At 44.1% G+C, this 115,343-nt stretch carries 85 protein-coding genes and 2 tRNA genes (1 of these 87 running past the window's edge); 28 read left to right on the forward strand and 59 right to left on the reverse strand.

Going from position 1 to position 115,343, the window contains the following annotated elements; genetic code table 11:
* Window positions 1–503: 503 nt before the first annotated feature.
* Entirely contained in the window at window positions 504–1,841 is a 1,338-nt protein-coding gene (locus F7D47_RS06390) for an ATP-binding protein (protein WP_153085068.1), read from the forward strand.
* 216 nt (window positions 1,842–2,057) lie between these two features.
* Here F7D47_RS06390 and F7D47_RS06395 read toward each other — a convergent pair whose 3' ends face one another.
* The 3 genes from F7D47_RS06395 to F7D47_RS06405 form a co-directional block, all read right to left on the reverse strand.
* Window positions 2,058–3,179, reverse strand: coding sequence for an ATP-binding protein (locus F7D47_RS06395; protein ID WP_153085069.1), 1,122 nt, complete (start codon window positions 3,177–3,179; stop codon window positions 2,058–2,060).
* Window positions 3,180–3,374: 195 nt separating this feature from the next.
* Window positions 3,375–4,832 (reverse strand): RagB/SusD family nutrient uptake outer membrane protein, encoded by a 1,458-nt coding sequence (locus F7D47_RS06400; RefSeq protein ID WP_153082758.1) that lies wholly within the window; start codon window positions 4,830–4,832, stop codon window positions 3,375–3,377.
* Window positions 4,833–4,854: 22 nt separating this feature from the next.
* The gene (locus F7D47_RS06405; protein ID WP_153108139.1) at window positions 4,855–7,911 is read right to left on the reverse strand and encodes a SusC/RagA family TonB-linked outer membrane protein; all 3,057 of its coding nucleotides are present in this window, start codon (window positions 7,909–7,911) and stop codon (window positions 4,855–4,857) included.
* Window positions 7,912–8,693: 782 nt separating this feature from the next.
* On the opposite strand from F7D47_RS06405, the gene F7D47_RS06410 reads away from it, so the two are divergent.
* Complete coding sequence (locus tag F7D47_RS06410; protein WP_022121533.1) at window positions 8,694–9,551, forward strand: enoyl-ACP reductase FabI; 858 nt, start codon at window positions 8,694–8,696, stop codon at window positions 9,549–9,551.
* A 73-nt stretch (window positions 9,552–9,624) separates the two neighbouring features.
* On the opposite strand, the gene F7D47_RS06415 is transcribed toward F7D47_RS06410, so the two are convergent.
* On the reverse strand, window positions 9,625–10,632 hold the full coding sequence (locus tag F7D47_RS06415) for an endonuclease/exonuclease/phosphatase family protein (RefSeq protein ID WP_153085071.1): 1,008 nt from the start codon (window positions 10,630–10,632) through the stop codon (window positions 9,625–9,627).
* Between the two features lie 56 nt (window positions 10,633–10,688).
* On the opposite strand from F7D47_RS06415, the gene F7D47_RS06420 reads away from it, so the two are divergent.
* A tRNA-Arg gene (locus F7D47_RS06420) sits at window positions 10,689–10,760 on the forward strand.
* 146 nt (window positions 10,761–10,906) lie between these two features.
* On the opposite strand, the gene secDF is transcribed toward F7D47_RS06420, so the two are convergent.
* The 3 genes from secDF to F7D47_RS06435 form a co-directional block, all read right to left on the reverse strand.
* On the reverse strand, window positions 10,907–13,924 hold the full coding sequence (secDF, locus tag F7D47_RS06425) for a protein translocase subunit SecDF (RefSeq protein ID WP_153085072.1): 3,018 nt from the start codon (window positions 13,922–13,924) through the stop codon (window positions 10,907–10,909).
* A 119-nt stretch (window positions 13,925–14,043) separates the two neighbouring features.
* Window positions 14,044–15,141 (reverse strand): endonuclease/exonuclease/phosphatase family protein, encoded by a 1,098-nt coding sequence (locus F7D47_RS06430; RefSeq protein WP_153085073.1) that lies wholly within the window; start codon window positions 15,139–15,141, stop codon window positions 14,044–14,046.
* 6 nt (window positions 15,142–15,147) lie between these two features.
* On the reverse strand, window positions 15,148–16,086 hold the full coding sequence (locus F7D47_RS06435) for a rhomboid family intramembrane serine protease (protein WP_022121528.1): 939 nt from the start codon (window positions 16,084–16,086) through the stop codon (window positions 15,148–15,150).
* A gap of 228 nt (window positions 16,087–16,314) precedes the next feature.
* Between F7D47_RS06435 and F7D47_RS06440 the strand changes: the two genes are divergently transcribed.
* Entirely contained in the window at window positions 16,315–16,590 is a 276-nt protein-coding gene (locus F7D47_RS06440; protein ID WP_006848085.1) for an HU family DNA-binding protein, read from the forward strand.
* 108 nt (window positions 16,591–16,698) lie between these two features.
* Here the strand turns inward: F7D47_RS06440 and F7D47_RS06445 are convergent, their stop codons facing one another.
* From F7D47_RS06445 to xerA, 13 genes are all read right to left on the reverse strand, one after another.
* Complete coding sequence (locus F7D47_RS06445; protein ID WP_153085074.1) at window positions 16,699–17,502, reverse strand: gluconate 5-dehydrogenase; 804 nt, start codon at window positions 17,500–17,502, stop codon at window positions 16,699–16,701.
* A 168-nt stretch (window positions 17,503–17,670) separates the two neighbouring features.
* Entirely contained in the window at window positions 17,671–18,486 is an 816-nt protein-coding gene (locus F7D47_RS06450; RefSeq protein ID WP_153085075.1) for a FecR family protein, read from the reverse strand.
* 111 nt (window positions 18,487–18,597) lie between these two features.
* Complete coding sequence (locus tag F7D47_RS06455) at window positions 18,598–19,815, reverse strand: DUF4249 domain-containing protein (RefSeq protein WP_153085076.1); 1,218 nt, start codon at window positions 19,813–19,815, stop codon at window positions 18,598–18,600.
* A gap of 22 nt (window positions 19,816–19,837) precedes the next feature.
* Window positions 19,838–22,588 (reverse strand): TonB-dependent receptor, encoded by a 2,751-nt coding sequence (locus F7D47_RS06460; RefSeq protein ID WP_228113345.1) that lies wholly within the window; start codon window positions 22,586–22,588, stop codon window positions 19,838–19,840.
* 24 nt (window positions 22,589–22,612) lie between these two features.
* Window positions 22,613–23,134 (reverse strand): RNA polymerase sigma-70 factor, encoded by a 522-nt coding sequence (locus tag F7D47_RS06465; protein WP_119229196.1) that lies wholly within the window; start codon window positions 23,132–23,134, stop codon window positions 22,613–22,615.
* A gap of 84 nt (window positions 23,135–23,218) precedes the next feature.
* Window positions 23,219–23,289 (reverse strand) — tRNA-Gln (locus F7D47_RS06470).
* A gap of 66 nt (window positions 23,290–23,355) precedes the next feature.
* Window positions 23,356–24,657, reverse strand: coding sequence for a tyrosine--tRNA ligase (gene tyrS / locus F7D47_RS06475; RefSeq protein WP_006848087.1), 1,302 nt, complete (start codon window positions 24,655–24,657; stop codon window positions 23,356–23,358).
* Window positions 24,658–24,720: 63 nt separating this feature from the next.
* Window positions 24,721–24,972 (reverse strand): membrane protein insertion efficiency factor YidD, encoded by a 252-nt coding sequence (gene yidD / locus F7D47_RS06480; RefSeq protein WP_040553354.1) that lies wholly within the window; start codon window positions 24,970–24,972, stop codon window positions 24,721–24,723.
* On the reverse strand, window positions 24,972–25,415 hold the full coding sequence (gene rnpA, locus F7D47_RS06485) for a ribonuclease P protein component (RefSeq protein WP_117693277.1): 444 nt from the start codon (window positions 25,413–25,415) through the stop codon (window positions 24,972–24,974). Before rnpA ends, yidD begins: the two co-directional genes overlap by 1 nt.
* Window positions 25,416–25,436: 21 nt before the next feature.
* A complete protein-coding gene (locus F7D47_RS06490) occupies window positions 25,437–26,186 on the reverse strand; it encodes a uroporphyrinogen-III synthase (RefSeq protein ID WP_118079554.1) in 750 nt (249 codons plus the stop codon).
* A gap of 6 nt (window positions 26,187–26,192) precedes the next feature.
* Window positions 26,193–27,218 (reverse strand): DUF4271 domain-containing protein, encoded by a 1,026-nt coding sequence (locus F7D47_RS06495; RefSeq protein ID WP_117693275.1) that lies wholly within the window; start codon window positions 27,216–27,218, stop codon window positions 26,193–26,195.
* 3 nt (window positions 27,219–27,221) lie between these two features.
* A complete protein-coding gene (gene metK / locus F7D47_RS06500) occupies window positions 27,222–28,496 on the reverse strand; it encodes a methionine adenosyltransferase (RefSeq protein WP_119229194.1) in 1,275 nt (424 codons plus the stop codon).
* 117 nt (window positions 28,497–28,613) lie between these two features.
* Window positions 28,614–29,570: a site-specific tyrosine recombinase/integron integrase gene (xerA, locus tag F7D47_RS06505; protein ID WP_022121521.1), complete on the reverse strand. Its 957-nt coding sequence runs from the start codon at window positions 29,568–29,570 to the stop codon at window positions 28,614–28,616.
* A 125-nt stretch (window positions 29,571–29,695) separates the two neighbouring features.
* Here xerA and aroQ point away from each other — a divergent pair, with 125 nt between their 5' ends.
* Both aroQ and F7D47_RS06515 read left to right on the forward strand, forming a co-directional pair.
* Entirely contained in the window at window positions 29,696–30,130 is a 435-nt protein-coding gene (gene aroQ / locus F7D47_RS06510; RefSeq protein WP_006848094.1) for a type II 3-dehydroquinate dehydratase, read from the forward strand.
* A 29-nt stretch (window positions 30,131–30,159) separates the two neighbouring features.
* Window positions 30,160–30,798 (forward strand): O-methyltransferase, encoded by a 639-nt coding sequence (locus F7D47_RS06515; protein ID WP_153085077.1) that lies wholly within the window; start codon window positions 30,160–30,162, stop codon window positions 30,796–30,798.
* 96 nt (window positions 30,799–30,894) lie between these two features.
* On the opposite strand, the gene F7D47_RS06520 is transcribed toward F7D47_RS06515, so the two are convergent.
* From F7D47_RS06520 to pckA, 11 genes are all read right to left on the reverse strand, one after another.
* Complete coding sequence (locus tag F7D47_RS06520; RefSeq protein WP_006848096.1) at window positions 30,895–32,124, reverse strand: FtsX-like permease family protein; 1,230 nt, start codon at window positions 32,122–32,124, stop codon at window positions 30,895–30,897.
* A gap of 86 nt (window positions 32,125–32,210) precedes the next feature.
* A complete protein-coding gene (gene rbfA, locus F7D47_RS06525; RefSeq protein ID WP_006848097.1) occupies window positions 32,211–32,546 on the reverse strand; it encodes a 30S ribosome-binding factor RbfA in 336 nt (111 codons plus the stop codon).
* A 31-nt stretch (window positions 32,547–32,577) separates the two neighbouring features.
* A complete protein-coding gene (murI, locus tag F7D47_RS06530) occupies window positions 32,578–33,414 on the reverse strand; it encodes a glutamate racemase (RefSeq protein WP_022121519.1) in 837 nt (278 codons plus the stop codon).
* Complete coding sequence (locus F7D47_RS06535) at window positions 33,411–33,965, reverse strand: OmpH family outer membrane protein (RefSeq protein ID WP_006848099.1); 555 nt, start codon at window positions 33,963–33,965, stop codon at window positions 33,411–33,413. The genes murI and F7D47_RS06535 overlap by 4 nt, the downstream gene beginning before the upstream one ends.
* 115 nt (window positions 33,966–34,080) lie before the next feature.
* A complete protein-coding gene (locus tag F7D47_RS06540; RefSeq protein ID WP_006848100.1) occupies window positions 34,081–34,566 on the reverse strand; it encodes an OmpH family outer membrane protein in 486 nt (161 codons plus the stop codon).
* 92 nt (window positions 34,567–34,658) lie between these two features.
* On the reverse strand, window positions 34,659–35,171 hold the full coding sequence (locus tag F7D47_RS06545; protein WP_022121518.1) for an OmpH family outer membrane protein: 513 nt from the start codon (window positions 35,169–35,171) through the stop codon (window positions 34,659–34,661).
* Between the two features lie 11 nt (window positions 35,172–35,182).
* Entirely contained in the window at window positions 35,183–37,819 is a 2,637-nt protein-coding gene (locus F7D47_RS06550) for a BamA/OMP85 family outer membrane protein (RefSeq protein ID WP_153085078.1), read from the reverse strand.
* Window positions 37,820–37,870: 51 nt separating this feature from the next.
* The gene (locus F7D47_RS06555) at window positions 37,871–38,623 is read right to left on the reverse strand and encodes an isoprenyl transferase (protein ID WP_181976443.1); all 753 of its coding nucleotides are present in this window, start codon (window positions 38,621–38,623) and stop codon (window positions 37,871–37,873) included.
* Window positions 38,620–39,339: a DUF6089 family protein gene (locus tag F7D47_RS06560; protein WP_153085079.1), complete on the reverse strand. Its 720-nt coding sequence runs from the start codon at window positions 39,337–39,339 to the stop codon at window positions 38,620–38,622. The genes F7D47_RS06555 and F7D47_RS06560 overlap by 4 nt, the downstream gene beginning before the upstream one ends.
* Complete coding sequence (locus F7D47_RS06565) at window positions 39,291–40,661, reverse strand: DUF6242 domain-containing protein (RefSeq protein WP_153085080.1); 1,371 nt, start codon at window positions 40,659–40,661, stop codon at window positions 39,291–39,293. The genes F7D47_RS06560 and F7D47_RS06565 overlap by 49 nt, the downstream gene beginning before the upstream one ends.
* A 201-nt stretch (window positions 40,662–40,862) precedes the next feature.
* Window positions 40,863–42,476: a phosphoenolpyruvate carboxykinase (ATP) gene (pckA, locus tag F7D47_RS06570; RefSeq protein ID WP_153085081.1), complete on the reverse strand. Its 1,614-nt coding sequence runs from the start codon at window positions 42,474–42,476 to the stop codon at window positions 40,863–40,865.
* Between the two features lie 393 nt (window positions 42,477–42,869).
* On the opposite strand from pckA, the gene upp reads away from it, so the two are divergent.
* On the forward strand, window positions 42,870–43,529 hold the full coding sequence (gene upp, locus F7D47_RS06575; protein WP_022121512.1) for a uracil phosphoribosyltransferase: 660 nt from the start codon (window positions 42,870–42,872) through the stop codon (window positions 43,527–43,529).
* A gap of 492 nt (window positions 43,530–44,021) precedes the next feature.
* On the opposite strand, the gene F7D47_RS06580 is transcribed toward upp, so the two are convergent.
* A complete protein-coding gene (locus F7D47_RS06580; protein WP_153085082.1) occupies window positions 44,022–45,683 on the reverse strand; it encodes a nucleoside kinase in 1,662 nt (553 codons plus the stop codon).
* A gap of 171 nt (window positions 45,684–45,854) precedes the next feature.
* Here F7D47_RS06580 and F7D47_RS06585 point away from each other — a divergent pair, with 171 nt between their 5' ends.
* From F7D47_RS06585 to F7D47_RS06630, 10 genes are all read left to right on the forward strand, one after another.
* A complete protein-coding gene (locus F7D47_RS06585) occupies window positions 45,855–47,564 on the forward strand; it encodes a Na/Pi cotransporter family protein (RefSeq protein WP_022121509.1) in 1,710 nt (569 codons plus the stop codon).
* A 264-nt stretch (window positions 47,565–47,828) separates the two neighbouring features.
* Entirely contained in the window at window positions 47,829–48,824 is a 996-nt protein-coding gene (locus tag F7D47_RS06590) for an NAD-dependent epimerase/dehydratase family protein (RefSeq protein ID WP_117693260.1), read from the forward strand.
* Window positions 48,815–49,834 (forward strand): phosphatase PAP2 family protein, encoded by a 1,020-nt coding sequence (locus tag F7D47_RS06595; RefSeq protein WP_153085083.1) that lies wholly within the window; start codon window positions 48,815–48,817, stop codon window positions 49,832–49,834. The genes F7D47_RS06590 and F7D47_RS06595 overlap by 10 nt, the downstream gene beginning before the upstream one ends.
* 53 nt (window positions 49,835–49,887) lie before the next feature.
* Window positions 49,888–51,222 carry a tRNA (N6-isopentenyl adenosine(37)-C2)-methylthiotransferase MiaB gene (miaB, locus tag F7D47_RS06600; RefSeq protein ID WP_022110614.1) on the forward strand — a complete coding sequence of 445 codons (1,335 nt, stop codon included), beginning with the start codon at window positions 49,888–49,890 and terminating at the stop codon, window positions 51,220–51,222.
* 124 nt (window positions 51,223–51,346) lie between these two features.
* Window positions 51,347–53,200 carry an ABC transporter ATP-binding protein gene (locus tag F7D47_RS06605; RefSeq protein WP_153085084.1) on the forward strand — a complete coding sequence of 618 codons (1,854 nt, stop codon included), beginning with the start codon at window positions 51,347–51,349 and terminating at the stop codon, window positions 53,198–53,200.
* A 41-nt stretch (window positions 53,201–53,241) separates the two neighbouring features.
* Window positions 53,242–54,168 (forward strand): lysophospholipid acyltransferase family protein, encoded by a 927-nt coding sequence (locus F7D47_RS06610; protein WP_153085085.1) that lies wholly within the window; start codon window positions 53,242–53,244, stop codon window positions 54,166–54,168.
* Window positions 54,165–55,223, forward strand: a complete 1,059-nt coding sequence (locus F7D47_RS06615; RefSeq protein ID WP_153085086.1) for a CDP-glycerol glycerophosphotransferase family protein — start codon at window positions 54,165–54,167, stop codon at window positions 55,221–55,223. Before F7D47_RS06610 ends, F7D47_RS06615 begins: the two co-directional genes overlap by 4 nt.
* A gap of 4 nt (window positions 55,224–55,227) precedes the next feature.
* Window positions 55,228–56,301 carry a pyridoxal-phosphate-dependent aminotransferase family protein gene (locus F7D47_RS06620; protein WP_153085087.1) on the forward strand — a complete coding sequence of 358 codons (1,074 nt, stop codon included), beginning with the start codon at window positions 55,228–55,230 and terminating at the stop codon, window positions 56,299–56,301.
* Window positions 56,302–56,358: 57 nt separating this feature from the next.
* Window positions 56,359–57,705 carry a Gfo/Idh/MocA family oxidoreductase gene (locus tag F7D47_RS06625; RefSeq protein WP_153085088.1) on the forward strand — a complete coding sequence of 449 codons (1,347 nt, stop codon included), beginning with the start codon at window positions 56,359–56,361 and terminating at the stop codon, window positions 57,703–57,705.
* A 147-nt stretch (window positions 57,706–57,852) separates the two neighbouring features.
* Entirely contained in the window at window positions 57,853–59,418 is a 1,566-nt protein-coding gene (locus F7D47_RS06630) for a DUF6056 family protein (RefSeq protein WP_153085089.1), read from the forward strand.
* Between the two features lie 53 nt (window positions 59,419–59,471).
* Here the strand turns inward: F7D47_RS06630 and F7D47_RS06635 are convergent, their stop codons facing one another.
* From F7D47_RS06635 to F7D47_RS06650, 4 genes are read right to left on the reverse strand one after another with little or no spacing between them, the layout of a single operon-like run.
* The gene (locus tag F7D47_RS06635; RefSeq protein ID WP_153085090.1) at window positions 59,472–60,272 is read right to left on the reverse strand and encodes a glycosyltransferase family 2 protein; all 801 of its coding nucleotides are present in this window, start codon (window positions 60,270–60,272) and stop codon (window positions 59,472–59,474) included.
* A gap of 11 nt (window positions 60,273–60,283) precedes the next feature.
* The gene (locus F7D47_RS06640) at window positions 60,284–61,072 is read right to left on the reverse strand and encodes a glycosyltransferase family 2 protein (RefSeq protein ID WP_117693245.1); all 789 of its coding nucleotides are present in this window, start codon (window positions 61,070–61,072) and stop codon (window positions 60,284–60,286) included.
* Window positions 61,069–61,842, reverse strand: coding sequence for a lipopolysaccharide kinase InaA family protein (locus tag F7D47_RS06645; protein WP_117693243.1), 774 nt, complete (start codon window positions 61,840–61,842; stop codon window positions 61,069–61,071). The genes F7D47_RS06640 and F7D47_RS06645 overlap by 4 nt, the downstream gene beginning before the upstream one ends.
* Entirely contained in the window at window positions 61,839–63,812 is a 1,974-nt protein-coding gene (locus F7D47_RS06650; protein WP_153085091.1) for an ATP-binding protein, read from the reverse strand. Before F7D47_RS06650 ends, F7D47_RS06645 begins: the two co-directional genes overlap by 4 nt.
* Window positions 63,813–64,029: 217 nt before the next feature.
* Here F7D47_RS06650 and F7D47_RS06655 point away from each other — a divergent pair, with 217 nt between their 5' ends.
* Complete coding sequence (locus tag F7D47_RS06655; RefSeq protein ID WP_153085092.1) at window positions 64,030–65,016, forward strand: glycosyl transferase family 90; 987 nt, start codon at window positions 64,030–64,032, stop codon at window positions 65,014–65,016.
* Window positions 65,017–65,077: 61 nt separating this feature from the next.
* Window positions 65,078–65,287 carry a hypothetical protein gene (locus F7D47_RS06660; protein WP_147330147.1) on the forward strand — a complete coding sequence of 70 codons (210 nt, stop codon included), beginning with the start codon at window positions 65,078–65,080 and terminating at the stop codon, window positions 65,285–65,287.
* Between the two features lie 78 nt (window positions 65,288–65,365).
* Here F7D47_RS06660 and F7D47_RS06665 read toward each other — a convergent pair whose 3' ends face one another.
* Complete coding sequence (locus F7D47_RS06665; protein WP_153085093.1) at window positions 65,366–66,520, reverse strand: AAA family ATPase; 1,155 nt, start codon at window positions 66,518–66,520, stop codon at window positions 65,366–65,368.
* A 588-nt stretch (window positions 66,521–67,108) separates the two neighbouring features.
* On the opposite strand from F7D47_RS06665, the gene F7D47_RS06670 reads away from it, so the two are divergent.
* Window positions 67,109–68,407 carry a DUF3987 domain-containing protein gene (locus F7D47_RS06670; RefSeq protein ID WP_153085094.1) on the forward strand — a complete coding sequence of 433 codons (1,299 nt, stop codon included), beginning with the start codon at window positions 67,109–67,111 and terminating at the stop codon, window positions 68,405–68,407.
* A gap of 71 nt (window positions 68,408–68,478) precedes the next feature.
* On the opposite strand, the gene F7D47_RS06675 is transcribed toward F7D47_RS06670, so the two are convergent.
* Entirely contained in the window at window positions 68,479–70,419 is a 1,941-nt protein-coding gene (locus F7D47_RS06675; RefSeq protein WP_153085095.1) for an LTA synthase family protein, read from the reverse strand.
* A 141-nt stretch (window positions 70,420–70,560) separates the two neighbouring features.
* On the opposite strand from F7D47_RS06675, the gene F7D47_RS06680 reads away from it, so the two are divergent.
* Window positions 70,561–72,267 (forward strand): ArnT family glycosyltransferase, encoded by a 1,707-nt coding sequence (locus F7D47_RS06680; protein ID WP_153085096.1) that lies wholly within the window; start codon window positions 70,561–70,563, stop codon window positions 72,265–72,267.
* Between the two features lie 100 nt (window positions 72,268–72,367).
* Here F7D47_RS06680 and F7D47_RS06685 read toward each other — a convergent pair whose 3' ends face one another.
* Together F7D47_RS06685 and F7D47_RS06690 are read right to left on the reverse strand one after the other, a co-directional pair.
* Window positions 72,368–73,297 carry a glycosyltransferase family 2 protein gene (locus tag F7D47_RS06685; protein ID WP_153085097.1) on the reverse strand — a complete coding sequence of 310 codons (930 nt, stop codon included), beginning with the start codon at window positions 73,295–73,297 and terminating at the stop codon, window positions 72,368–72,370.
* Between the two features lie 115 nt (window positions 73,298–73,412).
* Window positions 73,413–75,530, reverse strand: coding sequence for a helix-hairpin-helix domain-containing protein (locus F7D47_RS06690; RefSeq protein WP_153085098.1), 2,118 nt, complete (start codon window positions 75,528–75,530; stop codon window positions 73,413–73,415).
* Between the two features lie 192 nt (window positions 75,531–75,722).
* Here F7D47_RS06690 and F7D47_RS06695 point away from each other — a divergent pair, with 192 nt between their 5' ends.
* A complete protein-coding gene (locus F7D47_RS06695) occupies window positions 75,723–76,361 on the forward strand; it encodes a DUF4294 domain-containing protein (RefSeq protein WP_006848148.1) in 639 nt (212 codons plus the stop codon).
* A 286-nt stretch (window positions 76,362–76,647) separates the two neighbouring features.
* On the opposite strand, the gene F7D47_RS06700 is transcribed toward F7D47_RS06695, so the two are convergent.
* From F7D47_RS06700 to F7D47_RS06710, 3 genes are all read right to left on the reverse strand, one after another.
* Window positions 76,648–77,679, reverse strand: coding sequence for a M28 family peptidase (locus F7D47_RS06700; RefSeq protein WP_022120172.1), 1,032 nt, complete (start codon window positions 77,677–77,679; stop codon window positions 76,648–76,650).
* Between the two features lie 4 nt (window positions 77,680–77,683).
* Complete coding sequence (locus tag F7D47_RS06705; RefSeq protein WP_153085099.1) at window positions 77,684–79,432, reverse strand: membrane dipeptidase; 1,749 nt, start codon at window positions 79,430–79,432, stop codon at window positions 77,684–77,686.
* A 68-nt stretch (window positions 79,433–79,500) separates the two neighbouring features.
* Window positions 79,501–79,968, reverse strand: coding sequence for an Lrp/AsnC family transcriptional regulator (locus F7D47_RS06710; RefSeq protein ID WP_006848151.1), 468 nt, complete (start codon window positions 79,966–79,968; stop codon window positions 79,501–79,503).
* A 1,367-nt stretch (window positions 79,969–81,335) separates the two neighbouring features.
* Here F7D47_RS06710 and F7D47_RS06715 point away from each other — a divergent pair.
* The 3 genes from F7D47_RS06715 (at window position 81,336) to F7D47_RS06725 (ending at window position 83,221) form a co-directional block, all read left to right on the forward strand.
* Window positions 81,336–81,848, forward strand: coding sequence for a hypothetical protein (locus tag F7D47_RS06715; protein ID WP_022120177.1), 513 nt, complete (start codon window positions 81,336–81,338; stop codon window positions 81,846–81,848).
* Between the two features lie 31 nt (window positions 81,849–81,879).
* Window positions 81,880–82,443, forward strand: a complete 564-nt coding sequence (locus F7D47_RS06720) for a hypothetical protein (RefSeq protein WP_022120178.1) — start codon at window positions 81,880–81,882, stop codon at window positions 82,441–82,443.
* Between the two features lie 94 nt (window positions 82,444–82,537).
* Complete coding sequence (locus F7D47_RS06725) at window positions 82,538–83,221, forward strand: hypothetical protein (RefSeq protein ID WP_118416717.1); 684 nt, start codon at window positions 82,538–82,540, stop codon at window positions 83,219–83,221.
* A 493-nt stretch (window positions 83,222–83,714) separates the two neighbouring features.
* On the opposite strand, the gene F7D47_RS06730 is transcribed toward F7D47_RS06725, so the two are convergent.
* From F7D47_RS06730 to F7D47_RS06745, 4 genes are all read right to left on the reverse strand, one after another.
* A complete protein-coding gene (locus F7D47_RS06730) occupies window positions 83,715–86,093 on the reverse strand; it encodes a glycoside hydrolase family 3 C-terminal domain-containing protein (protein WP_153085100.1) in 2,379 nt (792 codons plus the stop codon).
* 198 nt (window positions 86,094–86,291) lie between these two features.
* Window positions 86,292–87,266, reverse strand: coding sequence for an FKBP-type peptidyl-prolyl cis-trans isomerase (locus F7D47_RS06735; protein WP_153082808.1), 975 nt, complete (start codon window positions 87,264–87,266; stop codon window positions 86,292–86,294).
* 36 nt (window positions 87,267–87,302) lie between these two features.
* Window positions 87,303–88,178 carry an FKBP-type peptidyl-prolyl cis-trans isomerase gene (locus tag F7D47_RS06740; RefSeq protein WP_006848155.1) on the reverse strand — a complete coding sequence of 292 codons (876 nt, stop codon included), beginning with the start codon at window positions 88,176–88,178 and terminating at the stop codon, window positions 87,303–87,305.
* Between the two features lie 84 nt (window positions 88,179–88,262).
* Window positions 88,263–88,865: an FKBP-type peptidyl-prolyl cis-trans isomerase gene (locus F7D47_RS06745; RefSeq protein ID WP_006848156.1), complete on the reverse strand. Its 603-nt coding sequence runs from the start codon at window positions 88,863–88,865 to the stop codon at window positions 88,263–88,265.
* Window positions 88,866–89,039: 174 nt separating this feature from the next.
* Here F7D47_RS06745 and F7D47_RS06750 point away from each other — a divergent pair, with 174 nt between their 5' ends.
* Window positions 89,040–89,738 carry an SIR2 family NAD-dependent protein deacylase gene (locus F7D47_RS06750; protein ID WP_006848157.1) on the forward strand — a complete coding sequence of 233 codons (699 nt, stop codon included), beginning with the start codon at window positions 89,040–89,042 and terminating at the stop codon, window positions 89,736–89,738.
* A 107-nt stretch (window positions 89,739–89,845) separates the two neighbouring features.
* Here F7D47_RS06750 and F7D47_RS06755 read toward each other — a convergent pair whose 3' ends face one another.
* The 12 genes from F7D47_RS06755 to F7D47_RS06810 form a co-directional block, all read right to left on the reverse strand.
* On the reverse strand, window positions 89,846–91,561 hold the full coding sequence (locus F7D47_RS06755) for a Na/Pi cotransporter family protein (RefSeq protein ID WP_040553370.1): 1,716 nt from the start codon (window positions 91,559–91,561) through the stop codon (window positions 89,846–89,848).
* 953 nt (window positions 91,562–92,514) lie between these two features.
* Window positions 92,515–94,080, reverse strand: coding sequence for a SusF/SusE family outer membrane protein (locus F7D47_RS06760; RefSeq protein ID WP_153073620.1), 1,566 nt, complete (start codon window positions 94,078–94,080; stop codon window positions 92,515–92,517).
* A gap of 55 nt (window positions 94,081–94,135) precedes the next feature.
* Window positions 94,136–96,436, reverse strand: coding sequence for a glycoside hydrolase family 66 protein (locus tag F7D47_RS06765; RefSeq protein WP_153073619.1), 2,301 nt, complete (start codon window positions 96,434–96,436; stop codon window positions 94,136–94,138).
* 92 nt (window positions 96,437–96,528) lie between these two features.
* Window positions 96,529–98,607 (reverse strand): glycoside hydrolase family 97 protein, encoded by a 2,079-nt coding sequence (locus F7D47_RS06770; RefSeq protein WP_228112675.1) that lies wholly within the window; start codon window positions 98,605–98,607, stop codon window positions 96,529–96,531.
* Between the two features lie 115 nt (window positions 98,608–98,722).
* On the reverse strand, window positions 98,723–100,147 hold the full coding sequence (locus tag F7D47_RS06775) for an alpha-galactosidase (protein ID WP_118416722.1): 1,425 nt from the start codon (window positions 100,145–100,147) through the stop codon (window positions 98,723–98,725).
* Window positions 100,148–100,168: 21 nt separating this feature from the next.
* Window positions 100,169–101,344 carry a SusF/SusE family outer membrane protein gene (locus F7D47_RS06780; protein WP_153073618.1) on the reverse strand — a complete coding sequence of 392 codons (1,176 nt, stop codon included), beginning with the start codon at window positions 101,342–101,344 and terminating at the stop codon, window positions 100,169–100,171.
* A gap of 23 nt (window positions 101,345–101,367) precedes the next feature.
* Window positions 101,368–103,095: a RagB/SusD family nutrient uptake outer membrane protein gene (locus F7D47_RS06785; protein WP_117693198.1), complete on the reverse strand. Its 1,728-nt coding sequence runs from the start codon at window positions 103,093–103,095 to the stop codon at window positions 101,368–101,370.
* A 24-nt stretch (window positions 103,096–103,119) separates the two neighbouring features.
* Window positions 103,120–106,104, reverse strand: a complete 2,985-nt coding sequence (locus F7D47_RS06790; protein WP_153085101.1) for a SusC/RagA family TonB-linked outer membrane protein — start codon at window positions 106,102–106,104, stop codon at window positions 103,120–103,122.
* A 51-nt stretch (window positions 106,105–106,155) separates the two neighbouring features.
* The gene (locus F7D47_RS06795) at window positions 106,156–106,773 is read right to left on the reverse strand and encodes an IS630 family transposase (RefSeq protein WP_117938167.1); all 618 of its coding nucleotides are present in this window, start codon (window positions 106,771–106,773) and stop codon (window positions 106,156–106,158) included.
* Window positions 106,749–107,165, reverse strand: coding sequence for a helix-turn-helix domain-containing protein (locus tag F7D47_RS06800; protein WP_153085102.1), 417 nt, complete (start codon window positions 107,163–107,165; stop codon window positions 106,749–106,751). Before F7D47_RS06800 ends, F7D47_RS06795 begins: the two co-directional genes overlap by 25 nt.
* Window positions 107,166–107,270: 105 nt before the next feature.
* The gene (locus F7D47_RS06805) at window positions 107,271–108,662 is read right to left on the reverse strand and encodes a SusF/SusE family outer membrane protein (protein ID WP_153085103.1); all 1,392 of its coding nucleotides are present in this window, start codon (window positions 108,660–108,662) and stop codon (window positions 107,271–107,273) included.
* A gap of 14 nt (window positions 108,663–108,676) precedes the next feature.
* Window positions 108,677–111,211 (reverse strand): glycoside hydrolase family 31 protein, encoded by a 2,535-nt coding sequence (locus F7D47_RS06810; protein ID WP_228113346.1) that lies wholly within the window; start codon window positions 111,209–111,211, stop codon window positions 108,677–108,679.
* Between the two features lie 520 nt (window positions 111,212–111,731).
* Between F7D47_RS06810 and F7D47_RS06815 the strand changes: the two genes are divergently transcribed.
* Window positions 111,732–113,213: a DUF6377 domain-containing protein gene (locus F7D47_RS06815; protein ID WP_228113597.1), complete on the forward strand. Its 1,482-nt coding sequence runs from the start codon at window positions 111,732–111,734 to the stop codon at window positions 113,211–113,213.
* Window positions 113,214–113,370: 157 nt separating this feature from the next.
* Window positions 113,371–115,343: the 5' portion of a ribonuclease R gene (gene rnr, locus F7D47_RS06820; protein ID WP_118066568.1), read on the forward strand. Its footprint extends 325 nt past the window's final position; only the first 1,973 of its 2,298 coding nucleotides appear in the window; the start codon lies at window positions 113,371–113,373; its stop codon lies beyond the right edge, outside the window.

The following is a 115,343-nucleotide window of genomic DNA, read 5'->3' on the forward strand; positions in this document are numbered from 1 at the left end:
TTCAATATTCCTCACTCGCTTGCTTTATGCCGATTTGGCAACTTTGTGCAAATCTACTCATTCCCAACTGTTTACGTTCCAACCTCTCTTATTCTACTTTGGCTGCTTTAGAGCTTTATGTTAACGAATCTAACTCATAGTTTTCTTCCCTCCAACTCACCGTTTTCTGGAGCATAAGTCATAGTTTGCACCATGACAAAGCTGTGTTTATGCCCCAAAAATATAACACGGACAAATTGAATTTGTCCGGTTGTTTGTCCGGCACCTTTATAATCTTCTCATAGTCAGCGATTTATATCATGCCGGACAAATTCGTCCGGACAAATTCAATTTGTCCGTGTTTTTTTTCTGAGAAAGTTTTCCTCATCCCGATTCAAGCAAAAACATTTGGGGGATTTGGAACATTTCAAGCAAAAACATTTGGGGGATTTGGAACATTTTAACAAAAAACATTTGGGGGATTTGGAACTTATATGTATCTTTGCGCTCAAAATCAGCAAGTTATGAGAAAAAGAACATTTAAAAGAAAAGTGTACGACAAAATGCTCGAATGGAAGCGAGAGAGAAATGGTAGCACAGCCCTCTTGCTCAAAGGAGCACGCCGTGTAGGAAAGTCAACAGTAGCCAAAGCTTTCGCAGAAAATGAATACAAAAGCTATATCCTTATAGATTTCGCACAAGCATCAAAGGAAGTGAAACAGCTGTTTGACAACCTCATGGACTTGAACTACATATTTTTACGCCTCCAATCAATCTACCAAGTAATCTTGGAGCCACGCAAATCAGCCATCATTTTCGATGAAGTACAAATGTGCCCACAAGCCCGGCAAGCCATCAAATACCTAGTAGCAGACGGAAGATACGACTACATAGAGACAGGCTCTCTTATCAGTATCAAAAAGAATGTAGAAAACATTTTGATTCCAAGCGAAGAAACACGTTTGGATCTCTATCCGATGGATTACGAGGAATTTCGATGGGCAATGGGCGATACTGCTACATTTCCCCTTCTCAAGCAGTTTCTCGATGCAAAAGTTCCATTGGGAGCAGCGCATCGAGAAGCTATGCGCAACCTTCGTCTATATATGCTTGTAGGTGGAATGCCACAAGCCGTAAACGAGTACTTAGACACCAACAATCTGAGCAAAACAGATGCCGTAAAACGAGAAATCATAGAACTTTATCTTGACGACTTTAGAAAAATTGACAAAACAGGAAGAGCTGCCAAGTTATTCGAGAGCATCCCTTCCGAATTAAACAAAAATTCTGCCAGATACCAGGTAGCAAGCGTATTGGATGATGCAGGCAGAAAGAACCTCATGGGAGTCTTGGCAGACATGAAAGACAGCATGGTGGTCAATTTCGCCTACCACGCAAATGATCCCAATGTTGGTTTTTCATTACATAGTGACGAAGACTACTATAAAATGTTTGTTGGAGACACAGGTCTATTCGTCACACTTGCTTTTTGGGATAAAGACTACACAGAGAACACCATTTACGAAAAGTTGTTGAGCGACAAACTGAGTAGCGATATGGGATATGCCTATGAGAATCTCGTTGCCCAAATGCTTACCGCATCAGGAAACAAACTGTTCTATTATACATTTCCCCATGCAACAAGCCACAAGAACTATGAGATAGATTTCTTGCTATCTCGTGGCAAGAAGATTTATCCGATAGAAGTGAAATCATCAGGATATAACAGTCACAAGTCGCTAGATGAATTTTGCCAGAAGTTCTCTGATAGAATTGACAAAAGATACCTATTATATACGAAAGATTTCAAAAAAGATGGACAGACCTTATTGGTGCCAATATATATGACACCCTTGCTATAAATAAAATATAACACGGACAAATTGAATTTGTCCGTGTTTTTTTTCTTGGAAAGAAGCGAGCTTTACAGCCAGCATTCTTGCCCCTGTATTCGTCAAAAGTGTGATTTATCACAAAAAAATCGAATAACATGGGGATAAAACGTAATAATGTGAAGAACGGCATCTGCTCTGCCTATTACACTATCCTCCTCCACCAAGATGTAAGCACCCATCAAATTAAAAATGAACCATCCCTACACGCACTTCCTTGTTTGGATAATCCAGCTGATAGCTCTGCAAGATAGGGTTATACTTCTTGATGGTGAGATACCCACTCTGATAAAGCAATGGTAAAGCAGAAGTCATCTGCTCAGGAGAGACATCGAAATCATCCACCCCTACGGATTTCTGTTCTATATCCATCACCCCCACATGATGTTTGCGTAAAGTGTTGATAATGTATGCAGGAGTACCTGAACTAAACCAATAAGCTGCTATTTCCTTACTTCTCAACGCTTTAACCAGACTAAATGGATTAAACACATCTTCTGATTTTTTACTGAAATGATAACCATCATAATATGAACCCAACTCGGCAACCGTTTCATCAAAAGTTTTTCCCAAAGACTTGGCTAGCAACTCAACATCAGGCTTCATCACCGTCAGTAGTTCTGTCTTGCTGATACCACAGATAGCAGAATACTGATCGAACATGCTGATATTATCCAAATTATTGATCTCGCTAAAGATACTCAACTGAGAGAACTTGGTGATACCCGTGATAAAAGTAAATTCCAGCCAAGGGTCGAGATATTTCAATGGGCTATAGAACTTCCTCATAACCAAGCGCAATGGCATCAAACTTTCCTTCTCATGCACGACATCCAAGAGAGGAGCATCATATTCGTCTATCAAAACGACCACCTTTTGACCCGTCTTCTTATAGGCACGCTTCACCAAAGACTGCAAACGCTGGCTCGGCTGCACCGCCAATTCGTCACGTCCATAGACCTGCTCGTATTCTGAAAGCATGTAGCCCAGCATCTCTTCTAACCCTTCGGGTGTCTGATTTTTGGCAGTACTCATGTCGAAGTGAAGAACAGGACGTTTCACCCATTCTTTCTCATATTCGCCAAGTGCCAAACCATCAAACAGTTCCTTCCTGCCCTCATAATATGCCTGGAGCGTAGAGACAAAAAGCGACTTACCGAATCGTCTTGGACGACTCAGAAACACATATTTAGAACCATTACGCAAGAAATCGACAATATACCTTGTCTTATCTACGTACACATAATTACCCTCTCGTATATCAGAGAAAGTTTGCATTCCTACTGGGTATTTTCTTATCTCTTCCATAGCCATATTACTTTAGACGGTGCGAAGTTACGAATAAAATATCAGATACGCAAATAAAAAGACAAAAAAAAGAGAGGCGAGCTTCAGAGCCAGCCTCTCCCGAGAGATTTATAGAAAATACCACTCATGGCATTCCTATATCTTGATTAAAAATATTATCAAAATCTATGAAACTTAGCTTATCCTTTTGCAATATTAATACTTAGGATTCTGCTGCAGTTCCTTATTGTAGTCGCGCTCAGCCTGAGGAATTGGTAAAATCGTACGATAATCGTTATATTTGATTTCATCCTCATCGCCACTTGTTACACTCTGGTGATTACGCCAATATGCATAAGTTATCTGGTTCTCGCAGAACAACTCAATCTCATATTGATGAAGAATATCCTGAAGAGTTACAGATGTAACATCCTCATATCCTTCAATACGCTTTTCCTGAATAGCATTGATGTATTCAGCTGCGGCAGCACTTGTTCCAGTCAAAGTGTATGAACCAGGATTGTCAATGTGCCACTGAGCCTCTGCAGCAATCAAATAAACCTCAGAAAGACGGATAATCTTTGGATTATTTACGTAGATATTAGCATTCTGACCAGGATACTTGGCAGGATAATAACCTGCTGCAGCCTGATACTTTTTAGCATCTGTCTGATCTTTAATCAAACCAGAACGTATGTCTTTTGGATGAGTAGAAAGATACTTATACAAGTAGCCTTTAGTGTTAAAAGCGCACTCAGGATAACCTGTTGCATCTGTATAATAGCCAGGACCATAACGCTGAGCATTATACTCAGTAGAAAGCTTCATCTCAAAAAGAGATTCTGCTGCGCCTTCGCTTGCCCAAGAAGAAATATAATTACTTCTTGAAAGAAGTTCCAATGCAGAATTCTTGTCATTAGAATAGTCTATTACCTCCTTAGCATCAGCGAGAGCCTTGGTGTATTCACCAGCATAAAGGTAAGCACGAGCACGAAGAGCCAAAGCTGCATAATAATTAAAGTAACCTACATCAGAAGTTTTGCTCAGCAAAGGAAGTGCATCGGTAAACTGCTGAATAATGTAGTCGTAAGTTGTTTTCAAATCTGTACGAGTACCCTTATAATCCTGTGGGAAAGTTTTGTCTGCCAAAACCAAGCCCAAAGAGTTTGAAGGATTATCCACTGTTGTTGGAATGTAACAGAACATACGAGCCAAGTCGAAATGCAGCAAACCACGCCAAGCAATCAACTGACCTTTGAGATTGTCAATTGTAGCCTGCTCACCTTCCACATTAGGAACAGCTTCCAAAGCACTGTTTACATTTGACAATGCCTTATAGAAAATCTGATAACCTGCATCAGGATATGTTCCGTTTGGAGAATAAGCATATTGGCGGATTTCATCTGTCTGTCCCTGTGAAGATGGTGCCATGAAATCGTTAGTACGCAAATCACCAAAAAGAGTAAACTCAGAGGCGTATGACATTCTATCATAACCAACCAAAGAACCAGAGAGAACAAAACCAATACCATTGACGGCATTCTGCAAATCAGAAGTACTCTTAATAGCAGAGTTGGTAGGTAGTTCTGTAGAAGGTTCTCTATCGAGGAAGTCGCTGCATGAAGAGAACATCATGCTTGCAGCAATACCCAATACTAAATATATCTTTTTCATATTTATAATCTTCTATTATTGTTTAAAAACTGAAATTGAGACCGAACAGGAACTGACGGGTTGTTGGAGTATCAGTCTGACGATAACCATTAACATCTACATCTGGATCCAAATCCTTGGCTGCATTGTAAATCAAGAAAGGATTGGTTGCACGGAAATAAACGCGCAAGTTGCTGATATACTTCTTGAAATATGGCACAGTCCAACCAATAGTAATATCACGCATACGAATATTATCAGTAGAGATAATCTCACGAGAAGAGAACTTATCTGAACGATAAGGATTACCCATAATTGGCTTAGGGAACTCTGCTACATCACCTGGCTTTCTCCAATAATTACCAGCTACACGCTTAGACATATTGAATGTGCCCATACGAACACCATCGCTATAAGTCAAGAAGTAACCTGGATAATCGAACAAATCACCACCAAACTGATAAGAAATCATGAATGAAAGATCAAAGTCCTTGTAACGGAAAGTATTGGTCATACCACCAATCCAATCAGGAACACCCTTACCGACAATTGTCTTGCCTGCCTTTGAATAATCAGCTGTTACACCCTTAGACTCATCCTCTGGGTCAAGCCAGAATTCCATCAAACCGGTCTCAGAGTTTACACCCTTAGCTTTTGGCAAATAGAATGTATGCATAGACTCACCCTCACGGAGCAAGTACATATTACCATCACCATACTGAACATCGTCACCATTAGGCAACTTATTGACCTTGATGCTCTGCTTGGTCAAATTGAAATCTGTGGTCCAAGAAAAATCACTTGTACGAATATTCTGAGAGCTTACAGAGAATTCAAGACCCTGATTCTTCAACTCACCGATATTATTCCAATAACTGTTGAAACCAGTTGCGTATGATACTGGCATCTGGAAAAGAAGGTCTTTTGTCAACTTGTTGTAATAATCGAAAGTCAATGTCACACGATTATACAAAGTCCAATCCAAACCGACATTGAAGTTGTGAGATTTTTCCCAGCTCAATTTTTCATTAGCCATCTGACTCCAGAAAATTGCTGGTTGTGAGCCATAACCACCAGAAGTAGAATATGTACCCATATAGCCATAATAATCTGTAGGCAGGTTACCATTAGTACCATAAGAAAGACGAAGCTTCAAATCGCTGAACAAATCATTGTCCTTCAAGAATTCCTCACTGCTGATACGCCAAGCACCAGATACAGAGAAGAAGTCAGACCAACGGTTGTCTGCTGCCAAACGTGAAGAACCATCACGACGATAACTTGCAGAGAAATAGTACTTATTATCATAGTTGTAGTTTAAGCTACCCAACCATGACATCATTGCAGCAGTATAGCTCATGCTGGAGTTACTATTAGACTGGCCATTAGACAACTCAGGCAATGCAGCTGCATAATTCTGAGCAGAAGCATACAATATCAACAGGTCGCGCTTCTCTGTCTCAAAACCAGCCATTGCAGCAAGATTATGCTTACCAAATGAATGATTATAATTCAATGTTGTAGAAGAAGTAAGAGTCTTACTTGTATAAACGCTACGAGAACCAATACCATTCTGAGCCTTACCATTTACACTCTTTGGAGCCCAGAACTCGCGGATACTGTTGCTCATATAGTCGAAACCAAAGACTGAACGTAAAGTCAAATCATATGGCAACTTTAATTCACCTTCAACATTAGTCAAACTACGCATCAATTCTGCATCCAATGTCTCTGAACGATCGCCCTGATCTTTTACATTACCAAACATCAAGTTTGGATTAGAGACTTGAGATGAGAAAGAAGCGCTTGCATTATATGAACCATCTTCATTCTTTACCTTGGCAGTAGGGTCCATTGAGAAAAGAACAGACAGTGGTGAACTTGTACCAATTCCCTGTGCCTGGTCACCCTGATCACGGAAACCAGAAGTATTGGTAAATGAAAGCATTTCCTTTGCAGAAACCTTGAACCAGTCTGTTACTTTATGATCCAAATTCAAACGACCACTATAACGGTCAAAAGAACTACCCTTTACTGTACCATTCACCTTATTATAGCCAAAGCTGGTGAAGAATTTCGTACGGTCATTACCACCATCAATAGAAATCTGATGGTCTGTGGTGAAACCTGTGCGGTAAATTTCCTTATACCAGTCAGTTGTCTCATTAGAGTCATAATTACTAAAATAACCAGATTTAATTTCTGCTAAAGCAGCAGAAGAAGCATCCATACCAGGATAATATATATTCAATGCATTTGGATACATTTCAAAATAGTTCTTGACTGCATCAGTCCAATACTCCTTCAACTCAGCACTATTCATGGTCTCGAATGCACTCTTTTTGGCAATATTACTCCAACCCATCTGCATATCATAGTTGACATGTGTCTTACCTTCCTTACCTCTCTTGGTAGTAATGATAATGACACCATTGGCTGCACGAGAACCATAGAGTGAAGATGCAGCAGCATCCTTCAATACGGTCATGCTTTCAATATCATTTGGGTTGATAGAAGACAAGATAGACTGAGAACGGGTATGACCACCAGCATTTTCCATATCACTATTTGATACAGGAACACCATCAATAACAAACAAAGGCTGAGTAGAGCCATTGATAGAACCAATACCACGAATCAAAATACTCTGGTCAGAACCTGGGTCACCTGTAGAAGCACCAAGATTGACACCAGCCATTTTACCCTCGAGTGACTTAACAAGTGAAGACTTTGCTGCAGACATATCCTTGTCCTTCATTACAGCTGCAGAACCTGTAAAGGAAGCCTTGGTAGTTGTACCATAAGCAACAACTACGACCTCATCCAGGGTTTTGTTATCAGAAGTCAAAGCAATCTTCATGTTAGAACTTGCTTTAACAGTTTGTGGATTCATACCTATATAGGTAATCTCCAACTTGGAGCCGGCTGGAACATTCAAACTGAAGTTTCCATCGACGTCCGTAACAGTACCCGTATTAGTACCAGCTACTTTGATTGATGCGCCAATAACAGGCTCACCATCCTCAGAAGCTACTACCTTACCGGTAACAGATGTTTGGGCAAAGGCTACTCCACAACTGAGAATTGCCCCCCCCCACAAATAAAGCGATTCTTTTAAACATAATCTCTCTCTTTATTAGATAATAATTTATAAATTTATAATAATCGGCTGCAAAATTAGATTTTTTTTCGGATATTTGCAAATATTTTGAAAGAAAAATTTAATAGCGCACATAAAAAAGTCTGTTTTTAACACTTCTACCTTGTCATATTGCAACAAAAAGGATATTTTTGCAGCAATAAGGCTATAATTTGTAAGAACAGAAATAAGAAGGTTCTTAAGTTATCTATACCGGCATCTGCCGGGTAAGACGTATTGCTTAAATACGTAGAACAAATAGATTAAATAGTCACAGCTCTACGGTTCATCGGTTCTAACAATTAGTTCCGTTCGGTTGACGGCATATGCCAGCAATGTTGCTGACATATGTCAATAACTCGTTTGGCATATGTCAGGAACATTGTTGACATATGTCAGGAACATTGTTGGCATATGTCAGGAACCCTACAAATCTAATTCCTCAGACCAACAGATACGCTATCTATAAGCATAAGATATATCTGTTTCAGGCTTATTATCTGCAAAGAATAAATAGAATATCATACTGACTGCAGGGAGCGGAATACTTGACATACCACAAAAAAGAAAACGTTTACGGCACTTTTTAGTTAAAAAATTTGGGTATATTGCACATTTTTCGTAATTTTGCGCACGATTTCAACGACTAGAACAAAACAAAGTGGTTTTACACCTTATTATATATAGAGAGAATGATATATGTAGGGGATGTCGTTAGTATAAACAAAAGTATTAAGATAACAATGACTCACAATTTGTTAAAAGGCAAGCGTGGCATCATCTTCGGTGCACTCAATGAGGAATCAATCGCTTGGAAAGTAGCTGTAAAGGCTGCTGAAGAGGGTGCTACTATCGCACTTAGTAATACAGCTATGGCTTTGCGTATGGGTACGCTGGATAAGCTCGCTGAACAGATCAACGCTCCTATCATCGCAGCTGATGCGACTAGCGTAGAAGACTTGGAAAAGGTATTCACAGAGGCTCAGGAGAAACTCGGTGGCAAAATCGACTTCGTGCTCCACTCTGTAGCTATGAGCCCTAACGTTCGCAAGCATCGTACATACGATGACCTCGACTACAACTTCCTGAACAAGACATTGGACATCTCTGCTATCTCTTTCCATAAGATGTTGCAGGTAGCCAAGAAGTTGGATGCTATCAACGAGTGGGGTTCTGTAGTAGCTCTCACATACGTAGCTTCTCAGCGTACATTCTTCGGTTACAACGATATGGCTGATGCCAAGAGCATGCTCGAAAGTATCGCCCGCAGCTTCGGTTACATCTATGGTCGTGAGAAGCATGTGCGCATCAACACCATCTCTCAGAGCCCTACAGCTACAACAGCAGGTAAGGGTATCAAGGATATCGAGAATATGATGGACTTCGCCGACAAGATGTCTCCACTTGGAAACGCCGTAGCTGAGGATTGCGCTAACTACTGCGTGATGATGTTCTCTGACTTCACCCGCAAGGTAACCATGCAGAACCTCTTCCACGATGGTGGTTTCTCATCAATGGGTATGAGCCTCCGTGCCATGAACCAGTATGCTAAGGATATAACTCCTTATGAGGATGAGAATGGTAAGGTTATCTACGGATAATCAGGCAGAAGAGAAAAAATCTCACTAATATACAGACAGGTATGTTCAGTAAAATCTGGGCATACCTGTTTTTTTATTCATATCCACCCTCTATCTTAAACTTGGCAACAAGCGGAAGATGATCGCTGTATCCACCCAAATATCGTGGACCGATATAGGTGCGGAAAGGTTTCTTTCCGCCATATTTCTCATCATCTTCTAAGAGGAATGGCAAATCTCCTATCTGACAACTCATCTTAAGCCGGGAAAGCGAAGGACTGAAGAGAATCTGGTCAAGACTTCGCCAATCTCCATGCCAGCGATAAGTAGCCTTGGCACCATGAGAGCCTTTGACGCCAACAGATATATTAATAAGGTGATGCTGATAAAGATAACGAAGAGCCGGAGAATCGGAATAATCGTTGAAATCGCCGGCTACGATAATCCTTGCACTATCATTGAGCGCATAGATAGAATCTACAGCAGAAACCAGCTGGCTGGCTACCTGCAGGCGGTAGGGACGCGAAACCTGTTCGCCGCCACGACGGCTAGGCGCATGCAATACAAAGACATGGAGCGTATCATCATTCATAATCCGCCCCGAAGCGTAGAGAATATCTCTCGTAGGACGAGTATCAGGCAGCGGCTTGATGCGGATGGACCGGAACTGTATAAGCGCAAAAGAAGATGGCTGATAAAGCAAAGCCACATCTATGCCTCGTTCATCGGGCGAATCGGTCATCACATAATCATAATTCACACCGCGAAGAGCTGAACGCCGGGTTAAATCAAACAGCACACTATCGTTCTCCACTTCGCAAAGCGCCACAAAATCGGGAACATGCCAGGACTTCTCCGAGGGTCTTGAAGGATTATCTGGGGAGGCGGTACCAACAAGCGCCAAATCTTCATAACCCAAAGCTACTATAGTCTTGGAAAGATTTGCCAGCTTGCGCCAATAGCGATAAGGCGTCCACTTGTAACTGCTCTGTGGCAGGAATTCATAGTCATTCTTCAGCGAATCATGCCTCGTATCGAAGAGGTTTTCGCAGTTCAACTCCACAAAAGTGAGGAAACTTGATAAGATGAGAGTGAAAAACATAACATTTTATTTTGTATTGTCAACGATTTGATGTATCTTTGCAGTCGGTTTACAATGGTCCTATAGTTTAACGGATAGAACGGAGGTTTCCTAAACCTTTGATCCGAGTTCGATTCTCGGTGGGACCACGTACTTTCCTTATCATTCCAGAGATGATAAAACAATAAAGGTCGCTCCTGACAATCAGGAAGCGACCTTTATTATTTTTATATTCTTTCCAGTATCTTTCTCTATCCGACATACATCGGACAGAGAAAGAATGAAGAGTTTCTGATTACTTAACTTCTGCAACCTCCTCAGCTGGCTCTTCCTTAATCTTACGACCAAGAACGATGTAAGCCATTGGAGATGCAATGAAGATAGATGACAATGTACCGAATACAACACCCAGAATCATTGCGAATGAGAAGCTGCGGATGCTGTCACCACCGAGGATGAAGATACAGAGCAACACGAGCAATGTAGATGTAGATGTATTGATGGTACGAGCCAATGTCTCATTGATAGATGCATTGAAGAGCTGCTGACGGTCGCCCTTAGGATGCAACTTCAAGTTCTCACGGATACGGTCGAATACAACCACCTTATCGTTGATAGAGTAACCTACCACGGTCAGGATAGCACCGATGAAGGTCTGGTCAATCTCCAATGAGAATGGAACGAGACCCCACAGGAGTGAGTAGAAACCGATTACTGTCAAGGCATCAAATGCCAAAGCTACAGTAGAACCTACAGAGAAGGCCACGTTGCGGAAACGTACCAGGATGTAGAGGAAGATAGCAATCAAGGCGAAGAGCACACTATAGATAGCACCCATAGTGATATCCTTAGCCACAGAAGGACCTACCTTTGTACTACTGATGATAGAACCACCCTGACGAACATCTGGATTCTTGAATGCCTCAACACTCTTCTGAGAAACCAGGTTAGCCTTCTTCAAGGCATTGTAAAGGATAGTCTCAGCCTCATCGTCAACAGTTGGACTGTTGCTCTCAATCATATAGTTGGTAGATACACGGATGGTCTTGCCATCTGTACCGATAGCGATAGCACCAGTAGTTGCCTTTGAACCATCTGCATTGACGAATGCATCACCAAGAACAGTACGGATCTGCTCAGGCTCTACAGGATTCTCGAACTGTACTACATAGTTACGACCACCAGTGAAGTCGATACTCTTACTCAAGCCACGAACAAAGAAGCTACCGATGAATACCACAGCTGCTACGATGGCAACGGTGAAGGTAGTCTTGTACATAGACATAAACTTGTACTTCTTACCCTGCATCAGGTTGTGAGAAACTGGAGTATCAAACTTGCAGTGCATCCACTTATCGTGGTTCAACTTATAGTCGTAAACCAGACGAGTCAGGAACACAGCAGTGAAGAATGAAACTACGATACCGATGATCCATGTAGTAGCGAAACCACGGATAGGACCTGTACCGGTAGTCAACAGGATAACACCAGTAATCAAAGATGTCAAGTTAGAGTCGAAGATAGCAGAGAAGGCATTGCCATAACCGGCAGCTACAGCCTGCTTCATACCTTTACCGGAGCGGAGCTCCTCCTTGATACGCTCATAGATAAGCACGTTGGCATCCACGGCAGTACCCAGAGACAAGACCATACCGGCAAGACCTGGCAATGTCAAGGCTGCCTGGAAGGACGTCAGAATACCCAGCGTGAAGAATACGTTGACGAGCAATGCCAGGTTAGCCATCATACCAGGAATGATGTTGTACATCATCACCATGTAAACCATCAGGAGTACGAAAGCTACAACGAATGATACAATACCCATCTGGATAGACTGTGCACCGAGTGTAGGACCTACAACCTCCTCCTGAACGATACGTGCAGGAGCTGGCATACGACCAGACTTCAATGTGTTAGCCAAGTCCTTGGTATCCTCGATAGTGAAGTTACCGGAAATCTGAGAGCTACCACCATCAATCTCGCCGTTTACGCGAGGAGCAGAGTAAACTACGCCATCCAGAACGATAGCAATAGCCTTACCTACGTTAGCCTTTGTCATCTGAGCCCACTTACGTGCGCCCTCAGTATTCATCTTCATACTAACAACAGGTGAACCCATCTGGTCGAACTCGTCCTTAGCATCGGTAATTACATCACCCTCCAAAGGAGCACGACCTGTAGTGGTAGTAACCTTCAAGGCGTGAAGCTCGAAGATATTCTTAACCTTCAGGTTATCAGCTGGCTTAGCACTCCAAAGCAGACGCAAGTCTGATGGCAAAACGCGCTTAGCCACAGCAGAGTAGATAATCTTGTTGATAGCAGCTGTATCGCGAACACTAGCATAACCAACAGTGCTCAAACCACCACCGAGCTGCAAACGAGCCAACAATGGGTGAGCCTTGATAGCAGCAGCATTCTGAGCATCCTCGCCTACCTTGCTTGCAGCATCGTCCTTCTTCTTGATAGAGAACTTAGCCTCAGCCTTCTTAGGTTCAGCCTTAGCAACTACCTTCTTAGCTGCTGCAGAATCTGCTGCAACTGTATCGTTCTTCTCCTCACCATTATCACCATTTGCGATACGGGTATCAAGCTGCTGGAGATAAGGAGCGATTTCCTCAGAGTTGTATGTCTCCCAGAACTCAAGGTTAGCACTACCCTGGAGCATCTTACGCATACGCTCTGGCTGGCTGATACCTGGCATTTCTACCATAATACGACCCTGCTGACCTTCCAACTTCTGGATGTTAGGCTGTACAACACCGAACTTATCGATACGGGTGCGGACAACATTGAAAGAGTTGTCGATAGCATCCTGTACAGAAGCGCGGATAGCCTTCTCTACCTCTGCGTCGCTGCTCTGAGGAGAAACCTTGCCCTGCAACTGCTGGGTAGCGAATACTTCTGCGAGTTTATGACCTGGTGCGCTCTTATGATAAGCGTTAATGAAAAGTGACACGAAGTCACCACCGTTAGCTTCTTCCTGAGCTCTAGCTTCCTTCATGGCATTGGTAAAACCAGCGTCGGTCTTATGATCGGCAAGGTTTTCAAGTACATCAGGTACAGAAATCTCAAGAATTACATTCATACCGCCCTTAAGGTCAAGTCCAAGACCAATCTGAGTCTCCAAGCAGTTCTGGTAAGAATAAACACCTAAGTACTTAACAGAATCCTTATAATCCTGCTGAGCAATAGGATCTTTAATCTTTGCAGCCTCGCTGTCATAGTAACGTGTGGCAAACGAGAATGACAAATAGAAGATACTTGCGAGTGTCAGTAAGACGGCTACACAAATTACAATTCCTTTGTTTTGCATTTCTATTTATTGTTATTAATTATTTGTTTCTTTTCAATTGCTTTTAGGGATTCTTTCAAAAACCTCCATAAAGTTGTGCAAAAATAAGCATTTTTTTTCTTATATAAGAATAATTTGCTCTATTTTTGCTTTTTAGGGCGCATTTTTAGCTTACAAATGATAGGATAGTGGTCTGAAACGGCGATTTTATCATCAACTTTGCATTCATAAGGCTCCCAATCGTCTGAACACATGATATTGTCAATGCGAACAAAAAAGCCTCCATGATGATAGCTGATACCCGGTCCGTTACCACTTGCAATGTAGCAATCCGTCAAATCTTTAGCTATCGTTCGATGAGCATAAGAGATAGGACCATCATTAAAGTCACCGCACAAAATAATACTCTGTTCTTTATGCTGCTGAATGTATTTTGCTACAGCCTCAGCCTCCGGAGCCCGTTTCTTTGTTGCCTCGGCAAGTTTTACAACGAGCAGTTTGGACGTTTCTTCTGCAGTATCAACCTGCAATTTTCCGATAACCAGATTCTTGAACTGGCGTCTGTCCTCTAAACTTAAGCCGGTAGTTTCCAAATGATTATTGATGAGAAGGACCTCTCTATCTTTCACTTTCAGACGATACGCTACACTCATGTTTCCTTTCGATTCATAAGGAATTCGCTCTTTCGAAAGAATGGGGTATTTACTGAGCAACATAAGACAGTTTCCGCCATTCACGTGCATCGTTGTATCCTGAAAAGCATACATCGGCTTGAGCATGCTATCTATCTGTTCAATATTCCGGGAAGTAGGACATGCTTCCTGCAGACAAACAATATCAGCATCCTGCTCCTGCAGATAAGCAATACAAATATTAGTTCCTTCGGCATCCTCTGTCTGTGCACCAAAATTCCAGGTATTATATGATAGAACTTTGATACAACCTTTTGGAGTTTCGCCAGAAAAGTTGATTGGCATATACTTGCGGACAGGAACAAAACAGATCAAGAAGCCTAAGAATGGAATAATGGCATACTTAGACCGGAAGAGCAACCAGAAAAGCAAAAAGCCTAAGTTAACTATAAGAAAAACCGGGAAAAGTAAGCCAAGATTAGCCAATGCGGCGAACTTTTCCGGCTGAAAGAAGTCAGAAAAGCCCACCAGCAACATGATGATGATAGTTGCCACATTAGCACCAGCTACCATCTTATATGTAAATTCCTTAAATCCTTTAAACATAGTTTCCTACTTATTACTCTGATCAAAGAGCATCTGCTTTTCACTCTGAGTCAAGCTATCATAACCGCTTTTCCTTATCTTATCCAAGATCCTATCTATCTCTTCCTGAGATACGACCTTTTCATTGGTCTTACATTCAGCATCCTGTTCATAAGTCGGATTATAAGATTCATTCTTGGTATAAGTAAAATGCGTTCTACCTGCCCGACGCTTTCCGCCGAACATACCTTTCAACTTATCGAATGCATCAGCAGAATTAGACTGATAGTAACCATTACCAATCTGCTTACGCCAATAACGGATCAGGAAGAATCCAAAGACCATACCTCCCAAATGGGCAATATGAGCCACACCGTCATCAGAGAGAGAGAATGTTGAAACCAATTCTATGACAGCATAGCCTATCACGAAGAATTTAGCTTTAATAGGAACTGGCAACGGGAAAATGAAGAGACGCTCGTTTGGATAAATCATACCAAAGGCAAGCAATATGGCATAAATAGCTCCTGAAGCACCCACGGTAGTCCATAGGTTCAGATATTGCTCCATTGTTATTCTGGCTCCATTAACACTAACATAATCATAAGCTGCCATATCCTTTGCCACATAGGTAATATACTGTGCAGCTTCCTGGAACAAACCTGCTCCCACTCCACACACTATGTAATAAAAAAGGAATTTCTTTGGTCCCCAAACTCTTTCAACCACACAGCCAAACATCCATAAGGCAAACATATTAAAGAGAATATGCTGGAAACCACCATGCATAAACATGTAGGTAACTAACTGATAAATATGGAAATCGGATGCCAGGAAGAAATGAAGCCCAAACATATCTGTCAGGCCAGAACCGCCACCCATACTCTTATCCATCAGCATGCAAGCCAGGAATGCTACCACATTCACTATCAGCAAATTCTTTGTTACAATTGGAATATTGCGCATAACTTTATTTCTATAAACAGTTTAATAATCTTACTAATATTTGTATTTTGGCGACAAAATTACGAAAAATATCCGTGAAAACACCAAAAAATAGACTTATTACACTTAAATTTCAATAATTTCATCACTTTTCTGCTTTTTTTATTTGAACTTTCGCAAGAAAAAGCTATATTTGTAAACGAATTCAACTAAGAAACAACAATATTATTCATTTAATAACGAAAAATTATGAACAAGACAGAATTGATTGACAAGATTGCAGCAGGTGCTGAGATTACAAAGGCACAGGCTAAGGCCGCTCTTGAAGCTACAACAAACGCATTGAAGGAAGCCCTCATTGCAGGTGACAAGATCCAGTTGGTAGGTTTCGGTACATTCAGCATTAACGAGCGTCCTGCTCGTGAGGGTATCAATCCAGCTACTAAGGAGAAGATCCAGATTGCAGCTAAAAAGGTTGCTAAGTTCAAGGCTGGTGCTGAGCTTGCAGATGCAATCAACAAATAATTGTAAAGATTATTTTAATTACAAATATAGGGCAGTCCTTTATGGCTGCCCTATATTTTTTTATTCTATTCAAGTTTATTCAAACTTAAATCTTCATGTTTTGATCCTTTATTTTGGCTGCTTTCCGATATATGCCAAGATACCACCATCTACATAGAGAATGTGACCATTCACTGCATTAGAAGCATCTGAAGCCAAGAAAACTGCAGGACCTGCCAACTCTTCTGGTTCCAACCAGCGACCAGCAGGAGTCTTTGCACAAATGAAGCTGTCGAATGGATGACGGCTACCATCAGCCTGACACTCACGGAGAGGTGCTGTCTGAGGAGTTGCGATGTAACCAGGGCCCAAGCCATTGCACTGGATGTTGTACTCACCATACTCTGAGCAGATGTTACGTGTCAACATCTTCAAGCCACCCTTGGCAGCTGCGTATGCAGAAACAGTCTCACGGCCCAACTCGCTCATCATAGAACAGATGTTGATAATCTTACCATGCCCCTTCTTGATCATACCAGGGATAACTGCCTTAGATACGATGAAAGGTGCAGTGAGGTCAATGTCAACAACCTGCTTAAAGTCATCTACAGACATCTCTGTCATAGGAATACGCTTGATAATACCTGCGTTGTTTACCAAAATATCAATAACACCAAGTTCCTTCTCGATGTCAGCTACCATGTTTTTCACCTGTTCCTCATCTGTTACATCACAGATATAACCCTTTGCCTCAATACCCTTTGCTTTGTAATCTGCAAGAGCCTGATCCATGTGGTGCTGGCTACGGCAATTGAAAGCAATCTTAGCACCAGCCTTGGCATAAGCCTCAGCAATAGCGAAACCGATACCGTATGCGGCACCTGTTACGAGGGCAACCTTACCCTCCAATGAGAATAGTTTGTTAAAGTCCATACTTTTATTTTTTATAAATTGTTTGATTTGTTACGAGGGCAAAGATACAAAATAATTTTGAATATCACCCTAAATCAATACGAAAGATGCACCCTTTTTACTTATTTTCTCATTTTATTGACTACTTTTCCTAAGTTTGTCCCTTTTTACGATGTTTTATTCACACACTTATCTTATCTGAACACCCAATGTTTCTTCTATTACTTGGATGACCTGTGGGATGGAATTCGTATCAAAATCACCCGTCAGACGCTTGCTCTCATCAGAAGCAGTATAGCTTGTGCCTGATAATTTAGAAAGATCCTCCAATACTTCTGATAATGGAGTATTGTCGAAATGCAGGCGATGGGTAGCCCATGCCACATCATTGATATCATAATCTGCCAACAACTTAGGTTGGGCAGCCCCTTTCAATAGACGTGCCCGCTTGCCTTTAATCAGGAAGACACCCTCTTCAGAGTTACGAGCTGTGAAAAGCACCTTTCCGCTAGTTACCATCACTTCGGGAGCATCCGTTCTTTCATCCACCATAAACCGGGTACCGAGCACTCTTACGTGTCCATGCTCTCCCATCACATCGAAAGGATGCTGTTCATCATGCTTCACCTGATAATAGATGCAGCCCCTCATCTCCACCTTTCTGCAATCATCTTCCTGATAGGAAAGAGTAGAATGAGGCATCAACGAAACCTTCGTTCCATCAGGCAGATGATACGCCATTACTTCCGATTCAGCAGAAAGCGTCACCGTCTTTGGCTGCAAAAGCGTATAGGCTCCTATGGTGAAAAGTACCAGAATAGATGCAGCCACAGCTATCCAGCGGATGCGACGCATGCGTAAAGATACAGTTGCAGCATGCGAAACCTCTTCATCAGCAATGCCAACCCGAGCCTTCACTTTCTGCAAAGCCTTCCGGGTATCCAGCTTGCCCGGCTGAAAATACTTCAGCACAAAATTCTGTTCATTCTTGTTGATCTTCATCATAGAATCCCTTTCTTCGTTTAAAATTGTCCTGTAATCTGTGCCTTGCCGGCAATGGCAAAGCACAAGGTACCTAAAATGATAAAAAGACTTCTTTTCATACTCCTCACTTTTTTATTTGGTATATATTCCGCCTTGATTATCCGATGGTGCCGATGGCAATGGGGCGATATACTTCGAAGCTTCACAGACATTAAATCCTGCCACTACACCGAAACCACCTTTTACGTTCGAATAAGTAGGTGTCACCTGCATCAATCCAGCGTCCGCCCAACTATTGCTCTGCGCATCGTTAATGCTCTTCAAGAAGCGATAGTACTCTGGAGTAACCTTGCAAAGTTGTACATTATAAGTAAAGCCAAACAAACGGTCCCAACCATCATACGTGTGCCAATAAGAATCATTACTGTTCACTTCCAAATGCATCGTATAGGTCTGTCCATTTATCGTCCGGTCATTGAAGATATAAACATCATCAAAGTATTTGTATTCGTCAAAGCCGAAATCATCATCCAACTCTGACTTCTTGTTAATCAATGGCTCACTGGTGGTCACCATCTCAGGCCAAACAATATTTGATGCCAAACTATCAAAACACCATTCATATTCATCCTCCCTACCCAAATAATTAAGGTAATCTTGGTAATTATTAGCATAAACATCATATTGCCATCTATTGCCTTCTTTGGGAACACCTTTCAAGTTTCCATATTTCTGCTTGCGAGTTACCTTCACAGAATAATAATCCGTGGTTGAAGCAGGGTCACTAAAAGTCGCTTCCAACTTATCTACCGAGAAATAAACATCATGATCCGACGATTTCTCTTTCAAATGGATGTCACCTATATTTACATCAACCTTCTCGGGAATGGAAGTCGAAGCAGAAACCTCGGAGAGACCATCTGCCGATACCTGGACCTCAATCTTATCTCCAGCCTTCTGCTTTCCTACGGCATAATACTGTCCTATTAGGGTAGAAAGAGACCAACTATCGGAAACTTGAGAAAAGGACTGCGCTTCCTTTATGTTTTCGATACGTTTCACCTCCTGTGGCATTCCATTTACCTTATATACGACACTTGCATCCACGGTTAAACGTGATTGGGTATCTATATCTCCTTTGAAAGAAGAAACGGGCAAGCTTTTCGTTACAACGATAAGTGTGGTGTCTCCCACCGTAGGAAAACAATAAAGTACCAATCGGGGAGTATCTTGCAGCTTCTTCACATCAAAATCATCTATGCAAGAAGAAAAGACCACGCTCATCAAACAGAAGAACAGTCCCCATCTCCAACTTACATTGATTTTTATTCTTCTATGATTTGTATTCATATCCAATGAAATTTCTTTTGTTTTAAAACTTGATAGTATAGCTAAATGAAGGTATTATTGGAATAAATCCCTTGTTTTTCGCCTCAAACTGCTGCGTAACCCCATTATAGTCCACCTTGACGTACATCGAGTTGAGATGGCAATAAGCATTATAGATGCTCAAATTCCAAATGCGCTCATGTCCATGCTTGGTGACATGACGGAAATCGAATCCCAAGTCCAAGCGATGATAAGCTGGAAGCGTCAAATTATTGGGGATGGCATAGACATAAGAGGCGGAATTCCACCAATTCCTGTAATACTTGCCTTCTTGATCTGGCAAGCTTGGCAATGCCGCCAACTGGGTTGGCACCGTGGCATGATTGCCCGTGTGATAGTTCCAGACCGCAAAGCAACTCACCTTCTTGTTGAACGCATACCGCAAGTACAGATTCAGCTTATGGCGGTTATCATACTTGTCGTAATACCAATCCTGATAGAAGTCATCATACTTTCGCTTGTTCCAAGAGAGCGTATAAGAACCACTCAAAGTCAGATGATTGGTGCGATAAGTGGCATCAGCCTCAACGCCATAGAAGAGCCCTTTGCCATCCATCACTTGCGAATCCCAATGCTCAGCAGGCGGCTCTATGCCTACCCAACTGCTGTATTGAAGCAGATGCTTGGACAACTTGTAATACCCTTCGAGCGACAGAAGCCAATGGCGGTTGGGCTGGGCATAGATTCCTGCCGCAAACTGATAAGAACGCATTGGCTTCAGATTTCGGGTAGTCGGTACCCAATAATCCGTAGGCAAGGACAAGTAGCTGTTAGAGACCTTATGCACATACTGGGTCATCTGAGTAAAGGAAGCCTTCAGCGACACCTCATTGCTCAGTTGATATTTCAGGGCAAAACGTGGGTCGATATTCAAGAAGTTCTTGTTACTGATATGAAAAAGGCCCATATTGAAGCCAACATTCATACTCCAGTTGCGGTTGATATTGATTTCATCCTCTGCGTATACCGTCCACTCATGCGCCACATGACGATTACTACTATTCATTCGGATGGTATCAACTTGGGCTGATGCATTTCCCTCATATCCAGTATAATCCAATTGCATAGCTGTCTGGGGGCGAAAGAGATGCATCGTATAGTCGCTTCCAAAACGGAAATGATGACGAGGGTTCGGACGGTAATCGAATGCCAGACGATAGCCCGCATCATAAATCGTTGAGGTATAACCATGCTCCAAGTGAGTGACAGAAGTGGCATTCTCTCCCGAAGGATTGATATAACGATCATCATCAAAGGAATACAACTTGGAACGATTATGGGAATACACCGCTGTAATGTTTGAAAAGAGCTTCGGAGAGAACAGGTAGTTCCAGTTGAGTGCTACATTAAAGTTTCCCCAATCCAGCTGCGACTTCGTCAAGTCCTTGTCATAGCTTTGGTTGGGTTGATACCCATCTGCCTTACTTTGATCAAAATCATCCTTCACATCCCAGCTGTCTTTTCCGTGATAGAGACTCAAGTCTATCTTCGAACGGTCGTTGAAACGATGGGTTACCTTGGCATTCAGGTCCATGAAGTAATAACCTATCGAGAGTTTATCGTCTGGATCAGAGAAAGCCTTGGTCAAGGGACGGGACAGCAAATCCATCCAGGAACGGCGCATACCTATATTATAAGAGGTCTTGCCTTTCCGGATAGGTCCCTCAAACTGCACACTGGCATCGAGCAGTCCGATGCGATAGGCACCATGAAACTGATTCATGTTTCCATCGGCAGTACGCACATCCACCACCGACGACAATCTTCCACCATATCGTGCAGGAAAGCCGCTCTTGTAGAAATCCACATTCTTCACCACATCGGCATTGAAACTGGAGAAAAGCCCCAGCGCATGATTCGTATCATAAAGCGGAGTACCATCTATCAGATAAAGGTTCTCATCGCCATTGCCACCATGCACATAGAGTCCGCTTGCCAACTCCTGTCCTTCTGCCACTCCACTCACACGCTGCAGGGTCTTCACCACATCCGGCGAAGACATCAGGGCAAACTCTGTCTTGATATCCTTGTTCGAAAAGGAGCGCTTGCCGGTTTGCGTGGTCAGAAGCGGAGAGTTCAAGTCGCCATCTACCACCACCTCAGGCAGTTTACCATCAACGCGGAGTGCCATATTATGATGCATATCTTTCGAGAGATTCAGCTTCTCTACCTTGTCGGCATAGCCCACATACGAAAAGCGAAGCTGGTGCTCGCCTTCGGGCAGGGTAAGCGAAAAGAAACCATATTCATTGGTCGTTGTACCAATGCCATCCGTCAGATCATAGATGGTGGCATTAATCAGCGATTCGCCACTCTCGTCACGGACGTATCCGCTGAGAGTGTGGCGACGCTGAACCTGCTGAACTTTGTGATTGATATTCGTGTAAGATGTTGATATTTGTTGTACGGGTTTTCGCTTCAATATCACATAGTTCGCATTGATATTATATAGAATATGAGTTTTCTCGAAAAGCACCTTCAGTGCCTTCTTCACCGGAAGATGCTGGATATCTGGTCCATGATACTTGATGTTCAATTCCCCATCAAGCGATGAATCATAGACGAAGTTGATTTTCCTGATGCGGTGCAGCCAATCCATCTGCTGACGGATGGTGGTAGAAGTCTGAGCCTCTACCATCATCTTCGGCGTACCTGCCAACGTTGGAGCTGGCAAGGCTAGAATTGAGAGCGCAAAAATAATCTCTTTACCTTTCATAACTGTACTTTTATTCATTCTTTTATTGCTATAACGCAAGAATTACAGAATACCCCCATGGATGAAAGGTAAAATATAGAAAAAATCTGCAAGAAAATCATCTTTCTTGCCTCGTAAGGTCTTTAAAGCCTTGGAAATCTGATGCTCCACGGTCTTTTCCGACAGGTTCAGTTCTTCAGCTATCTCCCGATAAGTCATTCCGTCACGCTTGCTCATCAGGAAGATTTCCCTGCATCGTTCGGGTAATAGCTCGATAGCCGTCCACAGTTTTGCCTCCCGGAAAGAACTTTCCTGTGCCTGGTCATCAGAAATCACGACACATAAATCGGTAGGAGAAATCTCCGTATCTATCGGAGACTGGCGGCGCAACCGGTCGATGCTGGCATTGCGCACAGAGGTATATAAGAAAGCCTTGATGTTTTCCGGCATGATACTTCTACTTATCAATTTCACAAAACAATCCTGCACCACGTCTTCAGCCTCATCGATATCATGCAGATAATGAGTGGCATAAAGACATAGCGGACGATAATACTGCTGAAATATCAAGTCTATCTCTTGCATAAACTTTCTCTATCTAAACTAAACTCTTATATAACAAAATAACCCTCCAAATCCGCAAAGACTTGAAGGGTTATTTATGACCTGTTGTCCCAGGCGGATTCGAACCACCACTGACAGAACCAAAAACTGTAGTGCTACCATTACACCATAGGACAAGCAAATCGGCTACAAAGGTAGTGGATTTTTTCTCCACTACCAAATATTTTCAATACTTTTAACGATTACTTAACAGTAATCAAGAAGTAGTTCTTCTTACCTTTCTGAACCAAAAGATACTTACCGTCAATCAGGTCATCAGCAGTTACAACCTGATCGAAAGCAGCGAGTTTCTCCTTGTTGAGTGAAACGCCACCACCCTTAACGAGCTTACGCATCTCGCTCTTACTTGGGAAGATCTGCATACCTTCCTGGTTGAAGAGGTCAACAGCTGTACCACCGAGCAAGTTCTTGTCGAGATCGTAGTGAGGTACATTGGCAAATACATCGTTCAATGTAGCCTCATCGAGCTGTGCCAAGTTCTCCTTGGTAGCCTTACCGAAGAGGATGTTGCTGGCTGCGATAGCCATATCCAAATCCTCCTGAGAATGAACCATTATGGTAACCTCCTCAGCCAAACGCTTCTGAAGTACACGGCGGCCTGGGTCCTGCTTGTGCTCCTCTACGAGGGCATCAATAGTCTCCTTGTCAAGGTCAGTAAAGATCTTGATGTACTTCTCGGCATCGTCATCGCTTACGTTCAACCAGAACTGGTAGAAAGCGTAAGGAGTAGTGCGATTACGGTCCAACCAGATGTTACCGCTCTCTGTCTTACCGAACTTCTTACCGTCTGCCTTGGTAATCAATGGGCAAGTGAGGCAGAAGCACTCTGCATCGTTACCCAATGTACGGTGAATCAGCTCAGTACCGGTAGTCATGTTACCCCACTGGTCGTTACCACCCAACTGGAGACGAACACCATACTTCTCATACTGATAGAGGAAGTCGTAGCCCTGGAGCAACTGATAGGTGAACTCAGTGAAAGACAAGCCGTCGCGAGCCTCACCGTTCAAGCGCTTCTGCACGCTATCCTTCGCCATCATGTAGTTTACAGTGATATGCTTACCAACCACACGAGCGAAATCGAGGAAGGTGAAGTCCTTCATCCAGTCGTAGTTGTTCACCAACTCCGCCTTGTTAGGCTCATTGCCATCGAAGTCGAGGAACTTAGATACCTGCTTCTTGATAGCTTCCTGGTTATGATAGAGAGTCTCTGAATCGAGAAGATTGCGCTCCTGGCTCTTGCCAGAAGGGTCGCCAATCATACCCGTGGCACCGCCGACGAGGAGATAAGGCTTATGGCCACAACGCTGCAAGTGGCGCAACATCATGATACCACAAAGGTGACCGATGTGCAGAGAGTCTGCAGTAGGGTCGGTTCCGAGATAGGCAGACACCATGTGGGTGTTGAGATATTCCTCAGTACCTGGCATTATCTGCGCCAGCATACCACGCCATTTCAATTCTTCAACAAAATTTTTTGCCATAGAATATGATTTTTTATTATATTATATAATATGTATAAGGGGCCCAACAATACAGTCGGAAACTTACGGTACGGGATCATAACCCGAACCACCCCAAGGATTGCATCTTAAGATGCGCCAAACAGCCAAAGCCAGTCCCTTAAAGGGACCATGCTTCAGGATGGCTTGTCTCGCATACTCTGAGCAAGTGGGCTGAAAGCGACAAGAAGGTGGCGTATAAGGAGTAATACACTTCTGATAAAACAATATCGGCAGTATAAGAATCCATACCAACACCTTTCTCATGCCATGTGCTATCATAAAGAGAATCTTCATCATAAACTGCTCTCTTTCATGACTGTTTCAGATTGCATCTCCTTGATATTATCAACCAATCTATCCAAAAGTTTAGTCATTTTGGTTGAAACCAGCTTTGAAGGCTGCAATTGTTCTGTTTGCCAAACAAAAGCCACAAGCAATTGTTTTCCAACATAATTCTGCATACAAGTCTCCAGCTCTTGTTTTTGATAACGAAAAGCTTCACGTATCTGTCGCTTTACCCGATTGCGCTTTACTGCGTGCTTAAAATAACGCTTTGATACACTGATAAGAACTTGAACAGAAGGTGCTTGCTCATCTTTCTTGTCAACAAGAAGAAACACCATTCTCATAGGCCATGCCGTCATTGCTTTAGCACCACCTCCAAAGAGCTGTTCTATAAGTGTCAGTTTACATAGATGCTCTTTCTTTCCGAATGTTTTATTTCTGTCTGTTGACATATCTATTCTATTAAATATTTCCTATTTATTATGACGTTTCAGATAATCTGCCAAGGCACCTGTCATAGATGGAAAAACTTTATTAGGAGCCTCCAGATCAAGGCGTAAGCCCTCATCTTCAACCGTTTTTGCTGTAGCAGGACCAAAAGCGCCAACAGCGATATTCCCTTGTTCAAAATTAGGGAAATTCTTCTTCAGAGCCTTTACACCTGTTGGGCTAAAGAAAAGCATCATATCATAATCGAAGTTCTTGATTTCCTCTTCAGAGAAATCATTGCTTACAGTACGATACATGACACATTCTGTATGATTGAGTTTTTTCTCATCAAGCAAGTTGGCAATATCATCATTATGAACACTGCTTAATGGTACCAGATATTTCTCGGTTTTATGGCGAGCCATCTGTCCCATCAACCCATCAATTTTACCTGTATCACCAAAGAACACCTTACGCTTGCGATACTGAACATACTTTTGGATGTAGAGAGCGATAGTCTCTATCACACAGAAATATTTCATATCTTCAGGAATTGTGATACGCATCTCCTTAGCTAATTTAAAGTAGTTGTCTACTGCATGACGAGATGTAAATACGACTGCAGTATAGTCAAGCAAATTTATTTTCTGCTGACGGAATTCTTTAGAAGAGAGCCCCTCTACCTTAAAGAATGGACGGAACACGCATTCTACTCCATATTGAGCCTGGATATCGAAGTAAGGAGACTTCTCACTTGCAGGTTTTGGCTGAGAAACTAAAATTTTCTTTATCATTTTGTCTTAAAAGTTTATTTTCAAATAATGACTGATTAACACAAGTCCACCCCAAAGAGCGAACAAGGGTATCACTTCAAGGGCACAAAAGTACAAAAATATTTGCAGAAACACGCCATTTCTTCTAAAAAAGATAATGTAAGCCTTCAAAAAAGCCAACAATTTAACTAATCCAAGGATAGTCAACGTGTATATCACTGCAATTTGCAATGGGAAATCGAAATACGACAAAAGCATCACCATTGGGAACAAGGCCACTCCTTGACATGATATAAGGAACAAGTATGCCTTGAGCCATTGTACATTTTTTTTCTTTTCAAAGAATACCCAACCAGAAATCACATAGAGGAACGCCTTCAACAAGAAATAGCCCCCCATACAACCAGCATATATACTGATTACCTGATATTGGTCTACGATAAACGTATCGCTGATAGATGCTTTCGAATAAATGAAATACCCGATTGCCAGCAAAAGACAGGTCTGCAACACGAAGAAGAACTGGTATCTTACTTCAGAACTGGTCTCCGTCACCTCTGTTGTACCGATACGTGGAGTACGGAAGAAGGTTTTTGCCTGGCGTATAACAAAATGCTTAGATTTAGAGAATGCTATACAAGCCAAGAGAAAACAGACCAACAGCAATGAAGTAATAAAGCTATCACCAGCTACCGTATAGGGAACAGGATCACCTGCCACCCCTAAGCGTCCACCCTTTAATTCCGGATGAAACAGAGAATCTTTTGAAAAGAATGACTCACGATAATATTGTGGCAAACTTACATCCCTAAAACTCTTACCTGCCTTATGTCCTGGCAAGTGTAATGTATCCGGCATCTTGCTCCAATGAATCTCACTGGGCTTGATATGTGCCCTAATCATGGAGTCCTGCTGAGCTGGCGTTGCATTCTTAGGCAGCCAGCTCAACACCTCTTTGGGTGTGAGCTGGCTGCTATGTTGCCTGAGCACTTGCTGTTGCGATTCAGCCTCAAGTGCGGCATCTGTCTGTATCGAATCTGCCTGTTGCACCATTCCTTAAAGTCCGAAAACTTTCTTGATTTCGTCTACCTTATCTAATTTTTCCCATGTAAAGAGTTCTACCTTCACAGTTTTAGCCTCATGATATCGGCTGGTGAAGGTTTTCTCTACTATCTCATTCTTACGTCCCATGTGTCCATATGCCGCAGTTTCCTGGAACATTGGCTGGCGCAACTTCAACTGGCGCTCGATTGCTTTAGGACGAAGATCAAACATTTCTGCAATTTTCTTTGCAATCTCGCCGTCAGTCATATTCACATGGCTTCTGCCGTAAGTATTTACATAGATACTAACCGGTTCTGCCACACCGATAGCATAACTTACCTGAACCAACATTTCATCTGCAACGCCGGCTGCAACCATATTCTTTGCAATATAACGGGCAGCATAAGCAGCCGAACGGTCAACCTTACTGCTATCCTTTCCAGAGAAGGCACCACCACCATGAGCACCCTTACCTCCATAAGTATCTACAATGATCTTACGACCGGTAAGACCTGTATCTCCATGAGGACCACCAATCACGAACTTACCTGTAGGGTTTACGAAGTACTTGATGTCATCATTGAAGAGAGCCAACACCTTATCACTCAGGTGAGTCTTTACTCTTGGAATCAGGATATTGATTACATCCTCACGAATCTTTGCCAGCATAGCATCATCATCGTCCTCACCATTTGCCTTCTTGATAAAATCATCATGCTGGGTAGAAACTACGATGGTATCGATGCGCTGTGGGATATTATCGTCTGAGTATTCGATAGTTACCTGGCTCTTAGAGTCCGGACGGAGATAAGTCATCACCTTGCCCTCCTTGCGGATATCTGCAAGTACACGCATGATGAGCTGAGCCAAGTCGAGTGATACCGGCATATAATTTTCGGTTTCCGTTGTAGCATAACCGAACATCATACCCTGGTCGCCTGCACCCTGATTATCATCCTCCTCACGACTTACACCGCGGTTAATATCATCACTCTGTTCATGGATAGCAGTAAGCACACCACAAGAGTCGCCGTCAAACTGATATTCGCTCTTGGTATAACCGATTTTCTTGATAGTCTTGCGGGCAATGTTCTGCAAATCAACATAAACATTAGAGCGAACCTCACCCATGATTACTACCTGACCAGTAGTACAAAAGGTTTCGATGGCGCAATGAGCGTGGTCATCGTAAGCCAAAAACTGGTCAAGCAATGCATCTGAAATCTGATCAGCCACTTTATCTGGATGTCCTTCAGAAACTGATTCTGATGAAAACAAATATGCCATATTTTCTTACTTTATTTCTATTAATTATTGATATTCATTATTTTGCGGCTGCAAAGTTACTCATATTTTTTCAGATTTTGTCATATTCCTATATAAAAAACGTCAATTCCTTGTGCTTTATCTGTTATTCGGGCATCTTTTGTCTGTTTTATCAGAATCAAGCACTTGGTTTTCTTCACTATATTTGATATTTCGAGGATGATGTTCCAAGATAGCTCTGCGCAAATCTGAAGTTTCAAGATGAGTATAAATCTCTGTGGTTCCAATATCTTCATGCCCCAGCAAGGCCTGAATTACCCTCAGATCGGCTCCACCTTTCAACAAGGCTGTAGCAAAACTATGGCGTAAAGTATGAGGAGAAATGGTTTTCTTGATTCCTGCATCATAAGCCGCATTTTTTATCATGATAAGTATCATATTGCGTGTGAGATGAGCACCTCTACGATTCAAGAAGACATAGTCTTCCTCACCTGGCTTGATTGTCATCAGATTCCGGTCTATATACCAAAGATTGATTTCTTTCAGAGCCTTACCAGAAATAGGAACGATGCGTTCCTTGTTACCTTTACCTATGACCCTAATAAACTTTTCTTCTTCAAACACATCGCTTTTCTTTAGATTCACAAGTTCCGAAACGCGAAGGCCACAGGAGAACAGGGTTTCTATAATCGCCTTATTACGCTGTCCCTCCCATTTTTCCAAATCGATAGCCGCTTCAAGCATGTCAACCTCTTCTACAGATAAATACTCCGGCAAATGCTTTCCTATTTGGGGAGAAACCAGTAATTCGGTCGGATCGTCTTTTATATAATCATCAAGCACCAGATACCGGTAGAAAGAACGGATTCCGCTCAAAATCCGAGCTTGCGAACGAGCAGAAACACCACGATCATGCAAACTTGCAGAAAAATTCTCCAAGTCTTCCAATTTCATTTCCGTCAGCACCAAATTGTTCTTATCAGCATACTCCAAGAGAAAATTCAAGTCATGGTAATAGGCATCCAACGTATTTTTGGAGAAATTACGCCCCAACTTGAGGTATCTCATATAGTTCTTTATAATTTCATTCCTCATTTTTTTGTCAGTTTCCTTAATTTATTGTATCTTTGCATCGTCTTTGCATAAGACTGTAGAACACAAAAGATCTCTGCCGCAAAGATACGAAAAAAATATGGATTACGATTAAAAATCAAGTAAATATGAAGATACAAATTATTAATGGTCCAAACTTGAACCTTCTTGGTGTAAGAGAACCGGGTATTTATGGCAGCAATTCTTTCGAGAGTTATCTGCCTAAGCTGAAAGCGAAATTCCCTGATATTGAGATAGAATACTTTCAGAGCAACATTGAAGGCGAGTTAATCAACAAGCTGCAGGAAGTAGGTTTTTCCTATGATGGTGTAGTACTCAATGCTGGCGCCTATACTCATACCAGCATCGCCTTGCAGGATTGTATTCGCAGTTTGAAATGCCCTTGCGTTGAAGTACACATCTCTAATGTGCATAAACGTGAAGAGTTCCGCCATCATTCATATATTTCCTGTGCTTGCCTGGGCGTAATCTGCGGTTTCGGTCTGGCTTCTTACGAACTTGCCATTTCAGGAATTTTAGCACAGAAAGAAACAGAAGAGTAAGATTTCCGTTACTCTAAATCCATCAGATTATGACAGAGACTGAACTCATAGACAAATATATCTGCCAGCATATAGAGCCTGAAGGCGATTATCTGTATCGTCTTTACCGCGCCACCAATATACATACTATCCATGGACGTATGGCTAGCGGCCATATTCAGGGCAGACTTCTCAAGATGCTTGTAGAGATGATTCGCCCGAAGAATATTCTGGAAGTAGGCACATTTAGTGGCTATAGTGCTATCTGTCTGGCACAGGGATTACAGGAAGATGGAAAACTCTACACTTTCGAAATCAATGATGAGATGGAAGATTTTACCCGTCCCTGGATAGAAGGTTCGAATGTTGCCGACAAGATTGACTTCCGCATCGGTGATGCCAACATAGAAGCGCCCCAACTAGGCGTAAAATTCGATATGGCTTTTGTTGATGGCGATAAGCGTACCTATATAGAAACGTATGAAATGGTTATGAGCATCCTGAACCCTGGAGGCTACATCCTTGCAGACAATACTCTTTGGGATGGTCACGTCATCGATCCTGCCTACGACCGAGACCACCAGACTCAAGGCATTCGGGCTTTCAATGATTTAATAGCAAGAGATCCTAGGGTAGAGGTTGTTATCTTACCACTACGCGATGGTCTTACACTCATCAGGAAAAAATAAAAAATCAATTAGAATAAGAAATGGCATGAATCCCCATGAAAGATTCATGCCATTTCTTTTAGTATATGCACCCAAGTATAAGAAATTCTGTAGGTTTTAACTCAACAGCCTTTTACTCAGCGCTCTTACAGGATACCATACAGCAAGCCAACCTACAGCAATTACAGTAACGAAGATAATGGCAACATCTGAGTAATGGACACTTACCGGATAAGCATCAACAATAAAGGAGCCTTCAGAATCTCCCAGACGTACAAATCCATATTGCTGCTGCAAAAAGCAGAGGAGCAAGCCCAATCCAATACCGATAACAGCACCTATCACAGCTATCATTCTACCTTCAAAAAGAAATACTCTGGTAATCTGCTTATCGTTAGCTCCAAGATTACGAAGAGTCACTACATCATTTTTCTTATCAATAATAAGCATAGAAAGCGACCCGATGATATTGAAACATGCAACAACTAAGATAAAGGTCAGGAAGATATAAGCAATCATCTTCTCTATCGACATAATTTTAAAGGTATCTTCCTGTTGTTCAAATCTGTCAAGCACTTTATATTTATTACCAGCTATCTGCTGCATCTCAGCCTTTACAGCATCCAGATTGCTACCCGGTTTCAAGCGTAATTCCAAATCAGAGAGCATACCTTGCTGACCAAAGAGATTACGGGCAAATGAAATAGAAGTGATGATGTAGTTTTTATCATACTTAGCCTGTTTAACGGCAAAAAGTACGCCAGGAGAGTTGAGCGAGTCAACAACAAAGCCATCACCTGGGTTAGTCATATCCAGCTGTCCTTCCTTTTTAGGAGCATAGATTTTCAGGAAACCATCCCATTGTGCTCCTATGCCTAAATTCTGGGCAAGACGGATACCTACTGTTCCATATTCCAGATTGGCAGCATGCAAGGAGAAAGAGCCATCACCATATAAAATATCTGTAATATGAGAAAGTTCTGCAAAATTATCATCTACACCCTTGATTTTCACCATAGCCTGATGATCATTATAGATTGCAAGAGCTTGATCTTCTACGGTTTCTGTTGCAACATCTACCTGCGGCAAAAGACGAATCTTAGTAAGAATAGGATCATCTGCAGGTGCAGTCTTTCCCTCAACAGGCACAACCTTGAGTTGTGGGTCAAAACTCGTAAAGAGTGAAGCTACCAGGTCATGGAAGCCGTTAAAAACACTCAGAACGATGACCAGAGCCATCGTAGCTACCGCCACTCCTATTACAGAAATAGAACTGATGACGTTGATGACGTGCGTACTCTTCTTTGAGAAAAGATACCTGCGAGCTATAAAGAATGGGAAATTCATAATTCTATCTTACCTTATTTATATAACAGTATAGGGAGTCAAGAATTGCCGTCTTAACTCCCTTGTCTTTTTACTTCCTTACTCTTTTACTTTTTCAAGAGTTCATCAATGTGCTCCAAATAATCGAGACTATCATCAAGGAAGAAACGGAGTTCTGGAATAATACGTAACTGGTTTCTCACTTTTTTACCCAAGTCGAAACGGATCGTCTTCTCATTTGCATTGATATTCTTCAAAATCTCCTCTCCTTTTTCAGAAGGGAACACACTCAAGTAAGCAGTACAGATACTGAGATCTGGACTTACTCTAACCTTAGTAACACTTACCATCACACCATGCATCATGCGAGTTTGTGACTGGAAGATAAGACTCAACTCCTTCTGGAGAAGTCTTGATATACGGTTTTGTCTTGTTTCTTGCATAACTATTAACTATAAATTATTAACTATAATACTATTCAAGATCTACATGTGTAACCTCCACCTGTTCATGAAGGAAAATCTGTGCAGATTCCTTGAATTTATCCTCACTCTCTGTTGTGAGATATCGGCAAGAGCCTGTTTTGGTAATCATCTGTTCCATCTGCGGATGGCGTTTCAGATAATCTTTCAGACTGTTTGCTACATATTGTCCTTGCGGAACCACTCTTACGCCATCAGGAAGATTCTTCACAATGCTGCTCATAAGAAGCGGATAATGCGTGCAACCCAAAATAATGGTATCAATATCAGCGTCCTTCAGCATCAGCTGGTCGATGCGTTTCTTTACGAAATAATCAGCTCCCGGACTATCTGCTTCATTGGCTTCCACGATGGCAGCCCAAAGCGGACAAGCCACGCCATTCACCTGAATCTCTGGCCAAAGTTTCGAAATTTCCATATTATAACTTTGGCTTTTAATAGTACCTTCTGTAGCTAGAAGTCCCACGTGATTACTCTTGGTAATAGTACCAATTACTTCGGCAGTAGGGCGGATAATACCCAGAACTCTTCTGGTGGGATCCAACTCAGGAATATCGCGCTGCTGCAAAGAACGTAGTGCCTTAGCCGAAGCCGTATTACATCCCAGGATAACGAGATGGCACCCCATAGAGAAAAGTTTAAGGACAGCCTGGCGTGTGAACTTATAAACCACCTCAAACGAACGCGAGCCATAAGGAGCACGAGCGTTATCACCCAAGTACATATAATCATACTGAGGCATCGTCTGGCGCAACCCATGCAGGATGGTCAGTCCGCCATAACCAGAATCAAAGACACCGATTGGTCCGGGATTAGAAGGCAACATCATTTTAAAGTCTCCTCCAGCAAAGCTGTAATATCCTCCCCCATCTCTTCGTTGAGATAAGGAGCTGCATTATTGTCTGTATTGATGATAAAGGCAAAGCCCTTCTGCTTGCCAATCTTTTTGGCTTCCTCGTTTATTTTTGCTTTGAGCGGAGCATAAGCATCATTCTCTGCTTGCTGCAACAGGCGGGTAGCCTCAGCCTTGAAGGCAATATTTTTCTCCATCAATTCACGCAATTCAGCCTGACGTTTCTCTAGGATTGTCTTGGCATAAGTGCGCTGTCCATCAAGAAATTCCTCATACTTAGCATTAAACTCAGTTTCTACACGTTTCGTTTCTGCATCGTATTTCTCACGGAGTTCATCCATATTATGCTTGGCTATAGCGTAACCAGGCATAGTATGAAAAACCTTATCAAAACTAAAGTAGCCAAAATGCAAAGGAGCAGATACAGCAATCTGTTGTTGCTGAACCTTTGCTGCAGGCGTTGTATGCTGGGCTGAAACAGTCAAAGAGATGAGAGCAAAAGCCAGAAATAAGAGATTCTTTTTCATGATGAGTGATACCGTTTATGATGAATACCTTATAAATACCTCGTTATTGAAAATGAGAAATAAGGGCAAGCACTTCTGCCTGCCCTCAATCTATATTCTTTGTTATTTGCCTTGATTACTTAATCTTAGCCTGTACTTCCTTAGTAACGTCTACTACGTTAGTACCTGTATATACAGCTGCACCATCCTCGAAGATGAAGGTGTAGTTGCCAGCCTTGCCTACAGCCTCGATAGCTGTACGTACCTTTGCTACGATAGGCTGCATGAGTTCGCTGCTCTTCTTCTGCAACTCCTGCTGACCATCCTGGTAAGCCTGCTGAATTTTCTGCTGGAGAGTCTGCAACTCAGTTTCCTTCTGCTGCTTTGCTGTAGCGTTCATTGTGCTGGAACCCTTTTGATACTCGTCAGCCTTACGCTGGAACTCATCCTGCATAGACTTCAAGTCATTCTCCTTCTGCTTCTGGAGAGCTTCCATCTCGCCATTAGCCTTAGCTACATCTGGCAAAGACTGCATAATCTGCTGAGTATTTACTTTACCAAACTTCTGAGCCATCATAGTCATTGGTGCACAGAGCATCAACATTAAAATAAGCTTTTTCATTGTTCTATTCTTTTTAATTATTAATTTCTAAATGAAGTTTTCATGCCGCCAACCATTGGCACATGCACTTACCGGCTGCAAATATACAATTATTATTTGGAATAACCTAATTTTTGGAGCACTTCGTTGCTAATATCTATCTTAGGAGAGCCAAAGATGATGCCGCTGTTGCTAGCTCTATCGAGAACAAGCGAATATCCGCGCAGGTCTGAAATCTCTTTTACGGCTGTATAAATCTCTTCCTGAATAGGTCCCATCAATGCCTCACGCATCTTATATAGGTCGCCTTCTGCACCAAAATATTTTTTCTTCAAATCGCTAGCCTCCTTCTCTTTCTGCATGATGGCATCCTGCTTAGCCTTCTTCTGCTCCTGAGAAAGGAACACTACCTCGTTCTGATAGTTCTTATACATGGTGCTTGCCTCCGTATTAAGAGCTTCCACCTCAGCCTGCCATTTGCGGCTTACCTGATTCAACTGCTCGTTGGCACGCTCATAAGCGGGTACATTCTTCAAGATGTACTCCATATCTATCAATGCATATTTCTGTGCATGTGCTGAGATGGCTGCTACAGCCATCATCAGCATCAATACTATTTTCTTCATAAAACCCATTTTTAGAATTCCTGACCTAAGATGAAGTGGAACTGGCTTCCACCCTTCTTATATGAGCTACCATTCCATACAGTATCGAAACCGTAAGCCCAGTCAATACCCATCAGACCAACCATAGGCAAGAAGATACGTACACCGACACCGGCACTACGTTTCATGCTGAATGGGTTGAACTTCTTGGTTTCATACCAGGCGTTACCAGCCTCTACGAAGGTCAAACCGTAAATGGTTGTGTTACCTAAGAGGAATGGATAGCGAAGCTCCAATGAGAAGCGGTCGTATGCATAAGCATAGTAACCGGTTGTAGGGCTGTAAGATACAGAACCATTCTCATAACCGCGGAGTCCGATTGTTTCCTCACCATAATATGATGAGTATCCACTCATACCGTCACCACCCACATAGTAGGTCTCGAACGGACTCTTCTTATACTTGTTATAAGAACCGAGCAAACCGAGTTCTACACGGGTCATCAATACGAAGCACTTCTGACCCTCTGTGAGTGCAGTATAAGTCTTTGCCTTGAACTTCCACTTATGGTATTCAATCCATCTGTACTTCTCCTGCTGCTCAGCAGAATAGGTTGGCGACTTAGAATCGTTGGCAAGATTCTTGTAGTCCTTGTTGTCGAACGCACTCCATGGCGGAGTAAGGTTGACACTTGCTTCAACCTCAGAACCACGACGTGGGAAGAGTTGGTTATCGGTTGATGTTCGGTTCAATGCGATGGTCAAGTTCAAGTTGTTCGCATTACCGTTGGTCATCAACATATAGCTCCAGTTCTTCATCATGTAGCGCTGGTAAGCCAACTGTACAGACAAGGTGAAGTAATCATCCGGCCAACGGAGGCGCTTACCCCAACCGAGGCTTACACCCACCATCTGGATATACTTGTCTGGATCGTAATAATTCTCGTAGTTGTTATAGTAACTAGAACCATAGCCATATAAGTAACTCTGATAGTTGTACATGGCTGCACTATTGTAATAGTTGCTTGACACGTCGGTACTCTTACTGTAGTATGCACCTACGCTGAACTGGATAGGGCGCTTACCGCCAAACCAGTTGGTAGAGTAGCTTACGTTATAGCTCTGATAGTAGGTACCATTGGTCTGTGCACCGATACTCAGCACTTCACCATCACCGATAGGCATGATACCACGATGCTCCTTGTTTTTGTTGAAGAGGTTTGCCATAGAGAAGTTGTTGAGCTTCAAGCCCACACGTCCGATGACACCCGTCTGACCCCAACCGAGCGAGAACTCAATCTGGTCGTTACTTTTCTGCTCCAGATTCCAGTTTACATCAACCGTACCATCTTCAGGATTAGGCTTTACATCCGGGCTAACCTTCTCAGGATCAAAGTGTCCCATAGAAGCAAGCTCACGAGCCGAACGCATCAGAGCATCTTTAGAGAAAAGGTCACCTGGCTTGGTACGAAGTTCACGGCGCACTACGTTTTCGTAAAGACGGGTATTACCATTGATACGTACATGGCTCAGATAAGCCTGAGGTCCCTCTGTTACGCGCATCTCCAAATCGATAGAATCGCCATCAATATTGATTTCAGTCGGTTCGATACGAGAGAACACATAACCATTATTATAATAGAGGTTAGAAACAGCGTCATCATCTTCATTCAGGCGCTTACCCAATATCTTCTGGTTATATACATCGCCCTTCTTCATGCCGAGCAATGCTTCGAGATAAGCTGAAGAGTAAACGGTATTACCTGCCCAGGAGATGTTACGGATATAGTATTTCTTACCTTCATCTACCTTGATGTAGATATTAACGTGCTTCTCATCGAAGTTGCTCACACTATCTTCCAGAATCTGAGCATCACGGAAACCATACTCATTATATTTGTCGATGAGTTTCTGCTTATCTTCCTTCCATCTCTCAGGGGTAAACTTCTTCGACTTGAAGAAAGAGGCGAACTTACCAGCCTCATGAGTCTTGGCAAAAGCACCCTTCGAGAAGAGTCCACCCTTAATCTTGCGGTCAGAAAGCTGTTCGTTTCCATCGATTGTTATCTGATGTACCTTGATTTTTTCTTTCTTGTCAACAACAACATCCAGGATTACCTGTCCCTTGTTGGCAATATCATCGCGCTGGTTAATCTGGATATCAGCGTTCTTGAAGCCCTTATCATCGAAATACTTCTTGGCAAGAATCTTGGCACGATCGAGCATATTCGGAGTTACCTGAGTGCCCTTTACCATACCCAACTTCTGCTCCATATCTTCACGCTCGCTCTTTTTCAAACCAACATAGTTGATATTAGAGATACGTGGACGAACCGCAAGATAGATATGGAGATAAAGCTTCTCACCTACGATAGAGTCGGCAGCGATAGCCACCTTCGAGAAAAGTCCATGTTTCCAGTAGCGCTTTACGGCATTGGTAATCTCGTCGCCAGGCACAGTAATCTCGTCGCCCACACTAAGGCCTGAGATACCTGTGAGAACATAGTCTTCGTAGCCCTCAACACCCGAAACATTGATACCACCAATCTTAAGGGTACGAGGTGTACCAGCATACGAGATGTCAGGGTTTACGATTTTATCTTGTGCCTGAATCTGCATGCATGCCATTACGCCGAACAGCAGGATGAAAATCTTTTTAAATCTATTCATTTATACCTTATTATATATAATATGATTTTTCTATGCTTGTATGAGGTTTGCCTATTTCTCCTCCTCTTCCACCTGTGCCTCGGTTTTTCCAAATCGACGTTGGCGGTTCTGATAACTTGCTATTGCCTTGTGCAGATCTTCTTCATTGAAGTCTGGCCAGAAGGTATCACAGAAATACAACTCTGAATAAGCTATCTGCCAAAGAAGATAGTTGCTGATACGGAGTTCACCTCCTGTACGTATCAGAAGTTCAGGATCTGGCATGAAACTGGTCTCAAGATGCTTCTCGAAGTTCTCCTCTGTCAGTTTATCCTCTATCTGCTCATAGGTTGAACCAGACTCGAGTGCTTCTTTTACCATTTTCTTTGTAGCATTCAGGATTTCCCAACGTGAAGAATAGCTCAATGCCACAACCATAGTCATAGCATCGTTCTTCGCAGTATGGTCCATGGTCTCCTGAAGCTTGTCCTGCACCTGTTGTGGCAGGCGTTTCAAATCGCCTATCACACGGAAGCGGACATTATTCTTCATGAAGATTTCATCTTCGAGCGAAGTCAGTACCAGTCCCATCAAGGCAGCAACCTCATCGGCAGGACGGTTCCAATTCTCGGTAGAGAATGTATAGAGGGTGAGATATTTCACACCCAACCGGGTACACTCCGATGTAATACGACGCACAGTATCTACTCCAGCCTGATGGCCGTAGCTACGCTCCTTGCCCCGTTCTGTTGCCCAGCGACCATTGCCATCCATAATGATAGCGATGTGCTCAGGAATCCTGTTCATATCTAAGTTGTCCATCATTCTTCTTTATTACAAGTTTTACATTTTGCACTGAAACTATAGGTCACCGAAACGGCTATGGTAGAATAGCAGTCGGTATTCTTGAACATGCCACTACTCTTTACCCAATAAGGGTCTTTCACGCCATCCAGTTCATCGCTAAGCGAGAAATGGAAAGTCCAGGCAAGTCCCAAGTTCAATCTTTCGTTTACTTTATATTTTGCGCCGATGCCTAAAGGCACGTTGGCTGTAAATACATTCTTTTCGTTACCTTTTACATAGGTTGCTCCCAAGCCACCCAGTATATAAGGAACCAGACGCTGGGCTCCGCGATAGTCTCTGCCTGTTCCGTAGGGCCAGAAGTTGTACTCAAACACCAGATTCATATCCACCAGCGTAGAATTGAAGGAATAGGGATTCTCTGCATAATCAGGATAGAAAGTATCCACATTAGCCGAAGAACCTTTTATCTTTCCAAAGCCCACGCTCAGTTTCAAGTCCTTGTAGGGGTCGAAATTGTATCTTCCCACCAGGAAACCGGCAGGCTGCATGTCGCTAAGCACATTTCCGTTAAAGTCGCCCTCATAGGTCATTACACCTACACCGGCACCTATCTCCATGCGATATTGCGGATCGTCCTGTGCACGAACCGCCATACAGCCCAGAGTTAAGAAGGCAAGCAGGATGATTAATCTTCCTTCTTGCTCCAGCCATCTATGTTGAAACGTCCTCTCCATACGTATCCGTTTCTGATAATCCAATAATAGTGTTGCTTGTCACGGCAGAAAGCGAAACGGCCAGCAGTACCAAACTCATCAGGCAAAGCCACCTTCTTGTCCTGAGTCCAAGTCAAACCTGCATCCTGGCTCTTATACCATTTGCCGTTGCTGCCTAAAGCCACGAAGCCTGTATCGGCAGCACAAGTGATAACCTGATCCAAGCAAGGCATCTTTCCACTTTGATTCTTTTCGATTTCCAGATAGTTCCACTGTCCGGCTTCAGCATTTTCATCATAGTCAACCGTGCGCAACCATGTGGTAATTGTATCATTCAAAGCCTTGTTGCGAGTACCCATCAGCATTACGTTCTCCACATTTTTTGCAGAGAGTACGCCAGCCACATTCATTGAAATATTCTGTGTTGGCAAAGAGTCTGCATCTGTATCAAGTTTCTCCTGCTCCCAGCTGGCACCCTGATCTTTTGAAACAGAGATACCTGCAGCAGTAGCAGTATATGCATAGAGATACTTGCTGCTTGCACCAATGAGCTGCTTGATATCTGGATTTTCAGAAACCACTTTCCATGTTGCTGCATCGGCAGAAGCATAAACCTTGCCGCCATCTGCAATATAGAGTTTGCCATCCAGCGCTACTGCACTCTGGTAAGCGTCACTACTTAAGCTTACGTTCATCATAATAGATGACCAGGCGCTGCCATCATTGATGGCTGACTTCAGCACCTTAGTACCCTCGGCAGTCTTGCCAAATACATAGATATCATCACCACAAGCTACAGCCTTCAGATCAGAGAATGCTGCCAACTGACTGTTGTTCTGAGCCAGCTCATGCCACTTAAACTCATAAGGCAACTCCTTATGTACGTTTACGGTAACCTTATACTCGGCATAGGCAGAGTAGTCACCGCTGTAAACTCTAATAAAGCGAGGCTTTGAGAAGTTAATGGAATCAGAGCTTGAATAGTATGCTGCGACAGAATCAGTCTTGTTGATATCCATCAGGAGAATAGGGCTGCTATTCTTGCTGCTGATAGTAGCCAATATGGCACTATCCCTCACCCCACAAGGCAAGGAATCTACATTATAAATCTTGCGTTGTGCCTGATCTATGTAAAATTTATAGTCAGAGCCCGTCACATTAGCCTTGAGCAAGGTATCTTTACCTGCCTTCGTTTTGGTATATCTGTCAAGACTACCCAACGAGAAAGCCGTGATGGCTGTATCATGTGTATATTCTACTGTTGTTTCATCGCTGCTCAAGCAAGAAGAGAGCGAGAGCGTAGCTGTAATCAGCGCTATGAAAGCAAAAAACTTCCTTTTCATTCTATCCTATTTTATTTTTAGCTGCAAATTTACTGAGAATTCTTTAAAAACTCGACCTTTTCTCCTTATTATTATGCAAATTATTCATTTTTAGGCGCATTTTTTAAGTTTTTTAGTGATTTCGAGGCGTAAAAACGAAGAAATCCCGCTTCTTTTGCAAGAAACGGGATTCCATATTTAGTATAAATTCGAAGTGTCGAATTAGAGCTGTGGACCAGCAGCAACGAGAGCCTTACCAGCCTCGTTTGTCTCATACTTCTTGAAGTTCTTGATGAAACGAGCAGCCAAATCCTTAGCCTTCTCCTCCCACTGAGAAGCCTCAGCGTATGTATCACGTGGATCGAGGATCTTAGGATCTACGCCTTCCAACTGTGTAGGAACTACGAAGTTGAAGAATGGGATAGTCTTTGTAGGAGCTGCGTCGATTGAGTGGTCGAGGATAGCGTCGATGATACCACGTGTATCGCGGATAGAGATACGCTTGCCTGTACCGTTCCAACCTGTGTTAACCAAGTATGCCTTAGCACCAGACTTCTGCATCTTTTTTACCAACTCCTCAGCGTACTTAGTTGGGTGCAACTCCAAGAATGCCTGACCGAAGCAAGCAGAGAATGTTGGAGTAGGCTCGGTGATACCGCGCTCTGTACCAGCCAACTTAGCTGTGAAGCCAGAGAGGAAGTAATACTTAGTCTGCTCAGCGTTCAAGATAGATACTGGTGGCAATACACCGAATGCATCTGCAGAGAGGAAGATAACCTGCTTAGCAGCTGGACCCTGAGAGAATGGACGCTGGATGTTCTTGATGTGGTAGATAGGATAAGATACACGAGTATTCTCGGTAACAGTCTTATCTGCGAAGTCAATCTTACCGTTCTTATCTACAGTTACGTTCTCGAGGAGAGCGTCACGTGTGATAGCACCGTAGATATCTGGCTCAGACTCCTTGTCGAGGTTGATAACCTTAGCGTAGCAACCACCTTCGAAGTTGAACACACCCTCGTCGTCCCATCCGTGCTCATCGTCACCGATCAACTTACGCTTAGGGTCTGTTGACAATGTTGTCTTACCTGTACCAGAAAGACCGAAGAAGATAGCTGTATTCTCACCGTTCATATCTGTGTTGGCAGAGCAGTGCATAGAAGCCATACCCTTCAATGGCAAGAAGTAGTTCATCATAGAGAACATACCCTTCTTCATCTCACCACCATACCATGTGTTGATGATAACCTGCTCCTTAGAAGTTACGTTGAATACAACGGCTGTCTCTGAGTGGAGACCCAGCTCCTTCCAGTTCTCAACCTTTGCCTTAGAAGCATTGTAAACGATGAAGTCTGGCTCCTGATCGAACTCAGCCTCGTTCTGAGGACGGATGAACATATTTGTTACGAAGTGTGCCTGCCATGCTACCTCAACGATGAAACGTACCTTCATACGTGTATCCTTGTGTGTACCGCAGAAACCATCTACTACGAACAACTTCTTATTAGAAAGCTCCTTCTTAGCGATCTCCTTAACGGCGTTCCATGCCTCTGGAGTTGCCTTGTGGTTATCGTTGTGATACTCCTCAGAATCCCACCATACAGTGTCGTGAGATGTAGCATCGTCAACGATGAACTTGTCTTTAGGAGAACGACCAGTGTAAATACCAGTCATTACGTTAACTGCACCGAGCTCAGTCTCCTGACCAACCTCAAAACCCTCGAGACCTTCCTTAGTCTCCTCATTGAACAATACCTCATAAGAAGGATTGTAGAGAACCTCAGTTGTACCTGTGATTCCGTACTTTGCTAAAACTGACTTATCAAACTTTGCCATTTTATTTTAAATGTATTTAAGTTGTGAATAATTTCTCTTTACCTTTTTATCTTGGTTGACAGAAGAAATCATCATTCTCCCAAAACCGCCGCAAAGTTACGAAAAATATGTTTTATAGCAAAGATTCTTAGGTATTATTCTTTCTTTTTAAAAGCTTTTTAGGTTAAAGAACTTAAAAAAAGCCGATTCGACCGACAATTGCCACGTTGACTTTGCAAAAAATCTCTGCTTAGAGAAAAACAAGCAGAGATTTACACCTATTATATATAAGAGGGTATTTGAAGGAAAAATAAGATAGCAACAGTTCTTTCATTCCTCCAGAGAGAAAATAATTGCCCAAACATTTTGCCGTTTCCGAGATTTATTATATCTTTGCAGAAAAACTACAACTATATGAAGATAAATAATTTAAGCGAGCACAATTGCATCATCAACCGCTATCTGGCTGAGATGCGTGACTGCGATTATCAAAAGAACCGATTGCTCTTCCGCAACAACATTATGAGAATCGGTGAGTATGAGGCCTTTGAAATATCAAAGACTCTTAATTACGAAAAGACTGAGGTGACTACACCACTCGGTGTGGCCCAGGTTAATCTTCCTACCGAAAAGATTGTCATCGGTACGATCTTCCGTGCCGGACTTCCTTTCCACGAAGGTTTCCTCAATATTTTCGACCACTCTGGCAATGCCTTTGTGAGTGCTTATCGCGAGTATACCAACAAGGAGCATACTGAGGTGGGCGTACATATCGAATACCTCGCCACACCTGATCTTACTGATAAGGTGCTCATCATTGCCGACCCTATGCTTGCCACAGGTATCAGCATGGAGATGGGTATGAAGGCTTTCCTCACCAAGGGCAATCCTAAACATATCCACATTGCCTGTGTTCTCGCTGCACCTGAGGGCATTGAGCACATCAAGAAAACCTTCCCAGAGGACAAGACTACCATCTGGTGTGCCTCTATTGATGAGGGCTTGAACGAGCATAAGTATATCGTGCCAGGCTTCGGCGACGCCGGCGACTTGTGCTATGGCAGCAAGCTCTAAGCCGCAGGCTTTATAAAAAGTATAGCAACTATACTCTGAAATACTCTTCACTCTTCACCTTTCGGCCCCAAACCCCTGTGTTTATCGGCATTCCGAGGGGTGAAGAGTTATTTGTATCTCTTCACCCACTCTTCACCACTCTTCACCGCTCAGCTCTGGCGGATTTAGAATCCGCTAAAAGGACCGGCGCATTTTTTGTGCGACCGAAGGTGAAGAGTGGTGAAGAGTGGGTGAAGAGTGCCCGAGCACTCTTCACCCCTCGGAATGCCCATAAACACAGGGGATTCGGAGCATTTGGTGAAGAGTGAAGAGTTTTTCGTCTATCGCATAAAAAAGAAAATCAGGCGCCTAAAAGGATATCAGATAAACCCATTTCCGAAGACTGTTAAACACAAACAGCCGACTAGCGAATAAGGCGCTAGTCGGCTGTCCGGCTTCTGCCAGTTGGCTGTCCTACTCAAACAGCCAACTTATCTCCGAAAGATAAAACCTTTAATAATGGAACGAGCTGCCCCCCAGGAACTCTCGCAGAAGCGAAGTAGGCGGCAGATTATTATAAGGTATGCCCTTGAAGTATTTCAGGAACTTAAGCAACCGGTAAGCCTCAGCATATTCCTCGCAATTCTCCGGAACCTGCTGCAGCAGCGGCTCTGCCTGCGTCTTAATCACAGCCAGTTCATAAAGCATCGCCGTATTGAGCATCGCATCGGCATTCTCCTGGAACGGGAATATCCACTTGTTCTCACCCGCCCTTACCGAAGGCCAGCGATGAATGGTTTCCTGGGCAGAGACACCTCGATACTTGTAATCGCGGATGATGCGGCGAAGCAAACGGTTGTCTGTTGTCGGGATATAATTGTGATTATCCAGAAGAATCGTGGTCAGCGCCGAAGCATATACTCTGAATATCTGCTCCTGTGGGATGTGGGCCGTCAGCTCTGGGTTCAATGCATGAATGCCCTCTACCACCAGCACATTGTTATCGTTCATCTTCAGCTTGTTGCCGCTCTTTTTACTCTTTCCGCTCTGGAAATCATACTTCGGCAATTCTACCTCCTCACCACGGAAGAGGGCGTTGAACTGCTCGTTAATCAGGTCGAGATCCAAAGCATAGATGCTCTCATAATCATATTCGCCAGAAGCATCCTTCGGCGTTTTCTCCCTATCCACGAAATAATCATCGAGCGAAATCTGGAGCGGTTTCAATCCGTTTACGGCAAGCTGTATGCTCAGGCGCTTGCACGAAGTAGTCTTGCCCGAAGAAGAAGGACCTGCCAGCAGCACCAGTTTCACGCCCTTGCGGCTGGCAATCTCCTCAGCAATCTTGGCAATCTTCTTCTCCTGCAGCGCCTCGCTGATATTGATGATGTCGGTAGCATGATTGGCATCTATCGCCTGGTTAAAATCGCCTACAGTCCTGATGCCCAGGATACTCTGCCAGCGATGATGCTCCTTGAATATCTCAAACATCTTGTCCTGTCGGGTCATTTCGCCCAGCACATCCGGGTTCTTGAGCGAAGGAATACGCAGGAGCATGCCATCATAATATTTCTCCAGCCCGAAGAGATAGAGCTGCGAGGTATTGGTGAGCAGCGTGCCGTAGTAAGAATCTACATAATCACCTATTTTATAATAGGTAGTATAGATAGAGCCCGATGTCTTGAGCAGTTTCACCTTCTCAACATCCCCTTTCTCCTGGAACAGCGCAACTGCCTCTTCGGTAGGCACGGTGAAGCGGCGTATCGGCATCCTGGCATCGATAATCTCCTGCATGCGACGGCGGATGATGTTCACATCTTCATCAACAACAGGTCTGCCCAGGCGGATATCTACGTAGAAGCCATTCGATACGGGAATATCAATCACCACATCTGTAGCAGGATAAATGTCCTGTACCGCCTTGCAGAGAACAAAGAAGAGGGTACGGGTATATGCACGCGAACCGGATGAAGAAGTCATATCAAGGAATTCTACATCTTTAGAATTATAAACACGATAATGCATGCCTTCAACCTTGTTATTTACCCTTGCAGACACCGGTCCGTGGGTCATTTTGAGGTCAAATGCTGAAAAAATATCAAAAAGTGTGCTTCCGATTTCTACTTTCTGAGATTTTTTATTATTTTTGCAACGGATTTGAATTACTTGTTTCATTTGTATTAAAACTATGTTACAAAATTAAACTAATCTACCCGCTCTCGAAGCCCCCGAAGGTGCTTTTTGAGCATCGGCTTACTCTTTTTAGAAGAGAGACGCCTACAGAGTGTAAAGTTACGAAGAAATTCGGAAACTTGATGTATTTGACAACATTAATTAAGTTATTATATGTCGATTTGGATATTTTTTAAGCTTATTGGAGCACTCGCCCTACTGATGTTCGGTATGAAGTCCATGAGCGACAGTTTGCAGAAGATGGCAGGACCACAGCTCCGCCATGTGTTAGGAACCATGACCACCAATCGTTTGACGGGCATTCTCTCGGGTACGCTCATCACCGCAGCGGTGCAGTCTTCTACAGCCACAACGGTGATGACCGTATCATTCGTTAATGCTGGTCTCCTTACCCTAGCCCAGGCTATCTCCGTTATCATGGGCGCCAACATCGGAACCACACTCACCGCATGGATCATGAGTGCCGGTTTCTCGTTTAACATCACAGATTTTGTATGGCCGGCGTTCTTCATCGCCATCATCCTGATTTACAGCAAGAAACGCAAGATTATCGGCGACTTCATCTTCGGTATATCCTTTATGTTTCTCGGTTTGGGAACTTTACGCCAAACCGGTATCGACATGGATCTGGCTCATAATCAGCCGGTTCTTGAATTCTTTGCAAGTTTCGACCCTCACAGTTTCCAGACTACCATCACCTTTCTGATTATCGGTAGTATACTCACTATGTGCGTGCAGAGTTCGGCAGCCGTCATGGCGATTACGATGATTCTCTGCTCTACCGGTGTATTGCCAATCTATCAGGGCATTGCGCTTGTGATGGGTGAGAATATCGGTACAACCGTAACCTCCAACGTGGCAGCGCTCACCGCCAATACCCAGGCCCGGAGAGCGGCGATGGCGCACATGGTGTTCAACATCTTCGGTGTGCTTTGGATACTCTGCATATTCCACCCGTTCATCCATCTGGTTTGCGGCTGGGTAGGTTTCGACGATGCCATGGAGAAGACTGATCCTCATTTCGTAGCCAATGCAACCAAGCTATCCTTTGTGCTTGCCGCCTTCCATACCACCTTCAACCTCGCCAATACCTTTATCCTGGTATGGTTCATTCCACAGATAGAGAAGCTGGTATGCAAGATTATCCGTCCTAAGAAGAATACCGATGAGGACGACTTCCGCCTGCGCTTTATCCAGAGCGGTATCATGAAGACACCGGAAATCTCTGTCTTGGAGGCACAGAAGGAAATCCATTGTTTTGCAGAGCGCATCCAGCGCATGTTCGGCATGGTGAAGACGCTTCTTGGCGAGACCAATGAAGAAAAGTTTGTAAAACTCTATAGCCGCATCGAGAAATATGAGGGCATCTCTGACAACATGGAGATAGAGATTGCCAAGTATCTCGACCAGGTGAGCGATTCTCATCTTTCTGACGAGACCAAGGCAAAGATTCGTGCCATGCTCCGTGAGATTTCTGAAATCGAGAGTATCGGTGACAGCTGCTTCAACATCGCACGCACGCTGAACCGCCGTTTCAAGGGCAAGGAAGACTTCATCACTTCACAGTATGAGCACATGCACCAGATGATGGAACTTACCGACAATGCCCTTACCCAGATGAATATCACCCTCGTAGGTCATAAGGGAGACAACGATGCCAACCTCTCTTTCAACATCGAGAACGAAATCAACAACTATCGCAATCAGTTGAAGAGCCAGAACATCAACGATGTAAACAACCATCTCTATACCTACGCCATCGGTACCATGTATATGGATATCATCCAGGAATGCGAGAAACTCGGCGACTATGTAGTAAACGTAGTAGAGGCCCGCATGGGTGTAAGACAGCATGAAGCTTAGAGAGAGTTTATAGTTAACAGTTTATAGGTAACAGTTTATAGGGCATGAAGTTCATTGTTGGGCTTCATGCCCTATCTTTATTTTCTACCTATATTAATAGGACAAACAGATATGTTTTTAAGCAAGATACTTGATTCGCAACAGCAAAGTTGCCATAAAGAAGTGATTTCACAAAGAAAAAGAAAGAATTTTGGCATAACATAGAGGATAACTCGATTTTTTGTTGTAATTTTGCAGCCGAAATTGCAATTTTATAAATAATTAATGAAGATTCTAGTAACGGGTGCGTCGGGCTTTATCGGCAGCTACATCGTGGAAGAGGCCTTAAGACAGGGCATGGAAACCTGGGCGGCAGTACGCCCTACCAGTTCCAGAAAGTATCTGCAAGACGAGCGCATCCATTTTATCAATCTCAATCTTTCTTCAGAGGAAGAGTTGGAGAAAGAACTCGCCCCGCACGAGTTCGACTATATAGTGCATGCAGCCGGCGCAACGAAGTGCCTGCATGCAGAGGACTTTTATAAGGTAAACACAGAGGGAACCAAGCATCTGGTGAACGTCCTTCTGCGCCTCCAGATGCCTATCAGGCGATTTGTCTTTGTCAGTTCGCTCAGCATTTTTGGAGCCATCCGCGAAGAGCAGCCTTATCAGGAAATCTCAGAACATGATACTCCTAAGCCAAATACTGCATACGGAAAGAGTAAGCTGGAGGCAGAACGCTATCTGGACAGCATCGGCAATAACTTCCCTTATATCATCCTCCGCCCTACAGGAGTTTACGGTCCTAGGGAGAAAGATTATTTTCTCATGGCGCAGAGCATCAAGCAGCATGTTGACTTTGCTGTAGGATTCAAGCGCCAGGACATCACTTTTGTATATGTACAGGACGTGGTACAGGCTGTATTCCTGGCTCTGGATCATGGAATGAACGGCAGGAAATACTTCCTCAGCGATGGAGAAGTATATCAGTCTGCTGCCTTCAGCGACCTGATAAAAAAGGAGTTAGGCAATCCTTGGATGCTACGCATCAAGGCACCTGTCTGGGTGTTGCGCATCGTAACCTTCTTCGGAGAATATCTCGGAAGGATGACGGGCAAGATGTCGGCCCTGAACAATGATAAGTACAACATTCTGAAACAGCGCAACTGGCGATGTGATATTGAGCCAGCCATGGATGAACTGGGCTATCATCCTCACTATCCACTGGAAAGAGGTGTGAAGCTCGCCATCAAGTGGTACAAGGATAACGGATGGCTGTAAATTATAAACTAATAAGAAGCGTGATAAAAGATTATTTCAAGATAGACAAGAACCCGAAGAAGGGACTGATGACACTGGAATGGGTCATGCTGGGATATATGGCAATCACCATTATCACCATGCTCTTTACCTACACCAAACTCGTAAACCCGGAAGCTATGCTCTGGGGACGACTGAGAGTGCTCGTCATGACCATCGCTCTTTGGGCAGTATACCGCATGATACCTTGCCGCATCACCAAGATGGTGCGCATCATCGCCCAGATGGCTTTGCTTGCCTGGTGGTATCCCGACACCTACGAAATCAACCGTATGTTCCCCAACCTCGACCATATCTTTGCAGGTTGGGAGCAGGATCTTTTCGGATGTCAACCCGCCCTGCTCTTTGCCAAAGCCCTGCCTTGGGCTGCAGTAAGCGAACTGATGTCGATGGGCTACTTTATGTATTATCCGATGATTGCATTGGTTACATTCTATTATTTCTTCTGCAGATATTATGAGGCTGAAAGAGCTGCATTTGTCATGCTCACCAGTTTCTTTATCTACTATCTCATCTACATCTATGTACCGGTAGCGGGTCCGACCTTCTACTTTGATGCAGTAGGGATATCAGAAATAACCAAAGGCATCTTCCCGGCTTTGGGCGATTACTTCAACACCCATACCAACTGCCTGCCAACACCGGGTTACACCGATGGAATCTTCTACCAGCTTGTAGAAGACGCCAAGAACGCCGGCGAGCGTCCTACTGCCGCTTTCCCAAGTTCGCATGTGGGCGTGAGCACCATCTGCATGCTCCTGGTCTGGCATACCGGCAACCGAAAACTGCTATACGTGATGCTGCCATTCTACATCTTCCTGTGTCTGGCTACCGTATATATTCAGGCGCATTATCTCATCGATGCCATCGCCGGCCTCATCTCTGCCGTCGTCATCTATTTTGCATTGATGGCAGTATCGAAGGGAATGACAGAGCATCATACTCCTTCTTCGCGACTGATATTCAGATAGTTACATATTTTAATTACAATAACATTATAAACGAATAGAATTCATCTAGAACAATGAAGAAACTATTTATTGAGACTTATGGCTGCCAGATGAACGTGGCAGACAGTGAAGTAGTTGCCTCTGTGATGCAGATGGCTGGCTACGAAATTTGTGAGAAAGAAGAAGAGGCTGATGCCATCTTCCTGAACACCTGCAGTATCCGCGAGAATGCAGAGAACAAGATTTATCATCGCCTCGACACCCTGCATGCAGAGCAGAAGAAGGGAAGAAAGGTGATTCTCGGCGTTTTGGGCTGTATGGCAGAACGCGTGAAGGATGACCTCATCCAGAACCACTATGCCAATCTTGTTTGCGGACCAGACAGCTATCTCAACCTGCCGGATATGATTGCGCAGTGCGAGATGGGAACCAACGCCATCAACATCGAACTTTCTAAGACCGAGACTTACCGCGACATCGTACCTCAGCGCATCGGTGGCAACAGAGTGAGCGGTTTCGTAAGCATCATGCGTGGTTGCAACAACTTCTGCCACTACTGCATCGTGCCTTATACCCGTGGACGTGAGCGCAGCCGCGATGCCGAGAGCATCCTGCGTGAGGTTCGCGATTTGCAGCAGCGTGGCTTCAAGGAAGTTACCCTGCTGGGACAGAATGTAAACAGTTATGGTCTCTCGCCATCGGGCAAGCGCGAGGAAGGCAGTCTTTCCTTTGCCGAGCTCCTCCACATGGTAGCCCAGGCTGTACCGGATATGCGAGTACGCTTCACCACCTCTAACCCAGAGGATATGACCGAGGACATCCTCCACGCCATTGCCGAAGAGCCAAACCTCTGCAAGCACATCCACTTCCCTGCACAGAGCGGAAGCAATAAGATTTTGAAACTGATGAACCGCAAATACACCCGTGAGGAGTATCTGCAGCGCATCGCCGACATCAAGCGTATCATCCCGGGCTGCGGCATCACCACCGACATCTTCGTGGGTTATCACGACGAGACCGAGGAAGACCATCAGGAAACTCTCTCGCTGGTAAAGGAAGTAGGCTTCGACAGCGCCTTCATGTTCAAGTATTCTGAGCGCCCGGGCACCTATGCCGCCAAGCATCTGCCAGACAACGTTTCTGAGGAAACCAAGATAGCCCGCCTCAACGAACTTATCAAGTTGCAGACCGAGGTGAGTGCCGAGCAGAACAAGAAGGATGAAGGCAAGGAGTTCACCATCCTCATCGAGAACTTCAGCAAGCGTAGCCGCGAGCAGATGATGGGTCGAACAGAACAGAACAAAGCGGTTGTCATCGATAAGGGTAACCACCATATCGGAGAGTTCGTGAAGGTTCGCATCACTGGTTCTACCTCTGCTACTCTCTTCGGAGAAGAAGTAAAGGAGTAAACCCAAACTCTTCAGAACAGCTTTTTCTGAATAAAAAGACTCTTCTGAAAGAAAAAACAGAATATAAACAAGAAAAACCGCCAAAAGTTTGGCGGTTTTCTTAAAAAGCACTATATTTGCACCTATGAAGGAATTCTTGCAAATTTTACGCCGATTCGTCCCTCCATACAAGAAGTATCTGGGACTGTCTATCCTGTTCAATATCCTGTCTGCGGTATTGAACATCTTTTCGTTTGCAGCCTTGATACCAATCCTGCAAATCCTGTTCCAAGTAGATGGTGGTATCCGTGTCAACGAGTATATGCACTGGAATGGAGATTGGGGTAGCATCAAGGAGGTTGCAACCAATAACCTGTATTATTATATTCAGGAGTTTATTGTTGTCCATAGTGCATCAACAGCCCTTTTGGTCATCGGCCTATTCCTAGCCTTCATGACATTCCTCAAGACGGGAGCCTATTTCCTCTCGTCAGCCACCATCATACCTATCCGTACAGGTATCGTAAGAGACATCCGCAACCAGATTTACCAGAAGATAAACAGTCTCTCACTCGGTTTCTTCAGCGAGGAGCGCAAGGGAGATATCATTGCCCGCATGAGCGGTGATGTGCAGGAAGTGGAGAACAGCATCATGTCGTCGCTCGACATGCTCTTCAAGAACCCTATTCTGATTCTCTTCTATTTCATCACACTCATCTGCATCAGTTGGCAGCTCACCCTCTTCACCATTCTCTTTGTACCACCTTTCGGCTGGTTCATGGGAGTAGTTGGCAAGAAACTGAAGGCACACAGTATCGAGGCACAGGCACTTTGGAGCGATACGATGAGTATGGTAGAAGAAACGCTGGGCGGCTTGCGCATCATCAAGGCGTTCTGTGCAGAAGAAAAGATGAACAAGCGTTTCAATCAGGTTAACAGCAGCTACCGCGACAACATCATGCGTGTAAATATCCGTCAGCAGATGGCACACCCGATGAGTGAGTTTCTGGGAACCATCCTCATCGTGGTAGTATTGTGGTTTGGCGGTATTCTGGTTCTGGATTATGGCAGAATCGACGGTCCTACCATCATCTTCTATCTCGTGATGCTCTACAGCATCATCAACCCACTGAAGGAATTCTCCAAGGCGAGTTACAATATCCCAAAGGGATTGGCAAGTATGGAGCGTATCGACAAGATTCTGCAGGCTGAGGTGGAAATCAAGGACAAGGAGACCCCTGAGCATATCAGCAGCTTCGAACATCAGATAGAGTTCCGCCACGTTTCCTTCGCCTATACCGACCGAAAGAGCGCCGAACTGGTATATGTATTAAAGGATATCAACCTCGTGATACCAAAGGGTAAGACCGTGGCACTCGTTGGTCAGAGCGGTAGCGGTAAGAGTACGATGGTAGATTTGATTCCACGTTACTATGATGTACAGGAAGGCGAGGTGCTCATCGACGGCATCAATGTGAAAGACCTTGCCGTACATGACCTTCGTATGCTGATAGGAAATGTAAACCAGGAGGCTATCCTCTTCAATGCAAGCTTCAAGGACAATATCCGATTCGGCAAGACCGATGCTACAGACGAGGATATAGCCAATGCAGCTAAGATAGCCAATGCTTACGAGTTCATTACCAAGTCGGAGCATGGTTTCGATACAAATATCGGTGACCGTGGCGGCAGACTTTCCGGTGGTCAGCGCCAGCGTGTCAGCATCGCCCGTGCCATCCTCAAGAATCCTCCTATCCTCATCCTCGATGAGGCAACATCAGCCCTCGATACCGAGAGCGAGCGCCTGGTTCAGGATGCCTTGGAGAAACTGATGAAAACCCGTACCACCGTGGCTGTGGCTCACCGATTGAGTACCATCAAGCATGCCGATGAAATCTGCGTATTGCACGAGGGTAGGATTGTGGAGCGCGGTACTCATGAGGAACTGATTGAAAAAAAAGGATATTACAAGAAGTTGCATGATATGCAGCAGGTGTAATTGAGTAAAGAGTTAATAGTTAAGAATTTATAGTTTTACAGATGGTTAAGATTGTTTATGCATTCTTTTATGCAATATCGCTGCTGCCTTTCAGGCTGCTCTATTGCATTGCCGACTTCGAGTACTTCATGATGTATTACGTCATCAAGTACCGCAGAGGCATTGTGCGTAAAAATCTCACCACCTCCTTCCCTGAGAAATCAGAAGAAGAGATTGTTGACATCGAGAAGAAATTCTACCGCTGGTTCAGCGATTACTTCTTCGAGGCGGTTAAACTTCTGAGCATCAGCGATAAGGAACTTCGCCGCCGATTCAAGGTATATAACAGCGAAGAAGTGGAACAATGTTTCCAGGAAGGTCAGGATGTGGCAGCCATCCTCGGTCATTACTGCAACTGGGAGTGGCTCTCATGCGTAGGCATCGAACTGCCCAAGTCACGCAAGATGGGCCTCATCTATCATCCTCTGCGCAACCAAGCCTTCGACGAACTCTTCAAGCGCATCCGCTCTCACGAAGAAAACGGAGTGCCTATCCCTAAGAAGGACATCCTCCGATATCTCGTAGACTACAAACGCAAGAACATCCGCAGCCTCTTCGGCTACATCAGCGACCAGGGTCCCAAGTGGGAAAACATCCACCTGTGGCTTCCTTTCCTCAACCATCCCGAAACCCCAGTGTTTACTGGCGGCGAGAGAATCATGAGAAAGATGAATGATGCCGTATTCTATGTAGAGATGTCCCGCCCTAAGCGCGGCTACTACACGGCAACATACAAACTCATCACCCGCAATCCGAACTCCCTGCCGGAGCACGAGATTACCAGTCGCTTCTTCCAGATGCTGGAAGAAACCATCCGCCGGAATCCACCTTATTATTTATGGACGCATAACAGATGGAAGCGAACCAGGGAGGAGTTTGACAAGCGATATGAAATTAAAAACGGTAAAGTAATTCCTAAAGAATCATGAGAATAGTTCTTTTCTGTGAAAACAAGTATGCCATAGACATACTTAATCCGATACAAGAACATGTGACAAAGCAACATTTGCCACACGAGATATTGTGGTATATCCACAAACCAAAGATAGACAGTTTTCTATATGCCGACCAGGTAAAATGGACCAACTCTATTCAAGAAGTCTATGACTTCCAGCCAGAGGCTATCTATGTGCCAGGCAACATTGTGCCTTACTATCTGCCAGGCGTCAAGATACAGGTATTCCACGGCTATGCCGCAGAGAAGAAAGACCACTGGATTATCCGCCGTTACTTTGACACCTATTTCACCCAAGGTCCTTACTTCACCTCCCACTTCGAGGCTTTAGCAAAGAAATATGGCGACTTCGAAGTATTGGAAACGGGATGGCCTAAGCAGGATTGGATCAAGGAAAACCTGCATAAATATGATGCCGACCGAGAGAAACTGCTCAGGGAAAGCGGCAAGGAGACCTTGATCCTTTACGCTCCTACCTTCTCGCCAAAACTCACTTCGCTTCCTTACATCAAGGAAGAGCTGGGCAAGCTGGCTAAGGAGCGCAATGCCCTGGTAGTAATGAAGTTCCATCCGCTTACCCGCCAGGAATGGGTAGATGAATACCGTGAATGGGCTGCAACAAAGAAGGATGTTCTCTTCATCGACAAGGGAGAGAACGTAACCAAATATCAGCTGATGGCAGATACGCTCATCAGCGATACCTCTTCTACCATCTATGAGTTCCTGCTGCTCTCTCGCCCAGTAATCACCCTCGGCACCATATCCAAGGATATCTACTGGGAAAACATCACGGAACCTGATCAGCTGATTGCCGCCTACGACCATGCCCTCACAGACCCTGAGGCGATAGCCAAGAGACAGTGGATAGTAGATAACTACGACCCATATCTTGACGGCAACGTATGCCAGCGCATGCTCGACGGAGCCGAAGACTACATCCGCCGTCATGGTGTGCCGAAGAAGAGAAAGCTGAATCTCTGGCGTAAATATACCAGCATCAAGACATTTGGAAGAATCAAAAAAGAATAAAGATATGCTTAATTTTACAGTAGGCCCTGTGATGGCAAGCGATGAGGTTAGAGCCATCGGCGCTGAACAGGTGCCTTATTTCAGAACAGCAGAGTTCTCCGCCATCATGAAGGAGAACGAACAATTGATGAAGCAGTTTGCCAAGGCATCAGACGATGCCCGCACAGTTTTTATCACAGGTTCGGGCACTGCCTCTATGGAAGCCGTGGTCATGAATGTATTCACTCCTGCCGACAAAGTACTGGTAGTGAATGGCGGTAGCTTTGGTCACCGATTCGTACAACTCTGTGAAATTCATGAGATTCCACATACAGAAATCAAGCTTGAGATAGGGACTCCACTCACGGCAGAAGACCTCAAGCCATACGAGGGACAAGGCTACACCGGCTTCCTCGTCAATCTACATGAGACTTCTACCGGCGTACTCTACGACATCCAGATGATCAGCGACTTCTGTCATCGCAACCATATCTTCCTGGCAGTAGATTCCATCAGTTCTTTCCTCGCCGACCCATTCAACATGAAGGAGTTGGGCGTGAACGTAATGATTACGGGTTCACAGAAAGCACTGGCATGTCCTCCAGGTATCTCTGTCATCATTCTCGATACAGAGGCAATCAAGCGAGTAGAGGCAAACAAGGTGAAGTCGATGTATTTCGACCTGAAGGATGCCTTGAAGAATGGTGAGCGTGGACAGACTCCTTTCACCCCAGCCGTAGGAACCTTACTGCAGATTCATGCCCGCCTGAAGGAAATAGAGCGCAATGGCGGTGTGGAGAGCGAGAACCAGCGCATGAAAATGCTTGCCGAAGATTTCAGAAGTAAGATCAAGGACCTGCCATTCACCATCGTATCAAAGTCAATGTCAAATGCCGTTACTCCTCTGCATCCACAGAACGCCTCAGCCTACGACATCTTCCTGAAGCTGAAAGACGAATATGGCATCTGGGTATGTCCTAATGGTGGCGACATGGCAGAAAAGGTGTTCCGTGTAGGTCATCTCGGCAACCTGAGTCCGGAAGACAACACCACTCTCGTTGATGCACTGAAGGATATGCAGGCTAAGGGACTGCTATAAAGGGGCTGCTATAATATATATAATAAGGTATAGAGAACTTTCAAGATAGAGAAACTTATGGTTAAAGTCATCACATACGGTACTTACGACCTGCTTCATTATGGTCACATCCGTCTCCTGGAGCGCGCCAAGGCTTTGGGCGACTACCTCATCGTGGGCGTAACCTCGGATACCTTCGACCGTGAGCGTGGCAAAATCAATGTACAACAATCCCTCATGGAACGAGTGGAAGCCGTGCGTGCCACTGGCATTGCCGATGAAATCATCATCGAGGAATACGAGGGACAGAAGATTGACGACATCAAGCGACTGGACGTAGATATCTTTACCGTAGGTTCTGACTGGAGAGGCAAGTTTGACTATCTCAACGCCTATTGCAAGGTGGTTTATCTAGACCGCACTCAGGGCGTATCGAGCACGGAGATCAGAAGCGAGCAGCAGGTGGTTAGCCTCGGACTGGTTGGCGAATCGCCTATCCTCAACAAGATAGAGCGCGAAAGCCAATATGTCAATGGGCTAGAGGCAGGAAAGGTTTTCTCCCTCAACGACCAATATCTCTCAGAGAATCTGCAGGCAGCGGAAAAGCAGGCAGCCAGTTTTCAGGAACTCCTGAATGAAAGCGATGCGCTCTATGTTATCTCTGCCCCAAGCAAGCACTATGCTCAAATAAAGGAGGCATTAGAAGCTGGCAAACACGTATTGTGCGAATCGCCTATCACTCTTCAGCCTCAGCAATGGAAAGAACTCAAGGAAATAGCAAAAGATAAGAAGGTAGTCTTGATGGATTCTATCAAGACCGCCTATTCCGTAGCCTATTACCGACTCTTACTCTTGGCTAAGGGCGGTATCATCGGTGATATCATGTCGGTGGATGCAACCTGCACCAGTCTCGTAGACTTTGACCCGACCCAGGATTCACAGAAGAGCCTTTACGAATGGAACAGTATCTGCGCCTGGGGACCGACGGCACTCCTGCCTATCTTCCAGCTTCTGGGCACAGAATACAGCAGCAAACAGATAGCCACTCACTTCCTGGACGAAGCAAAGCGCTATGATGCCTTTACCAAGATATCCTTCCTCTATCCTCATGCCGTAGCTTCGCTGAAGGTTGGTCAAGGCGTGAAGTCGGAAGGCGAATTGATTATCTCGGGCACCAAGGGATACATCTACGTACCAGCCCCATGGTGGAAGACCGATTACTTCGAGGTGAGATACGAGAATCCGCAGAACAACAAGCGCTACTTCTACCAGCTGGATGGAGAAGGGTTGCGCTATATGCTCCTCTCCTTCCTCAAAGCCATCCGCACCGGCAAGGACTTCTCGTATGTATCCGATGACATATCAGAAGAAATCGTCAAGACTATCGCCAATTTCGAGGCAAGAAAAGACATGGTCATCATATAGGTTCGTCTACATGATGTCCATTTCCTTTCTTGAAAGCTTTTTCCTTTTAGTCTTAACGGCATTTATATAATTTAACAACTATTAGTGCAAGAAAGCACAAGTTTCTCTGTTATTATACATATAAAAATAAGCAAAAACAATAATACGATGAATCAGAAATTGTTAAAAAGCCATACGATATTGGCGATTTGTATTCTAATCTTATCCATCATCCCTGTTGTGGCAATAGGTCCCTATCTCCATCAGTTTGCAGATGACTATGTATTCGGAGCTCCTGTCTACAAGGCTTGGACTGCCACCCATTCATTTGGGGCATGTATTCAGGCGGCCTGGGCTGAATCCATGCATATCTACCAGACATGGCAGGGTACCTATTCGGCATGTTTCCTGATGGCATTACAACCTGGAATTTTTGGCAAATACTGGCTTGTACCGATTATTCTATTGGGAAGCCTAATTCTTTCCACCTATACACTGGGATACACAATATTACGCAGATTGCTACATATCAACAAATTGGAATACACTTTCATTTCTACTCTATTTGTATTAATGACCGTACAGTTCGTATGGTCGTTCTACGATGCATTCTGCTGGTATAACGGAGCGATGTACTATACCTTATATTATAGTATTTCTTTGTTCCTTGCCTCCCTACTCATCGAATTCCATCTTACAAAATCCATCATAGCGAAAATCATCATCACGCTGGTTTCCGCAGCACTCGCCATATTCATTGCCGGCGGCAACTTTGTTACCGGTCTGGGTATGCCAGCCATTCTCTTTATGGCAATCGTATGGATGTGGGTGGAGAGGAAGAAGACTCCTTTCTTCTTGCTTTCTATCCTTATCATTTATGCCTGCGCTTTTGCTTTCAGTGTATTTGCACCAGGCAATACTGTCCGCCAATCCACAGTCACCAGTCAACCGAATGTGGTTTCAGCCTTCTTTATTGCGATAGCAAAGGGCATAGAATTTCTCGCTGATGCCATTAAAATCACAGAAATACTCATGTTTACCATTCTCATACCTTTTCTTGCAAGATTAGCCAAGGCATCCCACTTTAGGTTTTCTCATCCATGGCTTTATCTGCTCATCTCTTTCCTACTCTATTGCGCCTTCTTTTTTCCAAACAGCTATGCCATGGGAACCAAAGGAGCAGACAGAACACAGAATGTATACTTCTATGTGCATCTGTGGATGATTTGCTTCAATATCTACTATCTTTCTGGTGCTCTTCAGCGCAGAGCGGCTGATCTGGAACCAATAAGCGTTGCTATTGTAAACTTGACAGAGGCAATCAGACTGAAATATAATAAATACTTCAGATGGCTACCGGTATATTACTGGCTTGTGTTGGTACTTTCTATCACAGCAAAGCCAACTACTACCAACAGAACACTCTCCTTGCTGCGTAGAGGAACAGCACAGAAGTTTGATCTAGAAATGCAGCAGCGCGAAATTGCCGTAAAGCAAAGCAAGGCAGATCATCTGGTATTAAATCCGCTTACCGTAAAGATGCCATCCGATGCCTTCCATGATATCACTATTTATCCAGGTTATTGGATTAACCGAGGTATGGCAAACTATTATGGCAAGAAAACGGTAGTAGCATTACCTTTCGATGATGGCGAAGAAACGCCAGCCAAGTTGTTAAAACGCTGCCGTGATGAAGTAGGTCCAGGCGGAATGACCTTTATCGAAGGAAAATAAATCAGAAATAACAATACCATTCATAAAACAAAAAAGGTAAGTAGCCAAAACTGCTACTTACCTTTTTTATGTTTCAAGCGATCTTCTATAATCTTGCTGACAGCAACAAACTGATAGATGCCTTCATAGCAGGCACATACAAATCCTTCCTTACCATCACGGAAGCCACCCTTCTGAATATAAGCACGGAAGAAACGCACCAACGGACGATAGAACAAAGCTGCCATTCCATAATTGCGATCTTTCTTCTTTTCTATCTCGTTAGCTGTATACTGGTTGATTTTCCCCATTCTGCTGGCAATGCTGTCGTCTGCCAGATGAACCAAAGCCATATCTGCATGGGTTGCTGGTATCTTTTCTATCCTGCCCTTGATAATAGGGTCGGCATGGATGACAGCAGGCCATACCGTATCCTTCCTGATAAAGAAACGCAACTGATAGTCGGGATAGAAACAATGCATGAATCTTCCCATAAAGCGACTCTTGCGTGGCACATACAATCCCAATGGAGCATCCTCCTTCCCTATTAGGGAATAAAGATGTTGTTTCAGTGCTGGGGTGACCAGTTCATCTGCATCCACCACCAGTACCCATTTGCAGGAAGCTGCATCTATGGCTGTCTGTCTTGCCGGTTCACAAATCTGATAACTGCCTCTAGGGAAAACAACTATCTTGCAACCATTACGCTTTGCAATATCCAAGGTATCGTCGGTACTTTCCATGTCGCAGACAACCACCTCGTCAAAGCCCTTCACTGTATCCAGCACCTGCTGAAGATGGCAGGAGGCATTATAGGTATTAATAACCACCGAGATGCCATTTCCCTGCTCTTGTTCTACACTTGTCTTATCCATATATCTATGCTCTATAAATATTGATCGATACCATTTGTGCAACGAACCAAACGCTCCTTCTTCACCTGGTTCAAAACATCTTTATGCATGTTCTCTTGGGCTTTAGACGCCTCCTTGTGATAAAGATGGTACATGATTCCTCCCATCTTCAGAGCCTTCTTCCGAACGCCAGCAAAATGCAGACGATAGGCAAACTCGGCATCCTCATGTCCCCATTCCAGCAAATCCTCATTGTAACCATTTACCTTGATGGCATCCTCTCTCCAATAAGCCATGTTGCAACCTCTGAGATGGTCGATTCTACGGGCATAGCGAAAAGCCAGCAATCTGCGGAACACATGAGAACGGAAGCTATTGCTTACATAACTGAAAGGCATGTTCCAAAGATTCACATTGACTACCTTTGTATCCAAAATTTTTTTGGAAATCTGGGCAGACAGCAGCACTCTACTTCCACAGACGAAACATCCTTTCTGAGCCATTTCTATATGGTCTTCTACAAAATGAGAACTCAAAACAACATCTCCATCAACTTGGATGATATAATCACCCGTAGCCTTTGCTATTGCCTTATTCAAAATGGAAGTTCTTCTGAATCCCTTATCTTCCTGCCAAACCCAAATTACCGGTACTGGCATTTTTTCAGCATAACGGTCTATCAGTTTTTTAGTCTCTTCGGTAGAACCATCGTCAGCAATAACAACTTCATCAGGCATAACATGCTGATGCAACACGCTATACAACACGAGTTCTAAGGCTTTAGGCCAATTGTAAGTCGTAATCAATAATGTTGTTTTCATAAACCTAACTTTTTACGTTTAAAATAATGCAAGATACTTTTGCGATGTACCCATCGCCAATCGTGTATCTTCTTTGCTCCTATTATTTTTTGTAATATTTTCTCATCCATTCCCCGCAGTTTCACATACTCTCGTGCCACACACTCGAAGACATCCATTCTTCCGGTAAACCTCGTCAGGTTTTCCACACATTCCTTCATCGGCGGATAGCCTGAGTAAAACCTCATACGATTGATATCGATAAGCGAGAACGTATAATGACCATCAGCCTGAAGCTGATACAGCACATTGCCGGCATTCAAGTCAATATCGATGATGCCTTTCTGGTGCAATCGATTCACAAAGTGCGCATAATCTGCCGCCATCACCCTGTTGAATTCCTCTGGGGAGTTCAACTGATCGTTGATAGGCATACTGTTATCAATATCAGAGATAAAGTAGCAATAGTCAATAAGTCCCTTTACCCTCGTTTCAATATATCCAAAGCCTTCGGGAGTGGCAAAGCCATCTGCCATCAGCCTAAGGGCATTCTCATAGGCACGGAAAGCCTTGGTAGAGCGGAAGAAGCTATATCCTATCTTCTGAATGAAATTAGGCTGTTTGTATCTCTTCACCACAACTTCTTTCTCTTTTCCATCAAACTTTACATGAAAAGCCTTGATAACATTTCGTCCTTCAAAGATGCAACGTCCCTCCTGCTCGAACACATCCGGGATGCGTTCGATGAAACTTCTCATCTCTTCGTATTTTGGGTTTATCTTTATCTTCATTTCTTTACAGTACTTTTATATTTTTGCCTAGGATGCTTTGGAACTCCAGGGAACATCATTTCCAAACTCTTGTCGGCTAACATCCGTGGAATGACATAAATCTTTAAATAAGTCTTATTTCTATTAACTTGCAGTGCCAATTCATCTAATGACTGCCAATCCGAACAAACCAAACATATAAGCTTCTTCAATTCTTCAAAAGATAATTTCTTTTTCTTCCTCAAAGATTCCATGTTTGAAATGCTGATATTCGGACTTGGTATATTTGAACTTAAGTTTGCAACCTTAGAGCCTGAACCTGCAATATTACTTGGTATATTTGAATCTGAACTTGGTATATTTGGGCTTAAACTTGCAACCTTAGAGCCTGAACTTGCAATATTACTTGGTATATTTGAGCCAGAGCATGTTATATTAGAGTCTGAGCTTGCAATATTACTTGTTATATTAGAGCCATCGTTTGGAAGATAATATTTCGTTCCTCTACCATACCCATCTTGCACCAACAATCCATCTTGACACATATCTTTCAGCAAATCAGCAATCTCTGCTTTATGAATATCCAGCACAACTCTAAGGCTCTCATTAGTAACATAGCCATCAATGCAAGCCGCATTAAGTGCCAACAAACGTTTTTGCCCAATTGTCGTGATTTTAGGACCAAATATCTGAGTAAGCCTTTCCTTCGTAGCATCATCCATCAATGACTCCATCATCATTGTCAGCTCTACAATATCAGGCTGAGTTAACAATCTCAACATCGGTGCCCGCCAATTCGCAAATCGCCAACCTGCCAGAATCTTATCGACACCACTTCCCGCTTTTTCTGCCGAACCTATCTGCATAAACATCTTTTGCAGAGTCGTATTGCGACAAACGCTTGTACTCTCCTCGTAATACTGTGTCTTGGAAACCAACAAGGTGCCAGGATTAGAAAACACCATTTTATTCGGAAACAAACGCACCACCATTGTTGCATCTGCCGAATAATCGGTATGGATACAAAGATTTACCAATGCCTCACGTACAGCTATATGAGCTGGGGTTTCATCTCGGCGAATATTGTCCTTCAAAATGAAAGGCTTAGGCAAAACTGCACACAAACGAGGGAGGACACGCAGATAAAACTGAAACAAGTTTGCTTCCCAAGTTCCATCTGGGCAAATTCTATTTGTCCATCTTATCTCAGGATCATCCAAAAGTTTTTCCCGATAATCAGGAAAAAAATTAGGGCAGCACTCAGTATCTGTAATTGCATCTTCCTTACCAAACATTAGCACGCCTGCAAGCGTAAAGCCCTCTTCCTTCGTACTACGTTCTATACGATAAGCTCCTATCTTTTTAAGAAATTCAAAATCGGAGAGCTGCAACCAAGGATGACTTGGCTTTGCCAATTTAAAAAGTTGGCGATACTGTGCTATGGATTCCGTATCAAAGTCATCCATAGAGTAATTTTTCAGAATGCGACTGTCAGCAGGACGTGAAACATCGGCATCGGCAAACATTCGCTGCACTTCTTTTTCCGTACACTTATAGTCCCCTTCGTAATTTCGCTTAAAAGTACCATTATAGGGTTGAGACGTTCTATAAACAGGACGCTGTTCTCTGGATGCACGAGGAATAAAGAATAACATAAGTTTATGACCTTTGTAATCTTCTACCACGACATCTTCTGTTTTTAACAGGTTACAACTAACCGTAGCTCGATTATTCACATTATTCCAAAAGTCCTTTGTATATTTCTCAATCTGTTCATCAGATAGATTATCTATATAGAACTTACCTTTTTTTTCTATTACTCCAAGCACGATAACTCCTCCTTCGCTATTGGCGAAGGCTGAATAGGTATCCCAAAAGCTGCCAGGAAATCCACCGGCAGCACTTTTAAACTCCAAGTCATCACTCTCTATACTATTCAAGAGTGAATCCAGATAATCCTCGAAGTTTAATCTATCACGTACTTCTAACATACTATTCTTTTATATTCTTAAACTAGATACCATCCAGATATCTCATAGGTTGCAAAGATACGAAAAACTATCAGAAAAGCAAAATTTTAGGGAAATTATCTTTCTTCCTTTATTGATACTTGCTTTTTTTTATCTATTTTCTTGCAAGTTTAAAGTATATTTCATAATTTTGTAGCCAAAAACATCATTATAGTTTTCATAAAAAATAAGAAATCCAATGAATATTCAAAAACTGAAATATAAATTCCATAGCGGAAAAAACAGCAAACCCTGGTATTACATCAAGGAATACGCCCGTCTTTATACTCCTGCCTGCATCCTGATATGGAGGGGACAGCGTTTACTAGCCAAAGCCAAGAAACGCAAAGATTATGACTATATTCTAAGCCGAGTAAACTACTACAACAAGCTTACAGAAAACTATCTTCATCTCAACAAAGATTTGTGGGAAAAGAAAGCTGTAAAAGTTGCAGAACAGCCGATGACCCGCCAGAAGGTATATTATCTGGATACCCTGGAGTATGCCCGCTGTTTTAACGGCAACAACAAATGGAATCTCCTGCCTGGTGACATCACGTATGTGGAAGATATTCCTACCATTGTAAAAAGCCGCCCAATTCATGGAGAAAACCAGAACTCCGTATTGCTCAAGATGGACAAGGTACGCCATTTCATCTTCGTGAAGGATAAGCTTTCGTTTGCAGAAAAGAAAAATCAAGCTATCTTTAGAGGAAAAATAGCCTGTAAGGACATCCGTGTGCAATTCGTAGAGAAGTTTTTCGGAAATTCTCGCTTCGATATCGGAACCATAGATTTGATTAAGCCAGAATGGAAGAGCGACAAGATTTCCATCTACGACCATCTGAAGTACAAATACGTGATGGCTCTGGAGGGAAATGACGTAGCAAGCAATCTGAAATGGATTATGTCTTCCAATTCCATCGCCGTGATGCCTAAGCCATATTACGAAACTTGGTTTATGGAAGGTACTCTGAAGCCAGACTATCATTATATAGAAGTAAAGCCTGATTTCTCTGATCTTGAGGAAAAGATGGACTACTATACTGCTCATCCAGATGAAGCGCAAGCTATCATCAACCACGCTCACGAATATGTAGAGCAATTCAAGGATAAGCAGCGTGAGGATATCATCTCGCTGATGGTTCTGGATAAGTATTTTTCTCTGTTAAAATCTAAGGATTAATGTCTAGAAAGGATTCTTTCAATTATGAAAGAACAATCCTACCGATTATTCGATGGGCAGAATGATGACAGATAAGACGCCTAGACTGTGGCATGTAGTAGGCAGCAATCTGAACTATGCCTTCATCATCAACAACGACACCATTCTGGAGAAGACTGCCGATGGTGCCCTGGATGTTTATGATGCCCACATGAATCCTGTAAAGAACTACCGTCTGCCAGCTAAGCAGTTTGACAAAGCCATCAAACAGCTTAACAGGTTCTTTAAATAAGAAAAGGTAAATCCCCGAAAAGCCCCTTCCGCATTCCAGGTTTTCATATACCCGGAATACAGAAGAGGCTTTATCCTTTTATGCTTCCTTCCACACTCTTCTCTTGAGCCACAACGCCAAGATGGGGTCACTCATTTCCAGATGCTTAGGAGCAGGTATTGTAATCAGATCTTTCACCATCAAGGACTTCTTGAGGCGGGTTACATTGGCAGCAGTACCCAGGCGATAGGTTTCCAATATCGCCGTCTGGGTGAAACCGGTATGTACTCCATTGGTGATGGCATGCAGGAAATTCATCTGATAGGCAGAAAGGTCTTCGGTTTGCTGGATAAACAAGGGCTCGCAGGCATCCAACAACCGGTCTATTCCATATTTCAAGTCCTCTTCTGTTGCTACAGAATCATCTTGCACTCGCAACCACACAAACCATGCCAACTGCTGTACATAAGAAGAATATCGGTCTGTTACCTGACAGATTTCTCGAGCCAACTCTTCTGAGATATGCTTGCCGGTAGATTCGAATCGCTGACAGATATACTCCACCCAGTCTTTCTCGCTAATCTTGTTCAGATAGAAGAAATCACCAAAGCGATAGAATGGGTAACTGGCATTCTGGAACATCTGTTCCATCATGTGCTTTTTGCTTCCATAAAGGCAGTAAGAAACATGGCTCTGCAATTGCCATACGCTACGGAGTTTCTTCTGGAAGGTCAAGGAATCAGGAAAATCGCCTATCTGCTGAAATTCATCGATGCAGACTACGATATGACAACCTTTTGACCGAGCTATCATTTCCGGAAGTCTCAAAACTTCTTCTGTCGTATTGTTACCAGCATTATACTCCAAAGCCAAAGAGAAATCTGTCAAAGGATCTTGACCGATACTGATTTTTGGAACGAAACGGCTTAAGAATACCTTGGCATTCTCCATCCATTCTTCCCATTTTGAAGAAGTAGCCCGAACCACAGCCGTAGCAAAAGCATTGATAAAATCATTTTCCGAACGACAGCCAAAGGCATCTATACGAGCTATCCTGATGTCTTCGCTCTCCACAAGCGCACACACCTTATCCACCAATGAAGTCTTACCCATACGACGAGGTGAAATCAATATCGTATTCACTCCATACGTAAAGTTCGCCTTCAGGCGTTCTGTTTCCTCTCTTCGGTCGGTGAAGGAATCCCCCTCCACACGAACACCGAACACAAACGGAGCTTCTTTACTTTTTCTCATAATCACTACCTTATTTTATACTATACAGCTTTTCTTCTGCAAAGATAGCAAAAAAAAACAAATTAAACAAGGTTGTTTTAAACAAAGTTGTTTAAAACCATCATTTTTATTACGAATTAACTAATAATCAATGGATTACAGATAATACACAAAAGAAATAAACGGGGGTGATTTTTAAAACACGGACAAATTGAATTTGTCCGGATGGTTGTCCGACAGCTTTGTAATCAAAAGAAAATCAGTAAGTTATGAGCAGCCGGACAATTTGTCCGGACAAATTCAATTTGTCCGTGTTATTTTTTTATGAGAAAGGAAGAAGAAGAAAAAGGGGGTTACGGATTGAGACGAAAACCTGTTATCCGAGAAGCTATAACCTGGCACCCGAGAAACTATGATTTAACACATAAGAACCTATGTTTTCCGCCCCACAAAACTATGACTTAGATTTTTTAACACAATTTGCTCCAAATGGCTGCTGAATTTCGGACCTTATCACACGCTCAAATTTGGCGGTTACAGAAGATAGTCGTATTTTTGCCCCCGTTTATCGGATATTCCGACAAGCTAACTTTTAAACATTAAATAATTATGGAGAATGAAAATTTAAGAAACATAGAGAACCTTTTAGCCGCCAAGGCAAGTACACAGCCTCTTTACGAATTCCCTGTAGACCAGCTTCCACTCGGACTCCGCGACTCGCTCTCTGGCGTAGCCGCAGAGGCACGCGTGCCTGCCCTCTTCTCAGCCCTCCCTATAGCCGCAACCTATGCTGACCGTCTGAAGGCGAAGTATTGCGATGGCAGCGAGACTCCGATGGCACTCATGTCTATCATCATCGGCGAGCAGGCATCAGGTAAGGGCGTATGCCGCCGCATCGAGAACATCTGGGCGAAGAAGATGGATAAGGACGATGAGAAACCTCGTGAGGATGAAGCCTGGTACCAGCAGCACAAGGGCAAGAAGGGCGTAGTAGACCCGAAGCCTTGCATCCGTCACATTGGCGATACTATCTCGAAGTCGGCTTTGATGCGCCGTCAGCTCTGTGCCGACGGCCATACCATGTATATGTTCAGCGAGGAGCTCGGTTCGATGAAGAGCGTATGGAAGGTGTTCGGCGACTACTTCCGTAAGGCGTTCGACCAGAGCGAGGTGGGTCAAGACTACATCACAGCCACCAGCGGCGTAACCCACGCCCAGCTCAACTTCTCCGGCTGCTGCACCCAGAACATCTTCCAGAAGTTCTTCACCGATGATAACATCGAGGACGGATTTTCTTCAAGAATGATGCTCGCCAAGATGCCCGATACCTCCTTCGCACCCCTCAGCCAGCACCACGGCTATACCGAGGAAGAACAGGCAAACATCCTCAAGGCAGTAACTCTCCTTGAACGTAGTCACGGCGTAATGGAGCTGCCCCGTATGTGCGAGGAGTTCTGCCAGTGGCTCGAAGCAAAGAGACAGCTTGCCCTGGCGAATGCCGACCGTGTGATGGATGTGTATCGTCGCCGTTCCGCCGTCATCGGCTTCCGTTGTGGCGTCATCTTCCACATTCTGGAACAGACCGGAGAGGAAACAGATGCCTGCATCCGTTTTGCCAAGGCTGTGGCCGACTACGTGCTCGCCATGCAGATGGAGATGTTTGGCTTGCGTCTCGACAAGCAGCAGCAGGACAACGAGGCTATCCCAGTCTATAAGTCTCGAAACACCCTGCTCTTTGCCCAGCTCCCTGAGCAATTCACCCTCTTCGATGCCAGCCGTGAGCGTGGCGACGGAGCCAGTCGTGAAGCCATCCGTAAGATGATAAGCCGTTGGACCAAGCGTGGTCTCTGCAAGAAGCTGAAAGGTGGCGACACCGAGATCTGGCAGAAGCTTACCCTCTCGGCATAAAGCATCTTGAATCTCCTGAAACTGTTAATCCCCCATCACGCAGCCAAAGCGTGGTGGGGGATTTCTGTTGTTTATTGCTGATGTCGCTCGATATATTCAGCTGCCTGGATATTCGAGAAGACATAGTTCTTCAAATCCTGGAACTTAGACTCCTGCTTGGTTTCCTTCAGATTGCCATTCGGCAACACATCATAGCAGAAACTGCGGTTCATCGACGGATTATAGACGAAGCAACGCTGATGGTCTCTTGCCACAATCTGGTTGTCTGCCGAATAGAATACCATCGGGCGCTGCTGCTTCAGCAAATCCACTCCGAAGCCCTCGTACTCATAATTCAGATTCATCAGACCGAAAAGCGTAGGCATCACATCCACCTGCATGCCCAAGCCCGCATACTGCTGCTGCGGAACACCAGGACCAAAGATGATGAGCGGAATATGGTTGTAAGACTGAGGCAACTCGCCCTCGCTCTTCCCCACCAGCTTACCATGGTCTGCCTGAATCACGAATATCGTGTTCTTATACCAAGACTCCCGGCTTGCCTTCTTCAGAAAGTCGCCTATCGCCCAGTCGGCATACTCCACAATCTGTGTTTCCTTCTCCTTGGTCTTCGGCTTGAAGAAATCAGGAATGATATATGGCGGATGATTGCTCACGGTGAGGATGGTAGCCATGAAAGGCTTGCCCGTCTTCGCCTTCTGGTTGATGGTGTTGAGGGCATAGCCCATCTCGAAATGGTCGCTCACACCAAAGCTGTTCACCACCTCGCTCTTAGGATAGTTCTCCTGAGAGAAGATGTCATCGTAGCCATTGGTCTGGAAGAAGGCCTTCATGTTGTCATACTGTGCCTCGTGAGTCATGAAGAACATGTTCTCGTAGCCATACTTCTTCAACACCGTGGCGATACCCTTGCGGCGTGGAGTTACCGTTCCCTTCATCAGGTTTCGGAACATGAGAGCAGGGAAACTGTAGAGCGTAGCCGTCATGCCATGGTTGGTATGGATGCCGGCACTATAAAAGTGGGTGAACGCCAGGGAATGATGATAGAGCGAATCGAGCGTTGGGGTGAGCGGCTGCTGATTGCCGAAAGTACCCAACAGGTTTGCCGACATAGACTCCATCAATATCACCACCACGTTAGGATGATTCTTCTTCATCATCAGGGAATCGTTCACCACCTCACGTTTCAGAATATTCGTGCTATCCACCTTTCCCATAATACCCAGCCACTGGCGGGTATTCGTGATAGCCTCAGCGTATGGCATGAGATGCAGTTCCTTGTTCTCCTTGCGCATATCGTCGAGCGCAGAAGTAAGGAGATTGAATGCCGGATTGATGCCGAGCTGGTTGAGGAAAGAATCCTCGCAATAGTAAGCCTGGCTCACCTTGATAGGGTTATAGCCCATTCTGCCACGGATGCCGAAGAGACAGGCACCTATCATCACAGCAGAAATAAGGAAACGGCTGACTACCTGCACTAGGTGCATATTGTCCTTAGGCAGAAGGAAGAGCCCCTCGAAGTAGCGGCGCAGACGGACGAGCGCATAGATAAACGCCCCCGTAAACACGAAATAGAGGGCGATATAGAGCCAGTAGGAAGACTCCTGCAAGAGCATGCCCGATGTGGTGGCTACATAGCCGAACCACCCGAATATGCTGGAATTGATGTTCTTGAAGAAATACTGGAAATAAGGAGTATTGGCTGCCGAAGGCATGAAGGCGATGGCAAACCATGCCGCATACCAGATGTTGATGCCACGCAGCAAACGGCGATGACACCACCCCAGACTGGCTGCTATCAGGAGCACAGCCACAGGCAATACCGAAATATAACAAGCTATGACATTATCAAACCATACACCCTTGACAAACGCCATTACCCTACTCGCCTCTGCATCTACAATCATGCCATGCAGGGCGATAAATTCTACCAATCTGAACAGAGTCATCACCAGCAATGCCAATACATGCACCGAAAGGAGATACCCAAAAGCCTTAAAATATCGTTTCATTTTTATTCTACTTTAGAAATCGGGTGCAAAGTTAATAATTATATCCCAATAAAAGCAAAATTTCTAGCCTTATTCTGTCTATAAACAAATAATTATATGTAACTTTGCAGCCAAAAATACATAATAAGACTTCGATAAGACATGAACATCAAGTACAACAAAGCCCTATGGCTCATCATCATCCTGGCTATCGTGATGATGATTCCATTCCTCGGACTCACAGATTTCAATACCAAGGGAGAACCGCGCGAAGCGGTGGTTGCCTACACCATGCTGGAACATGGCAACTGGATTCTGCCTATCAACAACGGAGGTGATATCCCTTACAAACCGCCATTCTTCCACTGGTGCATCGCCTTCTTCAGCCTCTTCATCGGCCATGTGAATGAGTACACCTCCCGCCTGCCATCTGCCGTATCGCTGGTATTGATGACCATTGGCGGTTTCGTGTTCTATGCCAAGCGCAAGAACGCCCAGACCAGCCTCATCGCAGCCATCCTTACGCTCACCGCCTTCGAGGTACACCGTGCGGGTATGAACTGCCGTGTAGATATGGTGAATACCGCCTTCATGGTGGGAGCCATGTATCTGCTCTACCGCTGGTGGGAGAAAGGAAAGCACCAGTTGCCTTGGCTCGCTATCCTCTGCATGAGTGGCGCTACGCTTACCAAAGGTCCTGTGGGAATCATCCTGCCTTGCTTTGTGATGGGCGTATTCATGCTTACCCAACGTGAGAACTTCTGGGGCATCGTATGGCGCATGGCTCTAACCGCCCTGCTCTCGCTCGTTATTCCTTTCTGCTGGTATTATGCAGCCTATCTGCAAGGCGGCGACGAGTTCCTGCGACTGGTGAAGGAAGAGAATATCGACCGATTCATGGGCAAGATGGCATACGAATCGCACGAGAACCCAGCGTGGTACAACCTTCTCACGCTCATCACGGGCTGGTTGCCTTACACCTTATTATTACTGTTCTCGCTCTTCATTCTGCCATGGAAGAAGTTCTCGAAGACCCGATTCCTGGAGAATGCGAAGAAGGCTACTCCGCTGCAGGTGTTCACCTGGCTCGCTTTCCTCCTGGTACTCTTCTTCTACTGCATCCCAAAGAGCAAGCGCAGCGTTTATCTGCTGCCATGCTATCCGTTCATGGCCTATCTCATCGCCGAATACATCGTTTGGATGATGAAGGAGAAGATGGGAGCCATCAAGGTATATGCAGGGGTGATTGCCTCGCTGGCAGTTATCCTTGTGATTGCTACGCTTGTTATACGAGCAGGCGGCATACCAGATACCATTTTCCATGGCAAGCATGCTGCCGACAACATCGCCATGCTCCATGCAATAGGGGAATCTACTCATGGTATCCTATTCTACGTATGCTATATGTTTCTTATAATAGGGGCTTATCATATATTCAAGGCACTCAAGAAAAAAGAGACAAGCCAAATGATGAAATATACATTGGTGATGATTAGCGCAATTTTCATCACACTCGACTCCACCCTGCAGCCTGCCGTACTCAACACGAAGGCCGATAAGCACCTGGCGCCGGTTATCGAGAAGAAGTTTGATACCAGCAAACTCTATTCTTATATGTCGGTAGATATGCTGCATTTCTTCAGCCTCAACTTCTATCTGGGCGATAAGATCCAGCAGTTTGACAAGGTATTGCCACAGGATGGCGTACTGATGATTCCGGAAGAAGACATGCCTGATTTCCTTGAGAAATTCGGCAAGGACTACACCTTCCAGAAGGTTTGGGAAGTAAGAAAGACGGTAGAATGGCACAACAAGGTAGGTTTCTACCGATTCGTGAAGACTAGTGCCAATATTGCACTTAACAAATGAGTAGTGATTAGATACAAAAATAGCATCGGGATTATAAGTACCGATGCTATTTTTGTATCTATCAAATTGATATTCTCCTTATTTTCTTTCTTCGATAAGATTATACTCTTTCTTCGATGAAGTATCGTGGGCGACGCTTCACCTCGGTATAAATCTTGCCGATATAGACACCCGTGATGCCTACGCCCGTGGTGATGATGCCTCCGATAAACCACATGGAAACAAGCATGGAGGTCCAGCCCTGAATGGTCTTGCCCTGGAAATATTCTACCAAGGCAAAGATAATCATGATGACTGCCACCAAAGTCATCGCCAAACCCAGGAAGGTGATAAACCTAAGAGGGGCTACGGAGAACGAAGTGATGCCATCGATACTGAAACTCAGCATCTTGGTAAACGGATACTTACTCTCACCCGCCTCACGAGCCTTGCGGTCGTAATAGACGAATCCCTCCCGGAAACCCAACTGGCGTACGATGGCTCTAAGGAAGAGATTGCGCTCTGAATACTGCATCAGCGCCTTTAGGGTGCGGTTGGTCATCATGCGGAAATCGGCATGATTGTAAACCGTCTCCTTATCCACACTCTGCATCAGCTTATAAAAAGCCTGGGCGGTAAAGCGCTTGAAGAAGGTATCGGTCTTGCGCTCCTTGCGCACACCATAGATGATATCCTTGCCTTCCTGCACCTGGCGCACCATATCCACGATAACATTCTCATCGTCCTGCAGGTCGGCATCGATACTTACCATCGCATCACAATGGTCTACCGCAGCTTCCATACCTGCCCAGAGCGCATTTTGATGGCCCCGGTTATGCGACAGTTTGATGCCATGCACATATCCATGTTCCTTGGCAGCATCCGAAATCATCTGCCAAGTATGGTCACGACTGCCATCGTCGACAAGCAGCAGTTCTGTGTCGGCATCAGTCTCTTTCTTAATCTTTCTGATCAATGCCCCCAGCACATCTAAGGTCTTAGGCAGCACTTCTTCCTCGTTATAACAAGGGATAACTATCAATATCTTCATTTGTAAGCCAGTATTAATTCAGATGCAAAAGTAACTCATTTTTTCTATTTAAACAAGAAAAACGTTTAATATTTTTTATTCTTGATATATATTTCCCGTTTTTCTCCATTCTTTCTTACCATTTCCACTTTACCTGTATCTCCAGATCGGTTTGCGAAGAGCGGGAGATTTCCTGCAAACCAGAAGAGATGTGAGAGCGGTCGAAATAATCGGTTGTACCCAATTTGGCGATAAGCAGCAGATGGGAACCTATCTCTGAGCGTGCCACCAAGGCGTAACGGATGCCCTCGCCGTAGTAGCTGCCGAAACTCATCTGATAGAGCAGACCGGGCTCATAAGCGTAGATACGGGAGGCAAAATCGGAAGTATGGAAATAGCCCAGGCAGCCTCTCAACGTTCCTTTCAACTGCTTCTTCCATTTCCATTCCCATCCTATATGCTCGCTCAGCATATAGCCTTTACTAAGCTCATCGCCCTCATTCTTCATCGCGCTTTCTGCCTGGCTCATCGTATAGTCGAAACTGGTTTTGGCGCTCCATCGTTTTTGGACTATTGTGGCATAGAGGCGCAGACGGCCGGTTGTGGTTCCCGCCTTATCCTTATAACGGAACCTTCCTCCTACCGTCAGCACTCTGGAGGGCTGGAAGAGAATATTCACCAGATTATCCCAACACTGTGTGCTCTCCCTGGTCTGATACTTAGGCCAGGCAAAATAGGCGAAATCGCTATAGGCTGTGATGCTCCAATGATGGGCAGGAATCCAGGTAAAGCCCAGATATACACCGTTTTCATCCTGCACATCGCTCCCCTCGGAAAAGCTGTTGCTGAAAAGAGAATAGTATCGGGCAGAATAGAACCTGTGGAGAGCCATGAGCGTGAAATGGTCGGAACAGAGATAGGAGGCAGCATTAAGCGTGGCTATGGAACCGCAATCGCCCGTAGCCGTTTCGCCGGAGAGGGTGAGGCGATGGGAGATGTAACCATAGCTGATGCTGGCATTCCAGAAGGCATTTCCCTCAGGAGCAAAACGCTTGTAAAGCTGGCTTTTATTGGGCGTGAGCGGCAGGGAGAAAGAGGTATAAAAAGCGGTAGCTCCGATGTGCCAGCCCTGATGCTTGTAACTGATATTGCCTCCCACAAGTGTATTGGATGCTACCTTCTGTTTAGCAATCTCATTTACCGTGCGATGCAAACCGGTCTTCAGGATGGTCTTGATGCCCCCGCCGTCAGCAGAAAGCGTAGCATCTATCTGGCGATAAGAAAGAAAACCGGTCAGTTCGAGGCCCTTTAATAAGGTATAGGTGGCTGCGGCGCCTTGCAGATAATTAGCTGAAGAACGGGAAGAATGACCGCGGATGATGCAGGAAGATGATCTGCCCAAGGAGGTTAAGGCTGAGAGTTTGCCGAAGCCGAAATCATTATTGAGTATCAGTCCTAATCCTGCATTCAGTCTGTATCTGCCCAGGGTGATATTCTTCCATCTGCCCAGGTTCTTTACCTGAAGATAGAAGGAATAGAAGTCGTAACCCATCGTGTTCCTGGCTCCGAAGAATGGTTCGCCGGCATCCTGAGAAGCTACGAATCCCAGTTTGACGGAATTGCCGTAACGAAACTGGTAGCGCAGTCCGTGCTTGTAAGGATAACCCAGATAGCCGTCGGTTCCGCTCGCATCGCCCTTGCGCTCATAAAAAGGAACCTTCAGCATGCCCATCACCTCGTGCTTGCCATACTGGGCGATGTTTTTAAGACTGGGGAAAGCCAGCTTGCTCCCGTCATCGGCCACATAGAAGAAACAACTCATCAGCTGGCGCTGATACCAGTCGATGCTGCTTATCAGGGTAAGCTCGCTCATACTCTTCAGCTGTCCATAGCGGTAGATATAGAACAGGATGTCTTCTACCTGCGATGCAGTAAGAAACGGCATGCGCTCCAGTTCTTCTCTCGTTGCCGTATTCAGATTGACGGGATGCTGCGCCATCTCCTCCAAATCTTCTTCATAGTCTTGCCAGGCTACATTCTCGAAATCTTCGGATGAAGAAAGGTCGGACAGCAATTGCTGCCAAGGGGGCGAAGCGGAAAGAGAATCTTCAGGCACGGCGCCCTGTTCTGAAAGAGAGGAAGATTGGGCTTGAGCCCATAAGGCACAGAAGATTTGGGAGCTGCCTACGAGAAACAGTTTCAACAAGAGGGATGTTATGGAATGAGCATGCTTCATCTGCAGTAGGCACTTCATTTATTAAATTAAGACAAAGTTACTGCTAAAATATGAAAAAGAGAAAGAAAAAGCCAAGAATCTTTCTCAATTTGAGAAATAATCTGTAATTTTGCGGCGTAATTAGTAACACAAAGGGGCTTACACCTCTTTATATATAGAAGAAGCTCCACGAAGAAAAGGAGCTGGACAAAGAACTTTGAGGAGATTTACATGAAACAGAAAATATGCTTTTTACTGGCGATGCTCTTCTGCATCACCCTGCAGACCATGGCGCAGACCGATGGCGACAACCCTGAAGACAGGGAGGTGGACATGGATACTCCTACCTTTGAACCGATGGTGAAGGTAGGAAAAGTGCTCTTGGATCATGACAGCGTGCAATATGTTCAGGTGAACAACGTGTACGTTTATCCGCAGCCGGTATTCAAGAACGCCAAGGAGCGAATGGCTTACAACCGTTTGGTATACAACATCAAGAAGGTGCTGCCGATAGCCAAGGAGGTAAGAAAGATTATCATCGAAACGGGTGATTATCTGGAAACGCTGCCTAACAAGAAGGCAAAGGACGCACACATGAAACTGGTGGAGAAAGGTATCAAACAGGAATATACCCCGAGAATGAAGAAACTCACCTATGCACAGGGTAAACTCTGCATCAAACTGGTATATCGCGAATGCAATTCCTCATCCTATCACCTGATTCAAGCCTTTCTGGGTCCTATCCGTGCCGGATTCTATCAGGCATTTGCAAGCCTCTTCGGTGCCAGCCTCAACAAGAAGTACGACCCGAACGGCGTTGACAGATTAACAGAAAGAGTGGTAAGACAGGTAGAATCGGGGCAGATTTAACCAGCTCATCTTATTCAGAAAGCCCATACACTTAGGTATAAAAGCATTTCCAGTCAATAGGAATTGCTTTTATACCTAAGTTTTTTTGTTGATACAAGCAAAAGAAATCTCCGTTCATAGACATTGAACCGCCGTTCAAAGACATTGAATGTCGGTTCAAAGACACTGAACGGCGGTTCAATGTCTATGAACGAAGATTTAAACAGGCTGAAAAAAGAAATGTTCCTAAGAAAAGCAACAACTTTTCCTAGGAACATTTCCTTTTATATTCGAATGGGATGCCCACCTATTCCTCAGTATAAAGCACCTGAATCATAGTCTGGCCAACCGCCTTAAGCACATTCTTATCCAGATGAGCCATATCATCGCTCACGGTGTGCCAGGTAGGACCGAAACTGCTCTGCTGACAGTCTGGATAATAAGCAATTACATCTACGGTAGGAATCTTAGCCTTCTCGTTGACCGGAATATGATCGTCAGTAATCATTCCGCCATCGCTCTTAGGGAAGTAAGAGCCAAAACCAGCCTGGCGGGCTGCAGCCCAAACCTTCTTCACGATGCCACCGGCATACTGCATAGACATGCCTTCACGGTAGAACTTGGCTCCCTGTCCGCCCACCATATCGAGGAGGATTCCGAAACGAGGATTATATCCCTCAGGCTTGTTCTCGCTCCAGTACTGGGCACCCAATGCCCAAGTATCGCCATCGTCCTGAACATCAGCCCACTGAGGTGTTCCCCAATCTTCGGTATCGAAACATACGAAATCTACGCCGATGTTAGGATTCAGCTTCTTGTCTGCCTGCAGCTGGCGGGCTATCTCCAACATGACGGCTACTCCGCTGGCTCCATCGTTGGCTGCCATTACAGGCTTGCGCCAGTTGGTACTGTCGGGGTCGTTGTCGGCCCAAGGACGGCTATCCCAATGAGCACAAAGCAAGATACGGGTTTCAGCCTTCGGGTTGTAATGGGCAATGATATTGGTATTCTTCAATATCGTGCCATCATAACCCTTCAGGTCAGCCTTCTGGGTCTCTACCTCGCAACCAAACTGCTTGAACTTGCTCACAATCCATTCGCCACACTTGTCGTGCGCCTCGCTGTTCATGACGCGAGGACCGAAATCGCATTGTGCGGCACAATAAGCCAACGCCGAATCGGCATTAAAGGCAGGACCTACAGGATTCAGCTTCTCTGCTTCCTCTACCTCCTGAACCTCAGGCGAACTCGAACTGTTCGCATTCTTATAGCTGATAGCTCCAGCTACCACTCCGGCAGCAACTACCAAGCCTAAAATTATCTTCATTTTCTTCGTCATAACATTAATGTTTAAAGTTCTGCACCTGCGTCATCACTCTGAGCCAGTTGCCTCCCCAAATCTTGACAATATCCTGCTCGCTATATTTGCGGCGCAACAGCTGGAGGGTGAAATTGATGAGTTCAGAAGAGTCGGCGAGACCTCTGATGCCGCCGTCTCCATCAAAGTCGGTTCCCAGACCTACGTGGTCGATACCCATCACATCGATGGCATGCTCAAGATGGGCGATAGCGTCCATGATGTCGGCTTCACCCTCTTTACGCAGGAATCCGTGATAGAGCGTGGTATGAGCTACACCACCCTTTGCTGCGAGGGCACGCATCTGGTCATCGGTCAGATTACGAGGCACATCGCAGAGCGCACGGCTGCTGCTATGGCTGCAGACAATAGGCGCCTGGCTGATATCAAGTGCATCGTAGAAACTCTTCTCGCCACCATGACTCAAATCTACCATGATGCCCAGGCGGTTCATCTCATGAATCACCTTCTCGCCAAAACTGCTCACACCATTATGGGTATTGCAGCCGCGGGCACTATCGCAGATATCATTATCACCATTATGGCAGAGCGTGATATAAACGATGCCGCGCTGGGCGAAATGCTTCACGTTACTGATATCGTGCTCCAGGGCGAGACCGTTCTCGATGCCGAGCATGATGCTCTTTCTGCCATTCCGCTTATCGCTATAAAGATCGGCAGGAGTGCGGGCTATGCTGAGATACTGCCTGTTCTTGCTCACAATCTCTTCTATCTTGTCGAAGATGAGGTCGGCATACTGCGCAGGTCCCTTTACATCGAAAGCCACCTTGCTGCTGAAGCTCTCACCTATCTGAGGCTGTGGCAGGTAAGCTACCATCGTGGTAGCATCCTGATGACCATCGGTCATCTTATGGAGATCAACCAGGATGCGGGAATCGCGATGATCAAACTTGATGCCCTGAGGGAAGAACATCGGAGTATCACAATGGGTATCGAGCGTAAGGATGCGCTTATGCAACTGCTTGGCTGCATAAAAGTTGTTAGCCTGATTAACCAGCCATTGGAAAATCTTCAATCCTTCTTCTTCCAGCCATTCCGGATGCCATTGCACACCGAGAATCTGCTTATACTCGCTACTCTCTACTGCCTCGATAATATGGTCAGAAGATTTGGCGATGGTGCGCAGATGCTTGCCAGGCTCGCTTACCGCCTGATGATGGAACGAGTTGACAAAGATCTTCTCCTTATTATATATATTATATAAGGTGGAATCTTTCTTGATTTCTACGATGTGGGTAGGTTCAGTACGGTCAGCATCCTGACTGTGCTTTACCAGTTGCTTGATATCCTGACACACCTTTCCGCCCAGCGCAATAGCGAGGGTCTGGATGCCCCGGCAGATGCCAAGCATAGGAATCTGGCGGTTGAAAGCCAATCGGGTAATCATCAGTTCGGCAGCATCACGTTCCTGATTGATATTGTGAAGACGGGGAGAAGGCTCTTCGCCCATCCACAGCGGATTATGGTCGCCGCCACCCGTCAGAATCAATCCATCAAGATGCTCCAGGGTATTGACGATGACCTGAGCATCGGCAACAGGAGGAATAATGACTGGCGTACCGCCAGCCGCTATTACCTGCTTATAATAACGGTCGCGAAGCGTAGCATCGATACCTTCATAATTGGCAGTAAGACCAATTACAGGCTGATGCTTCGCTTCGGGAAATCTAGAGTATGCATCCTGGAGATGCGACTCTAAGTCAAATGTTTCCATTTGTTTATCTTTCAAAAAATAATGATTCAAGATCTTCTAAAAATCGTACTCAGGTATGGAGACACTTATTAATCTTCATCCAGAAGTACAGGAATCTCACGCTTGATGCTCTGCTCAAGAGAGATAAGCGTTTCGGTAGAAACCACACCAGGGATAGCCTGAAGCTTATTGTTGAGCAGATCCATGAGTTGCTCGTTGTCGCGGGCATAAAGCTTGATCAGCATGGTGTATGAACCGGTTGTAAAGTGGCACTCTACGATTTCAGGAATGTTCTGCAAGCGCTCTACCACCTTTTTATACATATTACCGCGCTCCAAGTTCAAGCCTACATAAGTGCAGGTAGAATAACCCAGGCTTTTAGGGTTTACATCAAAACCGCTACCGGTGATGAAACCATCCTCCATCAAGTGCTGAACACGCTGATGGATGGCAGCACGAGACACGCCACATTCTGCGGCTACGTCTTTGAAAGGAATACGGGCATTCTTGGAAAGGATGCCGAGAATCTTTCTGTCTAGATTGTCTATTTTCTCCATTTCGTTTTGTTTTATATTATTCTATTTATAAGGTACTTTTCTATACCAGATAGCAAAATTAATAAAATCTATTGAAACTGCAAACAAAATGCACGAATATTTTGCAATATCCGTGCATTTTGTTGTTTTTTATACGAATTTTAACAGAAAAAATCGCTTTTATGGCATAGAAATTAAAAACAAAAGAAGCATGATTTTCAAGAGATCCCTTGGTGGACTCTCACTTTAAATTTCAATAGATTGCCCTTTTCTCTTCAGATGCATTGATTAAACAAGAGGCAAAGACTCTAAAAATATTCAATTAAGGGAAGTTGTAAATACTATATGAACGATTTGTCTTTTAAAAATTATCTCTACGCTGGAGTCGGGTATCTTTTGAAGAATCTCATATTTATAGACCTGTTACGTCATGGATTATGATGTATATGTAAGTAACATAAAGGAAAAAGAGGTGGATTTTGTCGCCATCAAGAATGATTGAACCATCTATGTACAAGCCACCTATATGCTTGTTGGTGAGCAGACAATAGAGCAAGAATATGCTCCGTTAGAGTGTATTGCTGATAACTATGAAAAAGTTGTGGTATCGCTTGACGACCTCCAACAGCCTTCCCGCAATGGCATTAGCATGTATTTCTGTATTTTCAACGGAATCTGATTTGTGTGTAAATTTTGAAAATATGAATAATGGAAATAATGTACTGAATAAAACCATATTATCAGAAAAATAATAGAAATATTTTCCAAAAATCATCTTTTTAACCTATATTTTAGCAAAAATATCTTAATTTATTTGGTGGTTTCATAAATTAGATTTAATTTTGAAGCGGTTTTCATAAAATTTGCAGTTGCATATAACATTATGAGTGGAGACTCATTACTAAAAATGTTTCTTGTACTGCAATACCTACGCCGATTAGATGCTCTCGCATTACATTATTGTAGGTGGGACTGCATAGGCAAGGGTGCCAAATCAGAGGTAATGAGAGCCACTATTTATGGGAAGCGTTTATCATGCGCTTTGTAACTTGACGTCTTGAAATTCTCGCAAAGTTTCAAAATGATTCAGTCACGTAACAAGGCAACGATAGATGCTCATGGGATGTTTTTATAATACCCCTAATATCATTCTGTGCATCTTATATAATATAAGGTGTACAAGTTTGGTATATTGGGATAATTATATCAACTATCGGCGTGGGTTTCTGTTCGTTGCTCGTTCTTGACTGGATGGGCAATGCGAGAAGCCTCAAGACGTAGGACGAGTGACAAGATCAGACTCCTGCGCTTTTTCGTTTATAGTCAAAAACTTTTCATGTAACTTATATTGCCGATGCTTGGGAGTCAATAGGCTATGTTAAACATATATGAAAAAGATTGCGTTTACTCTTTTATTATTAGCAGGTAGTATTGCCTCAATGCATGCACAGGCTAAATTTGAGCATGCACAAACACGTATCCAAGAGGGTATGTCAGAGTTCTTTGTACGTCCAATGGTAGCTGAGCTCCAGATGATAAACAAAGATTGTCAAGAATGGTCATTTAATATCTTCCCTGGAGTTTCTCTTTCTGAGATTAGTACAGCAATGCTTGAGAATGCAAAAGCCAATGCTGCTTTCAAAGCTGCAAAACTTGCAGGTGCAGATATTATTCTTGGTGCAACTTTTTATGTTATCAATAATGAGAAGGCCAAAGGCTTAGATGTTACTGTGCGTGGTTATCCTGCTAAGTATGTGAGATTCCATAATTATGGCGAAGGTCAGTTGGGTACAGATGACTCCAAGTGGATTGACCCTTTACAGAATGGTGCCCGCATACGTGCTATATCTGTTGATAATAAGCAGAACAAAGCTGTTGGCAATGAGAATCGAAATAAGTAAACATAAATATTAATTCTAAAATTATAACACAATGAAAAAGTTATTATTATTGGCTATTGCCACTATCATGAGTCTTGGTGCTTCTGCCCAGCTCATCACATCAAACACAGTTACTTACAAAAAAAGTAGTGGTTACAACCGCATCGGTGTATCATACAACTCAATTAGTTCAAATGCAGAAGGTTCAGAATCTGTCAGTGGTGTTTCTTTAGCTTGGACTAAGGGCATCTCTGTAGCCAAAGATATTCCTCTGTTTGTAGAAACTGGTCTTGGTGCAACTTACGCTTTTGATGATTTAAGTGCTGTGATTGCAACAATTCCCTTGAACGTAACTTACAAGTGGCCTGTAACAGAGAGTGTCAAGATTGCCCCTTTAGCAGGTCTTACATTTAATGGAAACATCACATCTGACGTTGATGATATGAAGTTCTTTACTCTTGGCTGGCAAGCTGGAGTCAATGTTGAATTGGGTAAATTCTACGTAGGTCTATCTTATGGTGGAGGGTTGACCGATTTTGTTAAGTATGAAGATGATTACGAATCATACAATTACAAATTGAACAATTTTGCAGCAACAATCGGTCTTGTATTCTAACAAATGCATAAGTTTTAGATAGGGTCTGCCTAATATCTGTTACAATGACGGATATTGGGCAGATTGTTTGTTTAATAATTTAAGAGTTGAATATATGAAAACTGTGATTTTGGCAGTGTTGATGATACTATCTGCTACTATTACCCATGCACAAGATAACTACTCGTTGACAAAAGAAGGGAATAGTTATATTTGCAAAGGTTCCAAGCCATGTAAAATTGATGAGCGAACAACCTTTGGTAGTGCAGCTCTCTGGGCTATGGAGAAATCCAGCAACGTAGTTGAAAACACACTAAAATGTGATCCCCAAAAATTAGTGCTAAGTGTTGGTTGTAATATTGCTGAAAACGAAAACTCTGATAAGGTTTATACTTTTCAACTTAATATTGCTGTGAATAAGGGCAAAATAGAGTTTCTCATAAAAGACGTTAAATGTGCCCCAAAGGGTGTCTTAGCGGTTTTTAAGACTATGTCTTTTGACAAAATAAACTTAGAGAAAAAGCCCCAATACAAAGAATATATAGAAAAGTTTTCTGTTTTATGCAATCACTTTATCCAACAAACGATGCATGAAATTCTTGACTCAAAAGTAGAATTGTCTCATTGGGAAGCTATCGTTTCAGGTCAAGTAGTGAAAGGTATGAATCCAAAAGAGGTTATATTAGCAAAGGGTAAACCACTTACCATTACAGAAAACTCGCAACGTATTATGTGGTCGTATGATTCTGGCACCATTGTTATGATAGAAAACGGAATTGTAAGCGGAGTTATTAATTAAAAACTTGCGAAAGTAAATGCTACAAGATCAAGGATAGGTAAAAATAAAAGTCTCTACCTATCCTTGTTATTATGTAACGGTTTAAAATAACAAGGTACAATTTAGTGTCCTTTTTATGAAGCAGCACATAGTTAAAGGATAGAGTTTTAAACTCTTCCTTTATCTCATATTTACTGTAAATTACTTTTATCATAAAGGCCAGTTCTCAATAGAAGCGCAAGTATAAACTTTAAGAAAGCGCTTTATTAAGGTCTAATGATGCGCATCGTTAGATCATGCAGATTATCTACAAGTTATATCCTTGAAAATCAGCAAATTTTGAAACGAAAAAGAATCCACCAAAAACACATAACGTATTCCCTTGGTGGATTCTCACTTAAAACTTATATATAGGTAAAAACTTGACCGTATATCCATTTTTTCAATGGCAAAAAAACTATTGAAATGTTAAAAACCTTGGCATTTTGCTACTTTTAGTAGAAAAATTATACGCTTATCTGATAACCTCGGAGAAGTAATGATCACGCAAAGGTTTTACCACTTTATCACCCGTCAAAACTATCTGCTGCTTAAGACGGATGTCTTGAGAAGAGGCTCCAATCTTCAGTTCATACGTTCCAGGAGCTATGTTCCATTGACGATTGCCTTGATGAGAATAATAACCAAACTGATCAGTATAGAACTTGATGCATACTCTCTTGGTTTCGCCAGGATTGAGAGAGATGCGGGTAAAGCCCTGCAACTGAATAGGATGAATCTGCTGGTTGCTCTGAGTTGGCGACAGATATACCTGCGCTATCTCATCGGCACGAACCTTACCCGTATTGGTAACCTCAAAGTAGATATTGCTCGACTCTGAAGCCGTAGAGAGTTCCTTAACAGCCTGCAAGTTCTTATAGGCAAAGGTTGTATAGCTCAATCCATAACCGAAAGGCCACTCTACACGGGCATCCTGACGGGTGGAATAATTATAGCAGATAGGCTCATAAACCTCAGTATTAGGATAGCTGACACTCAGCTTGGCAGATGGTGAAATCTTGCCATAAAGAATGTCAGCCACAGCTGTACCACCCTCTTCACCAGGATACCAGGCCTGGATGACTGCTGCACAACGCTTGGCTATCTTGGAGATAACCTGCGCACGACCGCCGAAGACTACCAGGACTACAGGTTTGCCAGTAGCCAAGAGTTCCTCAACATATTCCTCTTGCTTACCAGGAAGCTTGAGACCATCTCGCTCACGGTTCTCACCACAGAGCATCACATTCTCGCCTACAGCAGCAACGATAACATCGCTTTCCTTTGCCATCGCCAAAGCTTCTGCCTTGTCTGCCTTCTCGCCTGAATCAACCTTGCGATGCAGGAGCTGATACTCCCAAGCACGCTTATCGCCAGACTCTTCAAACTTGGTCTCTATCTCCTCTGTCCAGTCACAACCACGAGAATACTTAATATTAATACCCTCAGGTTTACTTGCCTGCATTGCCTCTAGCAATTTAACGATATGTGGCAAGTGGCTATCATCCCACTTTTTCTTCCAACTCTGCCAGAAATAGAACATTGAAGGGAAAGAGTAGTCGCCACACATCGCCCAGATAGAATTGGCATTAGGACCCGTGAGCAAGATATTCTTAACCTGCTTGGCGCTGTTAACATCAGCCTCCTTCACAAGAGGCAAAACACCATTATTCTCCAACAAGACGATAGACTGGCTGGCAATATCGTAAGCCGTCTGCCGTTCTTCCTTAGTATCAAGCTTTACATCCTCCGTACTATACAGATATGGATTCTTATCCATCAGTCCTGCACGAATCTTATAACGCAGAACATCCTTTACAGCACGCTCAAAGACTTCTTTCTTAACAAGTCCCTTATCCAAGGCTTCCTGTAAATACTGATAGTTTTCGCCTCTAGGGAAATCAACATCATTGCCACCATTGATAGCAGCCACAGCTTTCTGAAGAGGAGTATCTAGTCCCGGCAACTGGTCAATGGCAGTATAATCGCTCACCACCATTCCATCGAATCCGAGATAATCTCGCAAAATATCGTTGAGGATCTCACTATTTGCCACGCACTTGGTACCATGAACAGCATGATAACCCGGCATCAAAGCCTTGCTACCTGCCAGACGAATCATCGTCTCATGAGGCAAAAGGATATCTTCCATCATCTCCTTCTCATCAGCATCACCGCCACCACCATATCCCAGATAGTGTTTAGAGCAAGCTCCCACTCCCTTCTTGAGGTCACCCTGCTGAAGACCCTTGACAAAAGCAGTACCCATAACGGCAGAAAGATAGCCATCCTCACCGTATGATTCTTCCAGACGATTAAAACTTGGAGTACGGCAGACGTCTACCATAGGGGAAAGCGACAATACGCCACCCATCTTGCGAAGAGCGGTACCTGTCTGCAAAGTCTTGAGCTCTGCCAACTCTGGATTGAATGAGCAAGCCTGACCTATCTGCTGTGGATAGACTGTTGCATCTTGCGTATTGATACCCGAAAGAACTTCCTCGTGAAAAAGAGCAGGGATACCATTTGGGGTATGATGTATCAACCAATCCTGTACAACAGCCACACGCTTTCGCAAGAAATTGGCATCAACCAATTCCTGACTGGCGTACTGAGAAAAATGTCCAATACCATAAGGAATGAGCTGCTTGCATTTGACGGTATCCAAATTGCCTTCCGCATCAAAAAGCTCATCCATATACCCACTTCTCAACTGAGCGATACGCTCTGGCTGTGACATTCTGCTGTAGAGTTCATCTACCTGTTGGTTCACTTGCTGCTCCGTATTGTTTATGTTACAGCAACTAGCCATCAGCACAGTTGCACATACGGTTGTTGTAATTTGTTTCATCATTGCCATAATAGGTAAAAACTATGATTAAAAAAACTGTTTATAGTTGTTTATAACTGCAGCAAAGATAATACAAAAGTACAAAAGAACAGATTCCTTTTCCCCGTTTTTTACAGAGAAGCAACAAACACAAATACAAAAGAAACAAAAGAGGGTGTGTCATGCACTGATGACACACCCTCTTTCACCTTATTATATATATTACTTTCTCTTTCTGGAAGCAGCTTTCTTGCCGTTTGACTTGACAGAAGCCTTAGCCACCTTCTTCTCTGCTCCTACGGCTACATCTTCCTTCAACTCACCAGCTGGTTCTGCCTTAACCTCTGGCTTTACGATGCTAACCAGTTCAAGGTCGAATACCAAAGTAGAGTATGGAGGAATCTGACCAGCCTGACGCTCGCCGTAAGCCAACTCGTAAGGAATGTAAAGCTGCCACTTACTGCCCACAGGCATCAAAGTAAGCGCCTCGGTCCAACCCTTAATCAAACCATTGGCACGGAACTTATCTGTCTTGCTGCCACCATGCTTGGATGTAGCATCAAAAACGGTACCATCAATCAGACGACCCTCGTAGATAACTTCTACCTCATCGCTAGCCTTAGGCACCTCGCCATGACCTTCGGTAATCACCTTATACTGCAAACCGCTAGGCAACACCTTCACACCAGGTTTCTTGGCATTAGCAGCAAGGAACTTCTCGCCGGCACCAGCCAAAGCTTCCTTCTGGAAATCGGCAGCAGCCTTAGTGGTAAAGAATGTTGTATCATTAGCCAAAGCTGCGATAAAACCATTCTGGAACATAGCGTGGCTGATAGAATCGCCTGTACTCTTCAACTCTTCTTTTGTTCCAGGATATACACGCTTCTCTACCAGTTTGGCAACCTCCATACCTGCAGAATAAGCTACGGTCTTAGGATTGATTCCCATGGCAAGCGCATCCTTGTAACCACGAAGGAAATTCTCCATATAGGCTGTATCTACCTGAAAACTCTGCTGGATATAAGGAATCAGACCACGAGTGGCATTCATACCAGCTACATAACTCAAAGAATCGGCTGATGATTTCAACTCGACAAGAGTAGCCGCCTTCTTAACCTTCTTCTTGCTTGCAGCACTAGCTGTAAACAAAGAAGCACCCGCCACGAGGACGAGTGCTGTCATTAATATTTTCTTCATTTATAAGTCCTCTATAAAAATGAGTTCCCGCAAAAATTACTTGCCACCTACTGAGATCAACTCAATCTTGAAGATCAATACAGAGAATGGCTTGATCTGACCCTGCTCGCGCTCACCATAAGCCAACTGCTGAGGAATGTAAACCTCCCAAACAGAACCTGCTGGCATGTGAACCAAAGCCTCAGTCCAACCCTTGATAACCTGGTTAGCACGGAGATCTACAGCCTGACCACGCTTGAAAGAAGAATCGAATACCTTGCCGTCGATTGTCTTACCCTCGTAGTTAACCTTAACCATAGAAGTATCCTTTGGCATAGGACCGTTACCCTCCTTGATTACCTTGTACTGAACACCTGAAGGCAGAGTAACAACTCCTGGCTTCTTCTTGTTGGCAGCGAGGAACTTCTCACCAGCAACCTTGTTTGGACCATATTCCTTCTCCATGTTCTTAGCCTTGATAGCCATCATCTTAGCCTGAGCTATCTGAGCAGCCTGCTCAACAGTCATCAAGCCCTTCTTGCCTGTAGTACCTGTGATGAAACCAGCCATGAAGTTCTTCAGAGAGATAGACTTTGTAGAATCCTCACCGAATACCTCGTGATTGATACCCTTAACCATCTGGTTAGAGATTTGCTGACCAATCTGAATACCTGCGTAGTAAGCAGCCTTCTTCTTGTCGTCACCAGCGTTGGCACCATCGTTAAGACCCTTGATGAAATCATCCATGTAAGCAGTATCAACGCCCATGCGTTCTACCATAAACTCCTTCAGACCCTGAGTCTGAGACATACCCATAGCATAGCTCATAGTATCTACATCAGTCTTGAGATCTGCCTTAGGAGTAGAATTGCCACAACCTACGAATGTAGCAGCAGCACAAGCCACGAGGGCTCCGAAAAATAACTTTTTCATTTCTTTATTTATATTTTAAATCTTTATTTTATCTATTATATTCCAGGATTGCCTTTACTTTGTTTAAGTATCTCTGCTAACAGATTACTTAACGGCAACGAGCTCAACATCGAAAATCAAGGCTGAGAATGGAGGGATAGATGCACCTGCACCACGCTCGCCATAACCCAACTGATAAGGGATGAAGAAACGGAACTTGGCACCCTCGGTCATAAGCTGAAGACCCTCTGTCCAACCAGCGATAACCTGGTTCAATGGGAAGGTAGCAGTCTGACCACGGTCGTAAGAACTGTCAAACTTAGTACCGTCGATAAGCGTTCCCTCGTAGTGGCACTCTACCTGATCGGTAGCCTTAGGAGCCTTGCCATTACCCTCGCGCAAAACCTGATACTGCAAACCGCTCTTAGTAGTGATGATACCATCCTTCTTGCCGTTCTCGGCGAGGAACTTTTCACCAGCTTCCTTAGCAACCTTGCCCTTCTCGGCAGCAGCAGCCTGAGCCTTAGCCTCCTGCTCTGCAAAGAAGTTCTGTACCAACTCCTGAGCCTCCTGCTCGCCGAGCTGAAGCTTACCTGCGATGGCATCCTTTACAGCCTGTGCAAAATCATCAATATTCAAACTCTCTGCACCCATTGAAGCCAACTGGCGACCGATGCCGATGCCCAAAGCATAACTTACTTTATCCATAAATTTTATTTATAATAATGTATTAATAATCTTAAAATGTACTTTTTGTCCTTAAAACGAGTGCAAAGATAACATTTTTCTCGCTTAAAACGATGTTATTTGCAGAAAAATTGCTAAATTTGTGCATTCTTAATAAAAAGATTAAGAAAATATGAATAATTAAAACGTGATAAGATGAAGAAACTCGTATTTTTAACCGGTGCAGGCATGTCTGTGGAGAGTGGTTTCAAAACTTTCCGTGGCAATGATGGATTATGGGAAAACTATCCTGTAGAACAGATAGCTACCCATGAGGGATGGGAAGCTGACCCTACCCTAGTAACAAACTTCTACAATATGTTGCGCCATAAACTCTATGCTGCGCAACCTAACGAGGGGCATAAACTTATCAAGGAACTGGAAAAAGACTTCGATGTGACGGTAATCACCCAGAATGTAGATAATCTGCATGAGAAGGCAGGTTCCAAGAACGTAATCCACCTGCATGGCGAGCTGTCAAAGGTTTGCTCTTCACGCGACCCTTACGACTATCGCTACATCAAGGAATTACCCGAGGATGACTGCGAGGTAAAACCTGGAACCGAAGCTGGAGACGGAAGCCTGTTGCGCCCATTTATCGTTTTCTTCGGCGAAAGCGTTCCTATGATTGAGCCGGCAGCCGAAGCAGTACAGCAAGCCGATATCTTCGTCATTATCGGAACTTCTCTCAACGTTTATCCTGCTGCAGGTCTGATTTCATATACCAAGCCTCATATTCCTATCTATCTGATAGACCCGGGTGCCGTAAACACCAATGGATATTACAAGATAGAGCACATCATGAAAGGGGCTTCAGATGGTATGAAGGAACTGAAGGAAATATTGGAAAAATAAAAACATTCAGAATATAAAAGTAATAAAAGCAAACGGGGAAGCATCCATTGATACTTCCCCGTTTGCTTTTATTACTTTTATTTTCTTTCTATCAATAACATTCTGCATTATACAGCCTCAGATGTTCTGACTCCCATGCGAGCCTCGGCGACATTAACCACATAATCACCCAGTTTTTCGCATTCCTGAATGATATCCATGTACAATGTACCTACACCATAGGTATAAAGATGGTTATCCACATCATCCAGGTTCTGGTTTCTCAACTGAGTACGATAATTATTAATCTCAGTCTCGATATTGTACGTATGGTTGAGACTGATAGAATGGCGTTCATGAGCAAACATATAGTTCATCTGAGTCAGCGCCTCATCTACCAACTTAAACATCTGATGAATGTTTTCACTCTGCTTGGCAGTAAACTCCTCCTTGTTTTCACCCTTGCGCTTAATGGTGCGGGCAAGATTAAAGCAACTGTCACCAATACTCTCGATTTCAGAAATCTCACGCAACATCGCACGGATCTTCGCCTTGGTATCATCACTCAGATGAGCATCGCTCACCTGATCAAGATACTTAGCAATCTCTATCTCCATATTATCAGAAATACCTTCATACTTCTCGATACGCTCATAGAGTTTGTCGAAAGTCTTGGAATCCTGAGTATCCAGCAACTCTCTCACCATACTAAACATACGGTGGATACGCTCGCCGAAACTTCCGATTTCCTGCTGTGCCTCGAAGACTGAAAGTTCTGGTGTCTTCATGATGCCAGCCTGGATAAAGCGCAAACGGAAATCTTCATCCTCCTTATCTGCCTTAGGCTTGATAAGTTTGCAGACAACTTTTTCCAACTGTGGGATAAACCAAATCAGAACGCCCGTGTTACAAACATTGAAACAGGTATGGAACATCGCCAGGACAATTGGCAACAACTTTGCCTTCTGTGCCGCAGACATACCACCATCAGGATCATACCCCACGATAGAGCAAACGAAATCTACAAATGGATAGAACAGGCAGAGAACCCAGATTACACCAAAGACATTGAATACCAGATGGGCCAAGGCTGCACGTCGAGCCTGGGCATTGGCACCCAAAGCGGCAAGATTGGCTGTAGCGGTAGTTCCGATATTCTCACCCATTACCAAGGCTATGCCCAGATAGATAGGAAGTACACCCGTAGAACAGAGTAAGATGGTGATGGCCATCACAGCTGCCGAACTCTGTACGATACAGGTTATAAGCGTACCGATCAGGAGGAAGACTACAATCGTGAAATGACTCTTCGTATCAAAAGAACCAAAGAAATCGATAACCGCCGGATTATGTTCCAGATCAAGAGCCTTACCCGCACTACTCAACAGAACGAGCGAGAAGAAGAGGAAGGCGATACCAAAAAGGAAATCTCCGAAATAACGGCGCTTCTTACTATAAATCAGCATAATGCCGAGGAAGAACGCAGGGAATACGACAATCGTTAAATCTACATTATAACCCAGCGACATAATCCATGCCGTAAACGTGGTACCAATGTTGGCACCCATAATAACGGAAATAGCTTGGGCTAAAGTCAGCAAACCTGCATTTACAAAAGAAACCGTCATAACGGTAGTTGCAGAGGAACTCTGAACGGCACAGGTAATAAAGGTACCTGTAAGCATTCCCGTAAATCGGTTGGTTGTCATAGCGCCCAAAATGTGGCGCAACTGAGATCCTGCCATCTTCTGCAAGGCCTCACTCATCACCTTCATACCATAGATGAGCAAAGCTAAAGAACCGAGAATCTGAAAAAAAATCACAAGATATTGACTTGTATCCATATTCATTTGTATTTGTGGAAATGTTTGTTACGTTTCGGTTGCAAATATAATAAGATTTCTGCTTATTCCGAAATATTTGGGAAAGATATTGCGAGTTGTAACAGCATTGTAACATGTAGGACAAGAGAAGAAGACATATTGCGATTTCTCGGAGCATCGCAGAGAATAAAAACGGACGTACGCCATAGGGATGGAGCGCACGTACGTGAAGAGAGAGATTTTATTTGATCACGTTCCACTGACCGAGAATATGATTAGTCATTGGCATTAATAGCTCCACTAGGCAACTTGTTGTATCCACAGCTCAAGCAATCATAATCAGTCAAGTTTTGAGTCAAGTCCTCACCCGAAAAATCATCCTTCAATAATGGAGCCGTTGTAAAATTCCAATCGTATGTTGTCAGATTGTGATTTGTACTATCCCAAAAGAGCCACCAAACGAACTTTTATCAGACAAGGCATATCGGCTTGCGCCACAAGTTGCCACTGGCAATCCATATTATCCCGTCGTCTCACCATTCATAATCGGCATTTGATAGATACCCTTATTCGTCATCATACCATTATAGAAAACAGTTAGGGTGTCCAGTTCCATGTTCTCGTTTTTGATTATGTTTTAGCAACTTAGCACACTGTAAATCAGTAAATTAAGCACAAAATATAAGACAAATTTAACTGTCAAAAAGTCTGATGTAGATTCGCACAAGATTATAGTTTATTTAGTGAATGATTATCAATGACTTAGATGGTTATTACATTGTTTTTGATACTAAAAACTGGAACACAGAACTGGACACCCTAGAAAACAGTTGTAACGAAGGAATAAGAATATTCAGACTCATCCATCTTATCATACATAAGAATATTTGCCCCCAAGTATGAGTTATAGATACGGAAAAGGTATGCCATCCGACATGGCATACCTTAACCTAAAACCAAGCAAATTATGCTAACTACTTATTACTTACTTTTACGACCTTATTACCTTGGCGCATGATGTAGATACCCTTTACAGGTTGGTTCACACGCATACCTTCCAATGTGTAATATTCTACAGGAGCTTGCTCCCCATTGGCGTTGACAGAAGAGATAGCAGAAGGAATATTCTTGATAATCGACATGGTGTTGTCAAGCACATTCAACTTCACATCATACTTGCCAGCCTCGGTAATCTTCCAGTTATTCTTCTCACTATCTTTATTTACACGAATAGCCTTGGTGGCATCTGTTGCATCGCTTACATAGACATCAGAATTATAGTTAGTAAACTTGTTGACTACTACCTGCAACTCACCTTCCTTCAAGTCAGCAGTGGCAGTATAAACCATTGGGTTGGAAGCATCCTGAGCCAATACGACAGGCTGCCCTAAATCCCAGCCATTCTCAGTGGCATCACCAACCAACCACAAAGCTGCATATACGATTTCGTTGTCCTGATAGTCAGCCTTCTTCACTGTGATTGTTCCTGCATTGAGGTCGCAAGTAATGACATAGTTGCCAGCCTCAGCCACCTGGAACTTGCTGTCATTGCGATTCACCTCTGAAGAAACCAAAGATGTAGCCGCACCTTCTGCCAATGTTACATTCTCTTCACCTGCGGCACGATACTGGAAGCCATTGAAGATATCGTTCTCGGCATAGAACTTGAAGCCTTGGTCGGCAGCCAAGTAAACGGTAGCTGTCCATACGCCTGGCTCACCTTCCAACATTGCCACACTGTTGCTCATATCCCAGCCGCTCTTCACAGCATCACCCAGTATCAACATGCAATCTGCCTTAAAGCCATCATAGTGTTTCTTGAGAGAGATTGTCATGTCAGCGACATTCACCTCTACATCATAGGTGGCTGGCTCGGTGATGTTCCACTTGTTGTCATCGCCACCCAATACCATCTTGGTAGCATCAGCAGCATCTCTTTGGAACATAGACTGTCCGAAATCAGCATATTTATTAGTAGCCAACTTAAACTCACCTGTTGTCAACCATGTGGTAGCTGAATATACCAAAGGATTATCTTCATGCTGGTTCAACTGCACACCATCACCGATAGACCAGCCCCCAGGAGTAGCACCACCTACCATCCATAAGGCAGCATAGCGCAATGCGTGCTCCTGATAAGCAGACTTAGTTACAGTCACAGTCTTGTTGGTAAGGTCACAAACTACGTCATAGTTGGCTGCCTCTGATACCTTGAACTTGTTGTCATTGGCATTCTCGCCTGAATCATAAAGCGTGGCTGCCACACCGTCTGAAAGCATTACATCGCTGTCACCAGCACGATACTGGAATGAACCAAAGTCTGTATCTGTCAAAAACTTGAAGCCTTCATCGGCTTTCAACTGTACGGTAACTTTCCATACATCATTGCCTTGATTCAGCATCGCCACACTATTGTTCAATGCCCAACCATCAGGTGCCGCATCTCCTATGAGAATCAGCTTATCTGCTGCGAAAGAGGTCACAAAACTAACTGCAAACAAAATGCAGCACATCAAAAATCTAGTAATAATTGTCTTCATAATCTAAGTTGTTAATTATTAATTAATATTCTATTTCCGTTCTGATCGGATCCTGTTACTTGAAAATAACCTTCCTGCCTTTTTTCACATAAATACCCTTATGAGGATTGGGAGCGCGATCACCTGCCAAAGAATACCAAGGAGCATGGTCTTTGTTGGCAGCGACATCCGCCGTTACGCCTTCTATTGCCATGGGATCGGCTTTTTTTACCACAATTCGCATGCTATCCAGGTTGATGGTAATGTCGTAATATCCCGACTCTGGCACACAAAACTTGTAATCGTTGCCAAAAGTGGAGAGGTGAGCCAACTGAATATAGGAGTTGAATTGATAATTCTCATACTCCGAGCAATAGCTCTTGCAATATCCCCAATCACGACCATCAGTAAACTTGAACAACTCGTTTCCTTTCAGATATACCGTGGTTTTATAGACGTTGCTCCCACTCGCCTTATTCAAAGGTATGGCTTGCGATAGGTCGTAGGCTCCATACCCATCTTTCTTCACAGCCTCACCCGTCAGATAAACCTGGCTCTCGCCTTCCATGACCACCATCGTCCAATATTCCAGGGAAGGAAGCGTAAAGGTAAGTTGATTGCCTATTTGCTCGAACGAAAGTTCTTGCACCGCACCAGCATGACTGTCTGGACTGGCTACCCATAGCTTAGACACCTTACGGTTGGTTTGGATGGTTACAGCCAAGTTGTCCTTCCGGGTTGGTTTCTGGCGAGTACCATTGAGGTCTCGCCAAGAAAGGTCGGAGGTGTTGGAGAAGTTGAGGAAATGAACGACATCACTGTTGCCCACGGTCTTGGCGAACGTCACGATGGAGTTTGCTTGTGGAGGCCATGCCTTCACCGTATTGCCATTCACACTCACATGAGCCGAATAAGCAGCCTTGGAAGACACGCCACGCAACCAATTCTGATAAGCTGTCAGGAAATCGTAATACCTTACGAGCGCAGTCTTCAGTTCGTCGCTCATCGCCAAAGGAGCCGCTGGGAAATACTCACGAGTGAGCATGTGGTCGCCCATCTCCAAGTGAGAGCCTCCCAAGGCAAACATCACCGCATCGGTAAGCAAGGCACCAGGCGTATTGACCATGTGGTCGCCCGAGCCGCCATTGTCAGCCTTGTCGTAATTGATATAGGCTGCAAAGACCGTGGGATGCTGATGGTCGCTCAAGCGATCGTTAGTGGCGATGATGTCATAGAGATTGGCAAACTGGTCTTCTGGCGCACCACCATATCCATTGCCATTTCCCCATACCTCATTATAGCAGAAATCCACATCTCTATTCACGATTTGCTCTGTTCCATAACCCGACACTGCATTCATAATCAAGGACTTCTCGGGATGAGCCTGCTTCATGGCATCAATGAATGAGCCATAACCCGAAGGCAAATCTACCTTTTGATGATTGGCGTCATACACAGTACCACGATACCCCAACTGGTCTATCTGAAAACCATCGAAATCAAAATTACCATACACTTCCTTGTTTCGTTCCACCATATATTGCTGCCAATCGCCATTGCCCGGTACTTGCAGATAGATATTGCTTGCCCAAGAAGAAGGGAGTCCATGATAGTCTTGATAATAATTGCCATTACCATCCTTCTTCATCAAAGCCCACTGAGACTTCACACCATCGTTTGCAGCATCCTTCCATGCGCCAAAGCAAAGGTTATAGAAGATGGATTTCATGCCGTAAGCATGTTGTGTGGCAATATAGTTCTTGACATATTCCACGCCTACCCATCGATTGCTAATATCGGTATACCATTGGGTGAGCGAACCATCACCATTCAATTTTACAGGTCGATGGTGCATCCACTGCCAGTCTTGGAATTGCACACCATTGATATGCAATCGATTGAGATATGCCATCTCGCTCTTGATGTTGGCGTTCTTATCGACTGTACTGCTGTAATTATCAAAGTCAGCGACAAAGCCGTAACGTGGAAAACGTTTCCAATTGCTGGAAACATCTACGGCTATCGTACCAAGAATATTTTCCACACCACTGCCCTCTGTATACAATTCCACCAAATAACCTTGATAATCGGCAGATGGTGGCAACCAAGTCCACTGCTTACTCTTAGCCACCTCTGAGAAGTCTTGGACAAGAAGCACATGGGAACCATAACGATAACGCACCTTGGCCGAAGAAGGAATATTCCCTTCTGCCACAAATGTAACAGTTTGTCCTGGTACATAGCAAGCCTTGTCGGTTTTCATATTGACAGACAACTGCGAAGTAACTGTGGCAGCATAACTACAAAGGGAAAGCATGAGGGGCAATGCCAACACCATCATACGTTTAGGCAAGAAGAGGAGTAAAGGTTTTCTCATAAAAACGATTTTATAAGGATGATGAACATAAACTCCCCATACCCCTATATATAATAAGGTATAGGTATGGGGAGAAAAATATATCTATCTTTTTACTTTTGCATGAGACTGATGGCATAACCACCACCTGCACCAGCATTCAGTTTAAGGGTAGATTTATTGGTTACCACACGCTTAGTGATGACGTATGACTGCTGATTGGCTTTGTAGCTTGCATTCTTGCCATCGGCATAGATTGTAGCAACATACTTCTTGCCCGGTGTAAGGAAATCAAGTTTCAGGGTAGACTGATGAGGAGTCTCACCCACTGTACAACCAACAAACCACTTGTCTTCGCCCTTAGCCTTGCGGGCAATGGTAATATACTGACCAGGCTCAGCCTCAAGATAACGACTCTCATCCCAGTCGATAGCTACATCCTTGATAAACTGGAAGGCATCTGCATACTTCTCATAGTTCTCTGGGATATCAGCTGCCATCTGCAATGGACTGTACATCGTAACATACAATGCCAACTGACGAGCCAAGGTAGAGTTGATATGATGATGCTTACTTGGATCAATCCTGTTCATATCGCCCTCCAAGATACCAGGGGTATAATCCATAGGACCACCTTGCAAACGAGTGAAAGGCAATACAGTGGTATGGAAAGCCTTGTTGCCTGCGAAAGACTCATACTCTGTACCACGAGCCGATTCATTGCCTATCAAGTTAGGATAGGTACGACAAAGACCTGTTGGGCGAGTAGCCTCATGAGCATTGACCATGATATGGTGCTTGGCAGCCTCGGTTACGCAATAAAGATAGTGATTGTTGAGCCACTGACCATAGTGATGCTCGCCACGAGGAATGATGTTACCTACATATCCGCTCTTCACCGAATTGTAACCATACTTATTCATCAAGTTATAGGCAGCCTCCAAATGACGCTCATAATTACGCACAGAAGCTGACGTCTCATGGTGCATCATCAAGCGCACACCCTTGGAGTGAGCATAGTCATTGAGATACTTAATGTCGAAATCAGGATAAGGAGTCTGGAAATCGAAGACATAGTCCTTGCTGTGGCCAAACCAGTCTTCCCAACCAATGTTCCAGCCCTCTACAAGCACCTGCGAGAATCCGTTCTTGGCTGCAAAGTCGATATACTTCTTCACATTCTCTGTATTGGCAGGATGCTGACCATGAGGTTTTACCTTGGTATAGTCGGTTTCTCCCAATTTGACAGATGGTAGGTCGTTAGTATAAGACCACTGTTTGCCACCACCAATCATCTCCCACCAAACACCAATGTACTTAACAGGCTTGATCCATGAAGTATCTGAATATTTGCAAGGCTCATTCAGATTGAGAATAAGGCGAGAGGCAAGCACCTTGCGTGCATCATCCACTACCATGATGGTACGCCATGGAGTATGGCATGGGGTCTGCATGTGAGCCATGTTGCCTTGTGCATCAGGGGTAAGCTGAGAGGTGAACACGAGGTTCTTGTCATCGAGATTCAAATGCATGCAAGAGTAATCCACCAAAGCAGCCTCATGGATATTGAGATAAATGCCATCAGCTGTCTTCATCTGCAATGAGGTCTGCACACCTGTAGGTGAGAAGATGGTCTGCGAAGCATTGCTGCTCACTGCTCCTTGCAACAAACCTCTGATTTCAGAAAGCTTTGATTCTGTATAGTCATATTCCTGAGTATCATAATCACCAGGAATCCACCATGCCTTATGGTCACCAGTCATCGCAAACTGCGTATGCTCTGCCTTGACCACGAAATAAGGAAGGAACTGCTGCTGAGGAAACTCATAGCGGAAACCTACACCATCGTTATAGACACGGAAACGAAGATTCATAAACCTACCATTGGAAGGCTTCTCCATCTCAACGAAAAGTTCGTTGTAATGGTTACGTATCTCTTTCTCCTCACCCCATACTGGTTGCCATGTCTCATCGAAGGTAGATGTAGAAGTCTTGTTGATGCGGAATTTATCCATCAAGGAGTTCTCCTCAGCCAACTCAATGCCCAATGTACTGGGTTTGATGACTTGTTTTCCCTTGAATGACACTTGATAAGTTGGAACGCCATCGCCTGTAAGCGAGAACTCCACACTCAGGTTACCATCTGGAGACGATACCTTCTGGGCAGATGCACTTGCAGTAAGGAGCATCATGCAACCTAACAAAAGGTGAGGTAACAGCCCCTCTAGACGAGAGAGGGACGTTACACATAGTTTATTCAGTTTACTTTTCATTTATTGTGATACAAAATTAGGTAAATTATATACTTTACTTGAGTCTTACGATCTTACAACCATGAGCAGGAATAGTAGCTGTGATAGAAGAGCCACTGCCTTCGTCCTCATGCTCCCAAAGGTCACGGATTTGTTTGGTGCCTTGTATGCCAAGCGTACTGAAATCAACTGTCACTTGGTCGGAGTTGTCATTGCGATTGAAGATACCAAGCACATAGTCGCCATTGGTCATCTGTCCATACCATATCTCATTGTTCTTGTCGTTGAGCTTGTCGCTGAGAGGCTTGCCCACGAAACCATCCTTGTTGAGGGCGAGCAACTCATCGTTGGTATAATACTTCATGTCATTGCCAATCGTAGATGGCAGGTCGGAGGCTGCGACTGGGCCACCAGCCATCAACTGCAAGGAAACTACCGTCTGCTTCTCTGCATCCGTATCGAATGTATTGAGGCGAATGAAGTCACCATCGAGAATCACCTTGTTGCGACCGCTGATATGCGACCAATAGGTAAATCCATCAAACATATTCATGCAGTTAGGCCATGTGCGATAAGACTTACCCTTGTCCTGGGCAGAGCAGTGCCACCAGCCACCAGTACCTGTATCTGCCACGATACGAATCATGTTACCATAAAGGCTCTCTACCTGTGCGTCGGCATACAAGTGAGGCATCACAAGTGAGGTGAAGATACCATATTTCTTGGCAGACTCGGCGATGTATCGCATGGCGAGCGCATAGCTCTCGCGACCATAGCCACGACCAGTGACACCGACGTTGCGATCCTGTCCATCCTCATACCAAGAGAGGAAGTCCATTCGGATGAACTCTACACCCATCTCCTTGTAATGCTTGAAGAAGCCATCGATATACTCCTTGCAACCGGGATTCTCGGCTACAGCCCAAGAGAAATCCATGTCCTTGGCAGTAGGATGAGACAACTTGTCCTTATTCTCGCCATTATAGAAGAGGTCGTTGAAGGTATATTCCGTGCCCTCTATCTTGGTTTCTCTTGGACCATGAATCCAGAGAGGATTGTCATAGACACCCAGTTTCAAGCCCTTCGCCTTACACTTGGCTGCAATGTCCTTAAGAGCCTGAGAACCATAATGGGTCATATAACCGCTCTCATCCTCGGAAAGCATTGGGATGAAACCATCCGTACAAATCATGTCATAGCCTGATGGCTTGAGTTGGGTGGCCACATAGTCGATAAGTTCATCCCATTGGTCGGAGGTAAGATCCATATCGTTGTTGCTTACACCTTTAGCGTTTTGCAACATGCAATACTCATATACACTCCAATAGAGAGGAGCCTTCACACCATCGTGGACACCTTCCACTACAGGAAGGTTGGATAGCTTGTGAGTAGAAGGATAGTTCATTTCCACATCATTGGCACAAGAGCCAAACAGAGAAACGGCAACTATCGCCAAGGAAAATAATATTGATTTTTTCATTGTTCTAATCGCTTTAATTGATTATTTCTTTACCACCTTTATCGTTTTGTTGTTGATGTCAATGGTGATTTGATAAGTACCTGCCTCTGTTACTTTCCACTGGTCGTCAGGACTTGCCGTGAAGACCATATCTGAAGCCGAAACTCCACTAGCATCTACTGTAACATTGGCAGAAGAAGGACGATAGAAAGGAGCGTTGAAATCTTTCTCCTCACTCATCTTAAATGTACCCTCCGTGAGTTGACCTTCCCATGTAAATACATCCTTGTTAGATGCATCCTGGGTAAACTCTTGCGCGTTGTCCCAAGCCCAACCACCTGCGGTAGCATCACCTATCATATAGATATGTGTTTCTTTCTGAAGCTCACCCAAGAACTCTGACTTGATGGTCCAGTGCTTAAGATCCAAGGTTAAGCGATACTTGCCCTGTACCTCTACTCTCCACTTGTTGTCGTTACCACCAGCGTAATATTCGAACTTCTCGTCCTCTACACCATTCTTGTTAATCTTGACACCATCTGAAGGGCAGTGGATGAAGGAAGCACCCCAATCTTTTTCGCCACTAAATTTCACTTCACCTGTCTTTAATTCTCCTTCGTATACAAAGATGTAGTCAGAACTCTTCGTAAGTTCAGTTGCCTGTCCCCAGTCCCAGCCACCAGGAGTAGCGGTTCCGATAATATACAGGTGTTCTAAAGATATAGGCTCTACAGCTGGCTCTTCTTTCTCACCGAGGTATTCGGTAGACATGGTCCAATTGCGCATATCAAACGTAAGACGATATTTACCAGCATCTGTAACTCTCCACTTGTTATCAGGGGCGCCTGCCCACATCGCAAAAGTCTGTCCACTAACATTTGACTTAGAGATTATCTCTTGGTCATTGACTGGACGGATAAACGGATTGTCATAACTACCAGCTACAAGACAAAGTTTCATTTCTCCAGCATTGAGAGTACCCTCCCAAGTAAAGAGCATAGGGTCATCTGCCTTTTGGGTAAAAGGAGTTGGATCGTCTATACTCCATCCATTTGGGGTTGCATCACCCACCATGAACAACGTAGAAGTCTTAATTGGCAGATTACCATCAATGATCTTCAAGTCTTTCTCGCCATCACAACCAGTAAACAAGGTCATCAGGAGAGAGAAAATAAACAAGCTGAGGCTGAATTGCTTCAATTGAATATTTCGTTTCATAATTGTATCTTATTAAAAATGGTTTACTTATTATAACCAGGATTCTGAACCAACTCATGGTTTGCATTCAAGACATCACGCATGATAGGCCAAATCTCTGTATGTTTGTCGGCATCTGGAGTCTTGTCCCACCAGGTACCAGAAGAGAACTTGCCATAGCGGATGAGGTCGATACGGCGACGGCTCTCTGCGAAGAACTCACGTCCCCACTCATCGAGCATCTCGTCCAGGTCAAGCTTGGCATTACCCTCAGGCGCATAGAGATACTCCTCATAATCAGCAGCAGGATAATTACGCTTGCGCACGCTGTTGAGCAACTTACCTGCCTCCTCTGGCTTGCCTTGACGAAGTTTGCACTCTGCGAGCGAGTAGATAATCTCTGGCAAACGAATCTCTGTATAATCGCTCTCCAACTGATGCTCATCATCATCGCTATAAAGAGGATATTTTACGAAATGCCAACCTGAGTTATGGTCACCATCACGCAAGGTAGAAGAGGTTGCAGATAGCCACTTGGTAGGAGGAGTGCTCTGGAACTTGCCCACAGCATCACGGATATACAACTCATAATCTACCTCTGGTGCCTTTACACGCTTGGTAGCTCCATTCTCATCCTTATACTCCAAGTAGCCATACAAGAACATACCCTCACGCTTGCTGTTACCCAAGTTGCGATAGAGCTTCAGACGCTCATCGTCTGGATATTTCTTGAATTTCTGGATAGGCATACCCAAGTCGTACTTATACATCGTACCGTTAGGCGCATAGCTTGGAGAAGCTGCATACTTCGTGTTATGACCACCTGCCTTGTTCTTGGTATCATTGAGATAATAGTTGGCACGTGCAGGTACTGTCCACATATAGGTATCGCCATCATACTGCCAATGGCTATAGCCTGGGGCACCTGGGAAACCGAAGATTACCTCATCACAAGCATCATTGTCCCAGTCAAAGGCGGCATCCCAACGGTCTGCTACTTGATACTTGCCATACTTGCCATCCAAGATGTCTTGAGCCACTTGGGCACACTCTGTATAATGATCCTCGCCGATATATACTTGGGCATTAAGATAAAGACGAACCAACAAGGCGGCTGCACCTGCCTTGGTCCACTGACCTTGAAGGGTAGAGTTTGTTCCAAGCTCTGTCTTCTCAACAAGAAGTGGCAAGCACTCCTTCAACTCGCTCTCTATGAAATCGTAGATTACCTTAGGCTCCACTTGCTTCATGGAAGCGCCAGTGGTTGTGGTCACCAATGGCACATTGCGGAAACCATCAAGCAAACGAAGGTAGAACCATGCTCGCAACACGCGGCACTGGGCTGTAAGGTTGTTGAACTCAGACTGTGAGAAACCGAACTTTTCAAAAGAAAGCGTACCTAAGTCCTCTATGACCTTACAACTCTGCATGATACCCTGGAAGCAGCCATTCCATTCGGTCTGGCAATCACCTCCGTCCTCTACATTATACTCATGATAGTGGTATCTACGCCATTTTCCACCATCATCCCACCAACCATCACGGGTAGGAGTAATCAGTTGGTCGGCAGTAAGCTCGTTGAGCACATGACGACTCTCTATGCTCCAGTAAGCATGCTCAAAAGGACGGAATGTGGCTCTGACCACATCGTTCTTGGTATTATAATAGTTCTCTGATGCCACCTGATCGTAGAGCTTCTCGCTCAAATCAGTACAACTTGTCATGGCAAGTGTACCAAAAGCAGCAGATACAATATAATTGAATATTTTCATTGTTTCTATATTTTTAGATGATTATCAGATATCTACGTTCAAGCCAATGATAAACTGGCGGGTAGATGGATAGTAGTCACGAGAACCTTGTCCACTTGGGGTGAGTCCGTTCACCTGATAGGTAGAAGGATCTACACCGCTAAACTTGGTAAGGGTGAACACGTTCTTTACAGTACCATATACTCTAATGCGGTCGATGAAACGACACTTCTGCAAATTGAGCGTATAGCCCAATGTAATCATGTCGAGCTTCAAGTAGTCACCTCTCTCCAAGAAGTAATCACAAACCACAGGGTTGGCATTGCCTGAAATCTTGAAGTTCTTGCCGTATGCCTTCTGCAAGCGATTGCCAGTGAAGTTGCGGTTGGCATAATAGAAATCGTGGATATTGAAGATGTCATATCCAAACGCACCACGGAAGAACAACGACAAGTCGAAGTTGCGATAGCGGAAGTTCTGGCTGGAAGACAAGGTAAACTTAGGCAAACCATTGCCCACCTTCACACGGTCGTCTGCCGTTGCTTGGGAAGCACGGATGATGTCACCGCTCTTGTCATAGACCAACCACTCGCCATCCTCGGTATGACCAGCATATCTCCACATATAGAAGTTACCGATAGACTCGCCCTTCTCAATGCGCTGCAAGTTGTAGTAAGGATATGGATCAGAAGTACCTACCTCATCATAATAGTCCTGACCTACAAACTGGGAGTTGCTGAAGCTTACGAACTTATTCTGCATGGTAGAACCGATGAGGTTGAAGTCGTAAGAGAAATCCTTGGTAGTGACAGGGCGGAAATTGAGGTCAAACTCAAAACCGTAGTTTTTCATCGTACCTACATTGACGAATGTATTGTCGAAGAGGTATGGAGGAACAGATACCTTGTAGTCACCCAACAAGTCTTGCTGTTTGCGGTTGAAGTAGTTCAAAGAACCATAGATGCGATTGTTGAGCAAAGAGAAGTCGATACCTACGTTCCAGTTCTTACCCTTCTCCCACATCAAGTCAGGATTCACATTCTTGGCTGGACCCCAAACCTGGAAGAACTTACCATTATATATATAGTAGCCAAATCCTTTCATGGTATTCAATGACTTGTAGCTATCGAAGTTTTGGTTACCCGTCACACCATAGTCGGCACGAAGTTTCAAGTCGCTGATCCACTGGACGCCCTTCATAAACTTCTCTTCAGAGATACGCCAACCAGCTGATACAGCTGGGAAGTTACCCCACTTGTGGTTAGCACCAAACTTAGAGGAGCCCTCGTGGCGAAGAGAAGCGGTGAACATATACTTGCCAGCGAAGTCGTAGCTTACACGACCGAAGAAAGCGATGAGCTTGGCATCGTTCTTGTAACTGCCCATGTTTACCTCACCTTCTTCCTTATTAAACTCACCAGCACCCAAGTTGTCTGGACCCAGAGCATCATTAGGGAAATCCTTGTTGGATGCGTTCAAACCAGAATACTGAGAATACTGGTAAGAGTAACCTGCCATAGCCTTCACATTGTGTTTGCCGAAACTACCGCTATAGTTGTTGAGCCACTCTACTACATACTGGCTCTCCTTGCTGGAAGAACGACTAGCCTCACCTTCGCGACCACTTTCGATGGCAATGGTGCTGGTAGAAGGACGGAACCAAGAGGCATCATGAGTATATTGATGGTCAGCGAACATCACCTGTGTAGAGAGATGATGATTGCCAGATGCATTCTTTGCCAACAAAGGCAAGAGGTTCAACTTAACGGTACCATCCCAGTCGATCAAACGAATATCATCCTTATCGGTCTCCAAGAGTTGACGCTCCACAGGATTGGAACCCACAACCTGACCCTTGAAGTTATAATAACGAATCGGATTATCTGGATCCATCAAAGGAGTAGTTGGATTAGCCTCAAGAGCATCCTTGAATACGCTGTAATCAGCCTTGTCGCTGTAGATGACACGAGGAGCGACATTGGCAGTAATGGTGAAGAGTCCACCCTTGGTGGTATGCATGATGTTGGCACGAGCGCCATACTCCTGACGACGAGAACGAAGGTCGATACCCTTGGCATCACGATAATCGGCACTCACACGATAGTTGCTCTTGTCATTGCCACCACTGAGGGTCAGGGTATGCTGCATGGTAGTACCCGTACGGCTGACGGCATCAAGCCAATCTACATTACCGCCGAGGTCAACGCCAGAGTCACCCCATCCCAGACGAACATCACGGAAATCCTGAGCGTTCATCATCTTCAGGTCTTTCACCATCGTGTTCCAAGTATAAGAGGTAGAGTAAGAAGCGTGCGTTCTGCCGTCCTTGCTTCCCTTCTTGGTCGTTACCAAGATGACACCATTGGAACCACGAGTACCATAGATAGCAGAGGCTGCACCATCCTTCAATACGTCGAAAGAAGCGATGTCATTAGGATTGATGTTGGTGAGGTTGCCACCTGGCACACCGTCAATCACAATCAGAGGTCCATTGCCTGCGGCACGAGAAGAGACACCACGAATCTGGATGCTTGCCTGATTGTTTGGGTCGCCCACCGCGGTATTGGTGATGCTCACGCCCGACACCTTACCCTGGATCATCATGGAAACATCAGGGGAACTGATGGTGAGGAAGTCTTTCTCGCTTACGTGAGAAATGGCAGAAGTAAGCTCTTTCTTGTCCATAGTACCATAACCGATAACCACCACCTCATTGAGCACATCAGAGCTCTCCTTCATGGTGACATCCATCTGTCTGCGGTTCTTCACCGACTCAACGACAGTCTCAAAACCTACGTATGAAAAGGTTAGAGTAGATTTAGGTGAAACTTCGATGGAATACTTTCCATCCAAATCAGTGACTGCTCCCAAACTAGAAGAGCCAGCCTTTACATTGACACCTATCAGGGGCTCACCCGAAGGGTCAGTAACGATTCCGTGCACTTTCAGAACATCTTGCGCAAGAAGCGAAAGAGGCATCAGCATGGCAAAACATGCCAGTGCAATTGTCTTTTTTAGGAATGTCTTCATTTTTAATTGTTTTAAATTATTATTTGGATAAGTAACTGTTCAAAATTAATTTTATAAATATGAATAATTCACGAATAAGTTCGTACCCACAGACGCCAAGGCCCTGTTCGTACAATAGAAAAGCGAGTCCGTAGTCTCGTAATCTATCGGTCTTATCCATTTGCCCTTAAGTATACGCCAAAGAATCTCGGCAGGATTAAGTTCTGGAGAATAAGGTGGAAGATAGAAGAGAAACAATCCTCTTTTCTCCCAAATTTTCCTCAGTTCTTTAACTTTCCGATTTCTATGAACAGAAGCATTGTCCAAGACAATTACAGTCTTCTTCGTTACATTGAAAGAGAATCTGTCAAGATAGTCCACAATCTTGTCTGCGTTGATGGACTCTTTTGTGGTAAAGCCTTTATACTGGTTCCTTTTGGTAATCATACCAAAGATATTAAGCCGGGCTGCTTTCTCGGATGGAATGTAAATATCCTCATTCTTGAATTGCCAGCCATATGGAACATAACCATTTGTACAGACATGGCTTTCGTCGGCATAATATAGCACAAGTTCTCCTTTGGAATCAAGTTCTTCGAGTTCTTGCAACTTCTCTTTCTTGTATGCGTAGAGCTGCGGTGAGGGTTTGCCCCTTGGGCGTTTTCTTATACGCTTATATCTTGCACCAATGTTTCTAAAAAACGTTTGAAAGTAATGTCACTGGCTTCTTTACCAGTCGCATTCTGCCATGCTTCACGTGCTTTGGACACGCTCTGACGGTCTTCCTCAATTGCCTTGCGGACAGCTTCTTCATCAGAACAATCCATAATAGGCTTTCGACCCTGACCAGGACGTGTCTCCAAACCTTTGATTCCATTTTCTTCATAACGTTTTACCCATGTGTAGACAGTAGGTACTGTTACCTCAAGCATTTCTGCTATTTTGGGAGCTGATTTACCTTCTAACTTCAGCAATATGGATTTGCATCTGATACGAAAACTATGAGTAGGGCCATTATGATAGCCTTTCTCTAATTTGAGGCGATCAACCTCTGATAATTCAAGTACTTTTATTGGTTTCATAATTCTATTTTTCTATAAAACGGAAAATGAACCATATTAGTACTGATATATATAAATAATTTAGATCACTTACTTAGTATAATTATTTTATGATAATTATCTTGATTACTCTACCATTATTTTCTTGGAACACTGAGAGGTGTTGCCTACTGTCTTGACGAAGTAAATGCCTTTGGTCAAATTGCTAGCCAAGAGTCCCTCTTGAATGGAAGGCCGTCTGGCAACTATGCTTCCACCCATAGTATAGACGGTGGCATTGACGGGGATTTGCGAGGAAACCAAGTAAATATTTCCATTCTGATGGGTGATGCGGATGTCTTGCTGGGTTTCCACTTCCTTCACGCCCGTTGTTTCTGTCCCATTGAACTTGGCTGAGACTTTGTCGATTTTCTCACCTTTAATGGTTTCCGTGGCTGTATTCACAGTAATACGATAATAGGCAGCCTCGGATATAGTCCATTTTACATCGCCACCTCCACTACTTCTGAAATAGCTGGTTCCCAACAAGGGTGCATCTGCTACGTATGGATGAAAGGTTTCTGAGTTCCAATCTTGAGCTGTGAGAATCTTAAACTTATTGGGTTCCTCACGATGCTCATCCCAAGTGGGTTTCAAGAAGCCTTCCCAAACCAACTCCTCTGGGTTAGATGGGTTGGGAACAAACTGTATGGAAGCGACATCTGTCCAATAATCCCAAGAATGTGGACAGCAACCTCCAACAATATAAAGTGTTTTGCGAGCTTTAAATGCCTTGGCAAAAGCATGGTGGCTATCCTTGATGGCATAAAAGCAGTATTTGCCAGGAACAGTAACGCTCCATCCCTCAGCATTGGCATTGTTGGAAACTTGCAAAGACTCACTATAATCGTGCCCGAAAGAGATATCTACTCCTTCAAAACGAGGAAGATAGAACTGGGTCTTGGAAGTGATGGTAGGCGTATCTTGCAAACGAAGTGTACCTTTTTGTAAGTTAAGTAATGCCTTGAATTCCACATCGCCATATAGTGGAAGTTCTATCACCTTGTTGCCCAGGGCACTACCAGAGACATATAGGCGAGAAGGCAAATCTACAGTGACTTCTTTCTGATAGACCGCCATCTTCATACTACGTAAATCTACATAGATGGTATAATCGCCAGTAGCAGAAGGGACAAACTTGAAGTCTCTGCTGCCGTCCAGTCCTCTGTCTATCTCCAAGTTTAAGTCATACGTATGACCCACAGAAACTTTCTGACCAGCAGAAGTGGCTACGAGATGCTTATGAAACTCTCTCGTATTGAGAAACTTAAACTCCTTACCAGCCTGTAGCTTACCGCTCCATCGAAATACACCTTCGTCTATCTTTTGCATGTCTGGAGTCTTGCCCAAATCCCAAGAGTATGGGGTGGCATCACCTATAATATATAGTTGGGTCAGTTCGATAGAATTAGACATATCTCCTGCACTAGCCCATAATCCGATTGCCAAGAAACAGATGGATAATAATATTCTTTTCATAAATCGAGACGTTTTTATTCCTTCATAAATTTGCTGATAAATGTTTTATCGTCTGCCACTACCTTACTGATATAGACTTGTGGCATGAGCATCGAGATATCTTCCGAGAAGCTACTTACTTGACTATAACTGTTGGCAAGCATAAGCTTTCCTGCCATATTACTCACCAGCCAAGACACCTGCTTCTTCTGTGAGTCAAAAGAGGCGGTGAACTTTTTGCTTGCGCTGTCATAAGTTATCTTGTTTTGTCCAGTCTTTACATCAGTTATTCCTGTGCTTGTCGAATATTCTACCTGGATACGGCGCTCCTTTGTGCAACTTGCAGAAGGCACCTCAATAGCAGTACACTTGCTCTCCTTATTATAAGAGAAGGTTGCTTTCATTCCGTCCACCTTGGCTGAAACGGGAGTTGTAGTATTGAAAATCAACAACTTATAGGAACGGTCGGCTGGTATTCCTAGAACTGTACCCTTACGTGGAGAGATGATATATTCACCCATTCTTCCATCGAAGGTCTGGCTGATGGAGGTCTCTGCGTAATTTGAAGCGTAGTCGGCATTGTCGCCAGCATCCTCATAGATGGAAGCTTTGCCATTCTCGCCCGACACGATGTTGAGTATCAACTGAGAAGGGTGCTCGGTAACATTCATTACGGTGGCAGGGTTGTTAGGAACCAAAGCTCCTTGACGATAGAAATAAGGTATCTGCTGGTCGGAGAATGACATCGTAACCAAGCGAGGACCTTCTATCATCTCATTCGTAGCCACACTCCACCATTTGCCTTCTGGCAACCATATACTCTTGGTAGTCATGCCGTTTGCTTCAGCTTTCTCTGTGATGGGAGCCACCAAGATGTCATCACCGAAGAAATACTCGTTGTCATAGGTATATGCTTCCTCTACCTCCGGATACTCATAATAGAGTGGACGACAGATGGACATACCTGTGTCGTAGGTCTTGCGAGCCATCGTATAGATGTATGGGAAGAGCGAGTAGCGCAAGCGCACTGCTTCCAAGATGGTAGGGAAATTAGGGAATTTCCAGATACGACGCTCTATGCGAGAATCGCTGGAGGCATGAGTGCGGAAGATAGGGGTGAATACACCAAACTGAATCCATCTCAACACCAAGTTGGGATTGTTCACCAATTCCTCGCTGGAGAACATATGTCCTCCGAGGTCATGCCCCCAATAGCCATAACCTACATTGGAGGCTGTAGCCGTAAAATAAGGCTCAAAAGCCAAAGCCTCATAGCTGATGTTGGCATCGCCCGAGAAACCAATCTGATAACGATGACTGCCCAAACCTCCCCAACGGTGGAAAATCACAGGACGATGGCCTGTACGCTTGGCTGCCTCATTGAAGAAGACATAGTTACACCAAAATGTCTCGCTCAAAGATTTTGTATATGGACTTGTCAGATATTGCTGCCAATCCAACCACCAGAAATCAACGCCTTCGCTCTCATGGTCACGAATGATGTTCTTGAAGAACGACTTAGTAAAGTCGGGGTAATCAAGGCTCCAATTGATATTATTGCGGCTGTCATTCAGGTACTTGCCACCTAATTCACTGTTCATGGCAGCGAAATAAGTAGGCGACTCTATCTGATTGATACCATCGGCAGGATGCAAATTGAGCGCAGTCTTAAAATTTTGTGAGCGCATCTCGGAAAGAAGACCTTTTGGATTAGGTATGAGGTTGGTGTTCCATGACCAACCAGTCCAACCACCACGACCTTCCGACTGACTATAAGCATTTCCATTCCAATGCCAATCCATATCGAGAATCATCACATCGGTAGGTATCTTATTGGCTTTCAAGTCGCTCATAATGTTGCGATAATCATCTGCCGAATAAGAAGCATACTTACTATACCAGTAACCGAACACATAATCAGGTGGCAGAGGGATGCTACCAGCAATCTTGGTATAGTCTGCAAGAGCTTTCTTGTAATTATGGCCATATCCTAACACATAAGTATCCATGGCATGATTGTCTGCACGCTGTGTCCACCAAGGATACCCCATATCACTATTAGGAGACAAGGCATAAGAACGTCCTCCATCAGAACGAGGTGAAGCCCATGAATCGTCTATCACAGCCCAACCAGAGCGAGAAACCAAACCACTTTCCATTTCCGAACGCTTGCTATCGCCCATCAGACCATCCAATGTACGGCAAGTTCCTTTTAAGTTCAGTGGATCTGGTTTGCCAGGATACCAAACTGTAGAAACACCATTACCTGTTATAGCGATGGTAAGATTGGCTGAAGAGGCTGGAAGGGTGCGTGGATCAGTTCCCTTGCGATACTTGAGCTTCAGGTTGGATGTTATTATATATAAATAGGTGTCATCCTCACTCTTGGTGAACTGAGGCGCATCCAACTTACGATTGACAATGGTGAAGGTCGCCCGATCCTCAAACTTCGCTTGATCGCTATACTCCACTCTTATCATCTCCGGAGTAAGAACCGTAAAACGAGCATTGCCACAAGTAATGACAGCCTGACTTGTTGCTACAGGATCATTGACCACTACTTGTGCCATGGAAGGAGTTAACAATAAGCAACTACTCATCATAAGTATAATGAAAGATTTCTTCATAATTCAAAAATTTAGTTGATTGCTAGATAATTCCATTTTTATTAATAGACGCTGCAAAGATAGTCATAATCTACTACCATCATGCGGCAAAGTACACGATTAGTACAAAAACGAATGATGACAAATCCCTTATTCCCATGATAATGAGCAATATACAAATAATCGAGAAATTCGTATCAAGTACATTCGCCTTTGGGCGGGATTTTGCGATAATAAGCATTTTTTCATAAAAACACAGCCTATTATTTGGCTACCCAAAAATAATTTTGTATATTTGCACACAATTTTAAGAAGCGAGATTACCATGCAAAGAATTATTATAACATTCATATTGATATGTTCTTGTTGCCATTTGTCTGCAACAAGAAACGAGAAACTTTCTTTTACTTTAGATAGCCTTTTAGACAACAGATCCAAAATCTTCAAGCAAAAGGAGGCTAGTATCAACACCTACAAGGGAATCATGGACAAGGACAAGAGCACCGCCACGTTACTTTCTATCTATGACAAGCTATTCAATGAATACTACGTTTATCAGTTTGATTCCGCCATGGTGTATGTTGACAAGTCCATAGAGTTGGCTGATAAGACCGCCAACCAGTTCTACCATGACAAAAGCAGAATAGAAAAAGCATCACTGCTTGCCATCGGTGGACTTTATGGAGAGGCTATGTCTCTGCTCAATGAGATAGACTTTTCCTCGCTCACTCCATCTCTTTCCTTTGACTATACTATCACGAAGTATTATATATATATGTATTGGTCTGACTATTGCCATGACGCAACATACGCTCCCAAGTACAGACAAAAAGCTGCTGAGTTTCTGAAACAGGCGGTCGGTCTGCTCAGCAAGAATGACAAACGTTACAATTTTTTCCTGGGAGAATACTACATTTACGTGGAACGTAACGACAAGAAGGCATTGAGTCACTACTTTCGTGTCTTGAAGGAAATACCTGTCAACTCTCGTTACTATGCCATGGCGGCATTTGCCATAGCCAACAACTATAGTGCAAATCATCAACCCGAGAAATACGAAGAGTACATCGTACAGGCATGTATCAGTGACCTGAAGAACTGCACTCGCGAGAATCTTGCGTTACAAGACTTTGCCATGTATCTATACCAGAAAGACAACGAGAACGTTTCTAGAGCCGAACGCTACATCAACTTTGCCATGGATGACGCAAAGGCGTACAACAACCGACTGCGCATCATCGAAATCTCGCAAAAGCTGCCTATCATTGTCAAGAACTATCGAGAGAAGCTAACCGCACAAAACAACTTGATGCGCGCTGCCTTGTGGGGGATTTCCATCCTCCTCATCATCATGCTCGTGCTTTTCTACTTCTATAGACAACAAAACAAGTTGCTGCACAAGCATCGTATCAAACTATCTGACAGCAACACGCAATTATCAAGCCTCAACGATGCACTCAACTTGCTCAACACACGCTTGATAGACACCAACAAGCAACGCGAGCGATTGGCGAAACTGTATATCGACCTATGCGCCAAATTCATTGACCGACTGAGCAAGTTTGAATTATTGGTACACCGAAAGATCAAAGTGGGACAAGGAAACGACTTGCTCAACATGACTTCCTCCTCACGCTTGTCAGATGAGGACTCAGCCACCTTCTTGCTACAGTTCGACACCGCCTTCCTCGACATGTATCCTTCGTTCATAGAAGAGTTCAATGCCTTGCTCAAACCAGAAGAACAAGTGAAACCAGCACATAGCAGGAGACTCACCACCGAATTGCGCATATTTGCCCTCATCAGATTGGGCGTTAAGGACAGTTCCGAGATTGCCTCCCTGTTGTTCTATATGCCTCGCACTATCTACAACTATCGGTCAGCATTCAAGAACAAGGCATTGAATCGTGAGACTTTCGAAGAGGATGTGGAGAAGCTGTGTACCGTTATGCCCACCACGGCATGATGAAGGCGGCATGCGACGCAACTTATGAAAAAAAAATCGAAACAAGTGTCCTTTTTGTTACATATTTAATAAAAAACGAAAAAAGATGCCAAGAAACTTTGTTTTCTCCTTTTTTTTTTGTTTCTTTGCCTTATAAAACTAATAATAGTCATAATTTATGGGAAAAGGTAAAAAAGGTGGCAAAAGAATGAACAAAGCGCAGCTCACTGAGATGCTGCAGGAATTCTTTGCCGAAAGACCGGGCGAAACGCTCAGCTTTAAAGAGATATTCCGTTCCCTCCGTCTTACGACGCATCCGCTCAAGATGCTGGCGATTGACATTATGGAGGAAATGGCATGGGATGACTACCTGGCTAAGGTAAGTGATAATTCTTATCGCCTGAATCAAAGCATACAGGTGATGGAAGGTAAATTTGTCAGAAAGGCAAATGGCAAAAACTCTGTTATCCCTGATGATAGCGAGAAGCCTATTTTCGTTTCTGAACGCAATTCGATGGGAGCACTTAATGGCGACAGGGTGGAATTCACCTTCCTGGCTCGTCGTAAGAATCACATCAAGGAGGCACAGGTCAACAAAATCCTTGAACGCGCTAAAGATACCTTCGTAGGACGTCTGAAAGTAGATAAGGATCTGGCTTACCTCGTGACACCTGGCGATGTCTTTGCTCACAACATCATCATTCCTAGAAGAAAGGTGAAGGGAGGAAAGACCGATGATAAGGCAGTAGTCCGGATTATAGAGTGGCCGGATGGAGAAAACAAGAGTCCTATTGGCGAGGTTGTTGACATTCTTGGCCAGATGGGTGATAATGATGTTGAGATGAATTCTATTCTTGCTCAATATGGATTACCTTATAAATATCCAAAGAATGTAGAAGATGCAGCCAACAAGATAAGCGGCGAAATCACAGAACAGGATTACAAAGAACGAGAGGACTTCCGCAAGGTATTCACTTGTACCATCGACCCGAAGGATGCCAAGGACTTTGATGATGCCCTCAGTATCCAGAGATTGGAGAATGGTAACTGGCAGGTAGGTGTTCATATCGCAGATGTATCACATTACGTCACAGAGGGCAGTATCATCGACAAGGAAGCTGTGAAACGTGCAACATCTGTATATCTTGTAGATCGCACCATCCCGATGCTCCCAGAGCGTCTCTGTAACTTTATCTGCTCGCTTCGTCCTAATGAGGAAAAACTTGCGTACAGCGTCATCTTCGAACTCGACAACAATGCCGAAGTCAAGAACTATCGCATCGTACATACCGTCATCGAGAGCGACCGCCGATATAAATATGAAGAGGTACAGGAACTCCTCGAAGCAAATGGTGTGATTGATGGTACTGGCGAACCTGCTCCAGCCGAAACCAAGGAACATCCTTATCAGGGAGAAAACGCACTTCAGCTCATTACGCTTGACAGACTGGCTAAGAAACTTCGTGCCGCAAGATTCAAAAATGGTGCTGTTAAGTTTGACCGCGAAGAGTTGCATTTCGACGTTGACGAAAAGGGGAAACCAGTAAGCTGCTACTACAAGCGCTCTAAGGATGCCAATAAACTCGTAGAGGAATTCATGCTACTCGCCAACCGTACGGTGGCTGAAAGTATCGGAAAGGTAAAGAAAGGAAAGAAGCCAAAGACGCTTCCTTATCGTATCCATGACAATCCGGACCCACAGAAGTTGGAAACCTTGCGTGAATTCGTTGTGAAGTTTGGTTATAAGATGAAAACAGAGGGTACAAAAGGCGCTACAGCAAGAAGTCTCAACAAGTTGATGTCAGATTGCGAAGGCAAACCAGAGAACAATCTCATCCAGATGGTTGCACTCCGAGCCATGATGAAGGCAAAGTACTCCGTTCACAACATCGGACACTTTGGACTGGCTTTCGAATACTACACCCACTTCACATCACCTATCCGCCGTTATCCGGATACGATGGTTCATCGCTTGCTTACCAAGTACGCAGATGGCGGCAGAAGTGCCAACGAGAAACATTACGAAGAACTCTGTGAGCATTGCTCTGAAATGGAACAGATTGCACAGAATGCAGAACGTGACAGTATCAAATATAAGATGGTAGAATTCATGGGAGATAAACTCGGCGAGGAATTCGATGCCCATATAAG

Origin of the sequence: Segatella copri, assembly GCF_009494835.1 — a bacterium.
In the GTDB taxonomy this organism is placed as follows: Bacteria; Bacteroidota; Bacteroidia; order Bacteroidales; family Bacteroidaceae; genus Prevotella; species Prevotella copri_F.

Excerpts from the sequence above, each read along its gene's own strand:
- F7D47_RS06610 (WP_153085085.1), top strand. The coding sequence starts at position 53,242 with ATGGTTAAGATTGTTTATGCATTCTTTTATGCAATATCGCTGCTGCCT.
- F7D47_RS06450 (WP_153085075.1), bottom strand. The coding sequence starts at position 18,486 with ATGATGAAGATCAACAAGAATGAACAGAATTTTGTGCTGAAGTATTTT.
- F7D47_RS06715 (WP_022120177.1), top strand. The coding sequence starts at position 81,336 with ATGAAAAAGATTGCGTTTACTCTTTTATTATTAGCAGGTAGTATTGCC.
- F7D47_RS06670 (WP_153085094.1), top strand. The coding sequence starts at position 67,109 with ATGGAGAATGAAAATTTAAGAAACATAGAGAACCTTTTAGCCGCCAAG.
- F7D47_RS06785 (WP_117693198.1), bottom strand. The coding sequence starts at position 103,095 with ATGAAAATATTCAATTATATTGTATCTGCTGCTTTTGGTACACTTGCC.
- F7D47_RS06625 (WP_153085088.1), top strand. The coding sequence starts at position 56,359 with ATGGTTAAAGTCATCACATACGGTACTTACGACCTGCTTCATTATGGT.
- F7D47_RS06460 (WP_228113345.1), bottom strand. The coding sequence starts at position 22,588 with ATGAATAAAAGTACAGTTATGAAAGGTAAAGAGATTATTTTTGCGCTC.
- F7D47_RS06445 (WP_153085074.1), bottom strand. The coding sequence starts at position 17,502 with ATGGACTTTAACAAACTATTCTCATTGGAGGGTAAGGTTGCCCTCGTA.
- F7D47_RS06515 (WP_153085077.1), top strand. The coding sequence starts at position 30,160 with ATGACAGAGACTGAACTCATAGACAAATATATCTGCCAGCATATAGAG.
- F7D47_RS06780 (WP_153073618.1), bottom strand. The coding sequence starts at position 101,344 with ATGAAACGAAATATTCAATTGAAGCAATTCAGCCTCAGCTTGTTTATT.
- F7D47_RS06810 (WP_228113346.1), bottom strand. The coding sequence starts at position 111,211 with ATGGCACAAGTAGTGGTCAATGATCCTGTAGCAACAAGTCAGGCTGTC.
- F7D47_RS06755 (WP_040553370.1), bottom strand. The coding sequence starts at position 91,561 with ATGGATACAAGTCAATATCTTGTGATTTTTTTTCAGATTCTCGGTTCT.
- miaB (WP_022110614.1), top strand. The coding sequence starts at position 49,888 with ATGAAGAAACTATTTATTGAGACTTATGGCTGCCAGATGAACGTGGCA.
- F7D47_RS06745 (WP_006848156.1), bottom strand. The coding sequence starts at position 88,865 with ATGGATAAAGTAAGTTATGCTTTGGGCATCGGCATCGGTCGCCAGTTG.
- F7D47_RS06630 (WP_153085089.1), top strand. The coding sequence starts at position 57,853 with ATGAATCAGAAATTGTTAAAAAGCCATACGATATTGGCGATTTGTATT.
- F7D47_RS06535 (WP_006848099.1), bottom strand. The coding sequence starts at position 33,965 with ATGAAAAAGAATCTCTTATTTCTGGCTTTTGCTCTCATCTCTTTGACT.
- F7D47_RS06805 (WP_153085103.1), bottom strand. The coding sequence starts at position 108,662 with ATGAAAAGAATATTATTATCCATCTGTTTCTTGGCAATCGGATTATGG.
- F7D47_RS06620 (WP_153085087.1), top strand. The coding sequence starts at position 55,228 with ATGCTTAATTTTACAGTAGGCCCTGTGATGGCAAGCGATGAGGTTAGA.
- F7D47_RS06520 (WP_006848096.1), bottom strand. The coding sequence starts at position 32,124 with ATGAATTTCCCATTCTTTATAGCTCGCAGGTATCTTTTCTCAAAGAAG.
- F7D47_RS06435 (WP_022121528.1), bottom strand. The coding sequence starts at position 16,086 with ATGCGCAATATTCCAATTGTAACAAAGAATTTGCTGATAGTGAATGTG.
- F7D47_RS06585 (WP_022121509.1), top strand. The coding sequence starts at position 45,855 with ATGTCGATTTGGATATTTTTTAAGCTTATTGGAGCACTCGCCCTACTG.
- F7D47_RS06495 (WP_117693275.1), bottom strand. The coding sequence starts at position 27,218 with ATGGTGCAACAGGCAGATTCGATACAGACAGATGCCGCACTTGAGGCT.
- F7D47_RS06430 (WP_153085073.1), bottom strand. The coding sequence starts at position 15,141 with ATGTTTAAAGGATTTAAGGAATTTACATATAAGATGGTAGCTGGTGCT.
- F7D47_RS06555 (WP_181976443.1), bottom strand. The coding sequence starts at position 38,623 with ATGATGGACAACTTAGATATGAACAGGATTCCTGAGCACATCGCTATC.
- F7D47_RS06550 (WP_153085078.1), bottom strand. The coding sequence starts at position 37,819 with ATGAATAGATTTAAAAAGATTTTCATCCTGCTGTTCGGCGTAATGGCA.
- metK (WP_119229194.1), bottom strand. The coding sequence starts at position 28,496 with ATGGCATATTTGTTTTCATCAGAATCAGTTTCTGAAGGACATCCAGAT.
- F7D47_RS06690 (WP_153085098.1), bottom strand. The coding sequence starts at position 75,530 with ATGAAGTGCCTACTGCAGATGAAGCATGCTCATTCCATAACATCCCTC.
- F7D47_RS06410 (WP_022121533.1), top strand. The coding sequence starts at position 8,694 with ATGACTCACAATTTGTTAAAAGGCAAGCGTGGCATCATCTTCGGTGCA.
- F7D47_RS06720 (WP_022120178.1), top strand. The coding sequence starts at position 81,880 with ATGAAAAAGTTATTATTATTGGCTATTGCCACTATCATGAGTCTTGGT.
- F7D47_RS06705 (WP_153085099.1), bottom strand. The coding sequence starts at position 79,432 with ATGGAAACATTTGACTTAGAGTCGCATCTCCAGGATGCATACTCTAGA.
- F7D47_RS06635 (WP_153085090.1), bottom strand. The coding sequence starts at position 60,272 with ATGGATAAGACAAGTGTAGAACAAGAGCAGGGAAATGGCATCTCGGTG.
- F7D47_RS06735 (WP_153082808.1), bottom strand. The coding sequence starts at position 87,266 with ATGAAGAAAATATTAATGACAGCACTCGTCCTCGTGGCGGGTGCTTCT.
- murI (WP_022121519.1), bottom strand. The coding sequence starts at position 33,414 with ATGATGTTGCCTTCTAATCCCGGACCAATCGGTGTCTTTGATTCTGGT.
- F7D47_RS06645 (WP_117693243.1), bottom strand. The coding sequence starts at position 61,842 with ATGAAGATAAAGATAAACCCAAAATACGAAGAGATGAGAAGTTTCATC.
- F7D47_RS06640 (WP_117693245.1), bottom strand. The coding sequence starts at position 61,072 with ATGAAAACAACATTATTGATTACGACTTACAATTGGCCTAAAGCCTTA.
- xerA (WP_022121521.1), bottom strand. The coding sequence starts at position 29,570 with ATGAGGAATGAAATTATAAAGAACTATATGAGATACCTCAAGTTGGGG.
- upp (WP_022121512.1), top strand. The coding sequence starts at position 42,870 with ATGAAGATAAATAATTTAAGCGAGCACAATTGCATCATCAACCGCTAT.
- aroQ (WP_006848094.1), top strand. The coding sequence starts at position 29,696 with ATGAAGATACAAATTATTAATGGTCCAAACTTGAACCTTCTTGGTGTA.
- F7D47_RS06665 (WP_153085093.1), bottom strand. The coding sequence starts at position 66,520 with ATGAGAAAAAGTAAAGAAGCTCCGTTTGTGTTCGGTGTTCGTGTGGAG.
- F7D47_RS06415 (WP_153085071.1), bottom strand. The coding sequence starts at position 10,632 with ATGTTTTTCACTCTCATCTTATCAAGTTTCCTCACTTTTGTGGAGTTG.
- F7D47_RS06680 (WP_153085096.1), top strand. The coding sequence starts at position 70,561 with ATGAACATCAAGTACAACAAAGCCCTATGGCTCATCATCATCCTGGCT.
- F7D47_RS06545 (WP_022121518.1), bottom strand. The coding sequence starts at position 35,171 with ATGAAGAAAATAGTATTGATGCTGATGATGGCTGTAGCAGCCATCTCA.
- F7D47_RS06400 (WP_153082758.1), bottom strand. The coding sequence starts at position 4,832 with ATGAAAAAGATATATTTAGTATTGGGTATTGCTGCAAGCATGATGTTC.
- F7D47_RS06760 (WP_153073620.1), bottom strand. The coding sequence starts at position 94,080 with ATGAAGACAATTATTACTAGATTTTTGATGTGCTGCATTTTGTTTGCA.
- F7D47_RS06730 (WP_153085100.1), bottom strand. The coding sequence starts at position 86,093 with ATGATGAAACAAATTACAACAACCGTATGTGCAACTGTGCTGATGGCT.
- F7D47_RS06580 (WP_153085082.1), bottom strand. The coding sequence starts at position 45,683 with ATGAAACAAGTAATTCAAATCCGTTGCAAAAATAATAAAAAATCTCAG.
- F7D47_RS06660 (WP_147330147.1), top strand. The coding sequence starts at position 65,078 with ATGATGACAGATAAGACGCCTAGACTGTGGCATGTAGTAGGCAGCAAT.
- F7D47_RS06700 (WP_022120172.1), bottom strand. The coding sequence starts at position 77,679 with ATGACGAAGAAAATGAAGATAATTTTAGGCTTGGTAGTTGCTGCCGGA.
- F7D47_RS06685 (WP_153085097.1), bottom strand. The coding sequence starts at position 73,297 with ATGAAGATATTGATAGTTATCCCTTGTTATAACGAGGAAGAAGTGCTG.
- F7D47_RS06775 (WP_118416722.1), bottom strand. The coding sequence starts at position 100,147 with ATGAAAAAATCAATATTATTTTCCTTGGCGATAGTTGCCGTTTCTCTG.
- F7D47_RS06800 (WP_153085102.1), bottom strand. The coding sequence starts at position 107,165 with ATGAAACCAATAAAAGTACTTGAATTATCAGAGGTTGATCGCCTCAAA.
- F7D47_RS06440 (WP_006848085.1), top strand. The coding sequence starts at position 16,315 with ATGAACAAGACAGAATTGATTGACAAGATTGCAGCAGGTGCTGAGATT.
- F7D47_RS06560 (WP_153085079.1), bottom strand. The coding sequence starts at position 39,339 with ATGGAGAGGACGTTTCAACATAGATGGCTGGAGCAAGAAGGAAGATTA.
- F7D47_RS06765 (WP_153073619.1), bottom strand. The coding sequence starts at position 96,436 with ATGAGAAAACCTTTACTCCTCTTCTTGCCTAAACGTATGATGGTGTTG.
- F7D47_RS06565 (WP_153085080.1), bottom strand. The coding sequence starts at position 40,661 with ATGAAAAGGAAGTTTTTTGCTTTCATAGCGCTGATTACAGCTACGCTC.
- F7D47_RS06675 (WP_153085095.1), bottom strand. The coding sequence starts at position 70,419 with ATGAAACGATATTTTAAGGCTTTTGGGTATCTCCTTTCGGTGCATGTA.
- yidD (WP_040553354.1), bottom strand. The coding sequence starts at position 24,972 with ATGAAGATTCTCTTTATGATAGCACATGGCATGAGAAAGGTGTTGGTA.
- F7D47_RS06595 (WP_153085083.1), top strand. The coding sequence starts at position 48,815 with ATGGCTGTAAATTATAAACTAATAAGAAGCGTGATAAAAGATTATTTC.
- tyrS (WP_006848087.1), bottom strand. The coding sequence starts at position 24,657 with ATGGCAAAAAATTTTGTTGAAGAATTGAAATGGCGTGGTATGCTGGCG.
- pckA (WP_153085081.1), bottom strand. The coding sequence starts at position 42,476 with ATGGCAAAGTTTGATAAGTCAGTTTTAGCAAAGTACGGAATCACAGGT.
- F7D47_RS06465 (WP_119229196.1), bottom strand. The coding sequence starts at position 23,134 with ATGCAAGAGATAGACTTGATATTTCAGCAGTATTATCGTCCGCTATGT.
- rbfA (WP_006848097.1), bottom strand. The coding sequence starts at position 32,546 with ATGCAAGAAACAAGACAAAACCGTATATCAAGACTTCTCCAGAAGGAG.
- F7D47_RS06725 (WP_118416717.1), top strand. The coding sequence starts at position 82,538 with ATGAAAACTGTGATTTTGGCAGTGTTGATGATACTATCTGCTACTATT.
- F7D47_RS06455 (WP_153085076.1), bottom strand. The coding sequence starts at position 19,815 with ATGAATACAAATCATAGAAGAATAAAAATCAATGTAAGTTGGAGATGG.
- F7D47_RS06740 (WP_006848155.1), bottom strand. The coding sequence starts at position 88,178 with ATGAAAAAGTTATTTTTCGGAGCCCTCGTGGCTTGTGCTGCTGCTACA.
- F7D47_RS06590 (WP_117693260.1), top strand. The coding sequence starts at position 47,829 with ATGAAGATTCTAGTAACGGGTGCGTCGGGCTTTATCGGCAGCTACATC.
- F7D47_RS06710 (WP_006848151.1), bottom strand. The coding sequence starts at position 79,968 with ATGGAGAAAATAGACAATCTAGACAGAAAGATTCTCGGCATCCTTTCC.
- F7D47_RS06655 (WP_153085092.1), top strand. The coding sequence starts at position 64,030 with ATGAATATTCAAAAACTGAAATATAAATTCCATAGCGGAAAAAACAGC.
- F7D47_RS06540 (WP_006848100.1), bottom strand. The coding sequence starts at position 34,566 with ATGAAAAAGCTTATTTTAATGTTGATGCTCTGTGCACCAATGACTATG.
- secDF (WP_153085072.1), bottom strand. The coding sequence starts at position 13,924 with ATGCAAAACAAAGGAATTGTAATTTGTGTAGCCGTCTTACTGACACTC.
- F7D47_RS06395 (WP_153085069.1), bottom strand. The coding sequence starts at position 3,179 with ATGGAAGAGATAAGAAAATACCCAGTAGGAATGCAAACTTTCTCTGAT.
- F7D47_RS06605 (WP_153085084.1), top strand. The coding sequence starts at position 51,347 with ATGAAGGAATTCTTGCAAATTTTACGCCGATTCGTCCCTCCATACAAG.
- F7D47_RS06750 (WP_006848157.1), top strand. The coding sequence starts at position 89,040 with ATGAAGAAACTCGTATTTTTAACCGGTGCAGGCATGTCTGTGGAGAGT.
- F7D47_RS06650 (WP_153085091.1), bottom strand. The coding sequence starts at position 63,812 with ATGTTAGAAGTACGTGATAGATTAAACTTCGAGGATTATCTGGATTCA.
- rnpA (WP_117693277.1), bottom strand. The coding sequence starts at position 25,415 with ATGTCAACAGACAGAAATAAAACATTCGGAAAGAAAGAGCATCTATGT.
- F7D47_RS06390 (WP_153085068.1), top strand. The coding sequence starts at position 504 with ATGAGAAAAAGAACATTTAAAAGAAAAGTGTACGACAAAATGCTCGAA.
- F7D47_RS06770 (WP_228112675.1), bottom strand. The coding sequence starts at position 98,607 with ATGATGCTCCTTACTGCAAGTGCATCTGCCCAGAAGGTATCGTCTCCA.
- F7D47_RS06615 (WP_153085086.1), top strand. The coding sequence starts at position 54,165 with ATGAGAATAGTTCTTTTCTGTGAAAACAAGTATGCCATAGACATACTT.
- F7D47_RS06490 (WP_118079554.1), bottom strand. The coding sequence starts at position 26,186 with ATGATAAAGAAAATTTTAGTTTCTCAGCCAAAACCTGCAAGTGAGAAG.
- F7D47_RS06815 (WP_228113597.1), top strand. The coding sequence starts at position 111,732 with ATGGACAAGGACAAGAGCACCGCCACGTTACTTTCTATCTATGACAAG.
- F7D47_RS06790 (WP_153085101.1), bottom strand. The coding sequence starts at position 106,104 with ATGAAGACATTCCTAAAAAAGACAATTGCACTGGCATGTTTTGCCATG.
- F7D47_RS06695 (WP_006848148.1), top strand. The coding sequence starts at position 75,723 with ATGAAACAGAAAATATGCTTTTTACTGGCGATGCTCTTCTGCATCACC.